Source organism: Desulfoferrobacter suflitae (genome assembly GCF_022603395.1).
Taxonomy (GTDB): Bacteria; Desulfobacterota; Syntrophobacteria; order Syntrophobacterales; family Syntrophobacteraceae; genus Desulfoferrobacter; species Desulfoferrobacter suflitae.
The window spans coordinates 1-112,804 of sequence record NZ_JAIBKA010000007.1 but is presented as its reverse complement, the minus strand read 5'-3'; the positions used below and the strand labels follow the sequence as shown (position 1 = coordinate 112,804).

125 protein-coding genes, 5 tRNA genes, 1 pseudogene and 1 riboswitch (1 of these 132 cut by a window edge) are annotated in these 112,804 nt (G+C 53.8%); of the genes and pseudogenes, 101 read left to right on the top strand and 30 right to left on the bottom strand.

What is annotated here, in order from left to right; all coding sequences use genetic code 11:
• From xseA to K1V27_RS13570, 6 genes are all read left to right on the top strand, one after another.
• Window positions 1-773 carry the 3' portion of an exodeoxyribonuclease VII large subunit gene (xseA, locus tag K1V27_RS13595; RefSeq protein ID WP_258930574.1) on the top strand. The gene continues 658 nt to the left of window position 1, outside the view, so 773 of the gene's 1,431 nt are visible here — the last part of the coding sequence; the start codon falls outside the window, past its left edge; the stop codon is at window positions 771-773.
• A complete protein-coding gene (locus tag K1V27_RS13590) occupies window positions 754-1,008 on the top strand; it encodes an exodeoxyribonuclease VII small subunit (protein ID WP_258930573.1) in 255 nt (84 codons plus the stop codon). Before xseA ends, K1V27_RS13590 begins: the two co-directional genes overlap by 20 nt.
• Before the next feature lie 111 nt (window positions 1,009-1,119).
• On the top strand, window positions 1,120-2,040 hold the full coding sequence (locus tag K1V27_RS13585) for a polyprenyl synthetase family protein (protein ID WP_258930572.1): 921 nt from the start codon (window positions 1,120-1,122) through the stop codon (window positions 2,038-2,040).
• A gap of 38 nt (window positions 2,041-2,078) precedes the next feature.
• Entirely contained in the window at window positions 2,079-4,025 is a 1,947-nt protein-coding gene (gene dxs, locus K1V27_RS13580; RefSeq protein WP_258930570.1) for a 1-deoxy-D-xylulose-5-phosphate synthase, read from the top strand.
• Window positions 3,982-4,722, top strand: a complete 741-nt coding sequence (locus tag K1V27_RS13575; protein WP_258930568.1) for a TlyA family RNA methyltransferase — start codon at window positions 3,982-3,984, stop codon at window positions 4,720-4,722. The genes dxs and K1V27_RS13575 overlap by 44 nt, the downstream gene beginning before the upstream one ends.
• Before the next feature lie 19 nt (window positions 4,723-4,741).
• Entirely contained in the window at window positions 4,742-5,212 is a 471-nt protein-coding gene (locus K1V27_RS13570; RefSeq protein ID WP_258930566.1) for a 23S rRNA (pseudouridine(1915)-N(3))-methyltransferase RlmH, read from the top strand.
• A gap of 38 nt (window positions 5,213-5,250) precedes the next feature.
• On the opposite strand, the gene K1V27_RS13565 is transcribed toward K1V27_RS13570, so the two are convergent.
• A complete protein-coding gene (locus tag K1V27_RS13565) occupies window positions 5,251-5,469 on the bottom strand; it encodes a NifU family protein (protein WP_258930565.1) in 219 nt (72 codons plus the stop codon).
• A 309-nt stretch (window positions 5,470-5,778) separates the two neighbouring features.
• Between K1V27_RS13565 and K1V27_RS13560 the strand changes: the two genes are divergently transcribed.
• The 12 genes and pseudogenes from K1V27_RS13560 (at window position 5,779) to K1V27_RS13510 (ending at window position 14,319) form a co-directional block, all read left to right on the top strand.
• Window positions 5,779-6,483: a BrxE family protein gene (locus K1V27_RS13560; protein WP_258930564.1), complete on the top strand. Its 705-nt coding sequence runs from the start codon at window positions 5,779-5,781 to the stop codon at window positions 6,481-6,483.
• On the top strand, window positions 6,480-7,058 hold the full coding sequence (locus tag K1V27_RS13555) for a DUF1788 domain-containing protein (RefSeq protein ID WP_258930563.1): 579 nt from the start codon (window positions 6,480-6,482) through the stop codon (window positions 7,056-7,058). Before K1V27_RS13560 ends, K1V27_RS13555 begins: the two co-directional genes overlap by 4 nt.
• Window positions 7,059-7,074: 16 nt before the next feature.
• Window positions 7,075-7,671, top strand: coding sequence for a hypothetical protein (locus tag K1V27_RS13550; protein WP_258930562.1), 597 nt, complete (start codon window positions 7,075-7,077; stop codon window positions 7,669-7,671).
• Between the two features lie 545 nt (window positions 7,672-8,216).
• A complete protein-coding gene (locus K1V27_RS13545; protein ID WP_258930561.1) occupies window positions 8,217-8,429 on the top strand; it encodes a hypothetical protein in 213 nt (70 codons plus the stop codon).
• On the top strand, window positions 8,429-8,695 hold the full coding sequence (locus tag K1V27_RS13540) for a type II toxin-antitoxin system RelE/ParE family toxin (protein WP_353740582.1): 267 nt from the start codon (window positions 8,429-8,431) through the stop codon (window positions 8,693-8,695). Before K1V27_RS13545 ends, K1V27_RS13540 begins: the two co-directional genes overlap by 1 nt.
• 24 nt (window positions 8,696-8,719) lie before the next feature.
• Window positions 8,720-10,075 carry a PglZ domain-containing protein gene (locus K1V27_RS13535; protein ID WP_258930559.1) on the top strand — a complete coding sequence of 452 codons (1,356 nt, stop codon included), beginning with the start codon at window positions 8,720-8,722 and terminating at the stop codon, window positions 10,073-10,075.
• Window positions 10,076-10,078: 3 nt separating this feature from the next.
• A complete protein-coding gene (locus K1V27_RS13530) occupies window positions 10,079-10,930 on the top strand; it encodes an anti-phage BREX system Lon protease BrxL (protein WP_258930558.1) in 852 nt (283 codons plus the stop codon).
• 191 nt (window positions 10,931-11,121) lie between these two features.
• Window positions 11,122-11,649 (top strand): hypoxanthine phosphoribosyltransferase, encoded by a 528-nt coding sequence (gene hpt / locus K1V27_RS13525; protein ID WP_258930557.1) that lies wholly within the window; start codon window positions 11,122-11,124, stop codon window positions 11,647-11,649.
• A gap of 92 nt (window positions 11,650-11,741) precedes the next feature.
• Window positions 11,742-11,840, top strand: a pseudogene (locus K1V27_RS22825) (zinc-ribbon domain-containing protein); the annotation flags it as partial.
• A gap of 42 nt (window positions 11,841-11,882) precedes the next feature.
• A complete protein-coding gene (locus K1V27_RS13520) occupies window positions 11,883-12,512 on the top strand; it encodes a DUF3426 domain-containing protein (protein WP_258930556.1) in 630 nt (209 codons plus the stop codon).
• A gap of 199 nt (window positions 12,513-12,711) precedes the next feature.
• On the top strand, window positions 12,712-13,992 hold the full coding sequence (gene serS, locus K1V27_RS13515; RefSeq protein ID WP_258930555.1) for a serine--tRNA ligase: 1,281 nt from the start codon (window positions 12,712-12,714) through the stop codon (window positions 13,990-13,992).
• Between the two features lie 30 nt (window positions 13,993-14,022).
• Window positions 14,023-14,319, top strand: a complete 297-nt coding sequence (locus K1V27_RS13510; RefSeq protein ID WP_258930554.1) for an HU family DNA-binding protein — start codon at window positions 14,023-14,025, stop codon at window positions 14,317-14,319.
• A 36-nt stretch (window positions 14,320-14,355) separates the two neighbouring features.
• On the opposite strand, the gene K1V27_RS13505 is transcribed toward K1V27_RS13510, so the two are convergent.
• The 3 genes from K1V27_RS13505 to K1V27_RS13495 form a co-directional block, all read right to left on the bottom strand.
• Window positions 14,356-14,694, bottom strand: coding sequence for a hypothetical protein (locus tag K1V27_RS13505; RefSeq protein WP_258930553.1), 339 nt, complete (start codon window positions 14,692-14,694; stop codon window positions 14,356-14,358).
• The gene (locus K1V27_RS13500; RefSeq protein WP_258930552.1) at window positions 14,691-14,975 is read right to left on the bottom strand and encodes an acylphosphatase; all 285 of its coding nucleotides are present in this window, start codon (window positions 14,973-14,975) and stop codon (window positions 14,691-14,693) included. The genes K1V27_RS13505 and K1V27_RS13500 overlap by 4 nt, the downstream gene beginning before the upstream one ends.
• 69 nt (window positions 14,976-15,044) lie before the next feature.
• Window positions 15,045-15,806 carry a nucleoside phosphorylase gene (locus K1V27_RS13495; protein WP_258930551.1) on the bottom strand — a complete coding sequence of 254 codons (762 nt, stop codon included), beginning with the start codon at window positions 15,804-15,806 and terminating at the stop codon, window positions 15,045-15,047.
• A gap of 405 nt (window positions 15,807-16,211) precedes the next feature.
• Here K1V27_RS13495 and K1V27_RS13490 point away from each other — a divergent pair, with 405 nt between their 5' ends.
• The 49 genes from K1V27_RS13490 (at window position 16,212) to rplQ (ending at window position 52,376) form a co-directional block, all read left to right on the top strand.
• Window positions 16,212-17,471 carry a M23 family metallopeptidase gene (locus K1V27_RS13490; protein ID WP_258930550.1) on the top strand — a complete coding sequence of 420 codons (1,260 nt, stop codon included), beginning with the start codon at window positions 16,212-16,214 and terminating at the stop codon, window positions 17,469-17,471.
• Window positions 17,472-17,480: 9 nt separating this feature from the next.
• A complete protein-coding gene (gene priA / locus K1V27_RS13485; RefSeq protein ID WP_258930549.1) occupies window positions 17,481-19,931 on the top strand; it encodes a replication restart helicase PriA in 2,451 nt (816 codons plus the stop codon).
• Between the two features lie 104 nt (window positions 19,932-20,035).
• A tRNA-Thr gene (locus tag K1V27_RS13480) sits at window positions 20,036-20,110 on the top strand.
• Between the two features lie 79 nt (window positions 20,111-20,189).
• Window positions 20,190-20,274: transfer RNA gene (locus K1V27_RS13475), tRNA-Tyr, on the top strand.
• Between the two features lie 164 nt (window positions 20,275-20,438).
• A tRNA-Thr gene (locus tag K1V27_RS13470) sits at window positions 20,439-20,515 on the top strand.
• Window positions 20,516-20,650: 135 nt separating this feature from the next.
• Window positions 20,651-21,844 carry an elongation factor Tu gene (gene tuf / locus K1V27_RS13465; RefSeq protein ID WP_258930537.1) on the top strand — a complete coding sequence of 398 codons (1,194 nt, stop codon included), beginning with the start codon at window positions 20,651-20,653 and terminating at the stop codon, window positions 21,842-21,844.
• A gap of 27 nt (window positions 21,845-21,871) precedes the next feature.
• Window positions 21,872-22,021 (top strand): 50S ribosomal protein L33, encoded by a 150-nt coding sequence (gene rpmG / locus K1V27_RS13460; RefSeq protein ID WP_258930548.1) that lies wholly within the window; start codon window positions 21,872-21,874, stop codon window positions 22,019-22,021.
• An 88-nt stretch (window positions 22,022-22,109) separates the two neighbouring features.
• A complete protein-coding gene (gene secE / locus K1V27_RS13455) occupies window positions 22,110-22,463 on the top strand; it encodes a preprotein translocase subunit SecE (protein WP_258930547.1) in 354 nt (117 codons plus the stop codon).
• Window positions 22,464-22,508: 45 nt separating this feature from the next.
• Complete coding sequence (gene nusG, locus K1V27_RS13450; RefSeq protein WP_258930546.1) at window positions 22,509-23,039, top strand: transcription termination/antitermination protein NusG; 531 nt, start codon at window positions 22,509-22,511, stop codon at window positions 23,037-23,039.
• Window positions 23,040-23,085: 46 nt separating this feature from the next.
• Window positions 23,086-23,508, top strand: a complete 423-nt coding sequence (gene rplK, locus K1V27_RS13445) for a 50S ribosomal protein L11 (RefSeq protein ID WP_258930545.1) — start codon at window positions 23,086-23,088, stop codon at window positions 23,506-23,508.
• Between the two features lie 36 nt (window positions 23,509-23,544).
• Window positions 23,545-24,249, top strand: coding sequence for a 50S ribosomal protein L1 (rplA, locus tag K1V27_RS13440; protein ID WP_258930544.1), 705 nt, complete (start codon window positions 23,545-23,547; stop codon window positions 24,247-24,249).
• A gap of 280 nt (window positions 24,250-24,529) precedes the next feature.
• Window positions 24,530-25,051 carry a 50S ribosomal protein L10 gene (gene rplJ, locus K1V27_RS13435; protein ID WP_258930543.1) on the top strand — a complete coding sequence of 174 codons (522 nt, stop codon included), beginning with the start codon at window positions 24,530-24,532 and terminating at the stop codon, window positions 25,049-25,051.
• Between the two features lie 21 nt (window positions 25,052-25,072).
• A complete protein-coding gene (gene rplL, locus K1V27_RS13430) occupies window positions 25,073-25,459 on the top strand; it encodes a 50S ribosomal protein L7/L12 (RefSeq protein ID WP_258930542.1) in 387 nt (128 codons plus the stop codon).
• Window positions 25,460-25,614: 155 nt separating this feature from the next.
• Window positions 25,615-29,727 carry a DNA-directed RNA polymerase subunit beta gene (gene rpoB / locus K1V27_RS13425; RefSeq protein ID WP_258930540.1) on the top strand — a complete coding sequence of 1,371 codons (4,113 nt, stop codon included), beginning with the start codon at window positions 25,615-25,617 and terminating at the stop codon, window positions 29,725-29,727.
• A 46-nt stretch (window positions 29,728-29,773) separates the two neighbouring features.
• Window positions 29,774-34,051, top strand: a complete 4,278-nt coding sequence (locus tag K1V27_RS13420) for a DNA-directed RNA polymerase subunit beta' (RefSeq protein WP_309574015.1) — start codon at window positions 29,774-29,776, stop codon at window positions 34,049-34,051.
• 148 nt (window positions 34,052-34,199) lie between these two features.
• Window positions 34,200-34,571, top strand: coding sequence for a 30S ribosomal protein S12 (gene rpsL, locus K1V27_RS13415; protein WP_258930539.1), 372 nt, complete (start codon window positions 34,200-34,202; stop codon window positions 34,569-34,571).
• 93 nt (window positions 34,572-34,664) lie between these two features.
• The gene (gene rpsG / locus K1V27_RS13410) at window positions 34,665-35,135 is read left to right on the top strand and encodes a 30S ribosomal protein S7 (protein ID WP_258930538.1); all 471 of its coding nucleotides are present in this window, start codon (window positions 34,665-34,667) and stop codon (window positions 35,133-35,135) included.
• Between the two features lie 125 nt (window positions 35,136-35,260).
• Entirely contained in the window at window positions 35,261-36,454 is a 1,194-nt protein-coding gene (tuf, locus tag K1V27_RS13405; RefSeq protein ID WP_258930537.1) for an elongation factor Tu, read from the top strand.
• 74 nt (window positions 36,455-36,528) lie between these two features.
• Window positions 36,529-36,837 (top strand): 30S ribosomal protein S10, encoded by a 309-nt coding sequence (gene rpsJ / locus K1V27_RS13400; protein WP_258930731.1) that lies wholly within the window; start codon window positions 36,529-36,531, stop codon window positions 36,835-36,837.
• 44 nt (window positions 36,838-36,881) lie between these two features.
• Window positions 36,882-37,508, top strand: a complete 627-nt coding sequence (rplC, locus tag K1V27_RS13395; RefSeq protein ID WP_258930536.1) for a 50S ribosomal protein L3 — start codon at window positions 36,882-36,884, stop codon at window positions 37,506-37,508.
• Between the two features lie 46 nt (window positions 37,509-37,554).
• Window positions 37,555-38,178 carry a 50S ribosomal protein L4 gene (gene rplD, locus K1V27_RS13390; RefSeq protein WP_258930535.1) on the top strand — a complete coding sequence of 208 codons (624 nt, stop codon included), beginning with the start codon at window positions 37,555-37,557 and terminating at the stop codon, window positions 38,176-38,178.
• The gene (locus tag K1V27_RS13385; RefSeq protein WP_258930534.1) at window positions 38,175-38,468 is read left to right on the top strand and encodes a 50S ribosomal protein L23; all 294 of its coding nucleotides are present in this window, start codon (window positions 38,175-38,177) and stop codon (window positions 38,466-38,468) included. Before rplD ends, K1V27_RS13385 begins: the two co-directional genes overlap by 4 nt.
• 36 nt (window positions 38,469-38,504) lie before the next feature.
• On the top strand, window positions 38,505-39,332 hold the full coding sequence (gene rplB / locus K1V27_RS13380; RefSeq protein WP_258930532.1) for a 50S ribosomal protein L2: 828 nt from the start codon (window positions 38,505-38,507) through the stop codon (window positions 39,330-39,332).
• A gap of 19 nt (window positions 39,333-39,351) precedes the next feature.
• Window positions 39,352-39,639 (top strand): 30S ribosomal protein S19, encoded by a 288-nt coding sequence (gene rpsS, locus K1V27_RS13375; protein WP_258930531.1) that lies wholly within the window; start codon window positions 39,352-39,354, stop codon window positions 39,637-39,639.
• Window positions 39,639-39,971 (top strand): 50S ribosomal protein L22, encoded by a 333-nt coding sequence (gene rplV, locus K1V27_RS13370; RefSeq protein ID WP_258930730.1) that lies wholly within the window; start codon window positions 39,639-39,641, stop codon window positions 39,969-39,971. Before rpsS ends, rplV begins: the two co-directional genes overlap by 1 nt.
• Window positions 39,972-40,079: 108 nt before the next feature.
• The gene (rpsC, locus tag K1V27_RS13365; protein WP_258930529.1) at window positions 40,080-40,706 is read left to right on the top strand and encodes a 30S ribosomal protein S3; all 627 of its coding nucleotides are present in this window, start codon (window positions 40,080-40,082) and stop codon (window positions 40,704-40,706) included.
• Window positions 40,707-40,850: 144 nt separating this feature from the next.
• Window positions 40,851-41,267 carry a 50S ribosomal protein L16 gene (gene rplP / locus K1V27_RS13360; protein WP_258930528.1) on the top strand — a complete coding sequence of 139 codons (417 nt, stop codon included), beginning with the start codon at window positions 40,851-40,853 and terminating at the stop codon, window positions 41,265-41,267.
• Window positions 41,264-41,455, top strand: a complete 192-nt coding sequence (gene rpmC, locus K1V27_RS13355) for a 50S ribosomal protein L29 (protein WP_258930527.1) — start codon at window positions 41,264-41,266, stop codon at window positions 41,453-41,455. The genes rplP and rpmC overlap by 4 nt, the downstream gene beginning before the upstream one ends.
• A 20-nt stretch (window positions 41,456-41,475) precedes the next feature.
• A complete protein-coding gene (rpsQ, locus tag K1V27_RS13350) occupies window positions 41,476-41,739 on the top strand; it encodes a 30S ribosomal protein S17 (RefSeq protein WP_353740578.1) in 264 nt (87 codons plus the stop codon).
• A gap of 71 nt (window positions 41,740-41,810) precedes the next feature.
• A complete protein-coding gene (rplN, locus tag K1V27_RS13345) occupies window positions 41,811-42,179 on the top strand; it encodes a 50S ribosomal protein L14 (protein ID WP_258930525.1) in 369 nt (122 codons plus the stop codon).
• Between the two features lie 25 nt (window positions 42,180-42,204).
• A complete protein-coding gene (gene rplX, locus K1V27_RS13340; RefSeq protein ID WP_258930524.1) occupies window positions 42,205-42,537 on the top strand; it encodes a 50S ribosomal protein L24 in 333 nt (110 codons plus the stop codon).
• Window positions 42,538-42,571: 34 nt separating this feature from the next.
• The gene (gene rplE / locus K1V27_RS13335) at window positions 42,572-43,108 is read left to right on the top strand and encodes a 50S ribosomal protein L5 (protein WP_258930523.1); all 537 of its coding nucleotides are present in this window, start codon (window positions 42,572-42,574) and stop codon (window positions 43,106-43,108) included.
• A 21-nt stretch (window positions 43,109-43,129) separates the two neighbouring features.
• Entirely contained in the window at window positions 43,130-43,315 is a 186-nt protein-coding gene (locus tag K1V27_RS13330; RefSeq protein ID WP_258930522.1) for a type Z 30S ribosomal protein S14, read from the top strand.
• Between the two features lie 30 nt (window positions 43,316-43,345).
• The gene (rpsH, locus tag K1V27_RS13325) at window positions 43,346-43,744 is read left to right on the top strand and encodes a 30S ribosomal protein S8 (protein WP_258930521.1); all 399 of its coding nucleotides are present in this window, start codon (window positions 43,346-43,348) and stop codon (window positions 43,742-43,744) included.
• Between the two features lie 79 nt (window positions 43,745-43,823).
• Window positions 43,824-44,366 (top strand): 50S ribosomal protein L6, encoded by a 543-nt coding sequence (rplF, locus tag K1V27_RS13320; protein ID WP_258930520.1) that lies wholly within the window; start codon window positions 43,824-43,826, stop codon window positions 44,364-44,366.
• Between the two features lie 27 nt (window positions 44,367-44,393).
• The gene (rplR, locus tag K1V27_RS13315) at window positions 44,394-44,765 is read left to right on the top strand and encodes a 50S ribosomal protein L18 (RefSeq protein WP_258930519.1); all 372 of its coding nucleotides are present in this window, start codon (window positions 44,394-44,396) and stop codon (window positions 44,763-44,765) included.
• Between the two features lie 30 nt (window positions 44,766-44,795).
• A complete protein-coding gene (rpsE, locus tag K1V27_RS13310; RefSeq protein WP_435051669.1) occupies window positions 44,796-45,302 on the top strand; it encodes a 30S ribosomal protein S5 in 507 nt (168 codons plus the stop codon).
• A 73-nt stretch (window positions 45,303-45,375) separates the two neighbouring features.
• Window positions 45,376-45,558 carry a 50S ribosomal protein L30 gene (gene rpmD / locus K1V27_RS13305; RefSeq protein WP_258930517.1) on the top strand — a complete coding sequence of 61 codons (183 nt, stop codon included), beginning with the start codon at window positions 45,376-45,378 and terminating at the stop codon, window positions 45,556-45,558.
• Window positions 45,559-45,594: 36 nt separating this feature from the next.
• Window positions 45,595-46,053 carry a 50S ribosomal protein L15 gene (gene rplO, locus K1V27_RS13300; RefSeq protein WP_258930516.1) on the top strand — a complete coding sequence of 153 codons (459 nt, stop codon included), beginning with the start codon at window positions 45,595-45,597 and terminating at the stop codon, window positions 46,051-46,053.
• Between the two features lie 3 nt (window positions 46,054-46,056).
• On the top strand, window positions 46,057-47,364 hold the full coding sequence (gene secY / locus K1V27_RS13295) for a preprotein translocase subunit SecY (RefSeq protein WP_258930515.1): 1,308 nt from the start codon (window positions 46,057-46,059) through the stop codon (window positions 47,362-47,364).
• Window positions 47,365-47,477: 113 nt separating this feature from the next.
• Window positions 47,478-48,119 (top strand): adenylate kinase, encoded by a 642-nt coding sequence (locus tag K1V27_RS13290; RefSeq protein WP_258930514.1) that lies wholly within the window; start codon window positions 47,478-47,480, stop codon window positions 48,117-48,119.
• 11 nt (window positions 48,120-48,130) lie between these two features.
• Window positions 48,131-48,880, top strand: coding sequence for a type I methionyl aminopeptidase (gene map / locus K1V27_RS13285; RefSeq protein ID WP_258930513.1), 750 nt, complete (start codon window positions 48,131-48,133; stop codon window positions 48,878-48,880).
• Window positions 48,881-48,975: 95 nt separating this feature from the next.
• Entirely contained in the window at window positions 48,976-49,197 is a 222-nt protein-coding gene (gene infA, locus K1V27_RS13280; RefSeq protein WP_258930512.1) for a translation initiation factor IF-1, read from the top strand.
• A 35-nt stretch (window positions 49,198-49,232) separates the two neighbouring features.
• Window positions 49,233-49,346 (top strand): 50S ribosomal protein L36, encoded by a 114-nt coding sequence (rpmJ, locus tag K1V27_RS13275; RefSeq protein WP_258930511.1) that lies wholly within the window; start codon window positions 49,233-49,235, stop codon window positions 49,344-49,346.
• A gap of 15 nt (window positions 49,347-49,361) precedes the next feature.
• Window positions 49,362-49,733 carry a 30S ribosomal protein S13 gene (gene rpsM / locus K1V27_RS13270; RefSeq protein ID WP_258930510.1) on the top strand — a complete coding sequence of 124 codons (372 nt, stop codon included), beginning with the start codon at window positions 49,362-49,364 and terminating at the stop codon, window positions 49,731-49,733.
• A gap of 12 nt (window positions 49,734-49,745) precedes the next feature.
• Complete coding sequence (gene rpsK, locus K1V27_RS13265) at window positions 49,746-50,138, top strand: 30S ribosomal protein S11 (protein ID WP_258930509.1); 393 nt, start codon at window positions 49,746-49,748, stop codon at window positions 50,136-50,138.
• A gap of 45 nt (window positions 50,139-50,183) precedes the next feature.
• The gene (gene rpsD / locus K1V27_RS13260; protein WP_258930508.1) at window positions 50,184-50,810 is read left to right on the top strand and encodes a 30S ribosomal protein S4; all 627 of its coding nucleotides are present in this window, start codon (window positions 50,184-50,186) and stop codon (window positions 50,808-50,810) included.
• A 61-nt stretch (window positions 50,811-50,871) separates the two neighbouring features.
• Complete coding sequence (locus K1V27_RS13255; RefSeq protein ID WP_258930507.1) at window positions 50,872-51,882, top strand: DNA-directed RNA polymerase subunit alpha; 1,011 nt, start codon at window positions 50,872-50,874, stop codon at window positions 51,880-51,882.
• Between the two features lie 2 nt (window positions 51,883-51,884).
• On the top strand, window positions 51,885-52,376 hold the full coding sequence (gene rplQ / locus K1V27_RS13250; protein ID WP_258930506.1) for a 50S ribosomal protein L17: 492 nt from the start codon (window positions 51,885-51,887) through the stop codon (window positions 52,374-52,376).
• A gap of 108 nt (window positions 52,377-52,484) precedes the next feature.
• Here rplQ and K1V27_RS13245 read toward each other — a convergent pair whose 3' ends face one another.
• Window positions 52,485-52,700, bottom strand: a complete 216-nt coding sequence (locus tag K1V27_RS13245) for a hypothetical protein (protein ID WP_258930505.1) — start codon at window positions 52,698-52,700, stop codon at window positions 52,485-52,487.
• 189 nt (window positions 52,701-52,889) lie between these two features.
• Here K1V27_RS13245 and rimO point away from each other — a divergent pair, with 189 nt between their 5' ends.
• From rimO to tatA, 7 genes are all read left to right on the top strand, one after another.
• Window positions 52,890-54,266 carry a 30S ribosomal protein S12 methylthiotransferase RimO gene (gene rimO, locus K1V27_RS13240; protein WP_258930504.1) on the top strand — a complete coding sequence of 459 codons (1,377 nt, stop codon included), beginning with the start codon at window positions 52,890-52,892 and terminating at the stop codon, window positions 54,264-54,266.
• Window positions 54,267-54,399: 133 nt separating this feature from the next.
• The gene (locus K1V27_RS13235) at window positions 54,400-55,443 is read left to right on the top strand and encodes a polyprenyl synthetase family protein (RefSeq protein WP_258930503.1); all 1,044 of its coding nucleotides are present in this window, start codon (window positions 54,400-54,402) and stop codon (window positions 55,441-55,443) included.
• A gap of 251 nt (window positions 55,444-55,694) precedes the next feature.
• On the top strand, window positions 55,695-56,399 hold the full coding sequence (locus tag K1V27_RS13230) for a precorrin-2 dehydrogenase/sirohydrochlorin ferrochelatase family protein (RefSeq protein ID WP_258930502.1): 705 nt from the start codon (window positions 55,695-55,697) through the stop codon (window positions 56,397-56,399).
• Entirely contained in the window at window positions 56,393-57,214 is an 822-nt protein-coding gene (gene ccsB, locus K1V27_RS13225; RefSeq protein WP_258930501.1) for a c-type cytochrome biogenesis protein CcsB, read from the top strand. Before K1V27_RS13230 ends, ccsB begins: the two co-directional genes overlap by 7 nt.
• Window positions 57,215-57,222: 8 nt before the next feature.
• Window positions 57,223-58,578, top strand: a complete 1,356-nt coding sequence (gene hemA, locus K1V27_RS13220; RefSeq protein ID WP_258930500.1) for a glutamyl-tRNA reductase — start codon at window positions 57,223-57,225, stop codon at window positions 58,576-58,578.
• Window positions 58,579-58,590: 12 nt separating this feature from the next.
• Entirely contained in the window at window positions 58,591-58,992 is a 402-nt protein-coding gene (locus K1V27_RS13215) for a hypothetical protein (protein ID WP_258930497.1), read from the top strand.
• 28 nt (window positions 58,993-59,020) lie between these two features.
• A complete protein-coding gene (gene tatA, locus K1V27_RS13210) occupies window positions 59,021-59,215 on the top strand; it encodes a twin-arginine translocase TatA/TatE family subunit (protein ID WP_258930496.1) in 195 nt (64 codons plus the stop codon).
• 96 nt (window positions 59,216-59,311) lie between these two features.
• On the opposite strand, the gene K1V27_RS13205 is transcribed toward tatA, so the two are convergent.
• Window positions 59,312-59,785, bottom strand: coding sequence for a single-stranded DNA-binding protein (locus K1V27_RS13205; RefSeq protein ID WP_258930495.1), 474 nt, complete (start codon window positions 59,783-59,785; stop codon window positions 59,312-59,314).
• Between the two features lie 465 nt (window positions 59,786-60,250).
• On the opposite strand from K1V27_RS13205, the gene K1V27_RS13200 reads away from it, so the two are divergent.
• From K1V27_RS13200 to uvrA, 7 genes are all read left to right on the top strand, one after another.
• Window positions 60,251-60,994: a lysophospholipid acyltransferase family protein gene (locus K1V27_RS13200; protein WP_258930494.1), complete on the top strand. Its 744-nt coding sequence runs from the start codon at window positions 60,251-60,253 to the stop codon at window positions 60,992-60,994.
• A gap of 61 nt (window positions 60,995-61,055) precedes the next feature.
• Window positions 61,056-62,729 carry a ribonuclease J gene (locus K1V27_RS13195; protein WP_258930493.1) on the top strand — a complete coding sequence of 558 codons (1,674 nt, stop codon included), beginning with the start codon at window positions 61,056-61,058 and terminating at the stop codon, window positions 62,727-62,729.
• 243 nt (window positions 62,730-62,972) lie between these two features.
• Window positions 62,973-65,195: a DNA translocase FtsK gene (locus tag K1V27_RS13190; RefSeq protein WP_258930492.1), complete on the top strand. Its 2,223-nt coding sequence runs from the start codon at window positions 62,973-62,975 to the stop codon at window positions 65,193-65,195.
• 25 nt (window positions 65,196-65,220) lie between these two features.
• Complete coding sequence (locus tag K1V27_RS13185) at window positions 65,221-65,958, top strand: LolA family protein (protein ID WP_258930491.1); 738 nt, start codon at window positions 65,221-65,223, stop codon at window positions 65,956-65,958.
• Between the two features lie 21 nt (window positions 65,959-65,979).
• Window positions 65,980-66,882, top strand: coding sequence for a quinolinate synthase NadA (nadA, locus tag K1V27_RS13180; RefSeq protein ID WP_258930490.1), 903 nt, complete (start codon window positions 65,980-65,982; stop codon window positions 66,880-66,882).
• A 6-nt stretch (window positions 66,883-66,888) separates the two neighbouring features.
• A complete protein-coding gene (pdxA, locus tag K1V27_RS13175) occupies window positions 66,889-67,917 on the top strand; it encodes a 4-hydroxythreonine-4-phosphate dehydrogenase PdxA (protein ID WP_258930489.1) in 1,029 nt (342 codons plus the stop codon).
• A 77-nt stretch (window positions 67,918-67,994) separates the two neighbouring features.
• Complete coding sequence (gene uvrA / locus K1V27_RS13170; protein WP_258930488.1) at window positions 67,995-70,625, top strand: excinuclease ABC subunit UvrA; 2,631 nt, start codon at window positions 67,995-67,997, stop codon at window positions 70,623-70,625.
• Here the strand turns inward: uvrA and K1V27_RS13165 are convergent.
• The 10 genes from K1V27_RS13165 to K1V27_RS13120 all read right to left on the bottom strand — a co-directional run bounded on the left by K1V27_RS13165 (window position 70,601) and on the right by K1V27_RS13120 (window position 81,993).
• The gene (locus K1V27_RS13165) at window positions 70,601-71,233 is read right to left on the bottom strand and encodes a redox-sensing transcriptional repressor Rex (protein ID WP_258930487.1); all 633 of its coding nucleotides are present in this window, start codon (window positions 71,231-71,233) and stop codon (window positions 70,601-70,603) included. The two genes, uvrA and K1V27_RS13165, sit on opposite strands and share 25 nt — an antisense overlap.
• A 197-nt stretch (window positions 71,234-71,430) precedes the next feature.
• On the bottom strand, window positions 71,431-71,808 hold the full coding sequence (atpE, locus tag K1V27_RS13160) for an ATP synthase F0 subunit C (protein WP_258930486.1): 378 nt from the start codon (window positions 71,806-71,808) through the stop codon (window positions 71,431-71,433).
• A gap of 88 nt (window positions 71,809-71,896) precedes the next feature.
• Complete coding sequence (gene atpB, locus K1V27_RS13155; RefSeq protein ID WP_258930485.1) at window positions 71,897-72,619, bottom strand: F0F1 ATP synthase subunit A; 723 nt, start codon at window positions 72,617-72,619, stop codon at window positions 71,897-71,899.
• A gap of 3 nt (window positions 72,620-72,622) precedes the next feature.
• Complete coding sequence (locus K1V27_RS13150; protein WP_258930484.1) at window positions 72,623-73,021, bottom strand: ATP synthase subunit I; 399 nt, start codon at window positions 73,019-73,021, stop codon at window positions 72,623-72,625.
• A gap of 16 nt (window positions 73,022-73,037) precedes the next feature.
• Entirely contained in the window at window positions 73,038-73,259 is a 222-nt protein-coding gene (locus K1V27_RS13145) for an AtpZ/AtpI family protein (protein WP_258930483.1), read from the bottom strand.
• Window positions 73,260-73,307: 48 nt separating this feature from the next.
• On the bottom strand, window positions 73,308-74,633 hold the full coding sequence (hemL, locus tag K1V27_RS13140; RefSeq protein WP_258930482.1) for a glutamate-1-semialdehyde 2,1-aminomutase: 1,326 nt from the start codon (window positions 74,631-74,633) through the stop codon (window positions 73,308-73,310).
• A gap of 38 nt (window positions 74,634-74,671) precedes the next feature.
• Window positions 74,672-76,447, bottom strand: coding sequence for a chloride channel protein (locus K1V27_RS13135; RefSeq protein ID WP_258930481.1), 1,776 nt, complete (start codon window positions 76,445-76,447; stop codon window positions 74,672-74,674).
• A gap of 19 nt (window positions 76,448-76,466) precedes the next feature.
• On the bottom strand, window positions 76,467-78,041 hold the full coding sequence (locus K1V27_RS13130) for an Rne/Rng family ribonuclease (protein ID WP_258930480.1): 1,575 nt from the start codon (window positions 78,039-78,041) through the stop codon (window positions 76,467-76,469).
• Entirely contained in the window at window positions 78,013-80,571 is a 2,559-nt protein-coding gene (locus tag K1V27_RS13125; RefSeq protein ID WP_258930479.1) for a TIGR03960 family B12-binding radical SAM protein, read from the bottom strand. The genes K1V27_RS13130 and K1V27_RS13125 overlap by 29 nt, the downstream gene beginning before the upstream one ends.
• A 246-nt stretch (window positions 80,572-80,817) precedes the next feature.
• Window positions 80,818-81,993 carry a cysteine desulfurase family protein gene (locus tag K1V27_RS13120; protein ID WP_258930478.1) on the bottom strand — a complete coding sequence of 392 codons (1,176 nt, stop codon included), beginning with the start codon at window positions 81,991-81,993 and terminating at the stop codon, window positions 80,818-80,820.
• 340 nt (window positions 81,994-82,333) lie between these two features.
• Between K1V27_RS13120 and K1V27_RS13115 the strand changes: the two genes are divergently transcribed.
• Window positions 82,334-82,645 (top strand): hypothetical protein, encoded by a 312-nt coding sequence (locus K1V27_RS13115; protein WP_258930477.1) that lies wholly within the window; start codon window positions 82,334-82,336, stop codon window positions 82,643-82,645.
• Window positions 82,646-82,772: 127 nt separating this feature from the next.
• Here the strand turns inward: K1V27_RS13115 and polA are convergent, their stop codons facing one another.
• Genes polA through K1V27_RS13095 form a run of 4 tightly spaced genes read right to left on the bottom strand, consistent with a single transcriptional unit; the run spans window position 82,773 to window position 88,386 of the window.
• Window positions 82,773-85,481, bottom strand: coding sequence for a DNA polymerase I (gene polA, locus K1V27_RS13110; RefSeq protein WP_258930476.1), 2,709 nt, complete (start codon window positions 85,479-85,481; stop codon window positions 82,773-82,775).
• Window positions 85,450-86,262 carry a PP-loop family protein gene (locus K1V27_RS13105; RefSeq protein WP_258930475.1) on the bottom strand — a complete coding sequence of 271 codons (813 nt, stop codon included), beginning with the start codon at window positions 86,260-86,262 and terminating at the stop codon, window positions 85,450-85,452. The genes polA and K1V27_RS13105 overlap by 32 nt, the downstream gene beginning before the upstream one ends.
• Before the next feature lie 39 nt (window positions 86,263-86,301).
• Complete coding sequence (locus K1V27_RS13100; RefSeq protein WP_258930474.1) at window positions 86,302-87,501, bottom strand: hypothetical protein; 1,200 nt, start codon at window positions 87,499-87,501, stop codon at window positions 86,302-86,304.
• 57 nt (window positions 87,502-87,558) lie between these two features.
• Window positions 87,559-88,386 (bottom strand): AAA family ATPase, encoded by an 828-nt coding sequence (locus K1V27_RS13095; protein ID WP_258930473.1) that lies wholly within the window; start codon window positions 88,384-88,386, stop codon window positions 87,559-87,561.
• Between the two features lie 334 nt (window positions 88,387-88,720).
• On the opposite strand from K1V27_RS13095, the gene K1V27_RS13090 reads away from it, so the two are divergent.
• Window positions 88,721-88,797 (top strand) — tRNA-Arg (locus K1V27_RS13090).
• Window positions 88,798-88,814: 17 nt separating this feature from the next.
• A tRNA-Lys gene (locus tag K1V27_RS13085) sits at window positions 88,815-88,890 on the top strand.
• 601 nt (window positions 88,891-89,491) lie between these two features.
• Here the strand turns inward: K1V27_RS13085 and K1V27_RS13080 are convergent.
• Window positions 89,492-90,775: an ISNCY family transposase gene (locus tag K1V27_RS13080; protein WP_435051665.1), complete on the bottom strand. Its 1,284-nt coding sequence runs from the start codon at window positions 90,773-90,775 to the stop codon at window positions 89,492-89,494.
• Between the two features lie 341 nt (window positions 90,776-91,116).
• Window positions 91,117-91,211, top strand: a riboswitch (cyclic di-GMP riboswitch).
• Window positions 91,212-91,443: 232 nt separating this feature from the next.
• On the opposite strand from K1V27_RS13080, the gene K1V27_RS13075 reads away from it, so the two are divergent.
• Entirely contained in the window at window positions 91,444-92,508 is a 1,065-nt protein-coding gene (locus K1V27_RS13075) for a hypothetical protein (RefSeq protein WP_258930472.1), read from the top strand.
• 368 nt (window positions 92,509-92,876) lie between these two features.
• Here the strand turns inward: K1V27_RS13075 and K1V27_RS22820 are convergent, their stop codons facing one another.
• Window positions 92,877-93,104, bottom strand: coding sequence for a type II toxin-antitoxin system RelE/ParE family toxin (locus tag K1V27_RS22820; RefSeq protein WP_353740576.1), 228 nt, complete (start codon window positions 93,102-93,104; stop codon window positions 92,877-92,879).
• Window positions 93,064-93,492: a CopG family ribbon-helix-helix protein gene (locus K1V27_RS13070; RefSeq protein WP_258930471.1), complete on the bottom strand. Its 429-nt coding sequence runs from the start codon at window positions 93,490-93,492 to the stop codon at window positions 93,064-93,066. The genes K1V27_RS22820 and K1V27_RS13070 overlap by 41 nt, the downstream gene beginning before the upstream one ends.
• A gap of 83 nt (window positions 93,493-93,575) precedes the next feature.
• On the opposite strand from K1V27_RS13070, the gene K1V27_RS13065 reads away from it, so the two are divergent.
• From K1V27_RS13065 to K1V27_RS13020, 11 genes are all read left to right on the top strand, one after another.
• Window positions 93,576-94,025 (top strand): cupin domain-containing protein, encoded by a 450-nt coding sequence (locus tag K1V27_RS13065; protein ID WP_258930470.1) that lies wholly within the window; start codon window positions 93,576-93,578, stop codon window positions 94,023-94,025.
• 153 nt (window positions 94,026-94,178) lie between these two features.
• Window positions 94,179-94,679, top strand: coding sequence for a GFA family protein (locus tag K1V27_RS13060; protein ID WP_258930469.1), 501 nt, complete (start codon window positions 94,179-94,181; stop codon window positions 94,677-94,679).
• Between the two features lie 200 nt (window positions 94,680-94,879).
• Window positions 94,880-95,569, top strand: coding sequence for an isochorismatase family protein (locus tag K1V27_RS13055; RefSeq protein WP_258930467.1), 690 nt, complete (start codon window positions 94,880-94,882; stop codon window positions 95,567-95,569).
• Window positions 95,570-96,615: 1,046 nt separating this feature from the next.
• The gene (locus tag K1V27_RS13050; protein ID WP_258930466.1) at window positions 96,616-96,807 is read left to right on the top strand and encodes a type II toxin-antitoxin system HicB family antitoxin; all 192 of its coding nucleotides are present in this window, start codon (window positions 96,616-96,618) and stop codon (window positions 96,805-96,807) included.
• Complete coding sequence (locus K1V27_RS22815; RefSeq protein ID WP_353740575.1) at window positions 96,804-96,986, top strand: type II toxin-antitoxin system HicA family toxin; 183 nt, start codon at window positions 96,804-96,806, stop codon at window positions 96,984-96,986. Before K1V27_RS13050 ends, K1V27_RS22815 begins: the two co-directional genes overlap by 4 nt.
• A 763-nt stretch (window positions 96,987-97,749) precedes the next feature.
• Entirely contained in the window at window positions 97,750-98,139 is a 390-nt protein-coding gene (locus K1V27_RS13045) for an SRPBCC family protein (protein WP_258930465.1), read from the top strand.
• A gap of 111 nt (window positions 98,140-98,250) precedes the next feature.
• Entirely contained in the window at window positions 98,251-99,222 is a 972-nt protein-coding gene (locus tag K1V27_RS13040) for a transposase (protein ID WP_258930464.1), read from the top strand.
• Window positions 99,223-99,524: 302 nt separating this feature from the next.
• On the top strand, window positions 99,525-99,764 hold the full coding sequence (locus tag K1V27_RS13035; RefSeq protein WP_258930462.1) for a DUF2281 domain-containing protein: 240 nt from the start codon (window positions 99,525-99,527) through the stop codon (window positions 99,762-99,764).
• The gene (locus K1V27_RS13030; RefSeq protein ID WP_258930460.1) at window positions 99,761-100,165 is read left to right on the top strand and encodes a type II toxin-antitoxin system VapC family toxin; all 405 of its coding nucleotides are present in this window, start codon (window positions 99,761-99,763) and stop codon (window positions 100,163-100,165) included. Before K1V27_RS13035 ends, K1V27_RS13030 begins: the two co-directional genes overlap by 4 nt.
• Window positions 100,166-100,283: 118 nt before the next feature.
• A complete protein-coding gene (locus K1V27_RS13025) occupies window positions 100,284-100,760 on the top strand; it encodes a hypothetical protein (protein WP_258930458.1) in 477 nt (158 codons plus the stop codon).
• Window positions 100,761-101,054: 294 nt separating this feature from the next.
• On the top strand, window positions 101,055-102,026 hold the full coding sequence (locus K1V27_RS13020) for a transposase (RefSeq protein ID WP_258930456.1): 972 nt from the start codon (window positions 101,055-101,057) through the stop codon (window positions 102,024-102,026).
• Window positions 102,027-102,083: 57 nt separating this feature from the next.
• On the opposite strand, the gene K1V27_RS13015 is transcribed toward K1V27_RS13020, so the two are convergent.
• A complete protein-coding gene (locus tag K1V27_RS13015; protein WP_258930454.1) occupies window positions 102,084-102,500 on the bottom strand; it encodes a putative toxin-antitoxin system toxin component, PIN family in 417 nt (138 codons plus the stop codon).
• On the bottom strand, window positions 102,497-102,784 hold the full coding sequence (locus K1V27_RS13010) for a type II toxin-antitoxin system Phd/YefM family antitoxin (protein ID WP_258930452.1): 288 nt from the start codon (window positions 102,782-102,784) through the stop codon (window positions 102,497-102,499). Before K1V27_RS13010 ends, K1V27_RS13015 begins: the two co-directional genes overlap by 4 nt.
• Window positions 102,785-102,940: 156 nt before the next feature.
• Between K1V27_RS13010 and K1V27_RS13005 the strand changes: the two genes are divergently transcribed.
• The 4 genes from K1V27_RS13005 (at window position 102,941) to K1V27_RS22805 (ending at window position 104,829) form a co-directional block, all read left to right on the top strand.
• Entirely contained in the window at window positions 102,941-103,720 is a 780-nt protein-coding gene (locus K1V27_RS13005; RefSeq protein ID WP_258930450.1) for a hypothetical protein, read from the top strand.
• A gap of 97 nt (window positions 103,721-103,817) precedes the next feature.
• Window positions 103,818-104,048, top strand: a complete 231-nt coding sequence (locus K1V27_RS22810) for a DUF433 domain-containing protein (protein WP_353740574.1) — start codon at window positions 103,818-103,820, stop codon at window positions 104,046-104,048.
• Entirely contained in the window at window positions 104,045-104,380 is a 336-nt protein-coding gene (locus K1V27_RS13000) for a DUF5615 family PIN-like protein (protein ID WP_258930447.1), read from the top strand. Before K1V27_RS22810 ends, K1V27_RS13000 begins: the two co-directional genes overlap by 4 nt.
• A complete protein-coding gene (locus K1V27_RS22805; RefSeq protein WP_353740573.1) occupies window positions 104,377-104,829 on the top strand; it encodes a DUF4258 domain-containing protein in 453 nt (150 codons plus the stop codon). The genes K1V27_RS13000 and K1V27_RS22805 overlap by 4 nt, the downstream gene beginning before the upstream one ends.
• Here the strand turns inward: K1V27_RS22805 and K1V27_RS12995 are convergent.
• Window positions 104,737-107,073 (bottom strand): S-layer homology domain-containing protein, encoded by a 2,337-nt coding sequence (locus K1V27_RS12995; RefSeq protein WP_258930445.1) that lies wholly within the window; start codon window positions 107,071-107,073, stop codon window positions 104,737-104,739. The two genes, K1V27_RS22805 and K1V27_RS12995, sit on opposite strands and share 93 nt — an antisense overlap.
• Window positions 107,074-107,604: 531 nt before the next feature.
• On the opposite strand from K1V27_RS12995, the gene K1V27_RS12990 reads away from it, so the two are divergent.
• Entirely contained in the window at window positions 107,605-107,838 is a 234-nt protein-coding gene (locus K1V27_RS12990; RefSeq protein WP_258930443.1) for a type II toxin-antitoxin system HicB family antitoxin, read from the top strand.
• A gap of 490 nt (window positions 107,839-108,328) precedes the next feature.
• Here the strand turns inward: K1V27_RS12990 and K1V27_RS12985 are convergent, their stop codons facing one another.
• From K1V27_RS12985 to K1V27_RS12970, 4 genes are all read right to left on the bottom strand, one after another.
• Window positions 108,329-109,582 carry a hypothetical protein gene (locus K1V27_RS12985; RefSeq protein ID WP_258930441.1) on the bottom strand — a complete coding sequence of 418 codons (1,254 nt, stop codon included), beginning with the start codon at window positions 109,580-109,582 and terminating at the stop codon, window positions 108,329-108,331.
• Between the two features lie 64 nt (window positions 109,583-109,646).
• A complete protein-coding gene (locus tag K1V27_RS12980) occupies window positions 109,647-110,465 on the bottom strand; it encodes a molybdate ABC transporter substrate-binding protein (protein WP_258930440.1) in 819 nt (272 codons plus the stop codon).
• A 155-nt stretch (window positions 110,466-110,620) separates the two neighbouring features.
• Complete coding sequence (locus K1V27_RS12975) at window positions 110,621-111,733, bottom strand: aminotransferase class I/II-fold pyridoxal phosphate-dependent enzyme (RefSeq protein WP_258930439.1); 1,113 nt, start codon at window positions 111,731-111,733, stop codon at window positions 110,621-110,623.
• 261 nt (window positions 111,734-111,994) lie between these two features.
• On the bottom strand, window positions 111,995-112,699 hold the full coding sequence (locus K1V27_RS12970; protein ID WP_258930438.1) for a M15 family metallopeptidase: 705 nt from the start codon (window positions 112,697-112,699) through the stop codon (window positions 111,995-111,997).
• Window positions 112,700-112,804 lie beyond the last annotated feature (105 nt).

Below are 112,804 nucleotides of genomic sequence, written 5' to 3'. Positions count from 1 at the left end.
GCGGAAGCATCGAAGACCTGTGGCCGTTCAATGAAGAGATCGTGGCCCGGGCCGTGTTCGCCTGCCCGATTCCGGTGATTTCCGCCGTCGGGCATGAAATCGATTTGACCATCAGTGATCTGGTGGCCGATTTCCGAGCCCCCACGCCTACCGCAGCGGCAGAGTGGGTGGTTGCTCAACTGGACAATTTCCAGCGCGAGGTGCTCAGGCATCTGGAGCAGCTGCAACAGAGGATTTCCTGGAAAATTGAGGCCTACAAACAAAGGGTGGATTCCTGTGCACAACGACTGGCTGATCCAAGAAAGCGGCTGGATGATCTGCACCTTTATGTGGACGATCGTCTCGATCGGCTGCAACTCTCTTTTGGGCGAAAATTTGAAAAGTACAGGATGCGCCATAAACACCTGGCAGAGAAGCTCATCATTTATGACCCTGCGAAGGGCATTCGACAGCTGAGGTCAACATTGGAGCAGTGTTTTCATGCCATCAAATTGCATCAGCGCAACATTCTTGATAAGAATCGCTTTGCACTGCAGAAGTCATCGCTGCAGCTCGAATCCTTGAGCCCTCTTGCCGTCCTGGCCAGGGGCTATTCGATCACCTATCGGCTGCCGGGCAATCAAGTATTGCGTGAGGCCGGGGCGATAGAGAGCGGCGAGCGGATTCGGGTGCAGCTTTACCAGGGAACGCTGGAAGGCATCGTGGAAAAAGTCGAGCCGGAGACGGGACCTCACCGGCAAGAAGGGATACAGCATGGCCAAGAAGAAAAGTGAACAATTCGAGGACGCTCTCAGTCATCTCGAAAAGATCGTCGAAAAGCTGGAACGGGGGGATCTCACCCTGGAGCAGTCCCTGGAAGCGTTCACCGAAGGAATTCGACTCGTACAACTTTGTCACAAGAAGCTGGAAGAAGCAGAGAACAAAGTCCAAACCCTGCTGAAAAACCAGCAGGGCGAGTGGAGCGCGGTGGCTTTTGAACCGGGGGCGACGGACGCAACCAAGGAATGACATCAGCCCGGCATTCTCGGACAGTCTCCCGGACATTTAGGTCGTGCACGCACCAGAAGCTAAAAAATAATAGCAACCTCACCGTGTGCATGTTAAATAGGCGCATTGTGGATGATTGACGACGAGATAGACATGAAAGAATTTGATTTGAAGGCCTTTTTGGCTGCCCGCAAGGAACACATTGACCAGGCTCTGGAAGAATATCTGCCGGCGCCGGTAGGCCTGGAAAAGAGTGTTATAGAGGCGGCCCGTTACAGTCTCTTTGCAGGCGGCAAGAGGTTGCGGCCGATTTTGTGCATTCAGGCGGCGGAAGTTGTCGGAGGGACGGCGGACATGGTCATGCCGGTGGCGTGTGCCATGGAAATGATTCACACCTATTCGCTGATTCATGACGACCTGCCGGCCATGGACAATGATGATTTCCGGCGGGGACAGCCGACCAACCATAAAGTCTTCGGCGAAGCCATCGCAATCCTGGCGGGGGACGCCCTGCTGACGGAAGCGTTCGGACTCATTGCAGCAACTCAGAAGGATGAGCGGGTGCCCCCGCAAAAAATTCTCCAGGCCATCGGCATAGTCACCAAAGCTTCGGGCTACCGGGGTATGATCGGGGGCCAGGTGATCGATCTGGAATGCGAAACGCGTGAAGTGGATCTGGCTACCGTCGAATATATGCACATTCACAAGACCGGTGCGATCTTGTCCGCCTGCCTGGAGCTGGGGGCCCTTTTGGGGGGGGGCAGTACAGCAGAAGTTGCCGCGCTGGTAAAGTACGGTCAGCATTTTGGGCTGGCCTTCCAAATCACCGATGATCTGCTCGATGTTGAGGGAGATGCAGCCCTCATGGGCAAGCAACCCGGTTCGGATTTGGCGAAGAACAAAAAAACCTACCCTGCTCTCCTGGGGCTGGCGAAGTCGCGAGAGTCGGCCAAAGCCCATGTTGAAGCCGCTCTTACAGCGGTTTCAGCTTTTGAAGAAGGGGCCGAGCCATTGCGGGCCATCGCCCGCTATTTACTCGTTCGCAAAGCATAGGGAGCCGAAGTTACTGCATCATTCAGGAGGGAACGACATTGAAAGAAAAAGAGGGTCAAACATTGCTTTCCACCATTGACAGTCCTGCACAGCTGAAAGAGCTTTCACTGGCCGAGCTGTCGCAGCTGGCCCAGGAAATTCGCGACCTGATCATTTGTACCGTCGCGCAAAACGGGGGACACCTTGCGCCCAACCTGGGCGTCGTTGAATTGACTCTGGCGCTGCATCACGTGTTCGATACGCCGCAGGATCGAATCATCTGGGATGTGGGGCATCAGGCCTATGCGCACAAAATACTCACCGGCCGCCGCGAACAATTCGCAACCATAAGGCAGTTTGAGGGATTGAGCGGTTTCCCCAAGAGGTCCGAAAGCAAGTATGACGCGTTTGGTGCCGGGCATGCGAGCACCTCGATTTCGGCAGCTCTCGGCATGGCCGTGGCCAATTCTTACAAGGCCACCCCGCATAAGGTCATTGCCGTAATTGGCGACGGCAGCATGACAGGAGGGATGGCCTTTGAGGCACTCAATCATGCGGGTGACCTGGACAAGAATCTTATCGTCATTTTGAACGACAATGAAATGTCCATTTCCCCAAACGTCGGGGCGCTCTCCTCCTTTCTCAGCCGCAAGCTTTCGCACAAAACCATTCTCTATCTCAAACGCGAGATGGAGAACATACTGAAATCCATACCCGGTGTCGGCCCCAACATCCTGCAGATCATCAAGCGCAGCGAAAGCTCGTTCTTTTCCTTCTTCACTCCGGGGATGCTGTTTCACGCCCTGAAATTTCATTACATCGGGCCCATCAAGGGGCATCGAATGGACCGTCTTGTAGAAACCCTTCAAGCCACCAAACACATTGAAGGACCGGTCCTGGTCCATGTGATGACCCAAAAGGGCCGCGGCTATGAGCCTGCAGAATGCGATCCGACCGGCTTTCACGGAGTTGGCTCGTTCGACATTGAAACGGGGGAAAGCTGCAAGATCCCTTCCGGCGGGCCTTGTCCGCCATCTTATACGAAGGTTTTCGGGGAAACCATGGTGCGCCTTGCAGAGCAGGATCCCAGGGTGATCGCCATTACAGCCGCAATGCCGCAGGGTACCGGCCTGGATCTGTTTGCCGAACAATTTCCCGAACGTTTTTTCGATGTGGGCATAGCCGAACAGCATGCCGTCACTTTTGCGGCGGGCCTGGCCGCCGAGGGCTATAAGCCGGTGGTGGCCGTCTATTCCACGTTCCTGCAAAGGTCCTATGATCAGATCATTCATGACGTCTGCCTGCAAAACCTGCCGGTTATTTTTGCCATGGACCGGGGAGGCCTTGTGGGGGATGACGGCCCCACGCACCATGGCGTATTCGATCTCTCTTTTCTGCGCAGCATCCCCAATATGGTGCTGATGGCCCCGAGGGACGAGAAGGAATTGCAGAACATGCTGAAAACCGCTGTAAACCATTCCGGTCCTATTGCTCTGCGTTACCCTCGCGGCAACGGCACAGGGGTGGCCCTGGATGACGAACTGCAAAGCCTGCCCATCGGCAAGGGAGAGATTGTGCGCGCGGGAGACGATGTGCTTTTGATAGCCGTGGGTTCCTCGGTGCAGGCTGCGCTGGAGGCCGCCGACCGCCTGGAGTCCAAGGGCATCGACGCGGCCGTCTTGAACGCCCGCTTCGTAAAACCTTTGGATCAGGAACTGATATTGAGTTGGGCCAAGAAGGTCGGACGCATCATCACCATTGAAGAAAATGTCCTCCAGGGCGGTTTTGGCAGTGCAGTGCTGGAAATGTTCCAGGAGGCCTCCTATTTTCCCCGTGCCTTTGTGCGCAAGGGGTTGCCCGACGCCTTTGTTCAGCATGGCAGTCAAAGCCGGCTGCGCAACCTGCACGGCATCGATGCAGAGGGCATCGAGCAGGCGGCGGAAGAGCTGGTGAAAAGACACCATGGCCAAGTCCTCCGTGCGATTGGACAAACTGCTCGTCGATAGAGGCTTGGTGCCCAGCCGGGAACGGGCCCAGGGGCTCATCCTTGCAGCCAAGGTGCTGGTTGACGGGCACAAATTGACCAAAGCCGGTCAAAGGGTCCCGCCGGATTGCACCATCGAATTGCTGGAGGGAAATCTTCCCTTCGTCAGTAGAGGCGGGCTTAAGCTCAAGCATGCTGTGGAATTTTTTCAGCTGAACCTGGGCGGCACAACAGCCCTGGACGTGGGTGCCTCGACCGGCGGGTTCACCGACTGCCTGCTGCAGCTCGGCGTCCAAAGAGTATATGCGGTGGACGTGGGGTACGGTCAGCTGGCCTGGAAGCTGCGGCAGGACCCGCGGGTGATCGTCCTGGAGCGGCAGAACATCCGTTCCATGGCGAGGAATCTTGTTCCCGAACCGGTGCAAACGGTCGTTATCGACGTGTCGTTCATTTCCCTGAAAATCGTCATTCCAGCGGCGCTGCCCTTTTTGGACACTGCGGCTGCCCTGGTCGCGCTGATAAAGCCTCAGTTTGAAGTGGGCAAGGGGCGGGTGGGGAAGGGTGGTGTTGTCCGTGACCCACAGCTCCATCACGATGTCTGCCGGACCATCGAAGAGTTTGTTGCGGCCCAGGGACTGAAGGTAATCGGCCTGACCGAATCACCCATTCTTGGGCCCAAAGGGAATCGAGAGTTCTTGATAGCGGCACTCAAGAGTTGATGGCCTTACCGTTTGAATCATGCGGATTCACCTGGTTTTTGTAGGAAAAACGAATTTTCCGGAAATTGATGCGGGAATTAAACGCTACCTGGAGCGGTTGCGCCGCTATGCACCGACCCAAATCCACGTGGTCAGGGCTGAAAGAATCACCAGGAAGGCGTCGGAAAATAAGGTAAGGGAGCTCGAAGGGGAGCGCATTGTAAAACTCATTGGCGCGACCGGGCACCTCACTGTCTGGGACCAGCGGGGCAAGCAGTTCGATTCCGTCGGCCTGGCCCGCTTTCTTGACCGGATCAGAGCTCAGGGGGTGGCGGACCTGTGGATGGTGGTGGGTGGACCACTGGGGGTCGCACCCGCTCTACTGGAGCGGGCGAACTCGATACTTTCTCTTTCCAATTTGACCCTGCCGCACGATCTGGCACGACTCGTTATCGTGGAGCAGCTTTACCGGGGCTTTTGTATCCTGGAGGGAACACCGTATCACAAGTAAACCGGCTCACCATAAGGTTTGGTGAAGAAATCTGCCGGCTAGACCGCGACCACTTCCGACACTTCCGGCACTTCCTGCTTGACGATGCGCTCGATCCCGGCCTTGAGAGTCATCTGACTCATGGGGCAGCCATGACAGGCTCCTGTCAACCGGACTTTCACTACCGAGCCCTCTACATCCACCAGTTCCACACTGCCACCATCCCGCTGCAGCATCGGCCTGATCTTTTCCAACGCCTTTTCGACTTTCTCACGCATTTGCACGCTCCTTCTATTTTTGAATTTTGAGCTTTATAACGACTTCTCGCTGTTTAATCAACGCAAACCTGTGCTTCCCCATGGAACCAGTTCCGATGCCGGTCGACAAGTTAGTGCGTTGTGTGCCGTATCATTTCATGATAAACATAATCATCTCGTAACAGATTGGAATGATTTCCCAAATATGTACAGTGGAAGCCCGGTGTTGTTTATTGAGCAGGTTTTCCTTCGCCATTGTTGGGCCGGGAGGCCCGCGACGCCGCAGATTTTTCCTGCTCTTCAGGTGACCCCATAAAGGAATGACAGCAGTTGGAATCTTATGTTGGAATTGACTTTACCAGGCTTTTCAAGCTTCACTTAACCGTCGCCCGCTATGGTGAAATGGATGTCGCCAAGTGGTGGAATACCCGCGGCATTCTAGGGCGATACGGCACCATCGCCATAAGCCGGGGTTTTCCCAGAACGCATCGATTTGCCCGCGCTCGTATTGCTTTTGCTGTAGCCCGGAGCCGGTGTGAGGAAGTCTTCAACCCACCCGGATGCATGACCCTGTGGAGCCTCCCTGCGCCGGTAGAAGATCAGTTTGAGTCACAGTGGCAAGATTGGCTCGATGATATTTTTCCATACCTCGGATCGCTCGCTGCAAAAGGACTGACATCAACTGAAACCTGGTCAAAACTCACACTCAAGCGCGTCGCAGCCGGATTGCTCCGTATGGCCGTCGATTTTGGCTTGATGGTAGGGACAAAAGTACGAGAGTTCTCATCCCATCACCTTCCCGAAGAGAGTTTCCTGTACCTCGTTCATGCCATAGCAGAGAGCAGGCCGAATGCCGGCAGCATCATAAACAACCCGGACTGGCGTATGTATCTTCAAACCCCGGAAGATGTCGAACGAGAGCTCTTGCACCTCCACCGGTATCGCAAGCTTCACTATGAGGTTGCCGGGAGTTTGGCCCAGCTGGATTTGCCATACAGTTCTTCAATGGAATATGCAAGAGAGGCACTTAGATGAGCGACTGGAAAGAAAGACTCACCAAGACGCTGGAACCGGCGCTTAGTCAGGCCGACCCCCGGCCGGTTATCAGCGCTTACCACGACATGCCCTACGCCATTTTTCGGTATCCGCCTGAAGACGAATTTGCAGTGCGGGCAGAAGTTTCACTTCTAAAAACCCGGTTGGAGCAGAAAGGCAAAAGGGTCATCTGCGTTTCTCTGGCCGAATGCATGGAGGCTGCGCTGGAGTCTGAAGGCATGGACATTGATTCGCTCATCGAGGCGGAGAAAACTGTTGGACTCGAAGCCGCTATCGAAACAATTCACAATGTACTGACAGAATATCAACCATTGGACGATTTGGTCGTTTCAAGAATACCCGCAGATTGCGACCCTTATCGAGATATTGTCTTTATTCTCCGCGCAGGAGCTCTTTTCCCTATGTATCGTACGTCATCCCTGCTGGAGCAACTCAAGGGAAAAGTCCAGGTTCCGGCCATTCTCTTTTACCCCGGTCAGCTGGATGGTGCGGCCGGACTGCGTTTCATGGGAGTGTTGGACGCGGAGCACAACTACCGCCCAAGGATATTTTAGAAGAGAGAAAACGGCTATGGCTGCAGCTTTGATCAAAGACCTGTTTTTCGGTGGCATCCATCGCAGAATCGAAGAAGTGATAAAGGTGGATCAGGCGGATGAGCAAATCATCCAGGAAGAAATTTCCGAATACGTCGTAACCGATGCCATTCGAAACCATTACGTGGACGTACTCGAAAAATATTGGGAGACTCCCAAAAAGCCACACGAAGGAATAGCAGTGTGGATTTCCGGGTTTTTCGGATCAGGAAAATCAAGTTTTGCCAAAATACTTGGTTTGGTGCTGGAAAACCGGAAAGTCCTTGGAAAAGATGCCGCAGATCTTTTCGCACGGCGGATCGGTGACAATAAAGCCAAAGTCTTGCTCGCCAGCATCACCGAACAGATACCGACCGATGCACTGATCTTCGATGTCTCGACCGACCGCGGCATACGCTCCGGGAACCAGAGCATCACCGAAATCATCTATCGATTGTTTCTTCAGCGACTCGGTTACGCCCGTGACCTTGATTTGGCCGAACTGGAAATTTCCCTCGAAACCGAGGACCGACTAGGAGGCTGTCCGAGAACTGTCATTTCGAGCGATAGCGAGAAATCTTGTGCCTGCAAGTAACTGATGTCAAAGATTTCTCTCTCCGCTTTGCTCCGTTCGAAATGACAAACGAAGCATTCTCGGACAGCCTCCTAGACCAATTCAAGAGAACTTACTCGGAGATTTTCGAGAAAGATTGGAATATCGAAAAAGGCAAAATCGCTTTCGCCATTTCACAGGCCAGTCGAGTGATGCACCAACACCATCCCGACCTTTACCCGGCATCGGATTCCTGGGTCAAAGCAGCCCTCGACAGCTTGCTTTCGGCTGCACCCAATGGCGCCTCCACTGGGACCCGTTCAAGAGGGAGGCGAACGACCAGAAAATGGCAACATCTCCAATGAACAATATGGCCGTGAGAATGGGTTGATGGCGGTCCAGTTTAATTTCTCTGGTGCTAAAAGATGTAAAGGGGATAGATCGAAACCTGGCTTTGGTAAGGATATTGATAGTGCAGCTTGATGGGTTGCGGGCTATGCACTCCACCCCTCCTGCCAAAAAGTTTACATTTCCATTGACCGTTTGGAAAAATAGAAAATCCGGTCGGTCACAGAGGAGTTGCAGCAGTGAGTCAGAATTTCGCAGCAATAGTTGAGGACGTAAAAAACCTTTCCGCGGAAGAAAAAGAAGAGCTCAAGTTCTTGCTGGAGCAATACATCCTTGAAGAGAGACGCAATCAGATTCACATGAACTATCAGGAAAGCTTGACAGAAATGCAGGAAGGCAAGATCAAATTCCGTGCCACAGTGAATGAGCTCCAGAGGACGCTGGAAGAATGATTGAAGTTGCGTTCAGTGCTTCGTTTAAGAGGGCTTTCAGCAAAAGAATCAAGGGGCAATTGCCTCTCGAAAAGCTGTTCTGGGAAAGGGTGGAAACTTTCGTTGAAGATCCGTTTGACAAACGACTCAGAACCCATAAGCTCTCAGGCAAGCTAAAGGACCTTTGGAGTTTCAGTATCACCTACGATTCGAGGGTCATATTCTATTTTGCCGATCAAACAAGAGCCATCTTCGTGGACATCGGCAGCCATGACGAAGTTTATTGATTAACGCTTTGGGTGTCATTGAAAATGAATGAACTTCACGACTACATCTGCAAGCACCTGCTCGAACTTCTCAAAAGGCGCTGCGTCATTGTTTTCTATGACCCTCGACACGAGTTTACTCCCTTCATTGATGAATTGCCTGTTCTGGACAATCAGAGCGGCACAGTGACGCCGGTTCATGTCCATGATACCCAGGTCCATCTGGCGCGATTTAGCGGATCTTTTTTCGGGCTGCGCGCCGCCGTTGAACCGCTGGTTCACTCCGATCAACCTGAGCTCCTGCTCATTTATCTTCCTGGTGTCGTGCGAGACCACAGAGGTTCTCTTCTCATGGAGCTGGAAAAAGGCGGAGGCACCTATGAGCCGCAGCTGAAGCGGCTGGCAAGAAATGTCTTGCGACAGAAATACACGGAAGGAACCATTGACCAGATGCTCGCCCCGGAAAGCATCACCTACGCAGATATCGTCGCCTTCCTGCGGCAAACAGAGGATGAAGCATCCTATTCGATGCTGAAGCTCATATTTCCCGGACTTTCCGACGGGGTTAGCCTGCTCGTCAAATGGCTGACCGATGCCTCCCTCATTCTTGTGCGGTCTCAGGAAATCGACGCACTTGGCGAGAGCGGAGATGATTGGCTCGCTCGTCAACTGATGGACACTATTGTCGGAAATCTTGCTCGCGCTGTGCATAAACTTGCGGGATGCGGCATAGAAAGATTTGTCATCGTCTCTGACCATGGCTACCAGTTTTCCATGAGAAAAGAAGAGGACATGCGCATGGACAGCCCCGGAGGAGACACCGTTGAAATTCATCGGCGTTGCTGGGCGGGTCGGGGAGGAGCCACACCTCCTGGCGCAGTGCGTATTTCCGGAGCAGAATTGGGCTATGATACCGACCTTGATTTCATCTTCCCGACCGGACTTGCCGTTTTCAAGACTCAAGGCGGCTTGAGTTACCACCACGGTGGTATAAGCCTGCAAGAAATGGTCATCCCTGTCATAAGCTTGCGCATGGCGATTGCGGCTCCGGAGAAGACCGCCGCCGCACAGGTAAAAATATTTGGTTATCCAAAAACTATCACCAATCGAACCTTCGGAATACAGCTTGCCTGCGACCCCCATATGTTTCAAAAGGACTCGGTGACTCTGCGGGTGGTACTTGTTTCCAAGGGAGAACAGGTTGGCGAAACGGGCATGACAGTCGGCGGGGCCTTTGACCGGAAAACCGGGTGTGTCACGATTAAACCCGGAGAAAAAGTCAGTGTCGGCATAATGCTCACCAAAGACGACTGTGAGATGGTTCGGGTTGTGGTGCAAGTTCCGGCAACGGATGCGGTGCTTGCCCAGTCTGAGGAACTGCCGGTGAAATTGGGAATATAGCAGATGAATGAGGAACACCATCCTTCAAGAGACGCCCTCGACGATAAGGTCAACCGGGTCTTCGCCGGCAAAGTCGTACGCAAGGACCTGGTTCGCAAGGTGAAGGTGGGTGCCAATGTGCCCGTTTTCGTTTTGGAATATCTGCTCGGCAAGTATTGCGCTTCATCCGACGAACTGGCCATCCAGATGGGGCTGCAGGTGGTGAACGACATTTTGGCTGAAAACTACATTGGGCCGGATGAAGCGACCAGAGTTCAAAGCCGCGTCAAAGAGCAGGGCGGGCGTGACCTGATATCTGCCGATCCACTTCCGCCGGGTACTGTTTACACGGAATCCGTCAGTGGCGATGGAACTGTTGGTCTGTATCGGGTTGAAGTGAGTACATCGACTGGAACGAGCAAGCTCAAACTGACCGGTGGTGTGAAGGGAATGCTCAAAGAATCCATCCAGAGTGCTTTCAGTTATCTCTTGTCGAATAAAGGAATGCTCGGCGTTGCCAGAGAAGTCGACACTTCGGATTTTTATGTCGAGTCTATTGACCTACTCGGAAACGGCGTGGAAGCAGAAGTCGGCGTGGCCTTTCTGGTGGCCTGCTTTTCAATCCTGCGCAAAAGTTCTCCCCAACCCGCTCTTCTCATTTTGGGCGACACGAGCATCCAAGGCAATATCAAACCCGTCAGATCGCTCGTAGAGCCCTTGCAGGTCGGCATGGACAGCGGAGCAAAAAGAGCGCTCATTCCTATTGAAAACAAGCGCAACTTCTTTGACGTCAGCGCCGACGTTCTGGAAAATGTCGATCCAATCTTTTATGGCGATTTAAAAACCGCTGCATTCAAGGCGCTTGGGCTTAATTGACGGGCATTTATAGACCGGCTGGTGCGCGTTTACGGCGCGTTGCTCAAAGACTGTGCAGCTAAAATAGAATATTAATATTTTTAGGCAGTTAAACAGAATCTTGATTGACCTTTCGGATAATTTTCGCTAAGGTGGCAGCATCTCGAAGACTGCAAATGACATATGCGGACGTAAGGTCCTGGAGGAGCAGCATGCACGACTACCGGTTGACCCAGCTCATTTCGCCCGATGAACTGCGACGTCATCTGGACGAAATGGCAGAGCGTATCAACAAGGACTATGAAGGCAAGTCCCTTGTTCTCATCGGCATCCTGAAAGGTTCTTTCATATTTCTGGCTGACCTGGCCCGGCGCCTGACGGTCCCGGTCGAGATCGATTTTGTGCGGCTGGCCAGCTACGGAACGAAAACGGAAACAAGCGGACAGATTGAGATCACCAAGGACATCGAGCTCGCCGTCGAGGGACGTGATGTCCTGCTGGTGGAAGACATCATCGACACGGGCACGACGGTGGCCTGGTATCTGGAAAAGATGCAGGGGCGTTCGCCCGCATCCATCAAAATATGCGCGCTCATTGACAAGTATGAACGCCGCAGCAAGGAGGTGCCGATCGATTATGTCTGTATTCCACTGGAAAAAGGTTTCGTGGTGGGATATGGCCTGGATTTTTCGGAAAGGCACCGGAATCTTCCGGGGATTTACGAAGTTCAATTCACCTAGCTTTTCTTTTGCCAGCGAGTTGCATAACATGTCCGGCGTCGACCGGTATGATGTTTTATTTTGCGAGACTTTAGCAACCACAAGGAATTTTCATGATTGTCACCTGCGAATCGTGCAAGACTAAATTTCGCCTGGATCCTGCCCGGTTAAAAAAGGACCACACCAAGGTCCGGTGTTCGCGCTGTGGACATACTTTTTCTGTTTCCAGACCTCAGGAAGAATTACTGCCACAGATGGAACTCCCTGAAGACGATTTGAATTTTGAAGAGGATTTCTCCCAGGTTCCACCCATGCCCGGGCCGGCAGCCCTTTATCTGGCCAATAAACGCAGCAGACAGAAGCGGCTCATCGGTCTGCTGGGGATACTGCTCATCGTCGGGGTAGGAATAGCTTTGCTCGCTGTCTACAAGGATTCCCTTTTTTCGTCAAAGCCGGGCACGGGAAGCCAGACGGCGACATCTGTCGAGGAAACACCGACTGTCACCATCATGGACACCACTCAGGCGTATTTCCTCGAAAGTGCCAATGCAGGGCAGATTTTTGTCATCGAGGGAGAGGTGGCCAATGAATCGACAAGGCCGGTGAGCTTCATTTTACTGGAAGGGAAGCTGTACAATACCGACAATCAGGTGGCCCAGAGCCAACGATGCTTTTGTGGCAATCCCATCCTCAAAGAGGAGTTGACAAAACTTTCCATAACCGAAATCCAGGACAAGATGATGAATCGCGAAGGGAGAGACCTGTCCAATGTACACATCCTGCCCGGAAACCGAGTGCCGTTCATGCTGGTTTTTCATAACTTGCCGGAGCTTGATGCCCTCAGTGACTACAGCATCGAAGTGATCAGCGCAAAGCTTGACTAAGACCGATCGAGGGCATTTCTGTTCACACGCAACTCCGTCGCCACTCCAGAATCTCGTGATGTTAAGCCAACCTATTGAACTGACAAAAGGAATTGACAAGGTCGAGGGGTGGATGTTAAGAATCTAGGCGTTTGTTAGTTGTTAAAAGTTGTTAAAAAACATAGGCTTGCGAGTCGATCTCGGGAGTGGAAGGGAACTTATGCTGGATCTCAAATACGTCCGTGACCATATGGATCAAGTTCAACAAATGCTGCGCAACCGGAAATTGGACATGGATTTGACCCGGCTCGTCCGGCTGGATGCGAACCGCCGCCGTATTTTGGTGGAAGTGGAGGAACTGAAGCGTCAGCGAAATGTTGCCTCCGAGGAGATATCTCTCGCCAAAAGGGAAAAGCGCGACGCTTCCCGGCTCATTGAGGACATGAAAGATGTCGCACAGCGCATCAAGGCGATGGATCAGGAGCTGGCCGTTATTGAAGAGAGAATGAACGATGAGCTGCTTTTGATACCCAATATGCCCCATGAATCAGTGGTGGTCGGGGGGGATGAAAAGGACAATCCGGTCATCAAGACGTGGGGCAGTCCGCCTGCTTTCGACTTTGCCCCCAGGAACCATTGGGACATAGGGGAATCACTGGGCATCCTGGATTTTGAGCGAGCCGCCAAAATGACGGGAGCACGCTTTGCGCTCTACTGGGGACAGGGAGCAGCACTCGAGCGCGCCCTGATCAACTTCATGCTGGATGTGCACGTGCGCCAACATGGCTATACCGAAGTGCTGCCTCCTTTCATGGTCAACAGCAGCAGTCTTGTCGGCACCGGTCAACTGCCCAAATTCAAGGAGGACTTGTTTAAGCTGGAAGGGCGCGATTATTATCTCATCCCAACAGCGGAAGTACCCGTAACCAATATTCATATGAATGAAGTGCTGGAGGAGGAAGACCTGCCGAAATATTATACGGCCTATACTCCCTGCTTCCGATCGGAGGCGGGATCCTACGGCAAGGATACCAGGGGACTCATCCGCCAGCATCAGTTCAACAAAGTGGAACTGGTTAAAATAGTCAGCCCCGATACATCGTACCAGGAATTGGAGAACCTTCTCCTGAACGCTGAAACCATTTTGCAGAAACTGAACATACACTATCGAGTAGTGAGTCTTTGCACGGGAGATCTCGGGTTTTCATCTGCCAAGACCTATGACATCGAGGTGTGGCTGCCCGGTCAGAACACTTACCGAGAAATCTCTTCCTGCAGCAATTTTGAAGATTTTCAGGCAAGACGGGCCAACATCCGGTTGCGCCGCAAGGGTAAGTCCAAGACCGAGCTCGCTCACACAATCAACGGCTCGGGGTTGGCCGTCGGACGAACATTGGTGGCGGTTCTGGAGAATTTTCAACAGCAAGACGGGAGCGTATTGATTCCGCCGGTTTTGCAACCCTATTTAGGAAATGTCGAAAGAATTGAGACAATTCACTAACATTTGACGGCGCATCAAGGAGTAGAAACAATGACTAAGAGTCAACTCATAGAAGCTTTGGCGAAAGCCGAAGGCATTACTTTGAAGGCTGCGGAGACGGCGGTCAATGTCGCTTTTAACAGCATGGAGCAGGCCCTGATTCGTGGTGATCGGCTGGAAATTAGAGGGTTTGGAAGTTTCAAGGTGAAAGATTACGACGGTTATAAGGGCAGGAACCCCAAAACCGGCGAGCTCATTGAGGTGAAGTCCAAAAAGCTGCCCTTCTTTAAAGTCGGTAAGGAACTTAAGGAACGAGTCAATGGTGCAGAGGTCAAAAGCACAAAATAAGTACCGCCCGGCCGTTGGCGTGTGCTGCGTGGCTGTTCAGCTTCTTACGAACAAGAAGTAGAGATTGACTGCAACCAGCGCGATGCTGCCTCCAGCGAACGAGAGGATTTTGCTCAGGGGAATGGGCTGACCTGCCGGAGGCAGGGTGTACAGTGCCAGCATGACAAAAAGAACCAGAGAAAAAATGAGCAACAATGTTTGAAAGCGCCTTTTCCACAGCAAATAACCAAACATCGGCACGACCAAAACCCAAAAGAGAGGCTTGTACAGCACCTCATTCCAATTGAGTTGACGGATTATTTCAGTGATCTTTTGGCTGTCATATTCCGCCAGGAAGTTGATGAACTTTTCCCACAGCTCGTAAAGCTTGTTCATCCTGGATACCGTATTTCAAATTCCAGCAAATCGCCCCGGAATTCTTCCTCGTGCACTTCCAGGTATTCCACCCGGGCGAGCGGGCTGCCGCTCTTACACCAGCTGAGCATGTCTTCCACGCGTTCATTGTCGCCCTCGAAAACGGCCTCCACTCGTCCGTCGGGGAGATTTCTTACCCATCCCTTCAGCCCCCGTTGGAGGGCGGCGTCTCGAGTGTAGCTGCGGAAAAAGACCCCCTGCACTCGGCCACTGACCCAAACATGAACGCGCCGGTTACTCATTAGTGCCTCTCCTCTCGTGCTCGTTAGCGGCGAACTGACCCCGGGGCCGCTACCGGTGCTGCAGTTCGTCTATAAAGGCGGAGCAAGGCTGCAAGCGGTCTGAATGATCAAATCCGCGAGCAGCTGCCTGGTTCGCTTGAAAACGGCATGGTTGAAGCCATGCACCCAGCTGAGGCTGAAGAGTTCATCCGATACGGCCAAAACGGCAGCCAGGCGGACCCCGCGAAATCGGGCCACGGTGAAGAGCGCGGATACTTCCATTTCCACGCCCAAAATGCCCTTGTTCTGAAGGGCCACAACTTTGTTCAACGTTTCCCGGAAGGGTGCATCGGTCGTCCACACGGCGCCTTCATGCAATTTGACATCGGTTGCTTGCAGCGCCTGTCGCAGCATTTCCTGAATTTCCGGTGCCGGGCCGGGTTGCGTCGTGCCCAGCGGATAATGCTGGGAGGTTCCCTCTTCTGACACGGCGCTGTTTGGCATGATGACATCCCCTATGACCACGTCTGGGTGGAGCGACCCACACCACCCAAATGCCAGGAAATTGCGTACACCAAGGGCAATGAGCTTCTCCAGGATCAATATCGTTTGTGGGGCGCCGAGGGAAGGACCGGCGACGGCGATCTGCCGGCCCTGGTAAAATCCCACATGAACTTTTGCCAGATAAAGTGTGTGGCAATGTTGCGGGGGATCATCAAATCGGTCGATGACCAGGCCAATATCCTGTGGCGTGAATACCAGCAGTGCTGTTGCAGGAAGCCGGGGTTCCCGCTTCCCCCTGGTCGGTTGAATGACGGCTGCGTCTTCTGTGCGGATGGTCGCGCCAATCATTTCGTTGATCTCTTTCTCACCTGAGCCTGAAGACTGCATCCATCACCCGTTATCTTGGCCCGAATGGATATGCCGAATGTGCTGTCGCAATGAAGATGGCCACCCTCCCTCCGCTGCAGCACCCTGCTGCAATGCCCCGCATAATCGACCCCGGTGTCTGTGCGCCGACAACACTGCACAAGACATCGTGCAAAAAATATACACATGCATTGGCGGTTAGCAAGCACCAAATTGCCATGGTGTGCGGACCAAAGTGAACGCTGTTCAGCGATTTTTTTTGACCGTAAAACATGGTTTGTGCTAGTAGCAGACCCGATGAAGGCTTCAGCATCGGTCAGACTGGCATCCCGGAAGGCGGCGTCGTCCTCGCGAAACAAGGGTCGCGGGTGGGGGAGATTGGTCTGCGTGTGTTTCATCTCCGGAGCCATGGCCATATGGTGGAAAACCGCTCTGTCTCCTCCGGATGCTTTGCCGCCGTTACCCGAGGTCATCTATCAATACCCCGACTCGTTTGCTCTTGCGGAAGAATACCACAAGCTTCTTGCGGTCGAGCATTACACCATTGAACCCAACGACACTCTGCACCAGGTGCTGCAACGATTCAACCTGCCGGTGGAATGTGTTGCCGAATGGCAGAAATCGTGCCAGGAAGATTGTGAGCTGAGCGACCTGCGCCCCAATGACGAGCTTACCCTGCACATCCGTCGCGAGGACCAGCAGGTTGTCAAGTTTGTGTATTCCACCATTGATGGATCGACCTATACGTTCCGTAAAATCGGCGATGGCTGGAAATGCCAGAAGGACAGAATACCGTCGATCACTGTGGTCGAGACGGTCAAGGGGACCATCACGGATAATCTTTATGATTCCTGCATCAGAGCGGGCTTGCCGGGTGCATCGATCCTGCAACTGGCGGATCTATTCGCGTACGACATCGATTTTGTCACCGATCTGCGAGAGGGCGATACATTTGCCGTCCATTTTCGGGAAGAAGTGAAAGACGGCAGGCGGGTCAGGGTGGACGCCATCCTGGCCGCTGAAATGACGGTTGACGGGGAGCTCTATCAGGCGTTTTACTATAAGCTCAACGACGGCTATGAAGGGTACTTCGATGCTGACGGCCGTTCATTGTGCAAACTCTTTCTTAAGGCGCCGCTAAGCTACAGCCGCATCAGTTCCACCTTCACACACAAGCGCATGCATCCTATTTTGAAGATCTACCGCCCTCATTTGGGAATCGATTACGCTGCGCCGCACGGGGCTCCCGTAAGTAGTCTGGGAAATGGGACCGTAAGTTACCTGGGTCGCAAGGGCGGATTTGGAAATTATATAGAGATTCGTCACGGCCAGGGCTATAAGACCACATACGGGCATCTGGCGGGGTTCGCCAAGGGGTTGCGGACGGGCAGCACCGTGCAGCAGGGGGAGGTCATCGGATACGTCGGTTCATCGGGGCTGGCAACGGGACCCCACCTGGATTTTCGCTTCTACAAGGATAACCAGCCCATCAATTTCCTCAAAACCGATTTCCCCAACGCGCGCTCGTTGGAGAAATCCCAGCTGGCCGATTTCCAAAGGCAACGCGACGGATATTTGGCAGTCCTGCGTGGGCAGGGCAGCGTGCGGTTCACACAGATCAAAAATATATCTCAGGCAGGTGAGTGATTCGTTCACGTGGCAAATGGTTTCGCCAAAATTGCAGTTTTTGCCGCCCTTGACAAAACTCTCCATTACGAAATCCCTGCTGCGTTATGCGGCAAAGTTGAGCTGGGCAAGCGAGTGATTGTTCCATTGGGACGACGCGAGACGCTCGGCCTGATTGTACAAGTCGAGGAATCTCCACCGCGTCTTGCCAAAAACGTTGCTTTACGTCCCATTCTGGATGTGGTCGATCCCCAGCCGGTTGTCCCCCTGGACCTGATCAAACTGTGTCGCTGGGTTTCCGAGTACTACTTTTATCCCCTGGGGGAAGTTCTCAAGGTGGTTCTGCCCTCGGGGATTCAAAGTACCTCATGGAGCTGTTACCGCCTGACCGATCAAGGAAAAGACGCAGCGCGATCTGCCGATGCAGCGGATATTTTGCAGGTATTGCTGCGAGAAGGTCCGCTCGACCTTGCCCGTCTGCAAAAGATTTCGCCGACCAAATTCCATGCTGTCAAGAAAGAACTGGAACGTTGCCGGCAGGCGGGATTGGTGGAACATTTCTGTGAATGGCGGCGGCCGAATCTGAGTCCCAGACGCATACGCGTGGTGCGGCTGATCAACTCCTCTGGCATCGAACGGCTTGGCAGCAATGCCAACCTTGCACTGTTGCTTGACCTGCTGAAGGCCGCCGGAGGCTGGCCGGTTGCTGTGAGAGATCTGCGCAGGGGGGTGAAGAATCTTGATTACTGGTTGAAGAAATTGGACACGCAAGGTTTTGTGGCACTGGATAAGGTCGAGGAATTGCGCGAGGCGAATCTCGCTCAGGTCTTGCCTCCCGGTTCACCACTGCACCCGACCCCCGAGCAGAAATGGGCGCTTGAAAAAATTTCACCGCATATTCGTGATTCCTGCTTTTCTCCCTTCTTACTTCACGGGGTCACCGGCAGCGGTAAAACGGAAATCTATATTCGGCTGATAGAGGAGGCTTTGGAGCTGGGTAGGGGGGCCCTTGTGCTGGTGCCGGAAATTGCCCTCAGTACTCAGCTGGAAGCCCTTTTCAGGCAGCGTTTTGGAAATCTTTTGGCCGTGTGGCACAGTGCTGTTGCAATCGGCGCCCGTTACGATCAGTGGAGAGAAATCCTGGCGGGCAATCGAAGAGTCGTTCTCGGCGCTCGCTCAGCCGTTTTTATGCCGGTTGCCAAGCTTGGTCTGATCATCGTGGATGAGGAGCACGATCCTTCCTACAAACAGGAAGACCGGTTGCGCTACCACGCGCGGGATGTTGCCCTGGTACGTTCGCGCATGTTGTCGATACCGATCATACTCGGTTCCGCCACCCCCTCGCTGCAGTCCTATCATCATGCCCGGCGGGGCCGTTATCGCGCAATTCGCCTGAGCAAAAGGATCCTGGAACGGCCTCTGCCCGGCTTGAGCATTGTCGATATGCGCAGGCGGGGCAATGCTGCGTCGATACTTTCCAGAGAGCTGCAGAAGGCGCTGAGTGAAACCATCGAGCAGGGGGAGCAGGCACTTATTTTTCTTAATCGAAGAGGCTTTGCCACCTTTCTGCTATGCCATGTTTGCGGCCATGTGCTGCAGTGCTCGCATTGCAGCGTGAGCCTGACTTATCATCAAAAAGAGGGCCGCCTGCGTTGTCACTATTGTGCCTGGTCCCGTGGGCTCCCCCGGGAATGCCCGATCTGCGGGAATGCCAGCATGATTTTGCGCGGCTTTGGGACCGAGCGTGTTGAAGAAGAAATAAAAAGGCTTCTGCCGGCGGCCGCCGTCGTGCGCATTGACCGGGACACCATCACGCGACCCAAAGATATGGTGCAATCCCTTAATGCGGTGAGGGAGCACCGCGTCGATGTGCTTATCGGGACCCAGATGATTGCCAAGGGTCATGATTTTCCGAACATCACTCTTGTCGGCATCATCAACGCGGATACCGCACTGCAGATCGCCGACTTCCGCGCAGGCGAGTCTACTGTGCAGATCCTCATGCAGGTAGCCGGCCGGACCGGCCGTGGGGAAAGGCCGGGGCGTGTCATCCTGCAGACCTACAATCCGAATCACTATACCATAGAGGCTGTGATGCGTATGGAATATGATCTTTTCTGTGAGCGCGAGCTTTCCTCCAGAAAAGAACTGCAGTACCCGCCTTTTACGCGAATGGCCAAGCTGTTGGTCACTTCGACGGTGGAGGATGTGGCCCGCGAGGCGGCTGAAGAATTGGCCGTGTTATGTCGCCGGGAAGCTCAGGAGTTCCGCTTGCTGGACAGACCGATCGCCGTTCTCGGACCGACTGCGGCGCCGCTGGCAAAGCTGAATCGTCGCTTTCGCTGGCAGCTTTTTGTCAAGACCTGGACCAATCAGGATCTGCGGGACTTCATCTGCAAGGTCATGGAGCAGGCGAAAGCTGCCCGGCGGTTTCGGCGGGCTCAGCTGACCATCGACCGAGATCCGGTGACCACCCTGTAAGAGGGCTGCAGGGCTGTCCCTTGCCTGCGTCGCCGCCGGTGACGGATTTGCGATGAATTTTGCTTGCATCTTGTTGCCGGAAAGTTTAGAAGGGAGCACGTGAGGCTGGCGTAGCTCAACGGTAGAGCAGCTGATTTGTAATCAGCAGGTTGGGGGTTCAAGTCCCTTCGCCAGCTCCAGTAAAAAAATGGTTGCCTTACAGTTTTTATTGTGGTAGTCATAAAAGCTTACTTGACTTAACAAGACAGTGACGCTTGTGGAGAGGTTCCCGAGTGGCCAAAGGGAGCAGACTGTAAATCTGCCGGCGAAGCCTTCGGAGGTTCGAATCCTCCCCTCTCCACCACCCATAAAACACATGTAGGAGTTAGCGGCATCAGGCCAACGTCCAGACTGCATGTAGTGAATGGGGGCAGTATAGTTCAGGGTGAGCTTTGCTACACAACTCGAAGCTGAAGGCTAGCATGTCACGCCCAAATTTTTCTAACTGCCTCGACTACCCTCAGTTGGGCCCACGTAGCTCAGTAGGTAGAGCACTTCCTTGGTAAGGAAGAGGTTCACCGGTTCGAGCCCGGTCGTGGGCTCCATTTTTGTTCTCCCGGATGAGGGCAGCCCAGCCACCATGCTTCCTTAGGAACGGCCGCAATAGTAGCACACATATACTTTCTTTATGCGATGCGCTTTATCGTCAAATGACAACCATGTTTTGAGGAGGAAGTACGATGGCGAAGAAGAAGTATGAGCGGACGAAGCCTCATGTGAACGTAGGGACCATTGGTCACATCGATCATGGGAAGACGACGTTGACGGCTGCGATCACGAAGCAGTTGGCCAAGCGTGGGCGTGCGGAGTTCATTCCGTTTGATGCGATTGACAAGGCGCCCGAGGAGCGTGAGCGTGGGATCACGATTGCGACGGCGCATGTGGAGTATGAGACGGACACGCGGCATTATGCGCACGTGGACTGCCCGGGTCACGCGGACTACATCAAGAACATGATCACGGGTGCGGCGCAGATGGACGGGGCCATTTTGGTGGTGGCGGCCGATGACGGGCCGATGCCGCAGACGCGCGAGCACATACTTTTATCCCGCCAGGTCGGGGTTCCCTACATCGTGGTGTTTTTGAACAAGGTAGACATGGTGGACGATCCGGAGTTGATCGAGCTGGTGGAGCTGGAGCTTCGGGAGCTGCTGAGCAAGTATGGTTTCCCTGGGGATGACATTCCCATCGTGAAGGGATCGGCGCTGAAGGCGTTGGAATCGGATGATCCGGACAGTGCCGAGGCGGCGTGCATATTTGAGTTGATGGGAGCGATTGACGGCTACATTCCGGAGCCGGTGCGTGACATAGACAAGCCGTTTTTGATGCCGATCGAGGATGTATTTTCCATCAGTGGTCGCGGGACGGTGGTGACGGGCCGAGCGGAGCGGGGCGTGATCAAGGTGGGCGAGGAAGTGGAGATCGTGGGATTCAAGCCGACCTTCAAGACGGTTTGTACGGGTGTGGAGATGTTTCGCAAGACGCTCGACCAGGGACAGGCCGGAGACAACATAGGGGTATTGTTGCGCGGAGTGAAGCGGGACGAAGTGGAGCGCGGGCAGGTGGTGGCGAAGCCGGGGAGTATCACGCCGCACACCAAGTTCAAGGCGGAGGTGTACGTTTTGAAGAAGGAGGAAGGGGGTCGTCACACGCCGTTTTTTCCGGGATACCGCCCGCAGTTTTACTTCCGCACGACGGATGTGACGGGTGTGATGACGTTGCCCGAGGGGGTGGAGATGGTGATGCCCGGGGACAACATTGCGACGGAAGTTCATTTGATCACGCCGGTTGCATTGGAAAAGGAGCTGCGCTTTGCAATCCGTGAAGGCGGCCGCACCGTGGGCGCCGGTGTTATCACTGAAATTATTGAATGATGGATGGAAAGAACAGGGTGAACGATTATGCGAGTCCTTGTGACTTTGGCTTGCTCCGGATGTAAGCGACGTAATTACACAACCACGAAGAATAAACGAACGACGCCGGAAAAGCTTAGCTTCCGCAAGTATTGCAGTTTTTGCAATGCCCACACCGAGCATAAGGAAACCAAGTAGCCTTGGGGTTCCATGGGTTAGGGGCAAGTTTTCCAGCAGGGGATTGTCCAATATCATAGATTACAGCTTAAGAAGAGACTAGGCCATAATGAATATGTCGAAGCTGTTCCGTATCGGCAAAGACGAGAACGACCAGCAGTTCAGTAAGGCTCAAAAGGCTGACTCTTTGAAGAAGGGCAGCGGAAAACCAGGTAAGGCGAAGCGGTCCGACGCGCCCAGGAAAGCTTCGAAGAAATCGGACGAGAGTCGGCTGGCCTGGTGGGTTCAAATCCGCCAATATTTTCGCGAGGTGGTATACGAACTGCGCAAGGTCGTCTGGCCGTCACGAAAAGAAACCATCGGGACCACCGCCGTCGTATTGGTCATTGTAATCATCTCCGGCGTGTTTCTGGGGATCGTCGATCTGGTATTGAGCCATTTCATACGATTGCTTATCGGATGAGCGCATCTTTTCATGGGTTAACGAACGTACATACGGGGTAATTCAGTGGCGAAGCTTTGGTACATTGTTCATACTTACTCAGGATTTGAACACAAGGTTAAAACGGCCTTGGAGGAACGCATCAAGAATGAGGGCAGGGAAGCCTACTTTGGACAGATCCTGGTACCGACCGAGAAGGTTATTGAACTGGTAAAAGGACAGCGCAAAGCTTCGTCCCGCAAGTTTTATCCCGGTTATATTCTGGTCCAGATGGAATTGAACGATGAGACGTGGCATCTGGTGCGCCACACTCCCAAGGTAACGGGTTTCATCGGAAGCCAGGATCGTCCCATTCCACTCTCCGACGATGAGGCACAAACCATCATTCAACAGATGGAGGAGGGTGCGCAGACACCGCGTCCCAAGTACCGGTTTGAACGGGGTGATGAAGTGCGCGTGGTGGACGGTCCTTTTGCCGGCTTTAGCGGCATGATTGACGAGGTCATACCGGATAAGGGCAAGGTGCGCGTCCTGGTGAGTATTTTTGGCAGGTCAACGCCGGTGGAGCTTGATTTGGTTCAGGTGAACCGCATCTGATTTCATCTCTTGTTAACAGGTCACGAGTAAGGAGTTAGGATAACAAATGGCTAAGAAAGTTGTTGCGAATATCAAATTGCAGGTTCCCGCCGGACAAGCAAATCCCTCACCGCCCATAGGCCCTGCTCTCGGTCAGCACGGGGTGAACATCATGGAGTTCTGTAAGGCTTTCAATGCCAAAACCCAGGGTCAGGAGGGCATGATCATCCCGGTGGTCATTACTGTTTTTGCCGATCGATCTTTCACCTTCATTACCAAGACCCCGCCGGCAGCGATACTGCTCAAAAAATCGGCGCAGATTGCCAAAGGGTCGAGTGAGCCCAATCGCAACAAGGTGGCCAGGGTGACAAAGGCGCAGGTGGAAGAAATCGCCAAACTGAAGATGCCGGATCTTAACGCTCGTGATATCGACGCAGCCATTCGTACTATTGCGGGTACTGCTCGCAGTATGGGAATAGAGGTAGAGTGAGGCCGGCCCATCGCTACATTATCGGAGAAAGACAGCATGCCAAAACATGGAAAAAAATACCGAGCTGCTCGTGAAAAAATCGATCCCCTTGCACGATACAGCTTTCAGGACGCTTTAAGATTAGCAGCGGAATGTTCCTATGCTCGCTTCGACGAAACCCTTGACATTGCCGTTCGGCTTGGGGTTGACCCGCGCCATGCCGACCAGATGGTCCGGGGAACAGTGGTTTTGCCCAATGGCCTTGGCAAGGAAGTGCGCGTATTGGTTTTTGCCAAGGGTGAGAAGGTCAAAGAAGCCCTGGATTCGGGTGCCGATTATGCCGGCGGAGATGAGCTTGTCGACCAGATCAAGGAAGGGTGGTTGGAATTTGATAAGACCATTGCCACCCCGGATATGATGGGAGCGGTCGGCAAAATTGGGAAAATATTGGGACCGCGCGGATTGATGCCGAACGCCAAGCTGGGAACTGTCACCTTTGATGTGCAGAAGGTAGTGCGCGAAATTAAGGCCGGGAAGGTGGATTTTCGTGTGGAAAAAACCGGCATTGTCCATGCACCCATGGGCAAGGTTTCATTTGGCGAGGAAAAGTTGAGCCAAAATATCGCCGCCTTTTTGGAAACCCTGGTGCGCTTGAAGCCGACCGCTGCCAAGGGCACTTATGTAAAGGGAATAGCCATCACCACCACCATGGGGCCCGGCATTCAGGTCGATCCTTTGGCGGTGAAGGCCATATTGCCCTGATTTGGCTGGTGCGCCTAAAACCGGCATCAGCCACCGAATAAACGAGCAATTGACTATCTGCCGTTTGCTGCTTTCAATCATCGGAGACGCTAGGTACGCCAAGGAAGTGTTTAAATCCCCGCCACGCTGCACCGGCCCACAGAGGGGAAACCTACCGAGGTGAATGGAGCGACAAACAGGCCTGCAAGATTAATGGACCCCTTTTGTCGAGTCGATTGATCGACTCAGGTCCCCCGTAAGGTGAAAGCGCACTGGCAGAAGAAGGGAGGGAAAGTAACCATTGGATCGAGCCAAAAAGGAACAAGTGGTCGCGCAATTGCATGACAAGTTGAAGCGCGCCAGTGCGGCCATCCTGACCGACTTCAAGGGCATGACCGTTGCTGAGATGGTTGATTTGCGCGATGCTTTGGCGGCCGAAAAAGTGGAATATCAAGTGGTCAAGAATACCTTGATGCGCCTGGCGGCCAAAGAAACCAGCGCCACGGTGCTGGAGCCGTTGCTCAGAGATACCTGTGCCGTTGCCATCGGCTATGATGATCCGAGCATTCCTGCCAAGGTCTTAAAAAAATTCAGTAAGTCCAATGACAAACTGAAAATTAAGGGAGGCGCCTTAGGGGCGCGCCTGCTGGATCTCAATCAGGTTTCCGCTCTGGCCGAACTGCCATCCCGTGAAGAGCTCCTTGCCAAACTTCTGGGGACGCTCAACGCAGTGCCCACAGGGCTGGTTACGGTGTTGAGCGGCTTGCCCAGGGCTCTGGTAACCGCGCTTGCAGCAATTCAAGAGAAAAAAGAAGCAGCTTAAACCTTATGGAGGAATTCAAGAATGTCCGGTATTACCAAAGAAGATGTCATCACCTACATTGAAAACATGACAGTTTTAGAACTGAGTGAACTCGTAAAGGAATTGGAAGACCGTTTCGGAGTGAGTGCTGCAGCGCCTGTGGCGGTTGCGGCCATGCCCGGCGCAGGGGCGGCTGAAGCAGCACCGGCGGAAGAACAGACGGAATTTTCGGTGGTCATCACCGCTGTTGGGGATAAGAAAATCCAGGTCATCAAGGAAGTGCGGGCCATCACCAGCCTGGGCCTGAAGGAGGCCAAAGAACTGGTGGAGGGTGTTCCCGGCACGGTGAAAGAGGGTATCCCCAAGGACGAAGCCGAAGCCATTGCGAAACAGTTGACGGAAGCGGGCGCCTCTGTCGAAATAAAATAGCTCTTCTCCCTGACCCGAATATCGGAAACTGGCTGGCGTGAAGTTTATCAGTTGGTTTCCGATTTTCCATTTTTTTAACGGCGCGGTTTTCTTTGTGTTTTTGCAGATTCCACTACGGGTTGAATCCATAATCTAGTTTAGTTGCAGGAGTGGACATGGCAACGGCTTTAACCCATGAATATCGGGTACGCAAGAATTTTGGCAAGATCCAAAACATCATCGATATTCCCAATTTGATCCAGATGCAAAAGGAAAGTTACAGCAACTTTCTGCAGTTGGATGTTGCTCCCGGGGCAAGAGAAACCAAAGGGCTCCAGGAAGTGTTCAAAAGCGTATTTCCCATCGAGGACTTCAGCGGCACTGCTTCCCTTGAATTTGTCGAGTACAGTTTTGGACAAGTGAAATATGACGTTGACGAGTGCCTCGCCCGCGGCATGACCTATGAGGCTCCGGTTAAAATTGTGGTGCGCCTGGTGGTCTACGACGCCGATAAGGACACCGGCGTCAGATCCATTCGAGACATCAAAGAGCAGGAAATTTATTTCGGAACGCTCCCCCTGATGACCGATCATGGGACCTTTATCGTCAACGGCACCGAGCGCGTCGTCGTGAGTCAGCTGCACCGATCTCCGGGCATATTTTTTGACCATGACCGGGGCAAGACCCATTCCAGTGGAAAGATACTCTACTCCGCGCGCATCATTCCATTACGCGGCTCCTGGCTGGACCTCGAGTTCGATCCCAAAGACATTCTGTATGTGCGCATCGACAGGCGGCGGAAATTTCCCGCAACGGTGCTGTTGCGCGCCCTCGGGTTTACCGCCGAAGAGCTCCTCAACTATTTTTACCCGAGCGAAAGACTCTTTCTGGTCGATGAAAACCTGTCGGAAAAGGAACTCAACCCGGATATTCTCGTGGGCAGCCGGGCCTCTGAGGACATTCCCCATCCCGAAACGGGTGAAGTGATCATCAAGAAAAACAGAAAGCTCGGCAAGCAGACCCTCAAACGGTTGCAGGACCTTGGAATCCAGCGTCTTCCCATGAAAACCTCAGGCCTGATTGATCAAGTGCTGGCGCAGGACATCATCGATTACAGCAGCGGGGAGATCATCGCCGAGTGCAACGATTCGATCAGTGAAGAGTTGGTGAGCGAGCTGTTGGAGCGCGGCATCAACACCATCGAAGTGCTGCACCTGGAAGGGCAGGATGTCAGTCCGTCGTTTCGCAATACTCTTCTATTGGACAAAGTCAACTCGCAAGAGGATGCTCTCATCGAGATTTACCGCCGTTTGCGACCGAGTAACCCGCCGACATTAGAGGTGGCCACAGAGTTTTTCAACAATTTGTTTTTCAGTCCCGATCATTACGATCTTTCCGAAGTGGGACGTTTGAAGCTCAATTTGCAGATGGGCCTGGATGTGCCCCTTGATGAGCGCACTCTGCGCCGCGAAGACATACTCGTAGCGGTACGCCATCTCATTCGTTTGAAGGATTCCCAGGGGCCGGTTGACGACATTGATAATCTGGGCAACAGGCGGGTGCGTGCCGTTGGTGAACTGTTGGAAAATCAGTACCGCATTGGCTTGGTGAGGATGGAGCGGGCCATCAAAGAGCGCATGACGCTGCAGGAAGTGGAAGCACTCATGCCTCACGACTTGATCAATGCGAAACCGGTTTCGGCGGTGGTTAAGGAATTTTTTGGTACGAGCCAGCTCTCCCAGTTCATGGATCAGACGAACCCGCTGTCGGAAATCACTCACAAGCGCCGCTTGAGTGCTCTGGGTCCGGGAGGATTGACCAGGGAGCGGGCCGGCTTTGAGGTTCGGGACGTGCACCCGACACATTATGGGCGCATCTGTCCTATCGAAACCCCGGAAGGTCCCAACATTGGTTTGATCGTATCCCTTTCGACGTACGCTCGGGTCAATCCGTACGGGTTCATTGAGACACCCTATCGCAAAGTCGACAGTTCCACGGCCAGCAAGGAAGTGAGTTATCTCACCGCCATGGATGAGAAGGATTACCCCATAGCTCAGGCCAATGCCCCCCTGGATGAATCGGGCCGCTATGTCAGAGAGCAGGTTTCCGCCCGGAAGGCTGGCGAATTCGTCATGGTGCCGCCGAACGAAATCAGTTTTATGGACGTCTCGCCCAACCAGTTGGTGAGTGTTTCCGCTTCGCTGATCCCGTTTTTGGAGCATGATGACGCGAACCGTGCGCTGATGGGCTCGAACATGCAGCGTCAGGCCGTTCCCCTCATCAGCACCCGGGCCCCCCTGGTGGGCACGGGCATTGAGCGAATTGTGGCCAAGGACAGCGGGGTTACGGTAATCGCCAAAAGATCGGGCGTGGTGGAATACGTCGATGCAACGCGCATCGTCATCAGGGCGACGGAAGAAGAGTTCGAACTGGGGGGTGCAGTAGACATCTACAAGTTGACCAAGTTTCAACGCTCCAATCAAAATACCTGTATCAACCAGAAACCTCTGGTGAAGCAGGGCAGCGTGGTGCGCAAGGGGCAAATCATCGCTGACGGTCCCTCCACCGACCATGGCGAACTGGCTCTTGGACGCAATGTCATGGTGGCCTTCATGAGCTGGGGTGGTTACAATTTTGAAGATTCCATCCTGGTGAGCGAACGGATTGTAAAAGATGATGTTTTTACCTCGATCCACGTGGAAGAATTCGAGGTTCTGGCACGCGACACGAAGCTTGGCAAAGAGGACATCACCCGCGACATTCCCAATGTGGGCGAAGAAGCCCTGAAAAATCTTGACGAAAGCGGAATCATACGCATTGGCGCCTATATCAAGCCCAACGACATACTGGTGGGAAAGGTCACCCCCAAAGGGGAATCGCAGTTGACTCCCGAGGAGAAGCTTCTGCGAGCGATATTTGGCGAGAAAGCGAGCGATGTCAAAGATACGTCGTTGCGTGTGCCCCCCGGTGTCGAAGGCATTATTATCGACGCCAAAGTTTTTTCCCGCAAGGGTACGGAAAAAGACGACCGCACCCGCATGATTGAAGATGATGAAATCGCCCGCATCCTCAAAGACCAGCGCGATGAATTGGATATCATTCGAAAAAGTGCAGTACGGCACTTGGGCAACCTGCTCAAGGGAAAGAGTGCGGAAAACGTCATTAAGGACGGAAGAAAGATCTATATCAAGAAGGGGGAAGAGTTCACCGAAGAGTCCCTCGGCAATCTTCCCAGTGCTTTTTGGGAACAGATAAGCGCCGCCAAAGACCCGGCACTGTCCATGGAAGTACAAACCATCACGGACAATTACCGGGAGCAGGTTGACCTGGTCAAATCCTTGTTTGAGGAAAAGATCAATAAGCTCAAACGGGGCGATGAACTGCCGCCGGGCGTCATTAAGATGGTGAAAGTCTATGTTGCGGTTAAACGCAAACTGCAAGTGGGTGACAAAATGGCGGGACGGCATGGCAACAAAGGCGTAGTATCCCGCATCCTGCCCATTGAGGACATGCCCTACTTTGAAGACGGCACCCCGATTGACATTGTACTCAACCCGCTGGGCGTTCCTTCCCGCATGAACGTTGGGCAAGTGCTCGAAACCCACCTGGGATGGGCGGCCAAGGCGTTGGGACAGCAAATCGCACAGCTGCTGGAAGAATACAAGGAACGAGAAACCATCCAGGAAAAGCTTAAACGCATCTACAATCAGTTTGAGTTCGCCCGCTATTTCGAGGATGCTTCCGATGGAGATCTGAGGGCTCTGATCGATGATTTCAAAGAGGGGGTGCACGTGGCTTCGCCCGTGTTTGATGGGGCGGAAGAAGACGAAATTTGTAGCTTTCTTGAAGAAGCGGGAGCTTCCAAGACCGGCCAGGCGGTGCTGTATGACGGGCGCACCGGTGAAAGGTTCGATCAGTCCATTACCGTTGGCGTTATGTACATACTGAAATTGCATCATCTGGTGGACGATAAGATTCATGCACGTTCCATCGGTCCCTATTCGCTGGTCACGCAGCAGCCGCTGGGAGGAAAAGCGCAGTTCGGCGGTCAGCGGCTGGGAGAAATGGAAGTGTGGACCATGGAAGCCTATGGAGCGGCGCACGCCCTGCAGGAATTTCTCACCGTAAAGTCGGATGATGTGGCCGGTCGCACACGCATGTACGAGAAAATCGTCAAAGGCGATAACACTCTGGAAGCCGGATTGCCCGAATCGTTCAACGTTCTGGTCAAAGAATTGCAAGCCCTTGCTCTCGATGTCAGGCTGCTGGAAGAAGAGGAAGGCAATTAATATCTTAAGGGCACTGCCCAATTAAAACAGTGACGAGGAGGTTCTTTTGAAAGAGCTTTATAGTCTTTTTCTTAAGCCTAAGGACCCATTGAATTTTAACGCTGTAAAAATAATGATTTCCTCTCCGGAGAGGATCCGGGAATGGTCCTATGGGGAGGTGAAGAAGCCGGAAACCATCAACTACCGAACCTTCAAGCCCGAAAGGGACGGGCTTTTTTGCGCTCGTATCTTTGGACCCATCAAGGATTATGAATGCAACTGCGGCAAATATAAAAGGATGAAGCACCGTGGAGTGGTGTGTGAGAAATGCGGCGTTGAAGTCATCCAGTCGAAAGTGCGCAGGGAGCGCATGGGGCATATTGAATTGGCTGCGCCGGTGGCGCACATTTGGTTTCTTCGCAGTCTGCCGAGCAAGATCGGGAACCTGCTGGACCTGACCCTGAGAGAATTGGAGAAGGTGCTTTATTTCGACTCCTTCATCGTTTTGGATCCCGGTGAAACACCGCTCACCGTGGGCGAGCTCCTCACCGAGGAAAAATACCGGCAGATGGTGCAGGAGTACGGAAGCGGTTTTGTTGCCGGGATCGGTGCGGAGGCCATCAAGCAATTGCTGACTACGCTGGACCTGGAAAAGCTCGCTGCGGAACTGCGCGAGGAAATGGTCAAGACCAACTCCATGGCCAAGCGCAAGAAGCTGGCCAAGCGCCTCAAAATCATTGATGCTTTCCGGGAATCGGAAAATCGCCCCGAATGGATGATCATGGACGTTATTCCGGTGCTGCCGCCCGACCTGCGGCCGCTCGTTCCCCTGGACGGCGGACGTTTCGCCACGAGTGATTTGAACGATCTTTACCGCCGGGTGATCAACCGCAACAACCGGCTCAAAAGGCTGATGGAGCTCAACGCTCCAGACATCATCATACGCAACGAGAAACGCATGCTGCAGGAAGCGGTGGACGTGCTCTTCGATAACGGCCGGCGCGGCAAAACCATTACGGGGGCGAGCAAGCGGCCGCTCAAATCCCTCAGTGATATGCTCAAGGGTAAGCAGGGTCGCTTCAGACAGAATCTCCTGGGCAAGCGCGTCGACTACTCGGGCCGCACCGTCATTGTGATCGGTCCCAATTTGCGATTGCACCAGTGCGGTCTGCCAAAAAAAATGGCTTTGGAGCTTTTTAAGCCCTTCATTTATAACAAGCTGGAAGAGAAAGGCTACGTCACCACGATCAAAGCGGCCAAGAAGATGGTCGAAAAGGAGCCGCCCGAGGTTTGGGACACCCTGGATGAAGTGGTGCGGGAGTTTCCCGTCATGCTGAACCGTGCTCCGACTCTTCACCGGCTTGGCATTCAAGCCTTCGAGCCGATTTTGATCGAGGGCAAGGCGATTCAGCTGCATCCGCTGGTCTGTACCGCTTTCAATGCCGATTTCGACGGCGATCAGATGGCCGTGCACGTGCCCCTTTCCATAGAGGCGCAGGCGGAAGCCCGCATCCTCATGATGTCCACGAACAATATCCTCAGCCCGGCCCACGGAGATCCCATTATTGTGCCCTCCCAGGACATCGTTCTCGGCATTTACTACATGACGCGGGAAAAACCGTTTGCCAAGGGAGAAACGCCCGTCTACCGCAGCCCCGAGGAAACAGCCAAAGCCGTAGCGGAAGGCAGGTATCCCATTTACAACAGCCCGCAGGAAGTGCGCAAACGATACGATGCTCAGGAGGTCGATTTACATGCCAGCGTAGCCGTTCGGTTCAAGACTTTTGCCAAGAAGGGCGGCGTTGTTAAAGAGGCGAACGAATCAATGATCGTCGTTCGCGATGGTGCGGGCCCGCGGGAGCAATACCACCTGAACGGGAAAAGCTGCGAGCGGCAAAGGGTTTTGGTTGAAGTGGGTGAGCCGATTGAAGAAGGACAAATGATTGCCGAAGAGATCGTGCGTACGACCGTCGGCCGCATTCTTTTGTCGGAAATCTTGCCCGAGGGGATTCCCTTTTCGGCGGTCAACCGGGTCATGAACAAGAAGGTTTTGGCACAGCTCATCGACCTATGCTACCGCACCGCGGGGGTTAAAGCCACCGTATTGCTGGCGGATCGACTGAAAGATCTGGGCTATCAGTTTGCCACCCATTCCGGAATTTCTATCTCCATCAATGACATGGTAATCCCATCGCGGAAACAGTTCATCCTCGATCAGGCATTTGAACTGGTGAAAGAAATTGATCGCCAGTACAACGAGGGTCTCATCACCGAGGGTGAAAAGTACAACAAGGCCGTGGACATCTGGGCCAAGGCCACAGAGGATGTGGCGGCCGAGATGATGAAGGAGATTGCGTCCACGGAAATTCGCAGCACTGAAGGTAAAGTCAGTGAGACCGAGGCGTTCAATTCCATTTACATGATGGCGGATTCGGGCGCTCGCGGCAGCAAGGATCAGATGAGGCAATTGGCCGGGATGCGCGGCCTGATGGCGAAACCTTCAGGAGAAATCATCGAGACCCCGATTACAGCAAACTTTCGCGAGGGCCTCACGGTTTTGCAGTACTTCATCTCCACTCACGGAGCTCGCAAGGGTTTGGCCGATACAGCTCTCAAGACAGCCAATTCAGGCTATCTGACGCGTCGCCTGGTGGACGTTTCCCAGGACATGATCATCTCGGAACATGATTGCGGGACCATTGACGGCATCGAGGTCGAAGCGTTGCTGGAAGCCGGTGAAGTCATTCAGCGTTTGAGTGAACGTATCCTGGGACGCATCGCGCATGAGGACATCATCGACCCGGTTACGGCGGAAGTCCTGGTACCTGCCGGCACGGAAATCGACGAGCAGCGCATCGCCGTGCTGGAGGAGGCGGGAGTGGAAAAGGTCTTCATTCGGTCGGCTCTGACCTGCCGCAGTGAGCGCGGCGTATGCGCGATGTGCTACGGGCGGGATCTCGCCCAGGGGAAGCTGGCGCAGATCGGTGAAGCCATCGGAATCATCGCCGCTCAATCCATCGGGGAACCGGGCACGCAGTTGACCATGCGCACCTTCCATATTGGCGGCACCGCCAGCAAGAGCATCGAGAGGACTTCGGTCACCAACCGCTATCCGGGTACGGTCCGTTTCGTCAACCTGCACACTGTGCGCAACCGCGAAGGCGATCTGGTCGCCATGAACCGCAACGGGGAAATCGCCATCGTCAGCGAAGCGGGGCGTGAGCGTGAGCGGTATGTGATCATTTACGGGGCAAAGCTGAAGGTGGAGGACGGTCAACCCATTGAAGCCGGGCAACTGCTGGCCGAATGGGACCCATTCACCACTCCGATTTTGACCGAAGTGTCCGGGGCAGTGAAATTCGGCGACATCGTCGAAGGTCAAACCATGCAGGAGAAGCTCGATCCGGTCACTGGAAAATCGAGCAAGGTGGTGGTGGAATACCGCGATTCGGATGTACGCCCGCGCATTTCCATCAAAGATACCAAGGGTAAGACGGCCAAGGTCGGTGATGGAGGACATGCTCGTTATTTCATGCCGCTTGGTGCGATCATTATGGTCAACGAAGGCGACCAGATTTTTCCCGGCGATGTCCTGGCGCGAATTCCGCGGGAGACCACCAAGACCAAGGATATCACCGGCGGCTTGCCGCGCGTGGCAGAGCTTTTCGAAGTGCGCAAGCCCAAAGAAAATGCAGTCATTACCGAAATTGACGGTATCGTCAGCTTCGGCAAGGACACCAAGGGCAAGAGAAAAGTCACCGTCACTCCGGAAGTGGGCGACCCCCGGGACTATCTGATTCCCAAGGGAAAGCACATCAGCGTGCATGAAGGCGACTATGTGCGGGCCGGAGAAGCACTCATGGATGGTTCGCCGAACCCTCACGACATCCTCACGGTTCTCGGGGAGAAAGAGGTGGCCAAATACCTGGTGGATGAAGTGCAACAGGTCTATCGCCTGCAGGGCGTCAAAATCAACGACAAGCATATCGAAGTCATTGTTCGGCAAATGCTCAAACGGGTGCGCATCACCGACCCCGGGGATTCTGAATTCCTCATGGGCGAACACGTCGAAAAGCCGATCTTTGAACAGGTCAATGAGAAGCTGCTCGAGCAGGACCTGCGTCCTGCTGCTGCTGAACCGCTGCTGCTGGGAATCACCAAAGCTTCGCTCAGCACCCAAAGCTTCATTTCGGCGGCCTCGTTCCAGGAAACCACCAAGGTATTGACCGATGCGGCAACGGCAGGCAAAGTGGACTATTTGCTCGGCCTCAAAGAAAATGTCATCATGGGGCGCCTCATACCGGCCGGGACCGGCCTGCGCAATTACCGCGAGCTGCGTCGATGAAGCCGGTAGTGGAGACGGTGTCGATTTCAATTAAAAGCTCTTGACAAAGATTTTTAGTCGGATTAAAAAGAGCGGATTTGAAAGTTATGGAGCTAGATAGATAACACCCTTTGTCAAGGGATTATGCAGCAAGTGGAGAAAAACAGACATGCCCACTATTAACCAGTTGGTTCGAAAGGGGAGACAGGAAGTCGGCAAAAAGTCGAGTACGCCTGCCCTGCAAAATTGTCCGCAAAAGCGGGGGGTGTGCGTGAGAGTTTATACGACGACTCCCAAAAAGCCTAACTCGGCGTTGCGCAAGATTGCCCGTGTCCGTTTGACTAACGGCATCGAGGTCACATCGTATATTCCCGGGATTGGCCATAACCTGCAGGAGCACTCAGTAGTCCTGATCCGTGGCGGCCGTGTAAAGGATTTGCCTGGTGTGCGCTATCATATCATCCGGGGCACGCTGGATGCGCTGGGGGTAGCCAACCGCAAACAGGGCCGTTCCAAGTATGGTGCAAAGAGACCCAAATAGGGGTGGCTACATATGTCTTCGGGGCCATGGCCTGAAGAGCGAGGCCATGGCCTCTCTTTTGTTCTTTTTTGATCCACTAGGTTGAGGGTTCGGATGCCAAGAAGAAGAGAAGTTCCCAAACGTGATGTTCTGCCAGATCCCAAATACAATAGCAGGCTGGCGGCTAAGTTCATAAACAACCTCATGCGGCGGGGCAAAAAAAGCCTGGCAGAGCAGATTTTCTACGGCGCGCTCGAGATGATTGAACAGCGTAGCAAACAAGATCCACTGGAATTGTTCCACAAGGCCCTTGACAACGTGCGGCCCATCGTCGAGGTGAAGTCCAGGCGAGTCGGTGGAGCTACCTATCAGGTGCCGGTTGAAGTTCGCTCAGAACGCAGGGATGCTCTCGCCATGCGTTGGATTATCGGTTATTCCAAGGGCAGATCGGAAAAAACCATGGTCCAGAAACTGGCCGGCGAGCTTCAAGATGCAGCTCAGAACCGTGGAGGCTCTGTTAAAAAGCGGGAAGATACCCATCGCATGGCCGAAGCGAATAAAGCTTTCGCGCATTACCGCTGGTGATCTGAGCGACAGGGAACCGCAACGGGTCTATCGCCTGCAGGGCAGTGCATACATAATGATGATACAGTGGGGAAGTTGCACAGGCAGAGTCTCCATCAGTTTTTGGATTTTGAGGAGGAAGTACGATGGCGAAGAAGAAGTATGAGCGGACGAAGCCTCATGTGAACGTAGGGACCATTGGTCACATCGATCATGGGAAGACGACGTTGACGGCTGCGATCACGAAGCAGTTGGCCAAGCGTGGGCGTGCGGAGTTCATTCCGTTTGATGCGATTGACAAGGCGCCCGAGGAGCGTGAGCGTGGGATCACGATTGCGACGGCGCATGTGGAGTATGAGACGGACACGCGGCATTATGCGCACGTGGACTGCCCGGGTCACGCGGACTACATCAAGAACATGATCACGGGTGCGGCGCAGATGGACGGGGCCATTTTGGTGGTGGCGGCCGATGACGGGCCGATGCCGCAGACGCGCGAGCACATACTTTTATCCCGCCAGGTCGGGGTTCCCTACATCGTGGTGTTTTTGAACAAGGTAGACATGGTGGACGATCCGGAGTTGATCGAGCTGGTGGAGCTGGAGCTTCGGGAGCTGCTGAGCAAGTATGGTTTCCCTGGGGATGACATTCCCATCGTGAAGGGATCGGCGCTGAAGGCGTTGGAATCGGATGATCCGGACAGTGCCGAGGCGGCGTGCATATTTGAGTTGATGGGAGCGATTGACGGCTACATTCCGGAGCCGGTGCGTGACATAGACAAGCCGTTTTTGATGCCGATCGAGGATGTATTTTCCATCAGTGGTCGCGGGACGGTGGTGACGGGCCGAGCGGAGCGGGGCGTGATCAAGGTGGGCGAGGAAGTGGAGATCGTGGGATTCAAGCCGACCTTCAAGACGGTTTGTACGGGTGTGGAGATGTTTCGCAAGACGCTCGACCAGGGACAGGCCGGAGACAACATAGGGGTATTGTTGCGCGGAGTGAAGCGGGACGAAGTGGAGCGCGGGCAGGTGGTGGCGAAGCCGGGGAGTATCACGCCGCACACCAAGTTCAAGGCGGAGGTGTACGTTTTGAAGAAGGAGGAAGGGGGGCGTCACACGCCGTTTTTTCCGGGATACCGCCCGCAGTTTTACTTCCGCACGACGGATGTGACGGGTGTGATGACGTTGCCCGAGGGGGTGGAGATGGTGATGCCCGGGGACAACATTGCGACGGAAGTTCATTTGATCACGCCGGTTGCATTGGAAAAGGAGCTGCGCTTTGCAATCCGTGAAGGCGGCCGCACCGTGGGCGCCGGTGTTATCACTGAAATTATTGAATGATGGATGGGCGCATCGATCAGATCGGCCCTGAATTGAAAAGACCAGCTCTTCGAGAATAGGAACGGCATATGATGATGACGAATCAGAGAATTCGCATCCGCTTAAAGGCGTACGACCATAAGCTGCTGGATCAATCGACCAGTGAGATTGTTGCCACGGCAAAGAAGACCGGTGCAAGGGTGGCGGGACCGATTCCGCTGCCGACCAAGATCCGAAAATTTACCGTCCTGCGATCACCGCACGTTGATAAGAAGTCCCGGGAACAATTTGAAATCCGCGTACACAAGCGCTTGATTGATATCCTGGAGCCTACTCAACAGACGGTTGACTCGCTAATGAAACTCGATCTGTCCGCCGGTGTCGACGTCGAGATCAAGCTTTAAGCTTTTAGGTGGATGTCCTTTGCTGTGAAAGTGAGCAAATAACCATGAAGGCAATTATTGGACGTAAACTGGGCATGACGCAGATTTTTGCAGAAGATGGCAGCGCGGTTCCGGTTACCATTGTCGAGGCGGGTCCGTGTATCGTCACGCAGGTGAAGACCCCCGAAAGAGACGGGTACTCGGCGTTACAAATCGGCTTCGGTACGCGCAAGGCCAAAAATATCAACAAACCGCTGCGAGGACACATGGAAAAGGCCGGCAAAGGCTATTTTCAGGTGCTCCGGGAAGTGCGCACGGATCAGCCCGGTGACTACCAGGTGGGTCAGGCGATATCAGCCGAGCTTTTTGAGATCGGCGAGCGCATCGATGTGATCGGCACCAGCAAGGGCAAGGGCTTTGCCGGCACCATCAAGCGCTGGGGCTTTAAGCGCGGTCCCTCCACCCACGGGTGCAAGAATGTTCGCGAACCTGGCTCAACAGGAATGGCGACCTTCCCGGGGCGCGTGCTCAAAGGCAAGCGAATGCCGGGGCAAAAAGGCAATAAGCGCATTACGACCATGAATCTGAAGATAGTCGACGTTCGTCCTGAACAGAATTTGATGCTGATCAAAGGCGCCATTCCCGGCTCCAGTAACGGGATAGTTTTCATTCGAAAGACCAATCGCGGCTAGTAGGCGGCGCCATAAAAGAATATTTCTGAAGAATTCGAGGATCACCATGCCAACTGTGGATCTGTACAATACGAACCATGAAGTCGTGGGGCAGCTAAACCTGAAGGACGAAATTTTCGCCGTTCCCGTTAACACGCACGTTCTCCATCAGGTGGTGCTCTACCAACTGGCCAAACGCCGAGCCGGCACTGCTAAGGTCAAGGGGCGCAGCGAGGTTGCCGGCGGCGGGCGCAAGCCGTGGCGGCAAAAGGGCTCAGGCCGAGCTCGCGCAGGCACTTCCCGTTCCCCCTTGTGGCGCGGTGGCGGAACGATTCACGGTCCGCAGCCCCGCTCCTATGAGATCAAGCTGCCCAAAAAAGTCCGCAAGCTGGCATTGAAGATGGCTCTGACCCAAAAGCTCCTGGATCAGGAGTTGAAAGTGCTTGACGAGCTCGCGCTGGAGCGCATCAAAACCAAGGATTTCGCCGCCGTGCTCGATCGGATGCAGCTTGATAAAACGCTTGTGGTTATCCCCGCGCAGAACGAAAAGGTGGAGAAGTCGGCGCGTAATCTTCCCCGCGTGAAGGTGTTACGCTCCGAGGGTCTGAACGTCTATGATCTGCTGAACTACCATGACGTGCTGATGACTCGGGAGACCATCGATAAGATAGAGGAGTCATTAGGATCATGAGTGACACAATCTACAAAGTTCTCAAACGCCCTCTGATAACCGAGAAGAGCACCATTGAAAAGGATCTGCATAACAAGCTGTTTTTCGAGGTGGCTCGTTCGGCCAATAAGATCGAGATCAAGCAGGCTGTCGAGCGGATCTTTAAGGTGGATGTGTTGGGAGTGCAGACTGTAAACATGAAGGGGAAGACCAAGCGGGTTGGGCGTCACATGACAAAGCACCCGGATTGGAAAAAAGCCATCGTCACCATTAAGCCCGGCCAGCGGGTGGAATTTTTCGAAGGCGTGTGATAAGCACTCCCTTTTGGCAATACGGAGAGGACACAGATGGGTATCAAAAAAGTCAATCCGAGGTCTCCTGGTCGTCGATTTCAGACCTATCCGACATTCGACGAAGTTACACGCGGTGAGCCTGAGAAGAGCCTGGTGAAACCGCTCAAAAAGAGCGGAGGACGAAACAGCTACGGGCGGGTAACCGTGTGGCACAGAGGCGGTGGACATAAACGCCGTTACCGGACGATCGACTTCAAACGGGACAAGGAAAACATTCCGGCGAAGGTCGCCAGTATCGAATACGATCCCAATCGATCGGCCAACATTGCTCTGTTGCATTACGTTGATGGTGAAAAACGTTATATTCTGGCGCCTGTTGGCCTCTCCGTGGGTGACGCGGTCATCACCAGTGCCGATGCGGACATCAAGCCGGGCAATTGCCTGCGGCTGCAGAATATCCCACTGGGAACGGTGGTGCACAACGTTGAAATGAAGCCGGGTAAGGGGGGGCAGTTGGCCCGTTCTGCCGGGGTGGGGACGCAGCTCATCGCCAAAGAAGGCAGGTACGCCATTTTGCGCATGCCCTCGACGGAAATGCGCATGGTTCCAATCGAATGCAAGGCCACGGTGGGTCAGGTGGGCAACATCGATCATGAAAATCTGTCCCTGGGCAAGGCGGGACGCAAACGCTGGCTCGGTCGCAGACCTCATGTCCGGGGAGTCGCCATGAACCCCGTTGACCATCCCATGGGTGGAGGCGAAGGAAGAAGTTCCGGTGGGCGCCATCCGTGCACGCCCTGGGGTGTCCCCACCAAGGGATATCGTACCAGGAAGAGCAAGCACAGCAGCAAGCTGATCATCCGCCGTCGCAAAAGCAAATAATGGCTAGGAGGAGAAAAAGGTGCCTCGTTCAGTAAAAAAAGGACCGTTCGTTGATGATCACCTGATGGAAAAAGTCATCAGGGCTAGAGACACTGGCGACAGGAAGGTTATCAAGACCTGGTCAAGAAGGTCCACCATTGTGCCGGAATTCGTTGGAATAACCCTCGCCGTACATAACGGTAAAAAGTTCATCCCCGTTTTCATCAGTGAAAATATGGTGGGGCACAAGCTCGGCGAATTCGCACCGACGAGAACGTTTTACGGACACGCTGGAGATAAAAAGTCGAGAGTTAAGGGGAAGAAATGATGGAAGTCAAATCCGTTAGCAGATTTTTGCGAGTTTCTCCGCACAAAGCGCGTCTGGTGGCCGATCTGGTTCGTGGCAAGGGGGTTGATGAAGCACTGACCATCCTGAAATTCACTCCCAAAAAGAGTGCGCGCCTTGTCAACAAGACATTGCGCTCTGCCATTGCCAATGCAGAGAGCACACAGATGATGGATGTGGATAACCTGTTCGTCAAGACCATCCTGGTGGATGAAGGGCCACGCCTGAAGCGTTGGCGCCCGCGGGCGATGGGGCGCGCCACGCGAATTCTCAAGCGCACATCGCATGTGACTGTTGTCCTGGCGGAAATGTAGCCGCGGTTGCGGAGCAGTACGGTGGGCTAGGCCTGTGTCAACTTATTCGGCTGGAGAACTGTTCGATCATTCGAAACTAATCAGTCAGTCAAAACCTGGAGGTGAAGTTTGGGACAAAAGGTAAATCCAATCGGATTCCGTTTGGGTGTCATTAATACTTGGGATTCCAAGTGGTTTGCCACCAAGGATTATGCGAAGCTGGTGCTGGAAGACCGGCGAATTCGCGATTACGTCAAGGAGCGCCTGTTTCATGCCGGTATTGCTCGCATTGAGATCGAGCGGGCTGCCAACAAGGTGAAAATTCGCATCTACACGGCTCGCCCCGGTATCGTGATCGGCAAGAAGGGTGCCGAAATAGACGCCTTGCGTAAAGACCTTGAGCGGAAGTTCAGACGCGAAATTCTCATCGACATTCAGGAAGTTCGACGTCCCGAATTGGATGCTACTCTGGTTAGTGAGAACATTGCTCTGCAGCTCGTGCGGCGCGTTGCCTTCAGGCGAGCCATGAAGAGAGCGGTCAGTTCAGCGCTCAAATTCGGTTCCAAGGGGATCCGGGTTGCCTGCGCCGGGCGCCTGGGGGGAGCGGAAATGGCCAGACGGGAGTGGTACCGGGAAGGAAGAGTTCCATTGCACACCCTGCGGGCCGACATCGATTATGGCACAGCGCTGGCCAAAACCACCTACGGGATCATCGGCGTGAAGGTTTGGATTTTCAAGGGAGAGGTTCTCCCCTAGTCAGAGACTCCACCCCATCCGTTTCGGCCTGACTCTCCCGGTCATACTGCAGCGGCGGGAAGGCGACCGAATCATGAAGGCCGTCAGGGGGCTGTCAGAGTGGCCGGCGGCCGACGGGTATCGGGATAGATAGGAGAGGTTTCAATGTTAGCACCAAAGCGAGTCAAATACCGCAAGCAGCAAAAGGGCCGCATGAGAGGTGCCGCCTACCGGGGCAGCAGCGTAAGTTTCGGCGACTTCGGTCTGAAGGCTACGGAGTGCGGACGGGTCACTTCCAGACAGATCGAAGCCGCGCGTATTGCCATCACGCGTTATGTCAAGCGGGGCGGCAAAGTCTGGATAAGGATATTCCCGGACAAGTCGATCACCAAGAAACCAGCTGAAACGCGCATGGGTAAGGGTAAGGGCTCACCCGAAGCATGGGTTGCCGTCGTCAAACCCGGGCGGGTCCTTTATGAGATCAAGGGAGTTCCCGAGGCAACCGCCAGAGAGGCTCTGCGCCTTGCGTCTCATAAGCTCCCGGTATCAACGCGTTTTGTATCGAGGCAGGACGTACTATGAAAGCGAGTGCTTTTCGCGAAATGACGAGAGAAGAACTGCTTCAGAAGTTGAAAGAACTTCAAGAGGCACAGTTTAATCTTAACTTTCAGCACGCTACCGGACAGCTTGAAAATACCGCCCAGTTGGGCAAGACGCGGAAAGACATTGCGCGTGCTTTGACTGTCTTGCGTGATATGGATCGCGGCTGAGCGGCATGAGGTCAACGGATATGGAACAACAGAAATTGAACAGGAAGGTACGCCTTGGCACGGTGATCAGCAATAAGATGGACAAGACTGTGGTGGTCACCATTGAGCGGCTTGTGCCCCATCCCATGTACCGCAAATACATCCAGCGGCGCTCCAAGTTAAAGGCTCACGACAGCGACAACAGTTGTCAAATTGGAGACCGCGTACTCATTGAGCAAAGTCGGCCATTGAGCAAGACCAAGCGCTGGACGGTCGTGAAGATTGTGGAACGGGCGGCTGTATAGGGACTTAGTGCATCGGCCGGTTGCGCGCCAGGCGCTGTGCTTGACGGCCCAACACGGTTACGGAGTAAAACATGATTCAATCGGAAACCCAACTCAATGCTGCGGATAATTCTGGAGCAAAGCGGCTCTATTGCATTAAGGTTCTGGGAGGGACTCGCAGGCGTTACGCGACGGTCGGAGACATCATTGTGGTCTCGGTCAAAGAGGCGATACCTAATGCCAAGGTGAAGAAGGGCGATGTGGTGAAGGCTGTCGTGGTGCGCACCAAGAAAGAAGTTCGCAGGCCCGACGGCTCCTATATCAAATTCGACGACAATTCGGCGGTACTGATCAACGCTGCACGGGAGCCCATTGGAACACGTATATTTGGTCCTGTGGCTCGAGAATTGCGCGCCAAACAGTTTATGAAAATCATCTCACTGGCTCCCGAAGTGATATAGCGGGATTGGGGGGAGTGTCTGCTCAATGAAAAGCCAAAAAAAATACCACATTAAGAAGAACGATACGGTTCTGGTGATCGCTGGAAAAGAACAGGGGAAGAGTGGCAAGGTCCTCAGAATCGTTCCCAAAAAGGATCGGGCCATCGTGGAAAAGCTGAATATGGTCAAGCGTCACATGCGCCCGGGTGCCCACAGCCGACAAGGCGGCATACTCGAGCGAGAGGCCCCCATTCATATTTCCAACCTAATGTTATTATGTTCCAAATGTACCGACCCGACCCGGGTGGGCTATAAGATTCTCGAAGACAACCGCAAGGTGCGTTACTGCAAAAAGTGTAACGAGGTCATCGACGAATAACGTCCATCGAAAAGGCGGGCAGTGGAGGCTCTTTATGGCACGGTTGCAGGAATTCTATCAGCGGGAAGTGGCTCCCGGGTTGGCGGAAAAGTTCAAATACAAGAGCCCGATGCAAATTCCCAAGTTGAGCAAAATCATTCTCAATATGGGCTTGGGCGAAGCCATACAGAACATCAAGATTCTGGATTCGGCTGCCGAGGAACTGGCTCACATAAGCGGACAAAAGCCGGTGGTCACACGTGCACGGCAAAGCATTGCAGCGTTTAAACTGCGCAAGGGCATGCCCATCGGGTGCATGGTTACTCTGCGGGGAAGGCGGATGTACGAATTCTTTGACAAGCTGGTCAATGTTGCCCTGCCTCGAGTCAGGGACTTCCGGGGAGTATCGCCCAAGGCCCTCGATGGGCGGGGTAATTACACGCTGGGGATCAAAGAGCAAATCATTTTCCCTGAAATTGATTATGACAAGATCGATAAAATCAAAGGGATGAACATCACCATCGTAACGACGGCGGAAAGCGACGAAGAAGCACGTGAGCTTCTTGCGCGCATGGGAATGCCATTTCGCTAGAAACTTCTGAAGGAGGCTGTTTTGGCAAAAAAGTCGCTCATAGCAAAAGCACAGCGTTCCCCGAAATTCAAGGTGAGAGCCTACAATCGTTGCCCCATATGTGGCAGGCCGCGAGCGTTTCTGCGTAAATTTGGAATCTGTCGCATCTGCTTTCGCAACATGGCCTTGAATGCTGAGCTTCCTGGCGTTATTAAATCAAGCTGGTAATTGAAAGGGTATTAAAAGGAGTGAGTCCAGATGGTCATGACGGATCCCATCGCTGATTTTTTGACCCGCATCAGAAACGCGCAAAAGGCCCGTTTCGACAAATTAGATATTCCTGCGTCAAAGATGAAGGCCGGCTTGGCGCGCATCCTCAAGGAAGAGGGTTACATCAAGAACTTCAAGTTGATCAGGGATAATCGGCAAGGCATCATTCGCATTCATCTTAAATACGGCGAAAATCGAGAAAATACCATATCCGGCATGAAGCGGGTGAGTCGACCCGGATGCCGGGTGTACGTAGGTCATGAAGAGATTCCGCGAGTTCTAAACGGGTTGGGTATTAATATCTTGTCTACCTCGAAAGGCATCATGACCGATCGCCAGGCCCGCAGGGATGGTGTTGGCGGAGAACTGCTCTGCTCCGTGTGGTAGGGTTTAAGGTCTAAACAAGTATTCTCGACGTCTCCAGCGTAGCTCAAGAAGCCGTGATTCGTTGTAGAGGAGTAGAAGTATGTCACGTGTGGGAAAGTTGCCCATTCAAATTCCGCAAGGAGTTAGTGTCTCCTTTAATGATCAGCTCCTGACGGTAAAAGGGCCCAAAGGTAGCCTCACTCGCAATTTGTCGTCCCTCATGGATGTGGAAGTCGGGGAACAGACCATTCAGGTGAAACGCAATGACGATAGCCAGAAGTCGCGTGCGCTTCATGGTCTGACTCGGGCTCTGGTGTACAACATGGTCCACGGCGTGAGCCAGGGTTTTTCCAGAGTGCTCGAGATTCATGGCACCGGTTATCGGGCGGATGTGCAAAACGATGTATTGAATCTCAGTCTGGGCTATGCGCATCCGGTAAGATTCCAGCTGCCTGAGGGAATAGCCGCTGCGGTTGAGCGGCAGACCATAATTCGGCTGGAGGGCATCGATAAGGAACTGATCGGTCAGGCGGCAGCCGACATCCGTGCGCTGCGTCCGGTCGAACCTTACAAAGGCAAAGGCATTCGCTACAGCGATGAACGAGTGTACCGCAAGGCCGGCAAGGCTGGTTCCAAGAAATAGGATTTAGTATTTCGCATAGGGGAAGAAATGGCCTTAAAAACTAATCCGCGTGAAGTGGCAAGAGCAAAGCGCAAGAAGCGGATCCGCAAGAAGCTTGAGGGTACCGCCGAGCGTCCGCGTCTATCGGTTTTTCGCAGTGAGAAACATATCTACGCCCAGGTCATTGACGATGTCCAGGGCGTCACCTTGGCTGCTGCCTCCACACAGTCGCCGGAATATAGAGAATTGGACCCTCCCAAGGGCAAAGTTGGAGCGGCCGAACGTGTCGGGGAACTCATTGCAAAAAGGGCCCAAGCCAAGGGAGTTTCCAAAGTGGTGTTCGATCGCAACGGGTTCATCTATCATGGGCGCGTCCGAGCACTGGCCGATGCCGCGCGCAAAGCCGGTCTGGATTTTTAACCTACTGGCCCTCACATTTTCTAAGGAGACATTGCTTTGGTAACAGTTGAATCGAGCCAACTTCAGTTAATCGACAAGGTCGTACACATAAGCCGGGTCGCTAAGGTGGTTAAAGGCGGCCGGCGCTTTTCCTTTAGCGCCATTGTGGTCGTGGGCGATGGCAACGGCCGGGTGGGTTTCAGTCTCGGCAAGGCCAATGAAGTTCCCGAGGCCATCCGCAAGGGACTTGAATCCGCTAAACGGGGCATGTTTGCCGTGCCAATCGTGAACGGCACGATACCACATGAAATCCTGGGACGTTTTGGATCTGCCAGTGTTGTCCTCAAACCGGCTTCGCCGGGTACCGGAGTGATTGCTGGAGGTGCTGTACGTGCCATTATGGAAGCCGCCGGCATTCACAACATACTGACAAAATGCATCGGCTCACGTAATCCACACAATGTCGTCAAAGCGACTCTCCAAGGTCTCGAGAGGCTCCGCAGCATCGAACAGGTCGCAAAAACCCGCGGGCGTGAAGTTCACGAACTGCAGGCCTGAGGGATGGTTCGATTACATCGAGCAAGCCTGGGCCGATGCTCATCGCCATCGTGGCCCTACGAAGGAAACAGACATGTCCAAGCCCATTCAAGTGACGTTGGTTCGCAGTCCGATTGGTCGTCCCGAAAAGCATCGTAAAGTCTTGCAGGCGTTGGGACTGACCCGCCTGAACAAGAGCGTGAACCTTTACGGGACCCCGGCCGTTGTTGGGGCTATCCGTAAGGTGATTCACCTGGTAGAGGTAAAAGAACTCTAGACTTTTCCACATCTTCATCTGACAGGATGGTTGTTAATGAGACTTGACGATCTCGCTCCCGCTCCTGGAGCAAAAAAAGCAAAAAAACGCGTAGGCAGAGGCTGTGGCTCCGGCCTTGGTAAGACCGCAGGGCGCGGAACCAAAGGGCAGAAGTCGCGTTCGGGAGGAGGCGTGCCGCCGTGGTTTGAAGGCGGCCAGATGCCTTTGCAGAGACGCGTGCCGAAACGGGGCTTCAACAATGTGTTCAAGAAGTTTTACAGCATTGTCAACATCACTGACCTGGAACGTCTGCAGGGAGACGGTGAAATTGGCCCCGAACAAATGATTAGAGCCGGCCTTGTCGGGAAACTGCGGGACGGCATCAAGCTTTTGGGTGAGGGAGAAATTTCACGCCCGGTTACCATTCACGTGCATAAGGCGAGTGCCGCAGCCATCAAGAAAGTTGAGGCGGCGGGGGGACGAGTCGAGCTCATTGCTTCTGCCAAAAAGGAATAAAGCGTGTTAGCGGGTTTTCAAAACATTGCCAAGATACCAGAGCTGAAGCGTCGCATCGGCATCACCTTGCTGCTTCTTGCGGTTTACCGCATTGGCGCGCATGTCCCCACGCCGGGCATCAACTCGGAAGCGCTGGCCGCATTTTTCAGTGCGGCTCAGGGGACCCTGCTGGGACTGTTCGACATGTTCTCCGGTGGCGCCTTAAGCCAGCTTTCGGTGTTCGCTCTGGGCATTATGCCCTACATCAGTGCGAGCATCATCTTGCAGCTCCTGACGGTGGTGATTCCCCATTTGGAGCGGTTGAGCAAAGAGGGGGAGGCTGGGCGCCGCAAGATTACGCAATATACCCGCTATGGTACGGTTGCGTTAAGCATCATTCAGGGTTTTGGCATTGCTTTTGGACTCGAGGGTATGACGGGTCCTGGTGGTGAAATGGTGGTGATGCATCCCGGGTGGTCGTTTCGGCTGATCACGGTGATCACTCTCACCGCCGGCACGGCCTTCATCATGTGGCTGGGAGAGCAGATTACCGAGCGCGGGATCGGCAACGGCATCTCGCTGATTATCTATGCAGGGATCGTGGCGGGCCTGCCCAATGCCACCCTCAACAGTTTCCGATTACTCGACACAGGCGAGATGAGCCTTTTTCTCCTCATCCTGCTGGTCGTCATGATGATCCTGGTGGTGGGCTTCATTATCTTCATGGAGCGCGGACAGAGGAGAATCCCGGTGCAGTATGCCAAGCGGGTGGTCGGGAGGCGTATCTATGGTGGGCAAAATACTCACATTCCGCTGAAAATCAACACCTCAGGCGTTATACCGCCGATTTTTGCCTCTTCAATCATCATGTTTCCTGCGACGGTGGCCAACTTTTTCGACGTTCCATGGGTGCAATACGTTGCCGCCATGCTCACCCCGGACCACTGGCTTTACAACCTTCTGTACGTGGCTTTCATCATATTCTTCTGTTACTTTTACACTGCCATCGTGTTTAACCCGGCAGATGTAGCCGACAACATGAAAAAATACGGTGGGTTCATTCCCGGCATGCGCCCGGGCAAGCCTACCGCAGAGTATATTGACAAGGTTTTGAGCCGCATCACTCTGGGGGGAGCGATCTATGTTTCGGTGGTTTGTGTATTACCGACCATCCTCATTCAGAAGTTCAATGTTCCCTTTTATTTTGGCGGGACCGCTTTGCTGATTGTTGTTGGAGTGGCCATGGACACGCTTGCGCAGATAGAGGCCCACATGCTTTCGCGCCACTATGAGGGATTCCTCAAAAAGGGGAGCGTACGCGGAAGACGATGATCTTCACCGCAAGTCTGCTGCACAGAATTTTGGAGTGAGGGGTGGCAGCCGTGGCCTTGGGAAAGAACGTGGTTTGACCGGAAAGATGGCGTGCAACAAAAAGGAGAGGAAAAATGAACATCATTTTGTTAGGTCCACCGGGTGCCGGTAAGGGAACCCAAGCTAAGCGTCTCATTGACAAATATGGAATCCCGCAAATTTCTACCGGAGATATGCTGAGAGCTGCACTCAAAGAAGGGACTCCCCTTGGGCTCGAGGCCAAAAAATATATGGACAAGGGTGCTTTGGTGCCTGACACGGTGGTGATCGGCCTTGTCAAGGAGCGCATTCAGCAGAAGGATTGCGCCAAGGGTTACATGTTGGACGGGTTTCCGAGAAACGTAAGCCAGGCAGAGTCACTGGACAAAATGTTGACCGAGCTTGGCCAGAAGATTGATTATGTGGTCTGCATCGAAGTGCCCAATGACGAATTGGTGGGCCGGCTGACCGGACGGCGCACGTGCCGCAGTTGTGGTGGCGGCTATCATGTAATGTTCGATCCACCCAAGAAGGAAGGCGTTTGCGACAAGTGCGGCGGTGAACTCTATCAGCGTGACGACGACAATGAAACGACGGTGAAATCGCGGCTGGAAGTCTACTCCAACCAAACGGAACCGCTGATAGATTACTACGAGAAACAGGGTAAGCTTCATCGCATCAATGGCGTTGGCGACATGGGGACGATTTTTGATCGGATTACGGCCGTTCTGGGCTAGAGGACCATGCCTTGATCTTCTTGAAGTCTCCACGTGAAATCGAGAAGATACGAAAATCATGCGCGCTCGTCGCGGAAATATTGCAGCGACTGGTCGAGTGCATCCAGCCCGGCATCACCACCTGGGATCTGGGTGCGCTCAGCGAGCAGTTGGCAGTTCGCCATCAAGCCAAACCCGCTTTCAAGGGATATCAGGGATTCCCGTATGCACTCTGTGTCTCCGTTAACGAAGAAATTGTACACGGCATGCCATCCAAGCGGCGTCGGCTCAAACCGGGCGACCTGGTGAGCCTGGATTTCGGTGTTGTGATGGACGGCTACTATGGTGATGCAGCGGTAACGGTACCGGTAGGGGAAGTCAGCGAGGAGGCCAGGAGGCTTTGCCTGGCCACTGAGAATGCTCTCCATGAAGGGATCAAGCAGGTTGTGGTGGGGCATCGTCTGTCGGACATTTCGCATGCCATCCAACAATACGCAGAGGCGAGAGGATTTTCAGTGGTGAGGGAATTTGTGGGTCATGGAATTGGTCAACGGTTGCATGAGAGCCCACAGATTCCAAATTTTGGACCTCCGGGGAAGGGCGTCAGGTTGAAGCCGGGGATGGTTTTTGCCATTGAGCCCATGATCAACGAGGGGAGCGGGGATATCGAAATGTTGCCGGATCAATGGACCGCAGTGACTGCAGACCGGCGGCTGTCGGCGCATTTTGAACATACCGTGGCGGTGACGGAAAACGGTCCGGATATACTCTCGCGAGCATGAGAATTTGGCTCTTTACGGAAGAGCAGTGAAATGGTATGATTTTTTGTTTTGAATTCGGCAAAGCCCTGGTCGGGCGATAAGGAGTAAAATCGTACATGGCGAAAGAAGACACCATTGAAGTGGAAGGCACTGTGGTTGAAACCCTTCCTAATGCCATGTTTCGCGTTGAGTTGCCGAACGGTCATCGGGTCTTGGCTCATATCTCGGGCAAGATGCGCATGCATTTTATTCGTATTCTGCCAGGCGACAAGGTTACGGTGGAGCTCTCACCGTATGACCTCACTCGTGGCCGCATCACTTATCGATCAAAATCGTGACCGTTCAGCGGGGATAGGTAGAGGGAGAAGATGGCATGAAAGTGCGAGCATCGGTGAAGCGCATTTGTCGCAAATGTAAAATCATACGCCGTCATGGAACGGTCCGCGTCATTTGTGAAAACCCAAGACACAAGCAAAAACAAGGCTAACGGGAGGAACAGGGTTTGGCACGCATCGCAGGCATTGACTTACCTAAAAATAAACGCATAGAGATCGCTCTAACCTATATTTATGGTATCGGCCGGACGACATCGCAAAAGATTCTGCAGCAGGCGGGTGTCGACTACAATACCAAGAGCGATGACCTCACGGAATCCCAGATCAACGCCATCCGACAGATCATTGACTCCGAGCTCAAAGTCGAGGGTGATCTGCGCACCGAAATTTCCATGAATATCAAACGGTTAATGGATCTTGGATGCTATCGGGGATTGCGCCACCGCAGGGGCCTGCCCGTTCGCGGACAACGCACACACACCAACGCACGCACTCGAAAGGGACCTCGCCGGTCCGTCATCGGTAAGCGCAAGAAGTAATCTGGAGGAATCATGGCAAGGGACAGAGGCGCATCGAGGAAAAAGAAAGAGCGCAAAAACATTTTAAATGGAATCGCGCACATTCGTTCTACCTTCAATAACACCATAATCACCATTACGGACACCAGCGGAAATGCCATTGCGTGGTCGAGCGCCGGCAGTCACGGCTTCAAGGGTTCCCGCAAGAGCACACCCTTTGCCGCTCAAATAGCTGCGGAAAACGCGGCAAAGAAGGCAATGGAACATGGTCTGCAAAATATCGAAGTTTACGTGAAGGGTCCCGGCTCGGGGCGGGAGGCGGCCTTGCGTGCGCTGCAGGCGGCCGGCTTCAATATTACCATCATCAAGGATGTGACACCGATCCCCCACAATGGCTGTCGACCCCCCAAAAGACGGCGTGTGTAACAGTTGTTTCAACGCAAAAGAAAGAAACTATAGGAGGAATTAACCTTGGCGCGATACACGGGTTCAGTATGCCGGCTTTGCAGGCGCGAAACCATGAAGCTCTATTTGAAAGGGGACCGCTGCTACTCGGATAAATGTGCTGTCGAGCGGCGTAACTATCCACCTGGTCAGCACGGGCAGCGGCGCGGGAAATTTTCCGATTACGGGTTGCAGTTGCGTGAAAAGCAAAAAATCAAACGCATGTACGGTCTGGTGGAAAAGCAGTTCAAGAGCTACTTTAAGGAAGCCGATCGACAGAAGGGTGTTACCGGTACTAACTTTTTGGTCATTCTGGAACGTCGCCTGGATAATAGCGTGTATCGTCTGGGCTTTGCCAACTCTCGATCCCAGGCTCGGCAACTGGTGCGCCACAACCACTTTATGGTCAATGGCAGAAAGGTCAATATTCCCTCCTTCCTGCTGCGCCCCGGCGATGTCGTCTCGGTCCGGGAAGGCAGCCGCCAATTGGGGTCGATCAACGATGCTCTGGAAGCTATGCCTCGAAGGGGTGTTCCTGCCTGGCTGGAACTCGACAAGACCAAGTACGAGGGAGTCTTCAAGGCGATTCCTACCCGCGAAGAGATGAACCTGCCGGTGCAGGAGCAACTGGTTGTCGAGTTTTATTCCAAGTAGAATCTAGGATGGCATCGAGAGAGACAATTCTAGACGACGCATCTCTTGATGAGGATAGAATATGCAGAAGAACTGGCGCGAATTGATTAAGCCTAAGCGCTTAGAAATCGAAAATAAAGGCCGTCCCGACACTTACGGCAAATTCGTGTGTGAACCGTTTGAGCGTGGTTTCGGCATTACCCTGGGCAACGCGTTGCGCAGGGTGCTGTTATCATCCCTGCAGGGCGCAGCCATAACCCACGTGAAGATAGACGGCGTGCTGCACGAATTCTCAACGGTACCAGGCGTGTTGGAGGATGTTACCGACATAATCTTGAACTTGAAAGAGGTGCGCCTCAAAGTGCATGGCGGAGAGGAGCCCAGACAGCTCATCATAGAAAAACAGGGGGCTGGAGAGGTTGCCGCGCGCGACATCAAAGGGGACGGCCAGGTTACGGTACTCAACCCGGATCAACACATCTGCACGCTGGCAAGAGATGCCAATTTGCGCATGGAATTGACGATAAAGCAGGGCAAAGGTTATGTGCCGGCAGACCGAAACTTCGATGAGAATCAGCCGATTGGTACGGTGCCCATCGACGCGATTTTTTCTCCCATCCGGAAGGTCAATTACAACGTGACCCAGGCACGCGTGGGGCAGATCACAGATTATGACAAACTGACCATGGAAATTTGGACCGACGGGAGCCTCAAGCCCGAGGACGCACTGGCCTATGCTGCAAAAATTCTGAAAGATCAGCTGACAATCTTCATCAATTTTGAAGAAGAAGTAGAACTGTCCGATGAGGAAATTCGTGAAGAGCCGGCATTCAACGAGAATTTATTCCGCAGTGTGGACGAACTGGAACTATCAGTCAGGTCGGCCAACTGTCTGAAAAATGCCGACATCCGCTATATCGGCGAGCTTGTTCAGAAGTCGGAAGCTGAAATGTTGAAGACCAAGAACTTCGGCCGCAAATCCCTCAATGAGATCAAGGAAATTCTTGCGGAAATGGGACTGTCGCTGGGCTTGAAAGTGGAAGATTTCCCGAGTCGGGACGAGATAGAAGAACGTAGAAAGGAACAGGAATAACCATGCGCCACGGAAAATCCGGCAGAAAATTGAACCGATCGACGAGCCATCGAGTGGCTATGTTTCGCAATATGGTGACTTCCTTGCTGGAGCATGAACGAATTGTTACCACCGTTCCCAAGGCTAAAGAAATTCGTCGCTGGGCCGACTGGATGATTACCCTTGGCAAGCGCGGCGATCTGCACGCCCGGCGTCAGGCTCTTGCGGTCATTCGCGAAAAGCAGGTGGTTCACAAAGTATTCGATGACTTGGGACCTCGCTATCAGAACAGGTCGGGTGGTTACACGCGAATGGTCAAGGCTGGTTTTCGCCGCGGAGACGCATCGCCCATGTGCATTTTGGAGCTGATGACCGATTCACCGGGAGCTCCTAAAAAGGCAAAGCAGGTGCCGCAAACCGGCCAGGTTGAGAGAGCTGCGAGCGTGCAGGCTGGACGCGAGCAGTCAGGAAAGCCTGCAGAGCAAACGCCGAGTGCGGCAGTGACGGAAGAATGAGAACCTTACGAGCGCGATGATTCGTTGGAAAAATCCGGCAACCCGCTCATCATGGAGAGCGGGTTGTTCGTTTGTGGCCCAGCGAAACCAAGTCTGCATCACCAGGGGTTAAGCTTCCTCGTCTTTCTGGTAAAAGTAATTGCATTCCCTGCACGTAAAACCGCTCCACATGCCTTTGGCAGCCTTTTCCAGGCAAACATCGTAGTGCAAACAGGCAAAGTTCCTTTCGCCCCTTCCCTCTTTACACATCATGGGATTTTGCTTATTCTTTTCCCCCACCGGTAACGGTACTGATGGTGTAACATGAGCCTTTTCCCTTGCCATATCTGGTTTCTCCTCATACAATATCGCTTCAGTTCGTGAAAAAGCCGCGCCTCGATTGCTTAGACTTTGCGCAATTTAAAAATTATATCTACTAGAGCCCGTTGTTTCCAGTCCTCTTTGCCGGGAATTTTTCCTTCCTTTGAACGCATGACACCGAACCTAATCAATCTGCATCATGGGCCGACTCCAGTGAATTCAGCACAAGACCTTGCCGCCGTTGTCACTCTGGGCTGCTCAAAAAATCTGGTGGACAGCGAGACACTCGCACCGCAGCTGATCCAATGCGGGTACGAGCTCACCTGCGACCTATCCCGGGCGTCCCTCATACTCATAAATACGTGCGGGTTTCTCGAGTCGGCTGTGGAGGAGGGAATCGAAGCCATTCTTGAGCTGGCCGCCATGAAGTCGCGCGGCTGCTGCCGGGATTTGATCGTTGCCGGATGTTTGGTGCAAAGGTACGGCAAAAAGCTGGTGACCCTCTTACCTGAGATCGACCTTTTTCTCGGAACGTCCCATTTTCTTGAACTTGCTGACATACTTCAGGAGCGTGCCCGGGGCAATACCCGAAAATTGTGGATCGGCGTCCCCCAAACTCTTCTCACCAGTGAAACTCCGCGCTTACGATCGAGCGGACAATATTCAGCGTACCTCAAGATTGCCGAAGGCTGCAGCAACCGCTGCACCTTTTGTAAGATACCGCAGCTGCGCGGGGCGTATCGAAGCCGCACCGTCGCAGATGTTGTACTTGAAGCTGAACGGCTGGCAACGGAAGGCGTGAAGGAGATCAACCTGATCGCCCAGGACAGTACCGGATTTGGTGCTGACCGCGGCGATTCCCGGGCCTTGCTGAAATTGCTCGAGGCCCTGGATGGATTGCCGGGAATCGCCTGGATCCGATTACTCTATGTATATCCTGAGCGAATGAGCCGGGAATTGTTGCAGGTTATCGCACAATCCACAAAGATCGTGCATTATCTGGATATGCCGCTGCAGCACTGTGTTCCACACATCCTGCAAGCAATGCGTCGGGGCGGGGGGACGGTGGAGGTTCACGCTTTGTTGGATGAGATGAGATCGATCATACCGGATCTCTCCCTTCGAACTTCCTTGATGGTCGGCTTTCCAGGTGAAACAGAGACTGACTTCAGGCAACTGTTGCGTTTTGTGGAGGCCGTCGAGTTTGATCATCTGGGAGTTTTTTGTTTCTCGCCGGAACAAGGTACGTATGCAGCCAGGCTGCCCTTCCAGGTCGCAAGTGAGATCAAAGAGGAGAGGCGGCATATTTTGCTCGCACACCAGAAGAGCATATCCCGGCGCATCCTCAACCGTCTGGTCGGTCAGACATGGCCCGTGTTGATCGAGGGGGTACATCCCGAAACGGAGTTGCTCCTTAGCGGCAGACTGGCAAGGCAGGCCCCGGAAGTGGATGGAGCCGTGATCATCACCCGGGGGACAGGGCAACAGGGGACCATCGCGCAGGCGCGAATCACGCGCGCTCATGACTATGATGTAGAGGCTGAATTGCTCTCGGGAGAAGAGCGCATTGATGGTTTGCGCGGATCCTAGCCTTTTCCGGGTTGACGGGGCAAAACATTTTGACATGTAATGAGATTTTGGCTATGAATCGGGTGATCAGAAATTGCGGTGACGTGATCACCAGTCTTGAATTCCCTGGACACCCATTAAGAAGCTTGGATGGATGAATAAACTCACCACCTCAGTGCTGGAACCCCTCGTTTCGTGCAGTCTCTGTCCCCCCGAAGCGGAAACGATTAAAGAACGGATCTACGTGCAAATCAAGCCGGATCTTGATCGAATCGAAGCTGAAATCCAACGCCAGCTCAACAGCAGCGTGCCTTTGATTTCAAAAGTGGGGCAATACATACTTGGAAGCGGGGGCAAAAGGCTCAGGCCTCTGCTGTTGATCCTGGCGGCCCGGCTGTGTGGGTACCAGGGGAATGCCGACGCCCCATTGGCAGTTGTCTTCGAGTTCGTGCATGCAGCCAGTTTATTGCATGATGATGTAGTGGATCATGCCGAGTTCCGTCGCAACCAGCCCGCTGCCAAAACCATTTGGGGGAACCCGGCCGTTGTTCTGGTGGGAGATTTTCTGTATTCAAAATCGATTTTGATGGCCGTGCAATATTCCAGCATCAGGATTTTGGAAGTGTTATCGGATGCCACCACAAGAATGGCTGAAGGTGAAGTTTTGCAGCTGGTTCATGCCGATAACCTGGAGATTGATGAAGCGGAGTATTTGCAGGTCGTCACTCGGAAGACTGCGGTACTGATCAGTGCGGCATGCCACATCGGAGCCATCTTCGGCCAAGGCGATACAGCTCAGCAGCAAGCCCTCAGCACTTACGGCCACAGTTTAGGAATCGCCTTTCAATTGATTGACGATACCCTCGACTACACGGGTGATGTGGAAGAGCTCGGCAAACCCGTGGGAAATGATATCCAGGAGGGGAAAGCCACTTTGCCGTTGATTTACGCTTTCCGACATCAAGGGAAAAATGACAAGAAAAGGCTGCGAAGAATTTTCGCCGCAGATGAGATTCTGCCCGAGGATTTTCATGAAGTCAGAGACATCGTGGCCCGTTCAGGCGGCATCGAATACACGCGACGTCTTGCCACTCAATATGTTCGCCAGGCCAAGGAAGCCATCCACATATTTCCATCCCATCCGACTCGACGACTTCTCGAAGACATCGCCGATTATGTAATCTGTCGAAGAGTTTGATCCCTCCCCTCTGCCAATGTGCACCCCGTGACGGGCAGCAACTGAGGTTTGCAGTGCGCCCGAGCACAAAGGGCCGCAGGTTGTTTGCCTGCAACGTTCGTGTTACAGTAAGCGCTACCTGATCGTCGCTCATTCAGCTCCCCTTGGCGATCATCACAAGCGCGATGTTTGCGGGTCTGTTTTGCAGGGCGATGGGCGGCAGTAGTATGCCGACACGAGAACCGGTTTGCAAAGTGAGGGCACAGAGTTCAATGACAGCTGCACAGGAATCTTCGAGTGCCACCGCGCACTACCCCATTTTTGTTTCTCTGGCAGGGAGAGTGTGCTTGGTCGTAGGTGGAGGATCGGTAGCTGAGAGAAAAATCAAGGGACTACTCGATCACCGGGCGGATGTTCGCGTGATAGCCCGGGAGTTGTCTCCCTGGATTCGAGCTCGATGCGAGCAGGGGCAACTGGTTTGGCTGGGAGAGCAGTACAGGGAAGAGCACCTGGATCAGGCAGACCTCGTATTTGTCGCGACCAGCGATGGTGAACTGAATCGCGCCGTTGCCGGGCATGCTGAGAAACGAAGGATCTGGTGCAATATGGCGAGCGAACCGCAGTCGGGATCTTTTTTCGTGCCGGCTGTCATGCAACAGGGGCCGTTGTGTATTGCCGTCAGTACGTCAGGCTTGAGTCCTGCTCTGGCGAGTGAGATTCGCAACAGGATCAGTCAGCAATTCGGCATTGAATGGGCTTCAACCCTTAGATTGCTCGGTTTGCTTCGCCAGCTCATTCAGGCAAGGTGTTGGTCTACCCAGCAAAATCAGCGGTTTTTTAAAGAAATCGCGAAACTTCCTCTGCCGGAATGGATTGCGGCAAGACGGCGGGATCAGATTTTGGAGAGCATCCAGGGCATCTGCCAGCCATGGCTGAGCCGGCAGGAATTGGAACGGGCTGTGGAGCAGATATGGTAACGGTATTTTTTGTGGTCGCCACCATTTGTTACTGTGTCGGGGCCGTTGGCTATCTCATTTATCTTTTTCGCGATTGGGAACCGATTCATCGGGCCGCCTTGGGGGCCCTCATTGGTGGAGCTCTGGCTCAAACCGTGGCGATCATCAGCCAATCGTACCATGTCGGGCACCTGGCTGTTGCCAACAGCCATGAGGCGCTGGCTTTTTTTGCATGGATACTGGTGATCACCTATCTTTTTGTTCAGCTGTGCATCAACCTCAGAATCCTGGGTTCCTTCGTGTCGCCGCTGGCCGTAGTCTTTATGTTGACCGCATCTCTGCTGCCCGCAAAGACGATCCCCACCACCACTGTTTTCCAGAGTATTTGGATGGTCCTGCATGTGGTCACCTTGTTTTTGGCCAATGCACTCTTTGCCCTCGCCTTCAGCGCGGGCATTATGTACCTGTTGCAGGAGAGGCACATTAAGCGCAAAAATTTCAGTTTCCTCTATCCGCGCCTCCCCTCCCTCGAACGTTTGGACAGCATCAATTACTTCTGCCTCATAACCGGGTTCCCTCTCATGACCATAGGCCTTGTGGCAGGGTTTGCTTATGCCGGCACCGTATGGCGTTCCCCCTGGAATTGGGACCCGAAAGAAATCTTTGCTTTGATCACCTGGTTTATCTACGCCATTCTGCTGCATGAGCGATTAGCGGTTGGATGGCGCGGGCGGCGGGCAGCCTGGTTGGCTATCTTCGGATTCTCCGCGATATTGATAACTTTTTTGGGTGTCAACCTGTTTTTTGAAGGGCATCACACCGTGTTCGTCAGGTGAGCTGACCAATGGGCCACATTGTACTCCTGGGTATGAACCACAAAACTGCTCCTGTCGAAATCCGCGAGCAGCTGGCGGTAGCTTGTGCCAGCCAGGCAAACCCTTTGCAGCTCTTTCCGTATTTGAGGCATGTTCAAGAGCTTTTCTTTCTGTCCACGTGTAACCGGGTTGAAATCCTTTTCACCTGCTTGTCCCTGGACGAGGCCACCCAGGAAATTAAGGCGCTTCTGCGAACTCACCTGGGAACTCCACAGATTTCTGCGGCAGAACTTGAAGCCGGCTTGTACGTGCATCGAGACGAACAGGCGGTCAGGCACCTTTTTAGAGTCAGTGCGAGTCTGGACTCCATGGTGGTCGGCGAGCCTCAAATCCTCGGCCAGATAAAGGCGGCCTACAGGGAAGCTATCACCTATAGAACCGTTCGGGTGATTCTCAATCGTCTCCTCCACAAAGCTTTTTCCGTGGCCAAGCGAGTGCGGTCCGACACCATGATAGGTTGTTATGCCGTTTCCATAAGTTACGCCGCAGTAGAGCTCGCTCGAAAGATTTTCGGTGAGTTGGAAGGCAAGAAGGTGCTGGTCATTGGAGCGGGCGAAATGGCGGAACTCGCAGCGGAACATTTTCTCGCTCAAGGGGTCCGGCACATGGCCGTAGCCAATAGAACCCTCGAGCGGGCCATGGCCTTGTCGCAAAGATTCAAAGCCAAAACGGTTCCCTTTGATCACATACTGGATGAGCTAAAGGACGTGGATATCGTGCTCACATCTACGGGGTCTCCGATGCCCGTCCTGACATTTCAAGATGTCAAGTCCAGAATGCGCCGGCGTCGCAATAAGCCCCTGTTCTTCATAGATATCGCTGTGCCTCGTGACATCGAACAACGGGTGAACGAAATCGATAATGTTTACCTCTATGACATCGATGACCTGCAGGGGGTCGTGGAGCTCAACCGAACGGAACGCCGAAAGGAAGCGGAAAGGGCTGAACATATCGTATGGGAAGAGGCCCTCAAGTTTCAGGAATGGCTGCGCACCCTGGATGTCGTTCCCACCATCATCGCACTGCGTGAAAAGGCTGAAACCATCCGCCGCAATGAAATGCGCAAGACCCTGGCGCAGCTCCCCGGCCTGGCCGATAGAGAGCGCCAAGCCATTGAAGTCCTGACCGAATCCATCGTCGGCAAGCTGCTGCATGATCCCATCATGTTCCTCAAGAAGAAGGCAACGCGAGACAGCAAGCAGATTTTTGTCGATCATACGCAGCAGCTTTTCAACCTCACCGATGGAAACAGGCCCCATTCATCCGCCTTGACGGAGGTATTGGCGAATGTTAAGAAGGACAATGAGAATTCACAACAAAAGTAGACGGAAACTCCGATGGCAGATGTGATAGAGTTCGGCAAAAAGGCGCAGGGGCTAAGGGCACTGCAGGATAACAGCGTGCGCCAGCGTAAGATTGAGGCCCTCAGAAAAATATTTCAGTGCACTCGCTGTATGCTCAAGTGTGCCAAATGCGGAATCCAGCTGGAATCGGAAAAACAGGACAACATTCGCTATGCTTCCCCATATCCGTTTTGCCTCAACTGCCAGGAAGAATATGAAGAATACCGGGAGAGAGTGGAAAACAACGAGAAGACACCCAGGTATTACTGGCACAATGACGCCTGGATGAAAGTGTGGGAAATGTGGCTTGAACACCAGAAACTCTTGGATGAATACAGAAAATCAAAAGAATTCCTTCAGCTTCTAGAAGAAGTTGAGGAGTTGATGAAAAAGTAGCCAGCAAACTTTCTAGAGGAGCCTCAGTATGATCGGCGGGATTGGCATGCCAGAGCTATTGGTCATTTTGGTGATTGTCCTTATCATTTTTGGTGCCGGGAAGTTGCCCGAAATCGGAGCAGGCTTGGGCAAGGGTATCCGCAATTTCAAGAAGGCAACAAACGAACCGCTTGAATCATCCGATGACGTAGAAAAACTCGAAAATAAGGGAACACAAGAGTAATAATCGGATAGTTTCAAGGCATCTGAGCATGAATTTTGTGAGGCGGGTCGGCAGTCATTGCAGCCCGCCTTTGATGTTTGAGCTGAAAGCTGGTGCTCAAAAGGGAATATCCTCTTCCGCTGCGCTGGAAGGCTGAGGCGGCAGATCCTCGATGATGGTGCGATTGGCTGCATCCGTTCCGCCTTTTCCCGGACTCATGCTTTGCTGGTTGCTTTTTGCCTGCTGGGGCTGATCTCCCGCGCTTCCGAGGAACTGGATCTCGCGAGCAACAATCTCCGTCGTGTATCTCTTGACACCTTGGGCATCTTCCCACTGGCGTGTCTGTAGTCTGCCTTCCACATAAATCTGGCGGCCCTTGCTGAGATAATTGCCGCAATTTTCAGCGGTCTTTCCAAAAGCTACCACCCGATGCCACTCGGTTCGGTCTTCCCAATTCCCCTCACCCGCCGGCACTCGTTCCGTCGTGGCTAAACTCAATTGAGTGACCGCCGTGCCGCTGGTCGTATAGCGCACTTCCGGATCGGCCCCCAGATGGCCTATAAGTATGACCTTATTTACTCCACGTGCCATGACTCCCCCCATCTGCAATGACTTCAAATTAGACTCAACAAAGAATTTCCTTACCTGTTTCCTACCGCATCGCCTTGCAGAATGCAACACGCTCTTTCAAATTGCCGCAATTCTCATGTTGGACTCCGGTAGTTTGCCGCAGGGTGGGTGGAGGCGCGGTTGTTCGCGCCGCAACCCAGCAAAAGCTCGATCAATGATGGGTTGCGCTATCGCTGCACCCATTCTACACCATGGTTGCCGTCCAAAATGAGAAAGGCTGTTCAAATTGGACTGAAATGCCTGGTTGACTCGTATTGGGAAAAGGTTTACAGTGGATTTGTCTGAGCAAGTTATTGTTTTTTTATCATAATTCGGTTATAGACGGGACTTGAAAGGGGTGGCATTCGGGGCGCCGCCGGTGGGGGCGGTTCATCCATGCGTTCAGGGCCGGCGGCGGTTGGCCGGAATCAATGAGCAAGGGAAAGTATGCAGTTACTTCGTTCGCTTTTCTTTTATGTCTGCCTTTTTTTATCCACCTTCCTGCTTGGGATAGCCGCGGTAGTGGTTGCCTACATCACCAGAAATCAGGGACTTGCCCATAAGGTGGGAAGGCTGTGGGGTAACGTCAATTTGTGGGGAGCGGGGGTGACCGTCAAGCTTTCCGGACTGAACAATATCGATGTAAGCGCTTCCTATGTGTACGCCGCAAATCATCAGAGCTGGTTTGATATATTTGCTATCCTGGGCAAATTGCCGGTGCAATTCCGCTGGCTGGCCAAACAGGAATTGTTCAGGATTCCCATTTTGGGGCACGCGATGGGTTCCATTGGCTATATTCCCATCAACCGCAAGGATCGCAGGCAGGCGTTTGAAAGCATCAGTGAGGCGGCCGGTCGAGTCAGAGATGGGATCTCGGTGGTTATTTTTCCTGAAGGGACCCGCAGTACTGATGGAGTAATGCAGGCGTTCAAAAAGGGCGGATTCATTCTGGCGATCCAATCCCAGCAACCTATTGTTCCAATCAGTATCAGCGGATCGTACCGCATCCTTCCCAAACAAGGCGACTGGAATATCCGCCCGGGAGTCATCCGGATGACCATTGGCAGACCAATTCCTACAGCCGGACTGAGCACAAAGCAGCGCGATCAGTTGATTGCAGCCGTGCGAGAAGCCATCCGCGCCAATTTGACTAAGGGCGAAGGCGGACTGTTGCCGACTAATGAATTCTAGACGCAAAGTGCGGCTCAGCTAACATGGAGTCGGAGGAACGGATCCGCATAGGCAGGAGAGTATGAAGAGCATTTTACCTGCCCGGGTGAAGGTCATTCCCCTGGGCGGACTGGGCGAAATCGGGCTCAACATGATGGCCGTCGAGTGTGGCGAAGACATCATTGTGATCGATGCGGGCTTGATGTTTCCTGAAGATGACATGTTGGGCATTGACATTGTCATTCCCGACTTCACCTATTTGCGGGTCAATCGCCATCGTCTGCGGGCGCTCATTGTCACCCACGGCCATGAAGATCACATCGGTGCGATCCCCTTTCTGCTGAGGGAATTTAGCATTCCCATCTATGCCACTGCCCTCACCGTTGCCCTAATTCGGGAGAAGCTCAAAGAGCATGGCCTCCTGGAACGATCTCAACTCATCCAGGTGAGTGCGCGACAAAAGATCACCGTTGGGGTCTATGCCATTGAGTTCATCCAGATCTGCCACAGCATTCCCGACTGTGTGGGGCTTGCCATACGCACCCCGGTGGGCATACTGGTCCATTCGGGAGATTTCAAGATCGATCACACTCCCATTGATGGCAGACAGCTTGATATGGCCAGGTTCGGTGCTTATGGCGAGGAGGGCGTACTGGCTCTTTTTTCTGATTCAACCAATGTTGAAAGAGAAGGCTATACGCTATCTGAAAAAGATGTGGGCAAGACACTGAGACAAATTTTTCAGGAGAGAACCGGCCGCATAATCGTGGCGGTTTTTGCGAGCAATCTGCACCGTATCCAACAGGTCATTCAGTTGGCCCGGGAATTCGATCGTAAGGTACTCCTCAATGGGAAATCCATGCTGATCAATGTGCGCATAGCCAGGGAACTGGGCTACCTGAATTTCCCCGCGGAAGAAGAAATCGGTTTCCAGGATCTTTCACGCCTCCAGGATTGCCAGGTCCTGATGCTCACCACGGGCAGTCAGGGTGAGCCCATGAGTGCCCTGACCCGCATGGCCTTCAACGACCACAGAAAATTGAAAGTGAAGCCCGCCGACACCATCATTCTTTCGTCCAAGTTCATCCCCGGGAATGAGCGGGCCATCCAAAAAATTATAAATCATTTGTACCGATTGGGAGCCGAGGTCATCCATGAACAGGTGAGTGATATTCATGTTTCGGGGCATGCCTATCGCGAAGAGTTGAAAGCGATGATCAATGTTGTTCGGCCCCGTTATTTTGTCCCGGTGCATGGCGAGTATCGACACCTGGTGAAACATCGGCAGCTGGCTGTAACTATGGGAATACCTCCGGACAACTGCCTGCTTCCGGTCAATGGTGATGTTGTGACGTTTTCGGATTATGGGGCTGCCATTGAAGAGAGAGTGGAAACAGGCAGGGTGTTTGTGGATGGAAAAGGGGTCGGGGACGTCGGTGGTCTGGTCTTGCGGGACCGCAAGCATCTTGCCGAGGATGGCCTGGTGGTGACCTCGCTTGTGATCGACAAAGAAACCAAAGAGATCTTGAGCGGACCGGATATTTTCACCCGGGGATTTATCCTGGAAGACATCAAGCCGGAGATCCTCGATGAGGCGCAGTGTGTGGTGCTCGAGGTTTTTGACAAACTGCTCGATCAGGGTTTTGAATTTGATCCCGCCGACCTTCAGGCCGATATTCGAAGAGAGCTCAAACGCTTTTTCAACAGGGTCCTGGAACGCCGTCCGTTTATTTATCCGATCGTAATTGACGTTTAGGAGGTTGTCCGAGACTGGTGGATTCCTCTCTCTCCTTGAGGCGATGGGTTTGGGGTGAGATTTGGATCACCCACCGGTGTGATCACACCCCTCGTTGAGGGGGCGGACTATGCCCACCAAAGGCCCTGGATGGCGGGCAGAGTCTCTTTTGGGTACAGTTCATCCGCAGGAGCAAGGGAAGATCACTGCGTGGGGCTGTTGTACTTGCTTTGTGATGAGATGGAAGATGGGAGGATTGTTTCGGTGGACCAGAAGAAGCATGAGATTTGGGCCGTATGTGTGGCGATACCCACGTTATTGGTCTTCTTCAGTCTGCTCTCATTCCATTCCTCCGACCTGACCCTTTTCAACGCATCATCGACTGAGCAGCCTTCTGCCAACTGGATCGGTTTCCCGGGTGCCAACCTGGCGTGGATTCTGTACTTTTTGTTGGGCATCGGCGCGTATGGAATTCCTCTCGCCGGTTTCTGGGTCAGCTGGTTGTTATTTCGGGGGCAGGCAACAATAAATTACGGCCGACTGCAGTTGCTGGGTGCTGTGCTGCTGCTTTTGAGCGGCGTATCGCTGCTGTCCATACACTATCCGGTGGTGCACATTTTCGGGCAGGAAATCAGGTCAGGAGGCTGGATTGGATTGCTGATCGCCGCAACCATGGTCACGAGACTCCATGAAGTGGGCGCCCATGTGCTGCTGGTCGGTGTTTTTCTCATATCCCTGCTGCTGGCCACTCCATTTTCTTTGCAGGCGACCCTCAGCTGGACGGCCAAGGTTTTACAAAACGGCAGACGCAGCTTCACGCAATGGGTTCAACAGCTCCTGCGTCGATCTGCCCTGCGGCAGGCTGAGGCACCACCGGTATCTTCTCCGACGTTGAAGCGTATCACCCATGTGCAGGCGGAGTCTTCTGCTGCCGAACCGGTGCAAGAGCCAATTCTGCCGATTATGCCTTCGGTCCGGATGGTTGAGAAAGGGGCGGCGTTGAGTCCGCAAACGAACCACCCCGGCCAATATGCTCTGCCTTCGCTGGATATCCTGGACAACTATCAGATAGAAAGTCACAAACCGAACTGGAAAAAACTGGAAGAGAATTCGGCGATTTTGGAGCAAAAGCTGGCGGACTTCGGTGTTCAGGGGAAAGTGACGGGAATTTGCCCCGGACCGGTCATCACCATGTACGAATACACTCCGGCTCCGGGCATTAAAATCAGTCGGATCGTCGGCCTCTCCGACGACCTTTCCATGGCCCTCAAGGCCATCAGCATTCGCGTGGTCGCCCCGATACCCGGTAAGGCTGCAATAGGCATCGAGATCCCCAATCAAAGAAGGGAATTGGTGTCGATACGTGCCGTCCTTGAGTCGGAAGTGTTCTGCGCTTCGACCGCTCCCCTCACCATGGCCCTGGGCCAGGACACGACGGGCCAGCCGGTGGCGGCCAATCTGGCCAAAATGCCCCATTTGCTCATTGCCGGGGCAACCGGCACCGGCAAGAGTGTCGGTATCAATACCATACTGAGCAGCCTGCTCTACCGCAACACGCCCGATGATGTGCGCCTGCTGCTCATCGATCCCAAGCGCATCGAGCTCAATAGCTATGAGGGCATTCCTCACCTCATTCATCCGGTGGTAACCGATGCCAAACTGGCAACAAAAGCGTTGCGCTGGGCGGTTCAGGAAATGGAGCTGCGCTACAAGCTGCTGGCTGACAAGAACGTACGCAACATCGAGAGCTACAACAAAGTCTTTGCCAAGGAAATCGGCAAGGCCGTGCGGGAGAATCATGCCGCCGGTGATGAAGGCAGCGGCCTCGCGCATCATCATCTGCCTTATACGGTCATCGTCATAGACGAACTGGCGGACCTCATGATGGTTGCTTCCCGGGAGGTGGAAGAGTCCATCATTCGGCTTGCCCAAATGGCGCGAGCCGCCGGGATTCACTTGATTCTCGCAACTCAACGTCCGTCCGTAGACGTTCTCACCGGGATCATTAAAGCCAATATCCCCACGCGAATTTCCTTTCAGGTTTCCTCGCGCATCGACTCGAGAACCATCTTGGATAACTCCGGTGCTGAAAGCCTGCTCGGTTCAGGAGATATGCTGTTTCTGCCTCCCGGTACCGCCAAGCTGCAACGCATTCACGGGGCATTTGTTTCTGAAGCCGAGGTACAGCGTCTCACACAATTCTGGCGGATGCAGCAGATCAGAGAGGATCCTTTGCGTGATCGGGTAAATTTCCAGGAAGAGTCCTCCCTCGATGAATTGAGCGAAGAGGATTTGGATGAAAAATACGACGAAGCGGTTCAGCTGGTCCTCGAAACTCGACAAGCTTCGATCTCCATGCTGCAAAGGAGACTCCGGGTGGGGTACAATAGAGCGGCCCGTATGATCGAGGTCATGGAGCAGCAGGGGATTGTGGGGCCCTCTGACGGAGTTAAACCGCGTGAAGTTTTGACTGTCAAAACCCCTTGAATTCAACATGATGAGAAAATCGAACATGAAAAAACATCGTCTATTATCTATCATGACCGTATTTTTTGCCTGTATCTCGGTGCTGCCTGACAAACCGGCCTGTTATGCCGACTCCTCCCTTTCCATGGGGGAAATCCTGAGAAGATCGGAGTCGCATTACCAAGGGCTCAAAGGCTTCACCGCGGATTTCCTGCAGCTGACTACCTCGGCTGCCACCAACACCATCACGACCGAGGCGTCGGGAGTGCTCTACTATCAGAAACCCCGGCAGATGCGCTGGGAATACAAGGCGCCCGAACCTCAGGTCTTTGTGGCCAACGATGGCTTGGCATGGCTTTATGTGCCGTCGGAGCGGCAGATTTCACTGTTTGATTCCAAGGCATTTTTCGAATCGCCGCTGGCTCAGACTTTTTTTGACGGCATTAGTGGCCTGCAGAAGCATTTTGAAGTGAGTCTGGAGCACACCAAGTCGAGTTTGACAACGGCCGTGCTGAAGCTCGTTCCGAAAAAAGAAGATCCCAACATAAAACAACTGCGGTTGTGGATAGACCTCAAGACGTATCAGATCGACCGGGTGGAAACCCAGGATGCGCTGGCAAACACCAATCTGATCATGCTCAAAGGGCAAAAACCCGCTCCCAACCTCAAGTCCCAATTGTTTCAGCTAAGCATCCCGCCCTCAACCCTGGTTGTCGACACCGAGGGGCGGGAGTTGCCGCAAGCAGAGATAGACAGGCTGAAAGCCAAGCTTTTGCACCCATAGAAAGGTTTATGATCGATGACGATGGATGGCAGGGACCTGATCCTCAAATTGAAAGAAGAAAAACGAGCAATAGTTCTCGCGCATAATTATCAACCCCCGGAGATCCAGGATATTGCCGATCTAACGGGGGATTCTTTAGAACTGAGCCGTCAGGCTGCTTCCACGACGGCTCAGGTGATTGTTTTCTGTGGCGTGGCGTTCATGGCGGAAACAGCCGCAATTCTCAATCCCGACAAGAGAGTCATTTTGCCCCGGCCGGATGCCGGCTGTCCGATGGCCGACATGATTACTGCTGAAGACATGGTCGGCATCAAACGTCAGTATCCCGGGACGCCGATTATCACTTATGTGAATTCGACTGCGGCAGTCAAAGCCGAAAGCACTGTCTGCTGCACCTCGGCCAACTCGATTCGGGTGGTGGAATCATTTTGCAAGGAGGACTCCGTTTACATGGCGCCGGATCAAAATCTGGCCAAGTATACAGCCCGTCATACACAAAAGCAGGTGTACTACTGGCATGGCTACTGCCCCATACATCACGAACTGAGGGCGGAGCAGGTGCGGCAGCGCAAGGCGGAGCACCCTGATGCCCTGTTTCTGGCTCATCCCGAGTGCCGCCCCGAGGTGCTGGATCTTGCCGATCACGTCCAGAGCACATCCGGAATGCTTCGATACGTAACCGAATCACCTCACAAGTCGTTTATCATCGGGACGGAAAAGGGCATACTGTATCCTATGCGGCGGCAAAATCCTGAGAAGCGGTTCTATCCTGCGTCCGACCGTCTGGTGTGTGCCGATATGAAAAAGACCTCGTTACACGACGTCATCAACTCGCTCCAGACTCTGGAACCGAGAATCACGGTGCCCGAAGCGATCCGCATCAGGGCGCTGGGGGCCGTCGAAAAAATGCTGGCGGTGAGATAACCGATCATGGTTGACAATCGCGCTTCGGTGAGCCGTCCGATCATAGCCGTTACCATGGGCGACCCGTGTGGGATAGGCCCGGAGATTTTGGTCAAGACGTTCCTGCTGCACTCGGCTGCAGAGGATTTTGTTCCGCTCATTGTGGGTGATCCCCGGGCACTCGAACGAGCTGCCGACTTGCTGGGTGCTCCGCGCAAGTTCGCGTTGATTCAAGATGTACAGGAATTGAGCGCAATGGCTCCGCGCATCCCTGTAATGGCGCCTTGTGAGCTCACCTGGTCTGACCTGGCTTACGGGCATCCTTCGGAAGACGCTTCCCGGGCCTCGGTTCAATACATCGAAGTGGCGGCAGAACTCGCCTTGCAGGGGAAAGTTCAGGCCATTTGCACGTGCCCGATTCACAAAACAAATTTGCACCAGTGCGGCTTTCCCTTTCCAGGGCATACCGAATTCCTCAAGGATCTGACTCAAGCCGAAAACGCCGTCATGCTGCTGGCAGGACCCAAATTGAAGGTGGCTTTGGCCACCATCCACATGGCCCTCGGCGAAGTTCCCCGAGTGCTCAACAGGAGCGCCTTGACCACAGTCATTGCAATAACAGGCCGGGCATTGCTGCGTGATTTTGCCATGGCCGCCCCGCATCTCGCTGTTGCCGCCCTCAATCCCCATGCGGGAGAAGCGGGCAGATTCGGAAGTGAAGAGCTGGAAACCATCGAACCCGTTGTCGAGTCGTTCAGTGAAACGGATTTTACCGTGAGCGGCCCGTATCCCGCTGATACTCTTTTCTATCGTGCGTTGCATGGCGAATTCGATGCGGTGGTCGCCATGTACCATGACCAGGGACTCATTCCCATTAAGCTGGTGCATTTTCATGATGCCGTGAATGTCACCCTGGGATTGCCCATCATCCGGACGTCGGTGGATCATGGCACTGCCTATGATCTTGTGGGCACAGGCAAGGCACACGCTGGAAGCCTGCAGGCGGCTGTGCGAATGGCCGGTCTGCTGGCAAAAAATCGTTTTTGCGGGCAATGACACCGCCCCATCTGATAAAAAATGGGGACACATTATCCTCTGTGGCGAAGTTGAGCCGGATGTAGAAACAATACAACATGCCCATGGACCAGATAGTCATTTACGGTGCCCGCCAGCACAATCTCAAAAACATCACCCTGTCCATCCCGCGCAATCGCTTGGTCGTCATTACCGGGGTGAGCGGGTCGGGAAAATCTTCTTTAGCTTTTGACACCCTTTTCGCCGAAGGCCAGAGGCGCTATGTGGAGTCTCTGTCAACATTTGCACGCCAGTCTTCGCGCCGCCTGGATCCGCCCGATGTGGACGAAATTCAAGGATTGAGCCCGGCTCTGGCCATCGAGCAAAAAGGACTGCAGCGCAGTTCCAGGTCTACCGTCGGCACCCTCACCGAAATCTATGATTACCTTCGCCTGCTCTACCTGCGTGTGGGCACACTGTACTGTCCTCACTGTAAGATACCCGTTAAGGCCTACACCATTCCGGCCATGATCGGGGATATCAAACAATGGCCCCCTGGGAGTCGCCTGCTGATACTTGCTCCCCTGGGTAAGCTGAAAGAATCCGAGCTCACAACCCAGCTGAAAAAACTGCAGCGCGATGGTTTTGTCCGCATCCGACTGGATGGACGCGTTTTCGAACTCGATCCGCTACCTTTGATTGCACGGCGGCCCGCCTGCCGACTCGACCTTGTGGTGGACAGACTGATTCTTGACGATTCGCGGGAACGGCGTCTTGCAGAGTCGTTGGAAGTTGCTTTGAAGATGGGCGACCGGAAAGTGTCGGTCGCTCAGGTTGACGGCGAGGAGAAGCAGTTCAGTGAGGAACTCCGATGTGTCGCTTGCGGAGCTGGATTCCCCGAACTTACTTTGGGTCTTTTCTCCTTCCAGCACCCGGCTGGAATGTGCCCCTTGTGCAAAGGGCTGGGATATCACCGGGAGAGCCGAGACGATCCCCCCGGCGGCGAGACCAAAAAGAGAGCACACCCGGCGCGCAAATCGGGCAGCACAGGTGTGGAGGATGATTTGCAGGATTTTCTGGACCATGAAAAGCGTGATCCCGTCTGTCCGCACTGCAAGGGAAGCCGCCTCAATGAAACTGCCCGTTCGGTCCTGTTAGACGGAAAAAGCATCGCAGAAGCATCCCGGTTGAGCGTTCCCACCATCAAATCGTGGTTATCCAGCCTGCATTTCACACCGTCGCAAAAACAAGTGGCGGCCAGACCAGTCGAAGAGATGATCAATCGCCTCAGTCTTCTAGAGCAACTCGGCTTGGCCTACCTCTCTCTGGATCGAGCTGCGCCGACCTTGTCCGGCGGCGAGGCTCAACGGATACGACTGGCAAACCAGATCGGCAACCAACTCTCCGGTGTCCTCTATGTGTTGGACGAACCAAGCATTGGCCTCCACCCGAGGGATCATAACAGGCTCCTGGACATCCTCCTGCGGCTGAGAGACAGAGGAAACTCGCTTGTGGTTGTGGAACATGACAGGCAGACTATTGCTCAGGCGGACTATGTGGTGGACATGGGGCCAGGCGCCGGAGCTCAGGGCGGTGAAGTGATCTACTGCGGACCTCCGCAAGGCCTGGCGCGAACCCCTCAATCTTTGACGGGATTATATCTCTCGGGGCGTGAAAAGATCGCTCTGCCTTCCAGGCGCCCGCCTTTCGCCCATGGTGCTCTGCACGTGAAGGGGGCAAGCGGGCACAATCTGCGCAACATTTCCGTTGCTTTTCCCCTGGGATGTTTGACCTGCGTTACCGGGGTGTCCGGTTCCGGGAAAAGTACCCTGGTTTTCGATACGCTCTACAAATGCCTCGCCCAGAAGATCTATCGCAGCAAAGTCCCTCCCGCACCTGTGCAATCCGTCGAGGGCGTCGAACAGATCCAGAAAGTGATCCTGGTTGATCAATCACCCCTTGGCAGAACTCCTCGATCCATTCCAGCAACCCATACCGGCTTGTTTTCGTTAATTCGCCGGCTCTTTGCCAGACTCCCCGAATCCAGGGCGCGAGGCTACAGTGCCGGTCGTTTTTCTTTCAATGCTCGTGGAGGGCGGTGCGAAGCCTGCAAAGGCGAGGGGTTTCAAACGATTGATATGTTTTTTTTGCCCGATGTCTATGTCACCTGTCCGCTGTGTGGAGGCACCCGCTTCAATCGGGAAACACTCGATATTCTCTTCAAGGGATCATCCATAGCCGATGTCCTCGATATGACCGTGCAGGAAGCGGCCGGCCTGTTTGAAAACGTCCCGGCAATTCGACGTAAGCTCGCCACCATGCAGGAAGTGGGCTTGAGCTACCTGCGGCTTGGTCAGCCGGCTACAACCCTTTCGGGAGGCGAGGCCCAAAGGGTCAAGCTCGCCGGTGAACTCTCCCTCAAAACGTCGGGAAAAACCCTCTATATTCTCGATGAACCCACCAGCGGTCTGCACTTCGATGACATTAGAAAGCTGCTCCATGTACTGCAGCGCCTGGTCGACAAGGGGCATACGGTAATCGTTATAGAACATCACCTGGATGTAATCAAGACAGCCGATCACATCATTGATCTCGGTCCCGAAGGAGGCGCGGGGGGAGGGCGGATTGTGGTTTGCGGGACTCCGGAGGAGGTTGCGCAGCACGCTGCTTCACTGACGGGTCAATATCTGAGGCAGGAGCTGGGCAACTTGAATGAGCCCGAATCTTATCCGCCAGAGGAGAGGTGGTAGGCGATACAATCCAGCTTAATGGTGAAATCGACATTTTCCACGTGGCAACAGTCGGGGACCTGAATCTGCACCGGTGCAAAGTTCAGAATGCCGTTGATTCCTCCCAGAACCAGTTGATTGGCAACGCTCTGGGCGGCGCTGGCAGGGGTCGCGATGATGCCGATATGGGCCTCGCGCTCTTTAACAATTTCTTCCAGCTCATCGACATGATTGATGATCAGACCGTTTGGCAGGCGTTTGCCGACCTTCTGCGGATCCACATCAAACGCCGATGTGAAGATGTAGCCGTGTTTTATAAAATTGCCATGGCGTATCATGGCGGACCCCAAATTGCCCAGGCCGACCATGGCCAGGTTCCAGTTGCGGTTAAGGCCGAGGATTTCCTTGATCTGGTTGATCAAATCACTCACCCGGTAACCGACACCGCGCACCCCAAATTCTCCGAAGTAGGCCAGGTCCTTACGAATTTGCGCCGGATTCACACCACACTGCTTGGCTAATCGCTCAGAGGAAATCACGTCCATCTCCTCTTCAAGCAGATCCTGCAGGGTCCGCATGTAGATGGACAGCCGGTTGATTGTCGCCATGGGAATTTTGGCAAATTTCATTGCTTGGCCCTCAATCGCTGGCTTGTGGCCGATCGATGCACAGGTCCGAGTTGCACTCTGGTTGAAACCATTAACAATGTGATATTATTCACATTATGGGGCCGAAAAAAGGCCCAGCCGGAACCCTCGCTACGCAGAACCGGCGGGAGTGCCACAAGGCACTCCCGCCATGTTCTTCTGCCTAAAGCGAAAGGTTCTTAATGAGCGGCTAGACCAACGAATCCCTGGATCAATGTGGATACCGGGTTGGCGTAGATCAGGATCAGTGCGACAACCAAAGCGTAGATACAAAGAGATTCGATCATCGCCAGACCGATCAGCATGGTTACGGTTACCTTTCCGGAAGCCTCAGGGTTACGTGCAATACCTTCCACCGAGCTCTTTACCGCAATGCCCTGGCCGATGCCGCAGCCGAATGCAGCAATGGCGATACCGAAGCCGGCGGCGACGGCCGAATACAGGAAAAAGCGAAGACCTTCGACTTTTTCAGAAGCGCCGGCCCCTTCCTGAGCAAGAGCGACCGTTGCAAGACCCAGCAGAAACAGCGTTGTCAGTAACCCAACTTTCTTAGACATAAATCTTCCTCCTTGTGAATGTTAAATGAGAATTTGAGTTGATAAAAAATATATGCGCGGCCTTCCTTCGACCCTTTACCGCCTGGGATTAATGCGCTTCCTCGATTGCTCCGGCAAAATACATCATCGACAGTAAGCAAAAGATGAAGGCTTGGATGAAACCGGTGAACAGACCGAGAAACATCATTGGCAGCGGCGCCAGATAGAGCCCCGCCAGGAAAAAGAGAATGGCCAATACCAGTTCTTCACCCATAACGTTGCCGAAAAGACGTATCGAGAGGCTGAGAACGCGAGCAAAATGACCGATGAGCTCGATGGGCATGATCAGCGGGGTAAGCCACCAAATGGGGCCCATGAAGTGTTTGATGTATTTGACCCCGTGAAACTTGACGCCGATAATGTGCGTGTAAACGACAACGATCAAAGCACACGCCAAAGTCGTATTGATGCTTGCAGTTGGTGCAAAAAAGCCGGGGACCATTCCCATGTAGTTGCTCACCAGAATGAAAAATCCCAGGGTGGCAATGAGTGGAAAAGCGAATCGCCCCTCTTCCCCGGTGATGTCGATCATGAAATTTTCGATCCCGACAATCACCGTTTCAAAGAAATTCTGTCCCCCTCTGGGAACCATCTCAAGACGCTTGGCAGCCATTGCGCCAAGGATGAGCAACAGGGCCATGACCACCCAGGTGTAAGTGACATGCGGCAACAGCACGAGTTGCGTGAACGTCTTGGCCTCACCCGCACTGGCGACTACCGGCAGGCCCAACTTTTCAAATAACACATTCAAAAACAATACCGGGTGCTCCATACGCTACCTTCCCCCTTTTCTCACCTGCATCAGTAAAAACTCATGCGCCCCAACCGCTGCAATACTCAAAACCACCAGGGACAAACCCGCGAGTAGCGCGATGGGGTTGGCCCAACCATAGTAAATCACCGCAAAAATTATAAAAAGTGTTATTAGGAAGCGCAGATAGTAAGTGACGAACAGCCCCCCTTTACGGGGAACATTACCTGCACTCTGAAACGCCCTTCTCAGCTGCCACTTGAGTATCTGAAAGCTGGCGGTGGCAATGGCTCCGCCCAGGAGAACTCCGAAAGCAATAGTGTAAGAGAAAAACAGCCACGCCCCAAGAGTTGCTGCTACCAACAGGCCGATGTTTGTCCATTCGATACGCCGCAGGAGCCTTTCGTCCGTAAGTAATCTCAACCAGTTCTCTGACTTTCTAATTGTCCCTCTGCTGCCTCTTGATAAAGCGATAGTAGTTCAAGAAGCCCGCAATAACGCCGAATATCATGAAAACAAGTGCCAGCCATGGGAAAGTGTTAAACCGTGAATCCAGCCACACTCCAATTCCCAAACCGATAAAGATGGCAAAGGCGACCTGGAATCCCAGTGTACTGGCAATGCCCAATTGCTTGAGCAGCTTTTTGGTGTCTTCTTTCATGTCAGACTTCGTGTAAATGTTCACAGACGTCCTAGCACAGCCCTATCCTCAAGTCAACGTTTTTTTCTCGCCGGCCGTTTGGTAATGCTGCTTTACCCGCACAAACGCTTCTTCTGCGGCGGCAATCGTTGCATCCAAATGCCTCCGCTCATGTGCCGTGCTTATGAAAAAAGCCTCAAACTGTGATGGGGCCAGATAAACTCCGCGCTTGAGCATTTCTTGAAAAAAAACGCTGTACGCCTGGGTGTCGGCCTTCATGGCACTGTCAAAATCACGTACGCGGGTGCCGGTGAAAAATCCGCACCCCATGGAACCGACGCGATTGAGAGTAGTTGCTACACCTGCCTTGGCAGCGGCTTTTGTGAGGCCTTCGGCGAGATACGCCGCCTTTTCCTCGAGTTCTGCGTAAACGCCGGGATCGCTGAGCAGATCAAGCGTAGCCAAGCCGGCACTCATGGCCAGGGGGTTGCCCGAGAGGGTGCCCGCCTGATAGACTTTGCCCACAGGTGCCATGTGCTCCATGATCTCTCTTTTGCCGCCGTAGGCGCCAACCGGCAGACCTCCCCCGATGATCTTGCCCAGGCAGGTCATGTCTGGAACGACTCCATACAAGGCTTGGGCTCCGCCGGCAGACAAGCGAAAACCGGTGATGACTTCGTCGAAAATGAGCACAGCCCCATGCTCATCGCATAACCTGCGCAACCCCTCAAGATATCCCTCGGACGGCGGGACGACGCCCATGTTGCCGGCCACCGGCTCGACTATGATGGCGGCGACTTCTCCGCCAAATGCGGCCATTGCCTTGTCAACCTCGGCCAAGTCATTGTAGGGCAATGAGTGGGTATGCTGCACGATTGCATCGGGTACTCCCGGGCAGCCGGGGATCCCGAAAGTGGCCAGTCCTGAGCCGGATTGCACGAGCAGACAATCCCAGTGGCCGTGGTAGCAACCGTTGAATTTTATGATCCGGTTCCTGCCGGTGTAGCCTCGTGCCAGGCGTATGGCGCTCATGGTCGCTTCGGTACCGGAATTGACCATGCGCAGCAGTTCGATGGACGGCACCATTTCGACCACTTTGCGCGCCATCTCGTTCTCCACTCTGGTGGGAATTCCGTATGAAGTCCCACGGTTGGCTGCCGTTTTTATGGCTTCAACTACTTTGGGATGGGCGTGGCCGGCAATCAAAGGCCCCCAGGAACAAACATAGTCGATGTAGCTATTGCCATCCTCGTCTATAATCTTGCAGCCACTGGCCTGCTTGACAAAAATCGGCGTCATCCCTACGGCCCTGGCAGATCGCACCGGGCTGTTGACGCCTCCAGGAATCCATTGGCAGGCTTCCTTGTAGAGCTGTTCGGATCGTTCCCACTGCATTGTTCTCCCTCTCTTCTCGTGAACGGTTCCGTGTCGCGTCACTCTTCCTTAAGCTTGAGAATTTCTCGATGGTAGGCAGCCATCAGTTCGCTCAGACGCAGCAAACCTTTCAGGCCGGTTTCGTCATCCACTATAGGCACACGGCCGTATCCCGATTGCAGAAACTTCACCAGCGCATCGTAGAGAGTCTCATCCAGCCGCACGCTGACGGGAGGTGTAGCCAACTCACCGACCACCAGGAGGTCGGACAGTTGATCCTCGAACAAAATGGCGTGCAGGTTGGGCAGCGACAAAATGCCGCGCAGGTGAAAGTGATCGTCCACCACCGGGAAGAATGATTCTTCTGTACGCGTGAGCATGCGCTTCAGGGTAGCAAACGTCATATCCTCGGGCAGGCTGGTGACGGGCGCATCCTCTCGATAAATGTCTCTCACCGTCATGGTCTGGAGTATGTTGATGACAGCGTCATTGCGATGGGCCGGGGATTGAAATTTATTGTGCACCTGCTTCTCATACAGGGACCAGCGCTGGGACAGGAGAAGTGCCACCACCGAGGTGAACATCAGGGGCACGACGACGGCGTAGCCTCCGGTCATTTCAGCGACCATGATCAGGGCGCCAATAGGTGCCTTGGCCACACCGGCAAAAAAAGCACCCATGCCAACCAGGGCGAATGCTCCCGGATCGGTCACGATACCCGGGAACCAGCCGTGGCTGATTTGCCCGACCACTCCCCCCAGCATTGCGCCGATAAACAAGGACGGTCCAAAGACGCCGCCACTCCCCCCGGAAGAGATGGTAAAAGAGGTGGCAATGATCTTGAGCAAGGCCAGGTTCATCATCAGAACAACGGGCAGATTGCCCTTGAGGGCTTCCTGAATAACACCGTAGCCGCCACTCAACACCTCAGGACGCCATAGACCTATCAGCCCTACGCCAAGCCCTCCCAAAGCGGGAATCAGAACCCTTTTGAGCCGCAGCTTACGAAAAAAATGATCGCGCAGGCCATAAAAAGTTTTTACGTAGACATAGCCGAATGGCACACAGACCAGGCCAAGAATCGCATAAAACAACAACTCCAGGGGATGCCCAAAGCTTATGGTGGGGATGGCAAATATGGGCTGGTTGCCGAACAGGTAGGTGAAGATGGAGTTGGCCACGACCGATGAGACGATGCACAGCACGATCCCTTCTGTTTCAAAATCTTCACTGTACAACACTTCAATGGACGTCAGGGCTCCGCCCAGAGGGGCTCGAAAAATGGCACCAAGGCCGCCGGCACATCCAGCCAGCAGCAGCAAACGTCGGTCGCGCACGCTCAACTGAAACGTGCGTCCGAGCCACGAGCCAAAACCGGCTCCGATTTGAGCGATGGGGCCTTCACGGCCGGCACTGCCCCCGGTCGCCAGTGTGATCAGGGAGGCGAGACCTTTGATATAAGGCACGCGTGTGCGGATCACACCCTGTTTGTTATGGAAGGCGTCAATCAGGGCATCGGTTCCATGCCCTTCGGCTTCCGGCGCCCACGTGTACACCAGAAAGCCGGACAGCAATCCACCGATGACGGGAAGAAGGAATAAAACCCAAGGGTTGAAGGAGCTTGTGGAAGTGATTTCAACGAGCTGCTCACCGGCGGGCTTAAGATAATCGTAGCCGGCGAGAAATTCGAAAGTGAAGTACTTCATCCATTCGAGGCATAAGAAAAAGGTGCAGGCACCCAATCCGCTCACTATTCCGATCACTACACTGTACAGCGCCCACCGCAATAATTGGTGTTGTTGCATGTAATCACGGATAGAAATAGGTATATTCACTGGATCGTTGCAAGTCCTTTCATCTCTTGTCGGTCACAGTAATCTCATACTGCTCCAAATGGAAATTTGCTTCTCCCTTCACCAATATTCGTGCATGCAGTCGTTCTTCAACCTGTTCGAGGTAGACCCTTTCCTCATCGCAGAAGCGCGCCGCCACTTCAGGGTGAGCCAAGATCATGATGTTCTGTCCGAACAGTTCCTTCCTTTCCCTTTCCAGTTCCCGCAGTATCTCATAGCAGACCGTCTGCTTGGATTTCAGGTAAGCTTCGCCGTCGCAGTAGAAGCAAGGCTCGCACAGAACACGCCCGATGCTTTCCTTGGTGCGTTTGCGGGTCATCTCAATCAATCCCAGGTCAGACATGCGCAGGATGTTGGTCTTGCTCTTGTCCTTACGCATGGCGTCCTTCAATGCATTGAAGACCTTTTCGCGATTGCTTTCCTTTTCCATGTCGATAAAATCAATGATGATGATGCCGCCCATATTGCGCAGGCGAAGTTGACAGGCAATTTCCTTGACCGCTTCCAGGTTGGTCTTGAGGATGGTTTCCTCGAGATTGCGTTTGCCCACGTAGCGCCCCGTGTTGACGTCTATGGCAGTCAATGCCTCGGTCATCTCTATGACGATGTACCCTCCTGATTTCAGCCAGATTTTTTTGCTCAACGCGCGTTGAATTTCCATCTCGATGCCGTACGCGTCGAATACCGGCTCGTCTCCTTCATAGAGTTCCACGGCGCTTTGCAGTGATGGCGTAAAGGTCTCAATGAAGTTCAGGACCTTGCGATACTCACTCTCGGAATCGATGATCAAGCGGTCCACTTCCTTGGTGAATAGGTCGCGCACGGCGCGCAAGGTAATATCCAGTTCCTGATAGACAAGAGACGGCACCGGGGCGTGTTCGGCACGACGCTGGATGTTCTGCCACAATTTCAGGAGAAAATCCATCTCAGCCTGTAGCTTTTCCGCCTCTTCTCCTTCCGCCGCCGTGCGCACTATGAATCCGCAATGGGGAGGTTTAATGGCGCAAGTCAGCTCCCGCAGTCGCTTTCTTTCCTTCTCGTTATCAATCCGTCGGGATACGCCCACATGGTCCATCATGGGCATCAAGACCAGGTGACGTCCGGGCAGCGTGATGTGCGTCGTGATCCGCGCCCCTTTGTGGCCGATGGGCTCCTTGGCCACCTGCACCAGTATGTCCTGCCCTTCCTGCAAGCGGTCTTCAATGGGAACGTCGCAATGCTCAGGATGAAGATCCAAGACCTCCTTGATTTCCTCGTCCAGTACCAGCGACTCATTCAGTTCCTCGGCTTCGTCCTGTTCGTGGCCGTTGCCGCAGGAATCCAGAAAAAGCTGCTCCAGGTCTTCCAGCGGATGATGCACGTCGTTGACATAAAGAAAAGCGGCCTTTTCCAGTGCAATGTCCACGAACGCGGCTTGCATGCCCGGCAGTACCCTCACTACCCGTCCCTTGTAGATGTTGCTGCCAATTCCCCGGTCGGAATTGCGCTCCACATGAAGCTCCGCAATCTGCCCGTTTTCCACCAGAGCGACACGAGTTTCATAGGAATTAGCATTGATGATGAGCTCGATGGACATCCTCGTTTTCCTCCAGTCCAGCAAAGGGGATGGCCCTCACTTTGCAAATGCGGCAGCCTGATGCAATATCGGTAGATTCTCCCAGGAGGCGTTCCAGGATCATGGTGGGCCTGAAACACAGTCCCGGCGCTTCATGTAGGTCCATTTCCAGGGAGGATTCGTCCACTGGTCGTAAATCCAGCAGGATTTCACTCAATTGGGCCGTGACCATCCGTTTCTTGGTCCTCTTACTGAGGGTTTCCTGTCCAAGTCTCGGCAGATTTTGCAGTATAATGCGAACAGCCCAGGGAAGCAAATCGGAAACCCGATAAGTGACCTTGTGAGCGACTTCTGCCGGCGAGCGTTGAGCGACTTTTTGCACCCGGGCGACGGTTATGCCTTCAGGCAAATGGACGTTGAGCAGCGTGGCAATCGCTCGGCAATCTCTTTCCCGGGTGAGGGAGAGATAGGCTTCTTCGATGAGGCTCTCCAGCCCCAGCGGCAAAGCCTGCCCGAAGGAGAGCTTCATATGCGGATGAAACCCGAGACTGTACGCGGCCGGCAGAGCGGCACGGCGGACCGCTCGTGCAAAAGCCTGAGCCACTTCCAGTTGGCCAAAAAAACGTGCATCTCCCAGCCTGGCATATTGCAGCTGATAGAGATGGGCATCAGTGTTGCCCGGCTCGACGGTGTTTCGGCGAACAATCGCTATCGGCTGTCCTTCTGCTGAATCATACAGGCGGGGCTTGACCTCCTTGTGATCGCACACCCCGCAGCCGTCGCAGCCATGCCGGCGGCAATCGCGCGTGTACTCTTCATTCAAAGCTTTCTGATACTCACGCCACAAATAGTCTTTGTCTACTCCTGCCGACAGATGGTCCCACGGAAGAATTTCATCACCAGCACGCTCGCGCTGGGCGTAGAACGCCATATCCAGCCCGCTGTCATGGAACGCGCATTGCCACACGTCTTCGCGCAGCATTTCCGTCCACCCGTCAAATCGAGCTCCCAAACGCCAGGCTCGGGTCAGTACCTCTCCCAGCCGCCGGTCGCCTCTTGCAAAGACGGCTTCCAGCAGGCTGTGACCTGGATGGTGCCATTTCAGGCGCAATCCGGGCCGCTTAAAGCGTTGCTGCAAGCTTTCCAACCGCCGTTCCACCGTTTCGCGGGTAATTTGCGGCACCCACTGAAAAGGGGTCTGCGGTTTGGGGACAAAGGTTGCAACTGAGACGTTGATTGCCGCCTTGGACCGTTTGGCCAGCTCCCAAACCCGGCGGCAAAGTGCTGCCATCGCCTCCAGGTCATCCTCGGTTTCGCTTGGCAGTCCCGTCATAAAGTACAGCTTCATCAGCCGCCAGCCCAATCTGAAGGCGGTTTGCGCGGTGCACAGCAAATCCTCGTCGAGAATGTCTTTGTTGATGACCCGCCGCAGCCGCTCGCTGCCCGCCTCGGGGGCCAGGGTAAAGCCGGTCTTTCTGACCCGGCGCACCAGTTCCATGAGCTCCGGCGTGAGAGTCCCCACCCGCATGGAAGGTAATGAAACAGCGACCTGTTCGTGCGCAAATCGCTCCACCAGCGCTGTCAGCAACGCCTGTATTTGGCAGTAGTCGCCACTGCTCAAGGAAAGCAGCGAAAGCTCCTCGAAACCGCTGCTGGCCAGCGCTAGTTCCGTGCGCTCCAGTACTTGTTGTGGATCGCGCTCGCGTACCGGTCGGTAGAGATAACCCGCCTGGCAGAAGCGGCAGCTCCTGGTGCAGCCCCTGGCTATTTCGACACCGAGTCTGTTGTGCACAATGTCCAACAGAGGCACCAAAGGGCTTTCGGGAATGGGTGAGGCTTGATCAAGGTCCATTACCAGCCGTTTTTCGACCCGGGTATAATCTGAGAAGAGGGGCTCGATGCCGGCGATTGTGCCGCTCGGGTGGTAGGCAATGTGGAAAAAGGATGGAACGTAAATCCCCGGAATCTTGCGAATCTCTGTAAGAAATTCATGTCTGGAAGCGGTGTGCCGCGAGGTGTTCCATTCCCGGAATGCCTGAATCAGCTCCGGCAGTACCTGCTCGGCCTCGCCCAGCACAATGAAGTCGAAAAAGTCTGCCAGGGGTTCGGGATTGAATGCGCACGGTCCGCCGGCGGTCACCCATGGATGATGGGCTGCGCGCTCTCCACTCCTCAGCGGGATGCCGCCCAGGTCCAGGATGGTGAGTATGTTGGTGTAGCTCAGTTCATATTGCAGGCTTACGCCGACAAAATCGAATGCGTTAACAATGCGTTTGCTCTCGATACTGCGCAGAGGCTCTCCAGAAGCTCTGAGTCGTTGTTCAAAATCCAGCCAGGGGGCGTATACCCGGTCAGCCATGACTCCCTGCATGGCGTTGAGCTGGTGGTAAAGCAGACGCAATCCCAAATGGCTCAAGCCTACTTCATAGGTATCCGGAAAGGCCAACAGAAAATGCACATCGGCCTGTTCGAATTCTTTTCTGCAGGCATTGATTTCGTTCCCTACATAACGTCCCGGCTTCTCTATTCCATGTAACAGTCGTTGCATCATAAACTATTCTATTCCCGTCAGGGGGGCTCAAATGCGACATCCAACCGCATGACCCCATCCGCATATGCATCGCCACGCACAACGGATAATTCCCGCAGAAGTTCCTGTGGTCCCGCTAACCGCCATTTCCCACGCCCGACATGGGCCAAATAAAGCGTCACCAGCGTGACGAAGAAAATCGTTTATTCCAACTGGTTGCGGACAAGGCGGCGGCGCGAATCCGCGCTCCGTTCGCTGTCTGCTGAACTATGCTTTGTGCTGCCCGTATAAAGGCGACATGGCCCGCAACATGGTCACCACCTGGGACAAGGTGTCCACCGACTTGTGAATCTCCTCTTCCGTGTTCTCCTGGTCCATGGTGAATAAGAGCGTTCCTATTGCCCCGTCGCCCAGCGCTCCCATGGCTTCCAACACATGCGACGCCTTGGCGGTGATCGACATACAGGCGGAAGCGCCGGCAACGCTGATCCCGCGCATGTCCATGTGGAGCAGCAAGGCTTCTCCTTCGACGTAACTGATGGACACGTTGACCAGTCCCGGCAAATGGTTGTTCGGATCGCCGTTGAACCTGACCTCATCAATCCGATCCGATATCTCACGCATCAAGAGCTTCTCCAATCGGTGACAGGTATGGGTCCGCTCCTCCAGGGCCGCCATGGTCAGTTCCGCCGCTTTTCCCATCCCCACAATACCGGCAACGTTCTCGGTTCCCGTGCGCCGTCCGTCCTCCTGACCGCCCCCATGAAACAGGGGCCAGAGTTGCACGCCTTTTCTGCAGAAAAGCGCAGCCGCACCCTTGGGTCCCCCGAACTGATTCGCCGAGAGGCTCAACAAATCCACTCCCAACTCGCCCACATTCACCGGAATACGTCCGGTGGCGGCGACCGCATCGGTGTGCAGCAGGATGCCGCCTGCACGCGTGCATCGAGCGATTTCAGCCAGAGGCTGAATGGTTCCCACTTCGTTGTTGGCCAGCATGACGGAAACCACAGCCGTGTCGGGTCGCAGGGCCCCGCGTACCGCATCGGGATCTACTCTGCCCAGAGCGTCAACCGGTACCAAGCTGATGGCGAAGCCAAACTGCTCCAGAGCCTTGGCGGCATACATCACCGAATAATGTTCTATTGAAGAGATAACCAAATGCTTTTTCTCATGAATCTGGTTGAGCGCCGCTCCCTTCAGTGCCAGATTATTGGATTCGGTGCCGCATGAGGTGAAAATGATTTCTTCTGTTTCGGCCCCTATCAAACGAGCTACCTGCTCCCGGCTTCGAAACAGGGCGTCCTGGGGAACTTCGCCGTGATGGTGGATGCTCGCCGGGTTCCCGAAATGTTCTTCCAGGAAAGGCAACATGGCCTGCAATACTTCAGGTTTGATGGGTGTCCCGGCGATATGATCCAGGTAAATCCGTTGTTTTGTCATCAAAAAAGACCCTCCGCTCAAGGTACAACATCTGATCATTGACATTCAAATGGTGCGGTGATGGCGCATGGTGAAAAAATTTGGAACTGGTCTTTATACTTTTGATCGAGCTCTGCAGTCAACAGAAAAGACTTGTGCAGCTCGCCCCCAAGAGCCATCTTCACCGATCAGGCTTGAATTTCTCCTTGCAATCTTCCAAGGGCCATGCTAAGAGGTATGCGAATTTTTTCTCTTATTATCCTCTCGTCTCACTATGCAATCAACGGGAGAACAGAATATGTATATATGTAGAAGGGTATAAGCGTACTCGAATCGCCAATCTGGACAAGGAGGAAAGATCATGAAGGTGTTTATCGGTGGAATTGCAGCGGCATTCTTGGGAATCATCGGGATCTTCGTTTTTTTTGGTCCCTTCCTGTATCTGCTCGCGGGTGCTGTGCCTCTAATGCTGTTGCTCGGTGGTGCCATGGCAGCCTACTTAGGATATGACGAGGTGAAAGATAAGCTTCCTCTGAAAAAGAAAGAAGTGGAGGAAGTTGCCAGCCAAGCTGAAAGCAAGCTCAAGGAAGAAGCCGAAAAATATAAGCAGGAAGTCGATAAGTTAAAGGCCGAGTTGGAGAAAGCCAAATCGGAGAGCAGCAAGGAAGAATAAGCTCGCCCGCCATTGCGTATGCTGAAAACACCAAAGCCGCCTGCCAGCAGGCGGCTTTGGTGTTTGTGCCTGGTTCCAGCCCTTTTACCGTCATTCTCCGCCGCCCTCCGCCGCCTGGCTGCCATCCTCAGGCATGCGCTTCCGCCCAGTTTTCCCCCCAACCCATTTCGACGGTGAGAGGTACGGAAAGGGGCCAGACCTGCTCCATTCTCTCCCTGATCAATTCACGCGCGTCATCCAGCTCTTTCACCGGGACTTCGAACAGCAGCTCGTCGTGCACCTGCAGCAGCATTGCCGTGTTCAGCCTGGCCTGATGCAGGGCGCCTTCGACATCGATCATCGCTTTTTTGATGAGATCGGCGGCCGTCCCCTGAATCGGAGTGTTGATGGCCAGGCGTTCCCCTTGCTGCCGCACGTTGCGGTTGCGGCTGTGTAATTCCGGGACGGCCCGCTTTCTTCCGAGCAATGTTTCCGTATATCCCGCCTTGCGTGCCGTCTCAATGGAGGCGTCAATAAACTGCTTTACCCCGCGATACCTTTCGAAATAGCGGTCAATGGCCGCCTTTGCCATGGTGTTGCTGATGTAGAGCCGCTGTGCCAGTCCGAAGGGGCCCATGCCGTAAATGATGCCGAAGTTGATGGTTTTGGCCTGGCGGCGCATTTCCGGGGTGACCTCCAGTGGGGGTATGCCGAACATTTCCGCCGCCGTTCGCCGGTGGACGTCGGCATTTTCACGAAATGCCTGGACAAGATGCTCGTCCTGGCTGTAGTGGGCCAGAATCCTCAATTCGATTTGCGAATAATCGACCGACAGCAGGCAACAGTCGGGCGATGCGATAAACGCTTCACGAATTTTTTTCCCCTCTTCCGAACGGATAGGGATGTTCTGCAGATTCGGGTCCGAGCTGCTGAGCCGTCCCGTTGCCGTCACCGTTTGATTGAAGGAGGTATGAATCCTTCCGGTTTGGGGATGGATCAGCTTGGCCAGGGCATCGGCATACGTTCCCTTGAGCTTGGCGAGGCTCCGGTAGGCCAGCACGTGCTCAGCTATGGGATGTTCCAGCGCCAGTTGTTCCAACACATTGACATCGGTCGAAGGACCCGTCTTGGTTTTCTTGATTACGCGCAGCCCGAGCTTGTCAAACAGAATCTGGGCCAGCTGTTTGGGCGATTGGATATTGAATTCCTCTCCGGCGAGCTCATAGATGCGGGCGGTCTGCTGGTCCATGGATTTTTCCAGCTCGATGGAGAGAGACTCCAGCTTGTTTGAGTCCACCAGAATTCCCCGATGTTCCATGCCTGCGAGAATCTCGATGAGCGGCAGTTCGAGAGTTTCATAAAGAGTGACCAGGCCGGAGTCGGCCAGCTTTTGCTTTAATACGGGCATCAAGCGCCAGGCGATGTTGGCATCCCCGCAGGCGTATTCGGCCGCCTGGGTCACGTCCACCTGCTGAAATCCGATCTGATTTTTGCCTTTGCCCGTCAGGTCCGTATAAGTGAGCATCCCCTCACCCAGATGCTCTGCAGCGATCCGTTCGAGCCGGTGGGAACGTTTTTCCGGGTCCAGCAGATAACTGGCCACCATGGTATCAAAGGCGATCCCCCTGAAGTCGATGCCATGCTGCTTGAAAACGACCCATTCGTATTTGGCGTTCTGTCCGATTTTGCCGAAACTGTCCCGGGACAGCAAAGGTTCGAGTGCTCTCAGCACCCTTTCCCGGGAGAGCTGCTGATCACTGTTGGGACCCTCGTGGGCGACCGGCACGTAGTACGCTGAGTCATCCTCCCAGCAGAGGGCCACCCCCACTATCTTCGCGAGCATTGGGTCCTGCGAGGTGGTCTCGAGGTCTATGGAAAACTCTTTGTGGCGTTTCAGCCGAACAATCAGGTCATCGAAATCTTGTTGACTCGATACAAGGCGGTTGTCGATTTGCGCCTTGTTCGTCTCTTCAGCCACCGGGCCAATGTCGCTGTGTTCCTGGCGCAGCGCATCAATGAGCGTTTTGAAATCGAGCTCGTCGTACAACCGGGCAAGGTCGGCAAGCGACGTCGGCTGTCTGGCAAAATCAGCCAGTCCGCGCTCGATGACGACATCCCTCTTGAACCCCACCAGTTTGCGGGACAAATAGGCCGCCTCTCGATGTTCCAGCAGTTTTTTCCGCACCGAAGGGGGAGTGACGTCTTCGATGTGAGAGTAGATTTCCTCCAGCGAATCCCACTGCTCGAGCAACGCGCGCGCCGTTTTTTCGCCCACTCCTTTGACCCCCGGAATATTGTCCGAACTGTCTCCCATCAGTGCGAGAAAATCCTTCATCTGCCGGGGCGTCACCCCGTAGCGCTCGGCTACTTCCCGCTCACGGAACACCTTATCCTTCTGCGGGTCCCACTGGCGTATGTGGGGATCTTGAATCAACTGCATGAGGTCTTTGTCCGCCGATACGATCACCACGTCCAGGTCCTGATCGCGGCTCCATCGCGTCAGAGTGGCGATCAGATCGTCCGCTTCGCAGCCTTCCAGTTCCATTTGAGGGATGCCGTGATAGTGCACCAGATCCTTGATATAGGGGATTTGCACGGTGAGATCTTCGGGCATCTTCTGCCGGTTGGCCTTGTAATCGGCGAAAATCTCGCTGCGAAAAGTCGGGCCGGGAGCGTCAAAGACCACGCACACATAGTCCGGGTCTTCATCGCGCAGCACCTTCAGGATCATCTGATTGAAGCCGTAGACGGCCTGGGTGGGCATGCCCTTGGCGTTGGTCAGCCGCCCTATGGCGTAAAACGCCCGGTAGATATAGGAGCTGCCGTCAATAAGGTAAAATGTCTTGTTCTGGCCCATGATCATTGTCTCGTCTCGATTCCGAAGGATTTCCGGAATCGTCTATTGGGGGTTGGAGGGCAGGGGGAAGGTAATCCAGGTTCACATGACTCATGGCGTGAAAAATGTTGCCGCGCACCTTGCGATTGCTGCGGTACAGAGTGGTCAGAAGAGAACGGATCTGTTGCCGCTTGTTGTTGTTCATCGACGGGCAGCAGTTGGCAAGGACGGGCAACGAAAGCTGTCTGCAGAGACGTTCCACTTTTGCAGCGGGTACCAGTGCGAGAGGTCGAATGACGCTGATCTCGCCTCCGAAGAACGGCTGCCTGGGCATCATGGAAGCGGTTTGGCCGCCATAGCAAATGTTGATGAAAAAGGTTTCAATGAAATCATCCTGATTGTGCCCGAGGGCGATCTTGCCGCAGCCCAATTCCTGAGCCTTGCGAAATAAGGAGGTCCGGCGCAGGCGTGCACACAAAAAACAGGGATTTTCCCGGTTCTCGTCGCTGTGCGCCCTGATGCCGTGATCCGTTCGAACGATCTCATAGTCAAATTGTTCTTTTTGCAGGAATGCTTCGAGTTGCTCCGCCGCTGCACCATCAAAGCCGGGATCGATGTGAATCGCCACCAGCCGATAATCGATGGGGATCCGTTTGAGCCGCTCGCGCAGCAGCCAGAGCAACAGCATGCTGTCTTTGCCGCCGGAAACGGCAACGGCGATCCTGTCGCCATCCTCGATCAATTGGTAATGGTGCACCGCCCGGCCGAGCAGACGACGAACTTCCTGGTTGATGTAGGCCATGTGAGCGTCGCTTCCCTTCCCCGAATCCATCCACGCGCGTCAACGGCGGTCGAAATCCTGCCCTTGAAGGTTGAGGTAGCTTACGGCGTTCTTGATGCCCGCCAGGGTCAGGTCCTCCATGGGAAAAATGCGCTGTATGTGCGGGATGCTGACACTTTCCCGCGACCAGCGATAGCGCGGAATGGGGTTCAGCCAGATGCTGACGGGATAGGCGGTGCGCAGCTCCTGCAGCCACTCATAGCCGGGTTTGCGCACGCTGGTCATGATATCGAGGGAGCCGTGCGCAGCCATGAGCTCCGATGGAGCCATATTGGCGTCGCCGATGACAATCAGCCGGGTGGACTGGCCCTCGCTTGTCAGCTTTTCCCATTTGATCGGCCGGGTCCGCCGAACATCCTGGTAAACCGCCCCGTAGATGCAATTGTGAAAGTAATAGTAGCTCACATCATTGAACGCATCGCGGATCTTGTTGAAAACGGTCTTGACCAGATCCACGTAAGGGGTCATGGAATACCCGCCATTGTCCAGGAGTATGATCAATTTGATGCGATTGCGCAGTTCACGCCCGAAAACCAGTTCGATTTCTCCCCCATTCCTGGCCGTACGGGCAATGGTTTCATCGATGTTGAGCTCCGTTTCAGGGCCGGCGGGGCGCAGACTTTTAAGGGAAGTCAGGACCTGCCGCAGATTTTCCGTCGCAAGAGTCCGCGTTTCGCTGTAATTGATGTAGCGCCTCTCGCCGATGACCTTCTGCGCGGTGCCGTGGACGCTTTCCCCATACACCCGAATGCCTCCCCCCTGCAGGCCGCTGTGGCCGTATGCCGACCTTCCCCGCGTGCCCACCCAGGTGTGGCCGCCTTCGTGACGGCCCTGCTGCGCCATGACCGTTTCATAAAAACGGGCGAGCAGTTCCTCGTTGTCCAGTTGGCGGATCTCTTCCGGGGAGAGTTGACCGGTCTCGATTTGTTCCCGCAGCCATTCCTGAAACGGTTTTCCGCCCAGCAGTTGTTCCCAGTCGGTGATGCGCCGGGCCGCATCGCCCCCCATGAAGTAGGCGGCGAAAACCTGCTCGAAGGTGTCGTAGAATTCCACTCGCTTGACAAAGATGAGTCGAGCGAGCAGGAAGAGCCGATCCACATCGGGTGCCAGGCCACGCTGCAGAGCCCGATAAAGCTCCAGAACATATTGCACACTCACCGGTATGCCGGCTTCTCTCAGCTGATAAACAAACCCAATCATGCCAACCTTCGCGTCATGCCCTCAATGGCTCCATCTTCTTGCGGCGCGGCATCTCCCTCAAAACCGTCCCGTCTTGCTGCTTCCCTTGAACTTCAGAAGGTCCTGGGTGCGCTTGAGCAGGCTGCCGATATAGGGGATATCTCGTCCTGCACCGGGGCTGCGCAGGTCTGCCTGTTTGAGCGCTCCGACCCAGTCGAGCAATTCGGCGGTTGCCGGCGGCTTCTCGAAAGGCTGATCGCGCAGCCGGTAAAAGGTGGTCAAACACGTTTCCACGAAGGGCTCGGGAAGTTCCGGGAAGTGCAGCGAAACGATCATGCTCATCTCTTCCGCGGAAGGGAAGGGGATGTAATGGCAGAAGCAGCGCCGCAGAAATGGATCAGACAGTTCCCGCTTGGCGTTGCTGGTGATGATGATGATGGGCTTCACCCGGGCGGAGACCTTGTGGTTGATCTCCCGGATGATGAAGGCGCCGTCCTCGAGGACATCCAACAAGTTGTCCTGGGTGTCCGAGTCCGTCTTATCGATTTCGTCCAGCAGAAGGACTCTCCGGTCTTCCGCCAGAAAGGCCCTTCCGATGGGGCCGAAGCGAAGATAATCCCAGATGTCGTTCACATTGCGGCCGGTATCGCCGCAGCCAAAGCGTGAGTCGTTCAGGCGCAGCACCGTATCGTAAACGTAGCACAATTCTTCGCCTTTGAAAGTTGACTTGCAGCGGGCTTCCTCCATTTGCAATCCGAGAGCGCGGCAAATTTCAAAAGCGAGCTGGGTCTTGCCCGTTCCCGCTTCTCCGGACAATAGCAAAGGCTTTTCCATGGCGATGGCCATATTGACAATTTCACCGAGTTCCGGGGAGAGGTAGTAGCGGTCAGTTCCATCAAATCGCATCGCAGTTCTCCATAGGGATTGAAAAATCCAGTCGTAATTCTTGCCGGAGTGTCAGGGGCGCCGTTTGACGAGGGCGGTGCACGCCCGTTGACCTCAGTGCACGGTACAGCGCAATCCATAAGAGCGCTGCTGCTCCCCGCGGGGCCTTTGCGCACTCGGTGGACAAGCACCCAAAGGCCGATCCTGAACCAACTCCGGTCTGTTCATGATAGTCAAAACAGAACCCGTTGGCAATAAAGAGGCTGAATTGAAACCGGGTGAAGGTGCAAAAAGCGCTTGACAGCTGAGCGTCTCCTGGTATAAGGAACAGGCTTTGTTCGACCCAGAAGGTTATGCGCCCGTAGCTCAGTTGGATAGAGCGTCGGACTTCGAATCCGCAGGTCGCAGGTTCGAATCCTGCCGGGCGTACCAACGATCCAGCCGCGAATGGGCCGTTAGCTCAATTGGTAGAGCAGCTGACTCTTAATCAGGAGGTTCGGGGTTCGAGTCCCTGACGGCCCACCAAGAACATCAAGGACTTACAGAGAATTTCTGTGGGTCCTTTTTGCTTTCTGCTAACCTATTGCGAACCTGACGCGGCATTGCCAACAGCTGCTGACTATCAGCAATATGCAAGCCCCATAGTCATGACCCTGCGCCTGCTCAGCCATCTTTACAAGGTCATCCACGCTGTATCGAACGAGCCTGCCTACCTTGTGATACCTGGGGCCTTGCCCTGGGCGCGCCAGTTAGCAAGCGTTTTTTGATTTATGCCCAATATTTCCTCAGCCTCGGAAGGGGTCAAAAACCTTTTCATCATTTGCGTATTACCTCCTTCCCTGATCGATAGGTTTCATGGCTTTATAAGCCGCCTGTTTAACCTTCTATCTGTCCAATTTTTGAAAGGTCTGTCAACCGCTGCATCCATTTTCTTATCAACACTTTAAGTAATCCAGCAATTCTCATTTTGGGTTTTGTCGAGTTTTTCGCACTTGCTCCCAGGTGATGCGAGGGCAAAGATATAGCCTGCGTCTTCTGGTAAGACGTTTCCGAGTTCAATCTTGTCTGTAGTTCGTGTTGCGGGCGGGCAATATACGCTGAAGATGTCCTCTCTACAATCCATCGCTTATCCAGGTGCAGCGCGCGTAAGGCCCTTTAGCATAAAGTCCAGGAGGTGTTGCCAGCTATCAAAACAAATGTAGCGGGTCAAGGCCCGTAGGTCATCGAAGAATGTCTTGCGTGACGGTAGAATCTTTCGAAGCCGCTGGTAGTCTTGGTCGGTCCATTCCAAGACGGTATGGAACAAAAAGGCCAGCAGGTTGAAGGCGACCAGCAGTGAGGACAGGTGCTGCTTGCCGTGTCCGTAATTGTGTTCGAGATTGTAGCCTTTGGTCTTCAGCGTATTATTGTTCTCATTTTCTACTTTCCAGCGGCTGCGGCCACCGGCGACAAGGATCTCCACATTATGATCGGTAATCTTAAAATTGGTGGCAAAGGCATTTTTGTAGAGCACTTGACCGTCTTCTTTGGAAATGGTCAACTCCATCCAGTTGACTGTCAATGCATCTTCGGTGTCGCGCAGAGGCACGTCGTTGGCGTATTTATAGGTGTAGATCTCCCGCTGCTTCCCATTCCAACGGGTGATAACAAATTGGTTGAGGTCTCCATGCTGCTCCAGCAGTTCCACCCATCGATAAAGGCTTTTATGCGAATCGGGCTTGCACACAAACAAGAAGTTGAACCCCTTGGAGAGAACCAGCCGGCACATTGGTTGACGACAATAGAGGTCGTCGCCCAGAATAGTTACAGCAATTTTACGGAATTTATCGCCGTGCTTTTCCAGCCACCGCTTAGCGGCATTGGTTTCACAGTCCTGTTTGTCACTGCCATCTTGAGGGACAACGAATTCAGGAGCCAGGGAAATCGCCACGTTGTGGGCAGGGTTTACGATCACCGGTGTAATGGCACTATGATGATAGGTTACCGAACCATCTTTGCGCATAGTGGTTGAACAATTCGGGCAATGAATCTTCTTGGATGAAAAATGGTAGGTACCATCAAAGGCCATCGCCAAATTGTCCCGGTACCAGAGCATAGGCGAGAGCAGATTCTGCGTTTTAAGAGTTTCGAACACATTGTCAAAGACCTGCGAAAGATATGATGGAGCAACTGGGTCAAGCATGTCTCGGATGTGGTTATCGGAAGGAATTTGTTGGATACCAAAAATAGTTTGAGTATTGTCTCTACCGGTGCGTTGGCGCATTGCTTTTTGATGTGCGAGGAATGAAGGATTCTGAGTGTAGAACACGGAAAACGCGGCCATACCAATGTCTTGCATGCTATAGGTGGTATTGTTGCCGGTTCGCTGATCCGGGAAGTGATCAATGGCGGCTCGCAGAAAGCTCAACAACGTCTCCAATTTAACCGGTTTATTGGACATCTCCCCTCCAGTCCTGCTGCAAATTGTTATGGGCCTAAAAACAGTCCAAATAACAATTGCATACACGACTATGGGCGTGCTGTCCAGGACAAAATCTTCAAAATGAGAATTGCTGTAAGTAATCATTCTCTACTTGACAGAGGATATACCGATCAACTAACTTGAGTTAAGTCTTATGTAAATCCGCTGGTTTAAAATTTGTTCACCCAACTCACAAAGCCCACTTTTGGGGGATAGTTTTACCCAGTTTGGGGGGAAGCTATGCAAATGGGCCTATGTAGGGTTCCCATCTAGCAATTGGAGATTCTTCTCAAAGAGGAGGCCAAACTAGTTGCAAGGCGAGGGCGGAAAGCCAAGGGTCCTGGAACATTCGGATAGGCTTTCAACGGCTAGCCGGGTTCCTGTTACGACAGCGTTAAAGTGGGAACAGGTACTCTTTGGCCATGGTAAGGCCAACGATGAATACGAAAACACGAAAACTTATTTGTGTTTGAAGACCAGCAGAGAGCTCCCTGAATCATAATGGACTCTATAAGACAAATTAGCATGCGTGAATGGAGGGGATGATGCCTCATTTGGCTTGGGCGGCCTGGGTGCACCGGCTCGACAATATGGGAAATTAAAAAGGAGGCAAAGAGATGAAGAAAAGTATTTTGGCTTGTTTTCTGATGCTGCTATTCTTGTCGGGAGTGGCTTTTGCGGAGTTTGAATTTAATCAGCGGGGTGATAATCAAACAGATAGTCTTGGATATTATTACGGCATAACTGGGGGATTGTTTCCTACTGGAGCAACACCAAATGGAGACAATGCCACCGGAGGGACGTTTCGATACTTGCTAGATGATCCGGATTGGGGGGCATATCCCCTCAACCAGTGGAATAAAGATGACTGGTTCCCGGAAAATGCCGGGTTGGCATTGACATTAAAATATGGTGATACCGTAATCTACGACAATAACGGTATTGAGGACGGCAGCGGTGCAGGATTGTATGATTACAGCAACTCTCCTAACTACTTCCCGCTTCTTTATCGCGGTTATTGCATGGTCAACAACTTCGACTGGATCTACGCAACATATTTTAAGTTAGAGAATGAGACAACCTTCGATACGATTATCGGTTACTTCGATCCGACAGCCGCAACTGACCAGAATGACCCTTCAATAACCTACCAGTTTGATCCGAATTCTCCATCGATAGGCTATCATATGTCAATATGGACAGCTTATAAGGATATGCCAGAGACGTCTCCAGAGAGTTGGTTGCCAACCGTACCTAGTTTCACGGGCGATGCATTTGATTCATTGCTCTACCACGGAACATTCAGCGTTTCCGAAACCGGTGTCAATCGAGTATTCCCCTCGGGAATGCAAAGGGCACCTGATCCCATATGGCGCTTGGTTTATAAGCTTGATTGGCCAATCACCTTGCCGGCCGGAGTATACTTTTTCAGTCATAATGCAGTAGTTTTGAAAGAGGTTATATTTGGACAGTGCAGTACGGGTATCATGCTTTTCCCTTCCGAAGCTCTATCTTTGTCAGATTCGCTTGAAGGATGTGCCGCTGGGGTCAAGAATCACGGGCAATACGTCAAGTGTGTGAGCAAAGTAACGGGCAACGCCGTTAGCGAGGGCATCATTACCGGAGCCGAAAAAGGAACAATACAATCTTGTGCCGCCCAATCGAGTGTGGGAAAGAAATAAAGAATAAGATGTTATGCATGTAGCCTAAAACCGCTGGAAAGGGCTTTCAAGGACTTTTCAGCGGAGCTATAAATCCAGCAATACAGCCTTTTCATCCCAAAGCTTGATAAACCACACTTTTAGGACATGCTCGTAGCCATCAATCCATATGGCCTTTATTTTAGCGGTAGGTCGTGGCCAACGTTAAGCAAGAAGTTGCAAATATCATTTTCAATCTGGATAAACACTTGCATTAATGCGCCTTAAGAAAAATGCTTTGGCGGGGTCTTTCAACCAGCCGCAAAAAAATCCTTCGAGCTTGCTCCAAATTCGATGCTGATTGGCACTCGGAGAAGGGCGGAGAGTTTCAGAGGTTGCCCCTTCAGATCTCATGGACGAGTGTTGTCACGATATCGGCAAATCAACGTTTCTTTGGGGAGAATGGCACGGTCGACCAGCCACCGGGGAGGATTTGGATGGGTGACCAACTGCTCTACTGCACGCACAACCATCAGAACTATTCCCACAGCGGCCTTCGGATTATCGCGCGCAGTGTAGGCTTCTAGACTCTCCAGGCTAAGGCTGGCGCTCTTGGTCCACCGTATTCGCCTTGGCAAGCCTCCTCTCCCACTGCTGCACTACCACATCATGCTCTACGAACTTACCAGTCTCGGCTTCTTCGATGCCCTGCAAGATTTGGTCTATTTGCCAGGCTTGCACATCCAAATCATTGCCAATAGCCTCCGCAGCTAAAAATGATCGACTGCGAGCGGTGGCCTTTGCCAGTCTATTCAAGCCGTTCTTTAATTTCTTCGTCGATGCGGATGGGCACCACCCGGGACATTTTGCTCCCTCCATCATCACTGTGCCGACCCCCGCCGCTACGGGATCCGAAATGAACAGTGGGGCGGTTATCAGCAATGATCCCTGAAACAAATATTGACTTTGCGCCAAGCGCTTCGCAGCAGGGATATGATCTGCAATTATTGACTGCAGCCGCACCATCGCTTGCTACGGATAGAGCATGACCTTATTTTGAAAGGTGCTAAGATTCTCATAGCTGTAACTTAACCACAAGGATGATAGAAATGTCATCTAGTCATGAAGGCATCATACTTGGTGCAGGCGAAGGCAAGACCATCTCGGTGTTGAGGGATTCCTATACCTATAAGGCAGCCAAGGAGGAAACCGGCGGCGCTTACGCTCTCATCGAGGGTGAGGTCGTAGGTGACGGGCCTCCCCCTCACATCCACGCTGCCGAAGAAGAGGCCTTTTATGTTCTAGAGGGTGAACTCAACGTCCTGGTTGGGGAGCGCACTGTCACAGCCACGGCTGGAGCTTTTGTGCTCGTACCACGAGGCACGGTCCACACCTTCTCAAAAAAAGCCGGGACGGCTTCAGCCAAGATATTGATTATCATTTCCCCGGCAGGCTTCGAGAAATTCTTTGAGGAGATCGCAGGACCGCCTGACCTGGAGAAGCTCATGGCCCTCGCTGCAAAGTATAATTTGAAAATCGCGGGGCAACCACAGGCGTAGGGCGAGAAATCACCACCACCGGGTGCAGATGCGATTGGAAGCGGTCAAGTGCACAGCGGTTCACTCGCCCTACGGCGATTTCAACGACATTCCATCGATGCGCCGGGGGTATTAGCCGGCGAGGATTTACAAGGAGTTTTAGCGGGATTGAGGATGCTTTCCACAGGAAACCGATACGGACTCGAATATGCATCCGTTGATGATGCGGAGTTTATCCCCAAGTACCGAGCCGCCTGCTTTTGTGGGAGTGTTCGCTACGAGGTGAGTGCTGATCCCGTGGATGCGAAAATTTGTCACTGCCGGACGTGCCAGAAACTGCACGGCGCCCCAATGCAGTGGGCCGCCATCTTTCACAAGCGTCATGTGAGGTTCACCGCCGGCTTGAATCATCTGCGTTTTTTCAATAGTGAGCAAGGAGTGCATGAACGCATCCTGCCCTGCAAGGTCAGCTGCAGCAGGTGCGGCACTTTGATTGCCGATGAAGGTCGCAGGATGTGGCTTGCCTTTCCCACGCTGTTTGATTTTGGGTCTCGTACCAACATGCCGGATTCATTCAAACCAACCTGCCATATTTTCTATGGCATGCGGGTGGTCGACCTCTGGGATGATCTGCCCAAGTGGTCCGGGCACAAGAACCATTCCACTCGGCTATGAAGCGTAGCGAACATCGGGTTCAGCTCATAAAATCATTCAAGCCGACTGCGAGATAGCTGGTGGCTTCTCATCGGGGTCATTCGGCGTGCCGGCTTAATACTTTGTTCTGCGCGACTGCGTCGCGATCAGCCAACTTGGTCCGTAGCGGGTCAGGCAAAACACGTCAACAAAAACGATCCCTGTTTCATAAGGAGAAAAACATGCAAAATATCAACAAGTGGATGATTGACCCAAACGACGCCGTGATGCTCCTGATAGACCATCAGAGTGGGCTGTTCCAACTGGTCAAGGATATCGACCTTCCCGTCCTTCGCTCCAATGTTACCGCGCTTGCGAAGGTGGCCCGGCTCGCCAAGATTCCGACCATCACCACGGCCTCGGTCCCTGATGGTCCGAACGGTCCTCTCATCCCCGAGATCCACCAGTGCAACCCCGAAGCGGTTTATGTCCCACGCACCGGTCAGATCAACGCATGGGACAACCCAGCGTGGGTCGCGGCCATCGAGAAAACCAAACGCAAGACCCTCCTGATCGCTGGCACCCTGACCAGCGTCTGCATGGCCTTTCCCGCGCTCAGCGCCGTCGAGGCCGGATACAAGGTCTTTTGCATCGTCGATGCGTCTGGCAATTGGTCCAAAATGGCGACCGATCTCACTATTGCCCGCATTGTTCAGGCCGGTGCGATGCCCATTGACACGTTTGCTGTCCTCACCGAACTCCAGAGCACATGGAACCGTCCCGATGCGATGGAGTTCGCGGCGATATTTGCCGACCATGTGATCCCGGGGTATCGGGCCTTGATGGAAAGCTACCACAAGGCGCAAGACGTGCAGAAAGTGGGGCACGAGACGCAGCTCGAAAAGTTGGGAGCGGCGACGGCAAAGATGTGATAAGCTGATAGGCAATCGCTTTTTTGAGCTTTTTTGATAGCAGGTGTTGGTGGTACTGTGAAGGGCCAGGCAAGGCCATTTTTGTGCGGATTTCATGGTGAGCAATGACAAACGGCGCCACGGTGTGGCACCGTGGCGGTTGTATGATCGGCATATTTCGACGCAGATCGAGTTTCGCACATGTTTTCTGGTTTGCGGAGGAGTTGAAAGAGGGTGTTTGACCGCGTTTGCGGGCAGACTACTCCTGTGGTGGCCGGTCAGGGATTTGTCCAGCGTCCTGGTTTAGTGGTATCCGTAGGCGGGCTCTTCATATCCGGGCCAGTCACGCCTTGGCGTAACCAGGACCTTGGAGCGGAAGATCTCCTCCCGTTGTTTGAGGTCGCTTTTAGGAAGACAGTAGAAGGTCCCGTTTGGGCGAAACAGTCCGTCGGCGACCACGCCAAGGGCATGACATGGAGGTGTGGCTGAAACCGGGTATAATCCCCGAGGGTATGGATGACCATAATCATGCCCAGGATGCCGTCATCGACGCTTAATCCCGCTACAGCGGGATTCGAAAGAAGATATCCAGGAAATCCTTCGTGCAAGTCTGCGCATTGCAAGTATTCCTCGACCACCTCATCCCTCACGCCCACGGCGTGACCGGAAGAACCCATACTGCTTCTCGTCACGCCTCAGCGTGACTCGTCATAGCCGTCCCGCCATCGGCGGGATTGAAATCTTCATAGTGATTGTGCAATATCTTCCGCAAGGCGGAATCGGTCGGCTCTTTTGGGTGATAGACCGGCATATGGGCAGGCATAACAGACCCTTTGCACAGCGAAGGAGCTCACTGTTGCGCAACACCGATGCATGATGCGCGTAGCACGTCCAGCCGGCGGCTGAGCTTAAAGCGCACGCCGGTGAGGAGCATCCCTGGGCGTTTTACTTGGAAACATAATGAGCTTTGGCGATTGGAAGGGTTATCGTTGAAATGAGAACCGCTCGAAAACCACGGGTTACATGAGCATATTAAGAGAACAATTCAAACACACAAGGAAATTGACATGAGCAAGCGCTTCACCATGGTCTACTGGAAAGGGGAAAAATTCTGGTTGGGAAAACTCCTTGAACACCCGGAGATCATGACCCAAGGAGAAACCTTGGAGGAATTAGAGGAAAATATGAAGGATGCCTATAGGATGATGGTCATGGAGGATGTTCCCGATGACTACCAAACCAAAGATATCGTGGTATGAAACGTAGTGAATTAATCCGCCGACTGAGGGAAGCAGGTTGCTTTTTGCATCGTCATGGTGCAAATCACGACATCTACCTCAATCCGGCAACCGGTCAAAAGCAGCCTGTCCCTCGACATACTGAGATCGATGACGTTCTTGCAAAGCACATAAACAAGCACCTCAGCGTGCTCAAATGAATAGAAGTATATGGTATATGGGTATATGTCACTGCCCATGAAATTATGCGTTTGTTTGGGTTCTTGAGCGTGACAGGGTACTTTTATGACACGACAAGCGCGCAGGAATGCGTCAATTTCAAAGACTATGCGCCGTTTGCTGACAATCCATGCGGTTCACTGCGATCGGCGGCATCGCCTCTCAGGGCATCTATCTCGAAACCGCTACAAATCGATCCCATGCCAGGAAGATCCTCATGTTTTCGAATTTGTCCGCTATGTTCACCTGAAACCTTGTTCGAACAAAAACTATTTCTCACTTCAGCGAACTCGATTATTATCCTTATTATGGGCACAGCCGTCTGATAGGGAGGATAGATGACGGCCGACACCCGCGGTGGGAAGACCATTGGGGTTGACTCAAACGGCGGTCAGTGGGCCTGTTCGGAGAGGGAAAGACATTGCAAAGGGGCTGGGAATATCCCTCACAGTCAAGAGAAACGCGTCATTTCATGGACGTCCCCCCTCCATATCGTTCTCCCTTTAGCCCTTTATTGACAAACACCGTGACGCATCAAGGCGACCATTCACGGTCCTGGATTGCACCGCCAAGGTGGGATGATAGACATATAACTTGAGAAAACAGCGGCGTCCAATGACAATTTGCTTAAGTCGGCCTGCAAGTCCGAAACGCGTCTCCGCCAACTTGCCCATGCTGGAACAGTTGAGTTATGAAGAATGAAATGATGCGGCGGTCACCGGAGGTTTATAGGAGATATCGCTCATGGAGCGCAGGTTCGTTGAGGTAGTCCGAAAAATCTCAGCATCACCGGAGGCCGTCTGGGAAATAACAACCGATACCTGGCGCTGGCCAGAATGGGGACCTTCCATCGTCCATGTGCAATGCTCGGAAAGGTACATAAAAGCAGGATCCGCGGGGCGGGTCAAAACGATATTCGGATTGTGGCTGCCATTTGTCATTACCGATTTTGAACACGGCAGGCGCTGGTCCTGGCTGGTTGCGGGGATCCAAGCGACGGGCCACCGGGTAGAGCCTATCGGAGTTCACCGCTGCCGCCTCGTCTTCGAAGTGCCTCGGCTCGCCTTTCCCTACGTCGTGATATGCCAGCTGGCCGAACGTCGAATCGCTGGAATATTGGAGAAGCAGGAATGAAAAATAAGGAGCGAATGGGACGTTCTTGAATTCGTTGACTTGTTATGCTACTGCCATGAACACATGGCGGAAGGAATCATAGATAGAATTCACTGCGCATAGGGAACTTGTATGCCACGACAAGCGAGACTGGACGTACCCGGGACATTGCATCACGTGATCATCCGGGGAATAGAAAGGCGCCGGATCGTCGATGATCAGGAGGACCGCGACCGGTTCGCGGCCCGGCTCGGAGATCTTGCCATAGAGACCGGCACGGCAATTTACGCCTGGTCGCTTTTGACTAACCACGCCCATATATTGTTGCGCAGCGGCAGCGGCGGATTGCCCAAATTCATGCGACGGTTTCTGACCAGCTATTCGGTTACCTACAATCTGCGGCACCAGCGGCACGGCCATCTTTTTCAGAATCGCTACAAGTCAATAGTCTGCGACGAGGATACTTATTTCCAGGAATTGGTCCGCTACATCCATTTGAATCCATTACGTGCCAAGCTCGTTGACGACCTTGCGGCCCTGGAAAGATATTGCTGGTGCGGGCATGGGGTCGTGACCGGCAAAATCAAAAACGACTGGCAGGACCGGGAGTTCGTGCTGCACAGTTTCGGTGGAACCGTCGGGACGGCCATCAGGAATTACCGCCAATTTGTGGAAGACGGTGTTGCGATGGGGCGCCGGCCCGATTTGGTGGGAGGCGGCCTGATCCGTTCCCTTGGTGGCTGGTCCGAGGTGGTATCGATGCGCCGGCATGGCGACCGGCAGATGAGCGATGGACGAATACTGGGGGATGGCGATTTCGTGCAACGCATTCTTGAAGAGTCCGGAGAAAGGCAGAAACATCATTTTTCCGCCCACGACCGTCGGCGCAAAATTCGGGAGCTGATCGTCAAGACATGTGAGGAAGAAAACATCAATCCGCGAGAACTGCAATCCGGTAGCCGACGGCGACCGGTTTCCAGGGTAAGGACCCGCCTCACCCGACAACTGGTTTACGACCATGGTGTCCCTCCGGCCTCGGCGGCGAGGGCGTTGGGTGTATCCACCTCGGCGGTCAGCAAAATTACCAGGAGCACCGAACGATAAGTTGACAAATTCAAGAACGTCCCGGTATGCCCAAGTGCTTTCGGAGGCACGTTCACGCACTCGGCGACACCGACTGCAGACGATGCAGCTTAAAGAGCATGGTCGTTTGCAGGCTTGAAGTAAACAATGACTTTTTGACAACCGCTTTGACTGGAAAGGGCAAGAAGACGACCGCCAAACCCCCGTTTGCCGGTGTTCGATGGCGTTATCTGAAACGGGAGGAATAATTTGGGGGCTCTTGAAGTTACGTTGGCGGAATTCTTCGACGCTCTAAGATAGGTTAAAAGGAATGGAGTGGAGAAATGAACCAGGAAGAACTATGGCGCGAGATCAAATCCCTGCCACCTCAGGCGCAGCGTGAGCTGGCGGACTTCGTCGCTTTTCTGCGATTTCGCTATAAACCACCATGCCCGACTGACAAGTTGAAGAAGACGGCGTTGGCCGATGAGCCCTTTGTCGGAATGTGGCGTGATCGAGAAGATATGGAGGATAGCAGCAAGTGGGTCAGGGCCACCCGTAATCGCGAATGGGCAACCTCATGAAACAGCCGATAATGATTGACACAGATGTTCTGATCGATGCGGGTCGCGGTGCTCACGAGGCTACGACAAGTCTGCAGCTACTTGAAAAGAATGCATGCCTTGTCGTAAGCGTGATCACCCAAATGGAGCTTATGGTCGGTTGTCGTAACAAGAAGGAATCCAAGGCATTGGAACGCTTCTTAGCGAGGTTTCAAATCCTGCCATTGAGTGAGTCGATCTCCAAGAAGGCAGTCACTCTGCTAAAGAATTATCGCTTGAGTCATGGGATCTTGATTCCGGACGCTCTGATTGCCGCTACGGCCCTACATCACGATTTCTGCCTAGTTTCCAAAAACCAGCGTGACTACCGGTTCATTGAAGGACTAAACCTGCTCAGCTATCCAAACCCAGCCATGGGCTAACCAACGAATCAACCCGACGAGCAACCACGGGGAGAGTTCAGTAGTGCTCTTAGCAAGTCCTTGGCAGTGGTTCCTCGGGGGTTATCCGCCCGTTAGTACCACTTAAACAGGAAGGACAATGAGTACGGTTAAACACACTGCATCGTTCGAAATCGATCAACCTGCAAAGGAACTGTTTCCCTTGTTCAGCGCCGAGGGAGAAAAACTGTGGGCGCCGGGGTGGGAATACGAGAACATAATGGGAGGTACGGATCTACATGAAGACTATGTTTTCGTGACACGGAGCCATGATCATGCCTCGTCTGAAGCAATATGGATGGTTAAGAGGTATGAACCGGAACACTGCTTGGTGCAGTTCTACAAGGTAGAGCCCGGCGAAAAGATTGGTGTGATTGAGGTTCGTTGCATCGAGCTGAACGAGTCCCAGACCAAAGTGCAGGTTACCTACGAGTACATCGGGTTGTCGGAGACGGGTAATGGCTTTGTTTCCAGCTTTTCAGCGTCGGATTACAGCGCATTCATGGCCGAGTGGGAGGTCTTGCTGGTGAAGTATTTTGAGAGAAGGCACCAACAACGCCATCAACGCGGACAGTGAAAAGCGGAGCTCCTTCTTTGCCCCACTTTTCACTGCCGGTTATGGCAACGATATGCGTGCACAGCCTTACAGATCGAGCCGCAGGCTTCTTACGGCTGTATCACTCATGGGGGTAATGAGGTCAAGTGTCCCAAACTAATCTAGCCCGCGCAAGCCGTGATGGCGATCAGTTCCACTATTTATGGGTGGGCGAGAGAACGGGACGTTCTTGAATTCGTTGACTTGTTATGCTACTGCCATGAACACATGGCAGAAGGAATCATAGATAGAATTCACTGCGCATAGGGAACTTGCATGCCACGACAAGCGAGACTGGACGTACCCGGGACATTGCATCACGTGATCATCCGGGGAATAGAAAGGCGCCGGATCGTCGATGATCAGGAGGACCGCGACCGGTTCGCGGCCCGGCTCGGAGATCTTGCCATAGAGACCGGCACGGCAATTTACGCCTGGTCGCTTTTGACTAACCACGCCCATATATTGTTGCGCAGCGGCAGCGGCGGATTGCCCAAATTCATGCGACGGTTTCTGACCAGCTATTCGGTTACCTACAATCTGCGGCACCAGCGGCACGGCCATCTTTTTCAGAATCGCTACAAGTCAATAGTCTGCGACGAGGATACTTATTTCCAGGAATTGGTCCGCTACATCCATTTGAATCCATTACGTGCCAAGCTCGTTGACGACCTTGCGGCCCTGGAAAGATATTGCTGGTGCGGGCATGGGGTCGTGACCGGCAAAATCAAAAACGACTGGCAGGACCGGGAGTTCGTGCTGCACAGTTTCGGTGGAACCGTCGGGACGGCCATCAGGAATTACCGCCAATTTGTGGAAGACGGTGTTGCGATGGGGCGCCGGCCCGATTTGGTGGGAGGCGGCCTGATCCGTTCCCTTGGTGGCTGGTCTGAGGTGGTATCGATGCGCCGGCATGGCGACCGGCAGATGAGCGATGGACGAATACTGGGGGATGGCGATTTCGTGCAACGCATTCTTGAAGAGTCCGGAGAAAGGCAGAAACATCATTTTTCCGCCCACGACCGTCGGCGCAAAATTCAGGAGCTGATCGTCAAGACATGTGAGGAAGAAAATATCAATCCGCGAGAACTGCAATCCGGTAGCCGACGGCGACCGGTTTCCAGGGTAAGGACCCGCCTCGCCCGACAACTGGTTTACGACCATGGTGTCCCTCCGGCCTCGGCGGCAAGGGCGTTGGGTGTATCCACCTCGGCGGTCAGCAAAATTACCAGGAGCACCGAACGATAAGTTGACAAATTCAAGAACGTCCCGGTATGCCGGTACAGAGACTGTTCAAATCAAATATTATGGGACGTAGGACCTCACCGCACGTTTCAGGAAGGCGGATGGTGACACCACCTTAACCCCTTGACGCAACTCAGGAGGGAAATGGGCAGCATTACCAGTAACCAGATAGTCAGCGTTGGCTGAGATAGCGATCTCCAAGAATGGTTCGTCATCAGGGTCGGGCAATGATGCAGAAAGTGGGACAGACGAGACGACCCAACCGCTATGCTTAATGTAATCGAGGATAGAAGCAACCCTGTCGGGATCGAACTGAAACTTGGGACGATTCAATACTTCATCGTATTCCGACAAAACCCGTGCGTCGACGCACAGAGTAAGGTTTCCGGAAGTGACCATACGCACGATGTCGCCGCAAGGGCCAAATGGTGACAAAAGGCCTGCCACGAGGACATTTGTATCAAGGACGATCTTCATCGTGCACGCTTTTTCCGTACCTCTTTTATTTCAGCGTCTATTTCCTCCATGACAATGCTGTCGGTACCTTTCTCAACAGATTGCCGTTGCAGGCTCATGACAGCCCCGGCAGCACGGGCCTGTCGGATAGCGGAAAGGGATTCTTCCAAATTCGACTCGCTCACCGCTGACAAAATGGCAATGGGCCGACCGTTACTGGTCACAACGATCTCTCGCTCCGCAGGGAGCTCCTTCCAGACATCGGCCGATTTTCCGCGCAAGTCACGTACACTGATGAATTTCATAGTTTACCTCCAATCGTGCCCTGATTGTGTACGCGATTGTCACGCAAGTCAAGTTCATTCTGCACCCTAACAACACTTTGAGCGGCGCGGCCAACGGATTGCGGGGAATACCTCCCACATGGTTCCGCGTCCACTCGAAATACTCGTCAGAAAAAAATGCTCGAGATGATCGCTCAACCGGTCCATTTCCAGAGCAATTTGTCAAACGTTGAGACCCCCGTTGCTTTTGTGCGGCACCAGCGGCACGGCCATCTTTTTCAGAATCGCTACAAGTCAATAGTCTGCGACGAGGATACTTATTTCCAGGAATTGGTCCGCTACATCCATTTGAATCCATTACGTGCCAAGCTCGTTGACGACCTTGCGGCCCTGGAAAGATATTGCTGGTGCGGGCATGGGGTCGTGACCGGCAAAATCAAAAACGACTGGCAGGACCGGGAGTTCGTGCTGCACAGTTTCGGTGGAACCGTCGGGACGGCCATCAGGAATTACCGCCAATTTGTGGAAGACGGTGTTGCGATGGGGCGCCGGCCCGATTTGGTGGGAGGCGGCCTGATCCGTTCCCTTGGTGGCTGGTCCGAGGTGGTATCGATGCGCCGGCATGGCGACCGGCAGATGAGCGATGGACGAATACTGGGGGATGGCGATTTCGTGCAACGCATTCTTGAAGAGTCCGGAGAAAGGCAGAAACATCATTTTTCCGCCCACGACCGTCGGCGCAAAATTCGGGAGCTGATCGTCAAGACATGTGAAGAAGAAAACATCAATCCGCGAGAACTGCAATCCGGTAGCCGACGGCGACCGGTTTCCAGGGTAAGGACCCGCCTCGCCCGACAACTGGTTTACGACCATGGTGTCCCTCCGGCCTCGGCGGCAAGGGCGTTGGGTGTATCCACCTCGGTGGTCAGCAAAATTACCAGGAGCACCGAACGATAAGTTGACAAATTCAAGAACGTCCCGGTATGCCCTTATCGTATAGAGTGGGTAGGTACACTTTGAGGCATCGAACGCCGCAGAATATGTGATAAGTGCAATGAGATACACTCGAATAACGGTCAACACTAATCAGATGGGCGGAGTGCCATGTTTGCGGGGTCTACGAATCCCGGTGGCCACAGTGGTTGACATGGTCGCAGATGGGATGAGCTTTGATGAAATATTGAAGGCATATCCAGACCTGCAGCAGGAAGACATTAGGGAAGCACTTCGATATGCTGCAGAAGCCGTAAGAGAACGTGAACTTCCTTTGGTGAAGGTCGCATGAGATTTCTCATTGACAACGCTCTGTCGCCATTAGTCGCTGATGCTCTTCGGAGTTCAGGCTTTGACGCTGTACATGTCAGAGAAATGGATCTTCAGGCCGAAGAGGACTCGGTGATCTTCGCCAGAGCTATGGCAGAAGACCGGATCCTTGTCTCGGCGGACACCGATTTCGGTACGTTGCTTGCTTTGTGGCGTCATTCGAGACCGTCTGTGATTTTGTTTCGACGCGGCACCGAACGGAGACCAGGTCAACAAGCGGAGCTTATTCTGGCCAATCTCTCTCAATTACGCGAAGCACTTGAGAAGGGAAGCATCGTTGTCTCAAGCGCATGAGGGAAAAGATCCGCACCCGTCAGTATGTGATGACGGTGCATGCGGAAGAAGAGATGGATGAAGATGGTCTCTCGATTTTCGATGTCGAACGATGTATCCTCACAGGTGAGATCATTGCCCGGCAGAAGGATCGACGTGAGCCGCCCGGGTCGTCGAGAGTGGGTGCAACCATGACTCTTTGGAGGCGGCCCGGGCGGCTCATTCTGTGCCCTTCACTTCATCTATCAATCAAATGCCAAATTAACCCGCCCCCATTGCAGATCGTGCAGCACAATCAGAAAATTACGTGTAGCCTGTTGTTCGACACAACAGCAAGGGAACTTGCAGCTTGTGGCGAAAGTCAAGAAGTTTCCTTATCACGGGAAAGGTGGAAAGGGGGAATCTTCAAACCTATGGCTAACAATAAAGTCCTGCCCATTCGATGCTGTGAGGAAAAAAGATGCAACTAAGCCTTTATCCATTTGTGAGGTCTTAAGCGTCACAGTGAGTCCCACAGACTCTCTGCCGCCCAGTTCTCCATCACTTAAAAGTGAACTATCTGTTGTTGATGACAATAGGATTCCGCCATTCGTGAATTCGAATCTGTTCAACTGGAAAGTCCTCTCCGAAGTGTTTGTGATCGTCAGAGAAAACTGAGACCCTGGTTGGAAAACATCGTTGATCTTAACCACCGATGAACTGGCTGATTTGGTGAAACAGCTCGCGAAATCGGACGTTACTTTTACATTCACAGTTCCGCTGATCTCTGTTCCCTGCACTGTGGCTTGCAGGACAACAGTGCCCTGCGCGGTGGAGGTCACTTGAATGCCGGCCACGCCGTCAAGAGTGAGTGCGGTTGTGGAGCTAAGGCTTGCTATCCCGGACAATATCTCAAACTGAACGACGGTTCCGTCAGGAATCAGTCCGCCTTCGGAGTAGGGGTGTAGAGTCGCGGTAATGGAAGAGGCATCTACGCCGTCGTCAAAAATCACCTCCGGTGAAGCCAGCAGCGACAGGGATACGGGAGCATTGGGATCTTGGCTTTTGATAACGTTAATCTCCACAGTTCCGCTGATCTCTGTTCCCTGCACTGTGGCTTGCAGGACAACAGTGCCCTGCGCGGTGGAGGTCACTTGAATGCCGGCCACGCCGTCAAGAGTGAGTGCGGTTGTGGAGCTAAGGCTTGCTATCCCGGACAATATCTCAAACTGAACGACGGTTCCGTCAGGAATCAGTCCGCCTTCGGAGTAGGGGTGTAGAGTCGCGGTAATGGAAGAGGCATCTACGCCGTCGTCAAAAATCACCTCCGGTGAAGCCAGCAGCGACAGGGATACGGGAGCATTGGGATCTTGGCTTTTGATAACGTTAATCTCCACAGTTCCGCTGATCTCTGTTCCCTGCACTGTGGCTTGCAGGACAACAGTGCCCTGCGCGGTGGAGGTCACTTGAATGCCGGCCACGCCGTCAAGAGTGAGTGCGGTTGTGGAGCTAAGGCTTGCTATCCCGGACAATATCTCAAACTGAACGACGGTTCCGTCAGGAATCAGTCCGCCTTCGGAGTAGGGGTGTAGAGTCGCGGTAATGGAAGAGGCATCTACGCCGTCGTCAAAAATCACCTCCGGTGAAGCCAGCAGCGACAGGGATACGGGAGCATTGGGATCTTGGCTTTTGATAACGTTAATCTCCACAGTTCCGCTGATCTCTGTTCCCTGCACTGTGGCTTGCAGGACAACAGTGCCCTGCGCGGTGGAGGTCACTTGAATGCCGGCCACGCCGTCAAGAGTGAGTGCGGTCGTGGAGCTAAGGCTTGCTATCCCGGACAATATCTCAAACTGAACGACGGTTCCGTCAGGAATCAGTCCGCCTTCGGAGTAGGGGTGTAGAGTCGCGGTAATGGAAGAGGCGTCTGCGCCGTCGTCTAAAATCACCTCCGGTGAAGCCAGCAGCGACAGGGATACGGGAGCATTGGGATCACTAATGTCAAAAGCCCTGACTAAGAAAACTGCCATTTCAGCTCGGGTAACAGCGTTTTCTGGGCAGTACTTTGCCGGCAGGGAACTGCAGCCGGTCGTAATTCCCTCAATATATAGCTGCTCTATCCAATCAATCGCCCAATGGTCATAGGGTACATCCGCAAAAAGCCCTTTGGCCACCGGAGGCACATAAGAAGATCCATTTATCGCCCTTAGGAGAAACACAGCCATTTCAGCTCGGGTGATTGGATACTCCGGGCAGTATCTAAACGGATTCACTGAACATCCATTGGTAATTCCATCCAGGTATAATTGCTCTATCCAGCCCGCGGCCCAATGGCTCTGAGGGACATCACTAAAAAAACCTGTTGCCGAAGGTGGCATATAGCCATTCCCTTTGTCAGCTCTCTCCAGAAATATGGCCATTTCGGCCCGAGTGACCAAATTCTCAGGACAGTATTGCCCGTTGCCGCATCCCTTTGTAATGCCCTCCCGGTACAGCCTTTCAATGTACTCATGGGCCCAGTAGGATGAAGGAACATCGTTGAAACCGTCATATGAAGCTGACTCTTCATAATTAGGCGTGATCACCGCTTGCTGAGGAACGAGCCCGCTGGGGTAATCTGTTGCTGTTCCTTTATCCTCATCTATATGTTGCTGAGCATATAAGGCTCCTGTTAAGAATCCAAAAAATAAGAAAAAAGCTAATTGCAACACACAAAATTTCTTTAGTTGGCTCATCTTTCCTCCATACTCTTTAAGACAATTAAACAAACAAACTACTTACAATATCCTGCAAAATGGCCACGCAAAAAAGCCGGGCGTGTCTTCGCCCGGGGTCTTCGCCAACCGGCCAAAATCAAACTGTTGTTGAGTTAAAAGGCAACCAAAGACCTGTGCCGCCAAAGACTGGCAAGGCAGTGAAACCTTCAAGATTTGCAGGAGAAACCAAAATAGCAGGTCCCAGCGTGAATTTAAAGGGGTAAAAGAATCTAGAAAATGCAAGGCGGGCGGCGCAGAAAGGTTCTCCTTAGACCGAACTTCCTGGAGAATTCATCGCCAAGCCTGCATAACCTGCTGTGTTTACAATAGAGGCATGAAATAAGTAGTGTCAGTGTACGCGTGTGTATTGCCGGAATTGGCTCGCATGAATGGTTCAACGGTGCTAAACCTTGGTACGTGATCCGTATGCCGGATAGTGTGGGAGGGGGAGGGTGGCCGCGAGGCACCTCCCTGGCCCGATGGGGTCAACAAAGACCATAGGAGATTACAATGAAGGGCGAATTGACCGCAATTATAGAGCCCGCACCCGAGGGCGGTTTTTGGGCTATCTGTCCGGAGGTGCACGGTGCCAACGGGCAGGGTGAAAGCATAGAGGAAGCCAAAGCTAGTCTACGGCAGGCGATAGAGTTGAATGTGCTCTCATTGCAGGAAAGTCCGGGACGACGCAGGAGTGTGGTCGCGGCTCGAAAGCTACCTGTCTGTCCATACGGACACGCTCTTTAGTCACGGTCTGTGTCCGGACTGCCTCCGGGAGTACTACCCGGAAGAGGCGGATGCGATCATCGAACAACTGAGTGCACCCGACAAGGATTAGTCGATTCGTTTCACTCGCGACCAATCCTTGCGGGTGATTCAGATCGCTACTAAAGGCACTTGCGCAGAATTGCCACCAGCTGCCTCCCCACAGCAGTAAGGAGCTCCCCGGCATGACCATGTGTCGGGGAGTGCTACGCACACCCCGGCCTACGGAGGATCTCATATGCATGTTCCTGAACAGTTTCCAAATTCTGGAAAGGAGGATTTGATCCCTAACAATTATAGCATTACGCGTGGCGCCCCACGCCAGCCTTTCATCAGGCTGCGGTGGCGGCAATGAACGCTTCTTTCCCCAGCAGGTATGAGTGTTAATTCGGTATACCATGAGTAGGGAAGAGTAGCGATGGTGAAAATGAGGTAAGGGTCGCTGGAAAATCGGGTTGCATGAAGCTCGTCTTCAGTCCTCTTTCGCAATCCAGAGGAGTGAGCCGAGATACCTGTCACCGTCCAGAACCGGCATAAGGTGAAAACGGGCTTGCCCCCCTTCGACGAGCGGACCGAAATACTCGGTCTCCCTGCGCTGCTTGATGGCCTGGACGATCGCTACGGAAGCGGGGTCGGTTTGAGTTGTAAGATCGATCTCAAACAGGCTGTTCTGGCTGGGATAGCCGAAGCGGTTGACGGCCCGGGCGTCTACCCAGGAAAGGCTGTAAATGTCGGTGTGGATGATCGCTGCCTGACGCAACAATTTCAGAGCGATTTCCCGGTCGCCTTGTGCCAGGGCCTGGATCAGTGCCGGCTGTTCGGCCAGAACATTCAGGGCCTGGCGGGAAAAGGGCGGAGCACCGGCGCGGAACGCAGTGTCGGCCGACTGCGCCGGATGGATGATCACCAGGCGCCATGCCGTGCCATGCAGCGAGAGGCTGACCCACCGGGCATTCTTGCGGATGACCCGGCTGGTTGCGGCCTTAAAATAGGAATAAAACCCGTCTCCTTCCGATTGCGCTGCAATCCGCCGCCCCAGCTGCAGGAGTTCCGGAAAAGGCCGATACTTCGGGTCCGTGAAGAGGATTCTCTCCACCTCCCTGGGGTCGGCGTCATAGATGATTGTCCCGTCGGGTTGCATGGCCCAGATCTCCACCGGCATACCCGCAACCAAATCGCGCACGCACCTGCCGATCAAAACCCAGGGTCGGAAGATAACGCTCACCGATCCGCGATATGTTCCGTCCGAACCGATAACGGGATGTTCCAAATCGATCGCCGCCACTCCCTCCACCGTTTGAAACACGCGGCTCATCACCGGTTTGCAGGTGCGCATGAGGGTCTTGATCTGCTCCTGATCGCTGATGTCGCTCCCCTCGAAGGAACGATAGGGTTCCGGCTCCACCTGCAGCATGATGCCCCGAGGGCTGACCGTGCAGGCATCGATGACGCTTTCAGCATGGCGCAGCTGGAGTTGCCGGATGACGGCCCGTGCCGCATCCTGTTTCAGGTCGAGGGTCGCAAGGCGGCTGGCCGCTTCGGCCAAATCCCGGTCGAGGAGTTCGAGTTGATGGGCGATGGCCTCGGCCGCTCTCGTCAAAAGGAACGGCGCCCCCGTTGTGAAATGCGGCCGCACGGCGCCCTCCGTTTCAGAGCAAACAGCGCGTCGGGATTGAAAACAAAACCCAACCGCCACCGCCATGGCAAACACAACAAAGCGCCCCATGTTGCCTCCAGGACTCGATACCGCATTGATAACGGAATACGGGCAAAACAGCCAAATTTTGGTTCTATTCGGAATGGGGAATTGCTGAGGCTTCAAAGCCGTATTGCTGCAGGATCTTCTGACCCGCAGGCGACAAAATGTACATGGCCAGCCGCCATGCTTCAAGCGGAGCGCCATCCCTCACCAACAGACCGTAATCGGCTCCCACGGAAAGCTCATCAGGTATTTTGACGATGTTCAGGTATGGGACTTCCTTGCGAGCCGGCACAGCGTTGGTGCAATAGGTCAGGAAAATATCCGCCTTATCCTCGCTCATGACCCATCCGTACTGGTTCCGTCCTTCGGGAGCTTTGGCACTGTTTGGCCCGCCCGTAAGCTGAAGCGCCTTTTGGGAAAGTGTGGCAAAGCTCCCGGGTTTTATCGCGTCCGCTTTCTTGAACAGTTCCCAGGCGTAGTCGCCGCTTGGATCGGCTTTTGGCGTCGAAGTGCCCACTCGGACGTTCTTATCCGTAAGGGCATCGAGAAGATTCCCGGCTGTCTCCTCTACATCGGCCTGAGCCAGCGCACACAGCTGATTGCGGGCGAACAGCACAACCGGACCTCCCCATCCGCTGGAGGCGAGTTTTTCCGGATGATCCATATTCGCAGAGGCGAAAACATCGGGATTTTCTCCTCCTTCAATGGCCTTTCGCAGGCTGCCGCTCGGTCCGAATTGTGTGGTTACTTGGGTCTTATAGGTATTCTCGAATGATGTCACAACATCCCCGAGGGCTGCCTTCAAGCTGCCCGCCGCATAGAGTTTCAGGGAGTCGGCCGATACCGGCAAGGGCATCGAGAAAACCAAAAAAGTGATCAAGACCAAAAAATTTCGATGGATCTTCATGGTTGCCTCCAGTGTTGAAATCCGCTGATAGCCTCTGTTTCCGTTTGAGATCCTGATTGGTGAAGAAAGTAAGAGCACACTATCGTGTGCTGCAGGCTATGTCAATATAGACATAAGCCATGAAGACACGGCGCGCCGGGGATGGCCGTGGCGCATCAGCGGGACGTTCGCAGATGCTCCTTAAGCCGCTCGAGTGCTTCGGGCACATTGTTGCGGCCGAAACCAACGCGAAACGCGTTCAGCCCTTTTCCATAGAGGGTTCCCGGCAGTAGCAGGACCCCTGACGTTTTGACCAGATCCGCGCAGAAGCGCTCCACCGTTCCCTGCAACAGGGCGGGAAACGCGACGGACCCTGCCCTGGGCCGACGCCAGTCGAACAGGTCCTGGTGGCAGGCGAAAAACGCGTCGAGATGATCCAGGTTCCTGTGGATGATGCGCAGATTGCGCTCCACGATGACCCCTGCTTTGCGCAATGCGAGTGTCGCCAGGAACTCGCTCGGTGCGCTGTTGCAGATGGTTGTGTAATCCTTGAATGCAGCAAGCTCACTGAAAAGATGGCGGTTACGGGTCGCGAGCCAGCCGATTCGCAGGCCGGCCAGACCGTAGGTCTTGGACATCACACCCAGTGATACGGCGCGATGGCTCAGGTCGGATAAGGCCGGCAGGCGATCAGACGGGTCGAGCTCGAGACCCCGGTACACTTCGTCGGAGAAAATAATGAAACCATGCCGCTCGGAAAGCGACACCAGTTGGCGGACAAGCTCATGCTCGGGAAGGAATCCCGTGGGGTTGTGCGGGAAATTCACCACCACCAGCTTCGTGCGAGGAGTGAGAGCAGCTTGCAGGAGATCGATGTCCAGCTCCCAGCCACGCTGCGCATCCCCGCGCCATTCTGCAACATGCGCGCCGATACTTCGCGCCACTTCGCCGAGGGACTGGTAGTAAGGCGCATGCACGATGACATGGTCGCCCGGGTTGAGAGCAACGTTCATGAAGTTGAAGATCGCCTCTTCCGCCCCCGTGTGGACCAGTACCTGGTCGGCGCTGATGCGCTCATACAACGCGGCAATGGCCCGGCGAAGCTCGGGATGGCCGGCCGACTCGGTGTAGCCGAGCCAGAGGGCGCCGAATCGATCCGCTGCGCCGGGTTCAAGTGCCAGCAGGTCTTTCAGCGGCATGCTTTCACAATCCGAGGAACACAGCAAAAAGGGAGCTGTGAACTCGTGCTTGGCGAAGTAGCGTTCAAGTCGGAACGGTTTAAGTCTCATTCGGCTACTCCCTCGGGGGCCGGATAACGCCGTCCTTCAGCGGGCGAGTCGTAGGGTGGTTAGAGTCACGCCCAAGCGTGACGAAACCTATCAACAAGGTCCTGCAAACAATGAAACATCCAATGCTTAACCGGTATAGCATCCGCCGAAAGCTCCACCCACATGTTTGAGGCCGGCGCACGTTGTGCAACCCGAATCCCAGGCAGCTTTCACTGCCCTTGCAACGGGGGTAATCCAAGTGACGGCGGCCATTGAAATGGATCAATAACGCTGCACTGGAAAATCAAAATATGTGTCGGGAAAGGGTTCATTTTTGAGGGTGAAATGCCACCACTCTTCGGCAATCGGTTCAAATCCATGCTTTACCATGAGAACCTGCAAAAGCATGCGATGTGCTCGACTTTCGGGGGATACCGCCAGGCTCGTGGGCCACGAGCGGGGACCAAACAGGTCGAAGCCCGTTCCCATGTCCAGACCGGGGGCGCTCGGCGCTGCATCCATGGCGGTTATCGTCACATCCACCGTGCTCCCCCGACTGTGGCTCGATTTGGCTGCGATGTATTGTTTCTTGAAGAGGTCCTGCTTGTCCACATCCGGATAAAACTCCGCCTTCCTCCTGGTGTCCTGCAGATCTTCGGCCCAGCGAACAAAATGATCGACCGCGCGCTGCGGCCGGTAGGCATCGAAGATCTTCAGAGCGAGACCAAACCGGCGCAGCTCCTCCTGTACCTTCTTCAGGGCCTGGGCTGCCTGTGCGGTGAGAATGCAGCGGGGCTCAAGGTAGCCATCGATGCGCCGGCCGACAAAATTGTGATCCGAGTAGTAGCGCAGCTCGATTTTTATATCCGGGATCACCTGGTCGACGTAGACGAATCCCTCCGGCAGGGTGGGATTTTCGGTTCCTGCAAAGGCAACCTGTACCAGCAGAGAACACAAAACAACGACCAAAACATGCAACCGCTTCATTGACGTCCTCCTTCGAATGCCCCACATCGGGCGCACCTGCAGTCAAAATCAATGGGCCTCTTTTGCACTTCCACCGATCGCTTACCGCAGATGCCTGAGAGATTC

Bases quoted from the DNA above. Each gene is read 5' to 3' on its own strand.
- K1V27_RS13590 (WP_258930573.1), top strand. From the start codon at position 754: ATGGCCAAGAAGAAAAGTGAACAATTCGAGGACGCTCTCAGTCATCTC.
- K1V27_RS13585 (WP_258930572.1), top strand. From the start codon at position 1,120: ATGATTGACGACGAGATAGACATGAAAGAATTTGATTTGAAGGCCTTT.
- K1V27_RS13575 (WP_258930568.1), top strand. From the start codon at position 3,982: ATGGCCAAGTCCTCCGTGCGATTGGACAAACTGCTCGTCGATAGAGGC.
- K1V27_RS13570 (WP_258930566.1), top strand. From the start codon at position 4,742: ATGCGGATTCACCTGGTTTTTGTAGGAAAAACGAATTTTCCGGAAATT.
- K1V27_RS13565 (WP_258930565.1), bottom strand. From the start codon at position 5,469: ATGCGTGAGAAAGTCGAAAAGGCGTTGGAAAAGATCAGGCCGATGCTG.
- K1V27_RS13555 (WP_258930563.1), top strand. From the start codon at position 6,480: ATGAGCGACTGGAAAGAAAGACTCACCAAGACGCTGGAACCGGCGCTT.
- K1V27_RS13550 (WP_258930562.1), top strand. From the start codon at position 7,075: ATGGCTGCAGCTTTGATCAAAGACCTGTTTTTCGGTGGCATCCATCGC.
- K1V27_RS13535 (WP_258930559.1), top strand. From the start codon at position 8,720: ATGAATGAACTTCACGACTACATCTGCAAGCACCTGCTCGAACTTCTC.
- K1V27_RS13530 (WP_258930558.1), top strand. From the start codon at position 10,079: ATGAATGAGGAACACCATCCTTCAAGAGACGCCCTCGACGATAAGGTC.
- hpt (WP_258930557.1), top strand. From the start codon at position 11,122: ATGCACGACTACCGGTTGACCCAGCTCATTTCGCCCGATGAACTGCGA.
- K1V27_RS13520 (WP_258930556.1), top strand. From the start codon at position 11,883: ATGGAACTCCCTGAAGACGATTTGAATTTTGAAGAGGATTTCTCCCAG.
- serS (WP_258930555.1), top strand. From the start codon at position 12,712: ATGCTGGATCTCAAATACGTCCGTGACCATATGGATCAAGTTCAACAA.
- K1V27_RS13510 (WP_258930554.1), top strand. From the start codon at position 14,023: ATGACTAAGAGTCAACTCATAGAAGCTTTGGCGAAAGCCGAAGGCATT.
- K1V27_RS13505 (WP_258930553.1), bottom strand. From the start codon at position 14,694: ATGAACAAGCTTTACGAGCTGTGGGAAAAGTTCATCAACTTCCTGGCG.
- K1V27_RS13500 (WP_258930552.1), bottom strand. From the start codon at position 14,975: ATGAGTAACCGGCGCGTTCATGTTTGGGTCAGTGGCCGAGTGCAGGGG.
- K1V27_RS13495 (WP_258930551.1), bottom strand. From the start codon at position 15,806: ATGATTGGCGCGACCATCCGCACAGAAGACGCAGCCGTCATTCAACCG.
- tuf (WP_258930537.1), top strand. From the start codon at position 20,651: ATGGCGAAGAAGAAGTATGAGCGGACGAAGCCTCATGTGAACGTAGGG.
- rpmG (WP_258930548.1), top strand. From the start codon at position 21,872: ATGCGAGTCCTTGTGACTTTGGCTTGCTCCGGATGTAAGCGACGTAAT.
- secE (WP_258930547.1), top strand. From the start codon at position 22,110: ATGAATATGTCGAAGCTGTTCCGTATCGGCAAAGACGAGAACGACCAG.
- rplK (WP_258930545.1), top strand. From the start codon at position 23,086: ATGGCTAAGAAAGTTGTTGCGAATATCAAATTGCAGGTTCCCGCCGGA.
- rplA (WP_258930544.1), top strand. From the start codon at position 23,545: ATGCCAAAACATGGAAAAAAATACCGAGCTGCTCGTGAAAAAATCGAT.
- rplL (WP_258930542.1), top strand. From the start codon at position 25,073: ATGTCCGGTATTACCAAAGAAGATGTCATCACCTACATTGAAAACATG.
- rpoB (WP_258930540.1), top strand. From the start codon at position 25,615: ATGGCAACGGCTTTAACCCATGAATATCGGGTACGCAAGAATTTTGGC.
- rpsL (WP_258930539.1), top strand. From the start codon at position 34,200: ATGCCCACTATTAACCAGTTGGTTCGAAAGGGGAGACAGGAAGTCGGC.
- rpsG (WP_258930538.1), top strand. From the start codon at position 34,665: ATGCCAAGAAGAAGAGAAGTTCCCAAACGTGATGTTCTGCCAGATCCC.
- tuf (WP_258930537.1), top strand. From the start codon at position 35,261: ATGGCGAAGAAGAAGTATGAGCGGACGAAGCCTCATGTGAACGTAGGG.
- rpsJ (WP_258930731.1), top strand. From the start codon at position 36,529: ATGACGAATCAGAGAATTCGCATCCGCTTAAAGGCGTACGACCATAAG.
- rplC (WP_258930536.1), top strand. From the start codon at position 36,882: ATGAAGGCAATTATTGGACGTAAACTGGGCATGACGCAGATTTTTGCA.
- rplD (WP_258930535.1), top strand. From the start codon at position 37,555: ATGCCAACTGTGGATCTGTACAATACGAACCATGAAGTCGTGGGGCAG.
- K1V27_RS13385 (WP_258930534.1), top strand. From the start codon at position 38,175: ATGAGTGACACAATCTACAAAGTTCTCAAACGCCCTCTGATAACCGAG.
- rplB (WP_258930532.1), top strand. From the start codon at position 38,505: ATGGGTATCAAAAAAGTCAATCCGAGGTCTCCTGGTCGTCGATTTCAG.
- rplV (WP_258930730.1), top strand. From the start codon at position 39,639: ATGGAAGTCAAATCCGTTAGCAGATTTTTGCGAGTTTCTCCGCACAAA.
- rplP (WP_258930528.1), top strand. From the start codon at position 40,851: ATGTTAGCACCAAAGCGAGTCAAATACCGCAAGCAGCAAAAGGGCCGC.
- rpmC (WP_258930527.1), top strand. From the start codon at position 41,264: ATGAAAGCGAGTGCTTTTCGCGAAATGACGAGAGAAGAACTGCTTCAG.
- rpsQ (WP_353740578.1), top strand. From the start codon at position 41,476: ATGGAACAACAGAAATTGAACAGGAAGGTACGCCTTGGCACGGTGATC.
- rplN (WP_258930525.1), top strand. From the start codon at position 41,811: ATGATTCAATCGGAAACCCAACTCAATGCTGCGGATAATTCTGGAGCA.
- rplX (WP_258930524.1), top strand. From the start codon at position 42,205: ATGAAAAGCCAAAAAAAATACCACATTAAGAAGAACGATACGGTTCTG.
- rplE (WP_258930523.1), top strand. From the start codon at position 42,572: ATGGCACGGTTGCAGGAATTCTATCAGCGGGAAGTGGCTCCCGGGTTG.
- rpsH (WP_258930521.1), top strand. From the start codon at position 43,346: ATGGTCATGACGGATCCCATCGCTGATTTTTTGACCCGCATCAGAAAC.
- rplF (WP_258930520.1), top strand. From the start codon at position 43,824: ATGTCACGTGTGGGAAAGTTGCCCATTCAAATTCCGCAAGGAGTTAGT.
- rplR (WP_258930519.1), top strand. From the start codon at position 44,394: ATGGCCTTAAAAACTAATCCGCGTGAAGTGGCAAGAGCAAAGCGCAAG.
- rpmD (WP_258930517.1), top strand. From the start codon at position 45,376: ATGTCCAAGCCCATTCAAGTGACGTTGGTTCGCAGTCCGATTGGTCGT.
- rplO (WP_258930516.1), top strand. From the start codon at position 45,595: ATGAGACTTGACGATCTCGCTCCCGCTCCTGGAGCAAAAAAAGCAAAA.
- K1V27_RS13290 (WP_258930514.1), top strand. From the start codon at position 47,478: ATGAACATCATTTTGTTAGGTCCACCGGGTGCCGGTAAGGGAACCCAA.
- infA (WP_258930512.1), top strand. From the start codon at position 48,976: ATGGCGAAAGAAGACACCATTGAAGTGGAAGGCACTGTGGTTGAAACC.
- rpmJ (WP_258930511.1), top strand. From the start codon at position 49,233: ATGAAAGTGCGAGCATCGGTGAAGCGCATTTGTCGCAAATGTAAAATC.
- rpsK (WP_258930509.1), top strand. From the start codon at position 49,746: ATGGCAAGGGACAGAGGCGCATCGAGGAAAAAGAAAGAGCGCAAAAAC.
- K1V27_RS13255 (WP_258930507.1), top strand. From the start codon at position 50,872: ATGCAGAAGAACTGGCGCGAATTGATTAAGCCTAAGCGCTTAGAAATC.
- rplQ (WP_258930506.1), top strand. From the start codon at position 51,885: ATGCGCCACGGAAAATCCGGCAGAAAATTGAACCGATCGACGAGCCAT.
- K1V27_RS13245 (WP_258930505.1), bottom strand. From the start codon at position 52,700: ATGGCAAGGGAAAAGGCTCATGTTACACCATCAGTACCGTTACCGGTG.
- K1V27_RS13235 (WP_258930503.1), top strand. From the start codon at position 54,400: ATGAATAAACTCACCACCTCAGTGCTGGAACCCCTCGTTTCGTGCAGT.
- K1V27_RS13230 (WP_258930502.1), top strand. From the start codon at position 55,695: ATGACAGCTGCACAGGAATCTTCGAGTGCCACCGCGCACTACCCCATT.
- ccsB (WP_258930501.1), top strand. From the start codon at position 56,393: ATGGTAACGGTATTTTTTGTGGTCGCCACCATTTGTTACTGTGTCGGG.
- hemA (WP_258930500.1), top strand. From the start codon at position 57,223: ATGGGCCACATTGTACTCCTGGGTATGAACCACAAAACTGCTCCTGTC.
- K1V27_RS13215 (WP_258930497.1), top strand. From the start codon at position 58,591: ATGGCAGATGTGATAGAGTTCGGCAAAAAGGCGCAGGGGCTAAGGGCA.
- tatA (WP_258930496.1), top strand. From the start codon at position 59,021: ATGATCGGCGGGATTGGCATGCCAGAGCTATTGGTCATTTTGGTGATT.
- K1V27_RS13205 (WP_258930495.1), bottom strand. From the start codon at position 59,785: ATGGCACGTGGAGTAAATAAGGTCATACTTATAGGCCATCTGGGGGCC.
- K1V27_RS13200 (WP_258930494.1), top strand. From the start codon at position 60,251: ATGCAGTTACTTCGTTCGCTTTTCTTTTATGTCTGCCTTTTTTTATCC.
- K1V27_RS13195 (WP_258930493.1), top strand. From the start codon at position 61,056: ATGAAGAGCATTTTACCTGCCCGGGTGAAGGTCATTCCCCTGGGCGGA.
- K1V27_RS13185 (WP_258930491.1), top strand. From the start codon at position 65,221: ATGAAAAAACATCGTCTATTATCTATCATGACCGTATTTTTTGCCTGT.
- nadA (WP_258930490.1), top strand. From the start codon at position 65,980: ATGGATGGCAGGGACCTGATCCTCAAATTGAAAGAAGAAAAACGAGCA.
- pdxA (WP_258930489.1), top strand. From the start codon at position 66,889: ATGGTTGACAATCGCGCTTCGGTGAGCCGTCCGATCATAGCCGTTACC.
- uvrA (WP_258930488.1), top strand. From the start codon at position 67,995: ATGCCCATGGACCAGATAGTCATTTACGGTGCCCGCCAGCACAATCTC.
- K1V27_RS13165 (WP_258930487.1), bottom strand. From the start codon at position 71,233: ATGAAATTTGCCAAAATTCCCATGGCGACAATCAACCGGCTGTCCATC.
- atpE (WP_258930486.1), bottom strand. From the start codon at position 71,808: ATGTCTAAGAAAGTTGGGTTACTGACAACGCTGTTTCTGCTGGGTCTT.
- atpB (WP_258930485.1), bottom strand. From the start codon at position 72,619: ATGGAGCACCCGGTATTGTTTTTGAATGTGTTATTTGAAAAGTTGGGC.
- K1V27_RS13145 (WP_258930483.1), bottom strand. From the start codon at position 73,259: ATGAAAGAAGACACCAAAAAGCTGCTCAAGCAATTGGGCATTGCCAGT.
- hemL (WP_258930482.1), bottom strand. From the start codon at position 74,633: ATGCAGTGGGAACGATCCGAACAGCTCTACAAGGAAGCCTGCCAATGG.
- K1V27_RS13130 (WP_258930480.1), bottom strand. From the start codon at position 78,041: ATGTCCATCGAGCTCATCATCAATGCTAATTCCTATGAAACTCGTGTC.
- K1V27_RS13125 (WP_258930479.1), bottom strand. From the start codon at position 80,571: ATGATGCAACGACTGTTACATGGAATAGAGAAGCCGGGACGTTATGTA.
- K1V27_RS13120 (WP_258930478.1), bottom strand. From the start codon at position 81,993: ATGACAAAACAACGGATTTACCTGGATCATATCGCCGGGACACCCATC.
- K1V27_RS13115 (WP_258930477.1), top strand. From the start codon at position 82,334: ATGAAGGTGTTTATCGGTGGAATTGCAGCGGCATTCTTGGGAATCATC.
- polA (WP_258930476.1), bottom strand. From the start codon at position 85,481: ATGGGCCAGAACAAGACATTTTACCTTATTGACGGCAGCTCCTATATC.
- K1V27_RS13105 (WP_258930475.1), bottom strand. From the start codon at position 86,262: ATGGCCTACATCAACCAGGAAGTTCGTCGTCTGCTCGGCCGGGCGGTG.
- K1V27_RS13100 (WP_258930474.1), bottom strand. From the start codon at position 87,501: ATGATTGGGTTTGTTTATCAGCTGAGAGAAGCCGGCATACCGGTGAGT.
- K1V27_RS13095 (WP_258930473.1), bottom strand. From the start codon at position 88,386: ATGCGATTTGATGGAACTGACCGCTACTACCTCTCCCCGGAACTCGGT.
- K1V27_RS13075 (WP_258930472.1), top strand. From the start codon at position 91,444: ATGAAGAAAAGTATTTTGGCTTGTTTTCTGATGCTGCTATTCTTGTCG.
- K1V27_RS13070 (WP_258930471.1), bottom strand. From the start codon at position 93,492: ATGGTGCGGCTGCAGTCAATAATTGCAGATCATATCCCTGCTGCGAAG.
- K1V27_RS13065 (WP_258930470.1), top strand. From the start codon at position 93,576: ATGTCATCTAGTCATGAAGGCATCATACTTGGTGCAGGCGAAGGCAAG.
- K1V27_RS13060 (WP_258930469.1), top strand. From the start codon at position 94,179: ATGCTTTCCACAGGAAACCGATACGGACTCGAATATGCATCCGTTGAT.
- K1V27_RS13055 (WP_258930467.1), top strand. From the start codon at position 94,880: ATGCAAAATATCAACAAGTGGATGATTGACCCAAACGACGCCGTGATG.
- K1V27_RS13050 (WP_258930466.1), top strand. From the start codon at position 96,616: ATGAGCAAGCGCTTCACCATGGTCTACTGGAAAGGGGAAAAATTCTGG.
- K1V27_RS22815 (WP_353740575.1), top strand. From the start codon at position 96,804: ATGAAACGTAGTGAATTAATCCGCCGACTGAGGGAAGCAGGTTGCTTT.
- K1V27_RS13045 (WP_258930465.1), top strand. From the start codon at position 97,750: ATGGAGCGCAGGTTCGTTGAGGTAGTCCGAAAAATCTCAGCATCACCG.
- K1V27_RS13040 (WP_258930464.1), top strand. From the start codon at position 98,251: ATGCCACGACAAGCGAGACTGGACGTACCCGGGACATTGCATCACGTG.
- K1V27_RS13035 (WP_258930462.1), top strand. From the start codon at position 99,525: ATGAACCAGGAAGAACTATGGCGCGAGATCAAATCCCTGCCACCTCAG.
- K1V27_RS13030 (WP_258930460.1), top strand. From the start codon at position 99,761: ATGAAACAGCCGATAATGATTGACACAGATGTTCTGATCGATGCGGGT.
- K1V27_RS13025 (WP_258930458.1), top strand. From the start codon at position 100,284: ATGAGTACGGTTAAACACACTGCATCGTTCGAAATCGATCAACCTGCA.
- K1V27_RS13020 (WP_258930456.1), top strand. From the start codon at position 101,055: ATGCCACGACAAGCGAGACTGGACGTACCCGGGACATTGCATCACGTG.
- K1V27_RS13015 (WP_258930454.1), bottom strand. From the start codon at position 102,500: ATGAAGATCGTCCTTGATACAAATGTCCTCGTGGCAGGCCTTTTGTCA.
- K1V27_RS13010 (WP_258930452.1), bottom strand. From the start codon at position 102,784: ATGAAATTCATCAGTGTACGTGACTTGCGCGGAAAATCGGCCGATGTC.
- K1V27_RS13005 (WP_258930450.1), top strand. From the start codon at position 102,941: ATGCTCGAGATGATCGCTCAACCGGTCCATTTCCAGAGCAATTTGTCA.
- K1V27_RS22810 (WP_353740574.1), top strand. From the start codon at position 103,818: ATGAGATACACTCGAATAACGGTCAACACTAATCAGATGGGCGGAGTG.
- K1V27_RS13000 (WP_258930447.1), top strand. From the start codon at position 104,045: ATGAGATTTCTCATTGACAACGCTCTGTCGCCATTAGTCGCTGATGCT.
- K1V27_RS22805 (WP_353740573.1), top strand. From the start codon at position 104,377: ATGAGGGAAAAGATCCGCACCCGTCAGTATGTGATGACGGTGCATGCG.
- K1V27_RS12995 (WP_258930445.1), bottom strand. From the start codon at position 107,073: ATGAGCCAACTAAAGAAATTTTGTGTGTTGCAATTAGCTTTTTTCTTA.
- K1V27_RS12990 (WP_258930443.1), top strand. From the start codon at position 107,605: ATGAAGGGCGAATTGACCGCAATTATAGAGCCCGCACCCGAGGGCGGT.
- K1V27_RS12985 (WP_258930441.1), bottom strand. From the start codon at position 109,582: ATGGGGCGCTTTGTTGTGTTTGCCATGGCGGTGGCGGTTGGGTTTTGT.
- K1V27_RS12980 (WP_258930440.1), bottom strand. From the start codon at position 110,465: ATGAAGATCCATCGAAATTTTTTGGTCTTGATCACTTTTTTGGTTTTC.
- K1V27_RS12975 (WP_258930439.1), bottom strand. From the start codon at position 111,733: ATGAGACTTAAACCGTTCCGACTTGAACGCTACTTCGCCAAGCACGAG.
- K1V27_RS12970 (WP_258930438.1), bottom strand. From the start codon at position 112,699: ATGAAGCGGTTGCATGTTTTGGTCGTTGTTTTGTGTTCTCTGCTGGTA.